Annotated in this window: 111 protein-coding genes and 1 riboswitch (1 of these 112 only partly in view); of the genes, 69 read left to right on the top strand and 42 right to left on the bottom strand. The window is 71.0% G+C overall.

Features of this window, described 5'->3' with window-relative positions; genetic code table 11:
* Positions 1-81, bottom strand: the 5' portion of a protein-coding gene (gene lpdA, locus ABWV20_RS07925) for a dihydrolipoyl dehydrogenase (protein ID WP_353354363.1). 1,299 nt of this gene lie to the left of the window's left edge; 81 of the gene's 1,380 nt are visible here — the first part of the coding sequence; it begins with the start codon at positions 79-81; its stop codon lies off the left edge, out of view.
* Between the two features lie 165 nt (positions 82-246).
* Here lpdA and ABWV20_RS07920 point away from each other — a divergent pair, with 165 nt between their 5' ends.
* Positions 247-594 carry a hypothetical protein gene (locus ABWV20_RS07920; protein WP_353354362.1) on the top strand — a complete coding sequence of 116 codons (348 nt, stop codon included), beginning with the start codon at positions 247-249 and terminating at the stop codon, positions 592-594.
* A gap of 113 nt (positions 595-707) precedes the next feature.
* The gene (locus ABWV20_RS07915; protein ID WP_353354360.1) at positions 708-896 is read left to right on the top strand and encodes a DUF5302 domain-containing protein; all 189 of its coding nucleotides are present in this window, start codon (positions 708-710) and stop codon (positions 894-896) included.
* A 99-nt stretch (positions 897-995) separates the two neighbouring features.
* On the opposite strand, the gene ABWV20_RS07910 is transcribed toward ABWV20_RS07915, so the two are convergent.
* The gene (locus ABWV20_RS07910) at positions 996-2,471 is read right to left on the bottom strand and encodes a leucyl aminopeptidase (RefSeq protein ID WP_353354359.1); all 1,476 of its coding nucleotides are present in this window, start codon (positions 2,469-2,471) and stop codon (positions 996-998) included.
* A 120-nt stretch (positions 2,472-2,591) separates the two neighbouring features.
* On the opposite strand from ABWV20_RS07910, the gene gcvT reads away from it, so the two are divergent.
* Together gcvT and ABWV20_RS07900 are read left to right on the top strand one after the other, a co-directional pair.
* Positions 2,592-3,710 (top strand): glycine cleavage system aminomethyltransferase GcvT, encoded by a 1,119-nt coding sequence (gcvT, locus tag ABWV20_RS07905; protein ID WP_353354358.1) that lies wholly within the window; start codon positions 2,592-2,594, stop codon positions 3,708-3,710.
* Between the two features lie 85 nt (positions 3,711-3,795).
* The gene (locus tag ABWV20_RS07900; RefSeq protein ID WP_353354356.1) at positions 3,796-4,266 is read left to right on the top strand and encodes a hypothetical protein; all 471 of its coding nucleotides are present in this window, start codon (positions 3,796-3,798) and stop codon (positions 4,264-4,266) included.
* Here the strand turns inward: ABWV20_RS07900 and ABWV20_RS07895 are convergent.
* Genes ABWV20_RS07895 through ABWV20_RS07870 form a run of 6 tightly spaced genes read right to left on the bottom strand, consistent with a single transcriptional unit; the run spans position 4,158 to position 9,969 of the window.
* Positions 4,158-5,069, bottom strand: coding sequence for an adenosylcobinamide-GDP ribazoletransferase (locus tag ABWV20_RS07895; protein WP_353354354.1), 912 nt, complete (start codon positions 5,067-5,069; stop codon positions 4,158-4,160). The genes ABWV20_RS07900 and ABWV20_RS07895 overlap by 109 nt on opposite strands.
* Positions 5,062-5,652: a bifunctional adenosylcobinamide kinase/adenosylcobinamide-phosphate guanylyltransferase gene (locus ABWV20_RS07890; RefSeq protein ID WP_353354352.1), complete on the bottom strand. Its 591-nt coding sequence runs from the start codon at positions 5,650-5,652 to the stop codon at positions 5,062-5,064. The genes ABWV20_RS07895 and ABWV20_RS07890 overlap by 8 nt, the downstream gene beginning before the upstream one ends.
* Positions 5,649-6,533: an ECF transporter S component gene (locus ABWV20_RS07885; protein WP_353354351.1), complete on the bottom strand. Its 885-nt coding sequence runs from the start codon at positions 6,531-6,533 to the stop codon at positions 5,649-5,651. Before ABWV20_RS07885 ends, ABWV20_RS07890 begins: the two co-directional genes overlap by 4 nt.
* Complete coding sequence (locus tag ABWV20_RS07880) at positions 6,530-8,149, bottom strand: ABC transporter ATP-binding protein (protein ID WP_353354349.1); 1,620 nt, start codon at positions 8,147-8,149, stop codon at positions 6,530-6,532. The genes ABWV20_RS07885 and ABWV20_RS07880 overlap by 4 nt, the downstream gene beginning before the upstream one ends.
* The gene (locus ABWV20_RS07875; protein WP_353354347.1) at positions 8,146-9,222 is read right to left on the bottom strand and encodes an energy-coupling factor transporter transmembrane component T; all 1,077 of its coding nucleotides are present in this window, start codon (positions 9,220-9,222) and stop codon (positions 8,146-8,148) included. Before ABWV20_RS07875 ends, ABWV20_RS07880 begins: the two co-directional genes overlap by 4 nt.
* Positions 9,223-9,234: 12 nt before the next feature.
* Complete coding sequence (locus ABWV20_RS07870; RefSeq protein WP_353354346.1) at positions 9,235-9,969, bottom strand: SCO2322 family protein; 735 nt, start codon at positions 9,967-9,969, stop codon at positions 9,235-9,237.
* 97 nt (positions 9,970-10,066) lie between these two features.
* A riboswitch (cobalamin riboswitch) is annotated at positions 10,067-10,200 on the bottom strand.
* 130 nt (positions 10,201-10,330) lie between these two features.
* Here ABWV20_RS07870 and ABWV20_RS07865 point away from each other — a divergent pair.
* Complete coding sequence (locus ABWV20_RS07865) at positions 10,331-10,546, top strand: hypothetical protein (RefSeq protein ID WP_353354344.1); 216 nt, start codon at positions 10,331-10,333, stop codon at positions 10,544-10,546.
* Positions 10,547-10,599: 53 nt separating this feature from the next.
* On the top strand, positions 10,600-11,925 hold the full coding sequence (locus ABWV20_RS07860) for a serine hydrolase domain-containing protein (protein WP_353354342.1): 1,326 nt from the start codon (positions 10,600-10,602) through the stop codon (positions 11,923-11,925).
* Positions 11,926-11,932: 7 nt separating this feature from the next.
* Here ABWV20_RS07860 and ABWV20_RS07855 read toward each other — a convergent pair whose 3' ends face one another.
* The 3 genes from ABWV20_RS07855 to ABWV20_RS07845 form a co-directional block, all read right to left on the bottom strand.
* A complete protein-coding gene (locus tag ABWV20_RS07855) occupies positions 11,933-12,757 on the bottom strand; it encodes an alpha/beta fold hydrolase (RefSeq protein ID WP_353354340.1) in 825 nt (274 codons plus the stop codon).
* Between the two features lie 163 nt (positions 12,758-12,920).
* Entirely contained in the window at positions 12,921-13,493 is a 573-nt protein-coding gene (locus ABWV20_RS07850) for a DUF3043 domain-containing protein (RefSeq protein WP_353354339.1), read from the bottom strand.
* A gap of 92 nt (positions 13,494-13,585) precedes the next feature.
* The gene (locus tag ABWV20_RS07845; RefSeq protein WP_353354338.1) at positions 13,586-14,155 is read right to left on the bottom strand and encodes a protein-L-isoaspartate O-methyltransferase family protein; all 570 of its coding nucleotides are present in this window, start codon (positions 14,153-14,155) and stop codon (positions 13,586-13,588) included.
* A gap of 209 nt (positions 14,156-14,364) precedes the next feature.
* On the opposite strand from ABWV20_RS07845, the gene ABWV20_RS07840 reads away from it, so the two are divergent.
* Entirely contained in the window at positions 14,365-15,747 is a 1,383-nt protein-coding gene (locus ABWV20_RS07840; RefSeq protein WP_353354336.1) for a dipeptidase, read from the top strand.
* 100 nt (positions 15,748-15,847) lie between these two features.
* On the opposite strand, the gene ABWV20_RS07835 is transcribed toward ABWV20_RS07840, so the two are convergent.
* Entirely contained in the window at positions 15,848-16,639 is a 792-nt protein-coding gene (locus tag ABWV20_RS07835; protein WP_353354335.1) for a metallophosphoesterase family protein, read from the bottom strand.
* A gap of 4 nt (positions 16,640-16,643) precedes the next feature.
* Positions 16,644-17,846 carry a quinolinate synthase NadA gene (nadA, locus tag ABWV20_RS07830; RefSeq protein WP_353354334.1) on the bottom strand — a complete coding sequence of 401 codons (1,203 nt, stop codon included), beginning with the start codon at positions 17,844-17,846 and terminating at the stop codon, positions 16,644-16,646.
* Between the two features lie 124 nt (positions 17,847-17,970).
* On the opposite strand from nadA, the gene ABWV20_RS07825 reads away from it, so the two are divergent.
* From ABWV20_RS07825 to erpA, 4 genes are all read left to right on the top strand, one after another.
* Positions 17,971-18,699 (top strand): SDR family NAD(P)-dependent oxidoreductase, encoded by a 729-nt coding sequence (locus ABWV20_RS07825; RefSeq protein ID WP_353354332.1) that lies wholly within the window; start codon positions 17,971-17,973, stop codon positions 18,697-18,699.
* Positions 18,696-19,829 (top strand): S-adenosylmethionine:tRNA ribosyltransferase-isomerase, encoded by a 1,134-nt coding sequence (locus ABWV20_RS07820; RefSeq protein WP_353354330.1) that lies wholly within the window; start codon positions 18,696-18,698, stop codon positions 19,827-19,829. Before ABWV20_RS07825 ends, ABWV20_RS07820 begins: the two co-directional genes overlap by 4 nt.
* A 105-nt stretch (positions 19,830-19,934) precedes the next feature.
* On the top strand, positions 19,935-21,089 hold the full coding sequence (locus tag ABWV20_RS07815; RefSeq protein ID WP_502901769.1) for a glycerate kinase family protein: 1,155 nt from the start codon (positions 19,935-19,937) through the stop codon (positions 21,087-21,089).
* A gap of 226 nt (positions 21,090-21,315) precedes the next feature.
* A complete protein-coding gene (gene erpA / locus ABWV20_RS07810; protein ID WP_353354326.1) occupies positions 21,316-21,690 on the top strand; it encodes an iron-sulfur cluster insertion protein ErpA in 375 nt (124 codons plus the stop codon).
* Between the two features lie 115 nt (positions 21,691-21,805).
* On the opposite strand, the gene ABWV20_RS07805 is transcribed toward erpA, so the two are convergent.
* Complete coding sequence (locus ABWV20_RS07805; RefSeq protein WP_353354325.1) at positions 21,806-22,024, bottom strand: hypothetical protein; 219 nt, start codon at positions 22,022-22,024, stop codon at positions 21,806-21,808.
* Positions 22,025-22,113: 89 nt separating this feature from the next.
* On the bottom strand, positions 22,114-22,461 hold the full coding sequence (fdxA, locus tag ABWV20_RS07800; protein ID WP_353354324.1) for a ferredoxin: 348 nt from the start codon (positions 22,459-22,461) through the stop codon (positions 22,114-22,116).
* A gap of 77 nt (positions 22,462-22,538) precedes the next feature.
* Here fdxA and ABWV20_RS07795 point away from each other — a divergent pair, with 77 nt between their 5' ends.
* The 4 genes from ABWV20_RS07795 to aat are packed head-to-tail and all read left to right on the top strand — an operon-like array spanning position 22,539 to position 25,707.
* The gene (locus tag ABWV20_RS07795) at positions 22,539-23,282 is read left to right on the top strand and encodes a DsbA family oxidoreductase (protein WP_353354322.1); all 744 of its coding nucleotides are present in this window, start codon (positions 22,539-22,541) and stop codon (positions 23,280-23,282) included.
* On the top strand, positions 23,263-23,985 hold the full coding sequence (locus ABWV20_RS07790) for a helix-turn-helix transcriptional regulator (RefSeq protein ID WP_353354321.1): 723 nt from the start codon (positions 23,263-23,265) through the stop codon (positions 23,983-23,985). Before ABWV20_RS07795 ends, ABWV20_RS07790 begins: the two co-directional genes overlap by 20 nt.
* A gap of 9 nt (positions 23,986-23,994) precedes the next feature.
* Positions 23,995-24,981 (top strand): carbohydrate kinase family protein, encoded by a 987-nt coding sequence (locus ABWV20_RS07785; RefSeq protein WP_353354320.1) that lies wholly within the window; start codon positions 23,995-23,997, stop codon positions 24,979-24,981.
* Positions 24,982-25,032: 51 nt separating this feature from the next.
* Positions 25,033-25,707, top strand: a complete 675-nt coding sequence (gene aat, locus ABWV20_RS07780; protein ID WP_353354319.1) for a leucyl/phenylalanyl-tRNA--protein transferase — start codon at positions 25,033-25,035, stop codon at positions 25,705-25,707.
* Between the two features lie 34 nt (positions 25,708-25,741).
* On the opposite strand, the gene ABWV20_RS07775 is transcribed toward aat, so the two are convergent.
* Positions 25,742-26,041: a sulfurtransferase TusA family protein gene (locus ABWV20_RS07775; protein WP_353354318.1), complete on the bottom strand. Its 300-nt coding sequence runs from the start codon at positions 26,039-26,041 to the stop codon at positions 25,742-25,744.
* Complete coding sequence (locus tag ABWV20_RS07770) at positions 26,038-27,222, bottom strand: cysteine desulfurase family protein (RefSeq protein WP_353354316.1); 1,185 nt, start codon at positions 27,220-27,222, stop codon at positions 26,038-26,040. Before ABWV20_RS07770 ends, ABWV20_RS07775 begins: the two co-directional genes overlap by 4 nt.
* 127 nt (positions 27,223-27,349) lie before the next feature.
* On the opposite strand from ABWV20_RS07770, the gene ctaC reads away from it, so the two are divergent.
* From ctaC to ABWV20_RS07755, 3 genes are read left to right on the top strand one after another with little or no spacing between them, the layout of a single operon-like run.
* A complete protein-coding gene (ctaC, locus tag ABWV20_RS07765) occupies positions 27,350-28,270 on the top strand; it encodes an aa3-type cytochrome oxidase subunit II (protein WP_353354314.1) in 921 nt (306 codons plus the stop codon).
* Positions 28,270-30,048, top strand: a complete 1,779-nt coding sequence (ctaD, locus tag ABWV20_RS07760) for an aa3-type cytochrome oxidase subunit I (protein WP_353354312.1) — start codon at positions 28,270-28,272, stop codon at positions 30,046-30,048. The genes ctaC and ctaD overlap by 1 nt, the downstream gene beginning before the upstream one ends.
* A 2-nt stretch (positions 30,049-30,050) precedes the next feature.
* On the top strand, positions 30,051-30,452 hold the full coding sequence (locus tag ABWV20_RS07755; protein WP_353354311.1) for a cytochrome c oxidase subunit 4: 402 nt from the start codon (positions 30,051-30,053) through the stop codon (positions 30,450-30,452).
* Positions 30,453-30,713: 261 nt separating this feature from the next.
* Here the strand turns inward: ABWV20_RS07755 and ABWV20_RS07750 are convergent, their stop codons facing one another.
* The 5 genes from ABWV20_RS07750 to ctaE all read right to left on the bottom strand — a co-directional run bounded on the left by ABWV20_RS07750 (position 30,714) and on the right by ctaE (position 35,661).
* Positions 30,714-31,067 (bottom strand): metallopeptidase family protein, encoded by a 354-nt coding sequence (locus ABWV20_RS07750; protein WP_353354309.1) that lies wholly within the window; start codon positions 31,065-31,067, stop codon positions 30,714-30,716.
* Positions 31,068-31,220: 153 nt separating this feature from the next.
* A complete protein-coding gene (gene qcrB / locus ABWV20_RS07745; RefSeq protein ID WP_353354308.1) occupies positions 31,221-32,951 on the bottom strand; it encodes a cytochrome bc1 complex cytochrome b subunit in 1,731 nt (576 codons plus the stop codon).
* Positions 32,948-34,057 (bottom strand): cytochrome bc1 complex Rieske iron-sulfur subunit, encoded by a 1,110-nt coding sequence (gene qcrA, locus ABWV20_RS07740; RefSeq protein WP_353354307.1) that lies wholly within the window; start codon positions 34,055-34,057, stop codon positions 32,948-32,950. Before qcrA ends, qcrB begins: the two co-directional genes overlap by 4 nt.
* 64 nt (positions 34,058-34,121) lie before the next feature.
* A complete protein-coding gene (qcrC, locus tag ABWV20_RS07735) occupies positions 34,122-34,928 on the bottom strand; it encodes a cytochrome bc1 complex diheme cytochrome c subunit (RefSeq protein WP_353354306.1) in 807 nt (268 codons plus the stop codon).
* 73 nt (positions 34,929-35,001) lie between these two features.
* A complete protein-coding gene (gene ctaE, locus ABWV20_RS07730) occupies positions 35,002-35,661 on the bottom strand; it encodes an aa3-type cytochrome oxidase subunit III (protein WP_353354305.1) in 660 nt (219 codons plus the stop codon).
* Positions 35,662-35,881: 220 nt separating this feature from the next.
* Here ctaE and ABWV20_RS07725 point away from each other — a divergent pair, with 220 nt between their 5' ends.
* Both ABWV20_RS07725 and trpD read left to right on the top strand, forming a co-directional pair.
* On the top strand, positions 35,882-36,340 hold the full coding sequence (locus tag ABWV20_RS07725; protein ID WP_353354303.1) for a PleD family two-component system response regulator: 459 nt from the start codon (positions 35,882-35,884) through the stop codon (positions 36,338-36,340).
* 13 nt (positions 36,341-36,353) lie between these two features.
* A complete protein-coding gene (trpD, locus tag ABWV20_RS07720) occupies positions 36,354-37,406 on the top strand; it encodes an anthranilate phosphoribosyltransferase (RefSeq protein ID WP_353354415.1) in 1,053 nt (350 codons plus the stop codon).
* Positions 37,407-37,433: 27 nt separating this feature from the next.
* On the opposite strand, the gene ABWV20_RS07715 is transcribed toward trpD, so the two are convergent.
* Entirely contained in the window at positions 37,434-37,718 is a 285-nt protein-coding gene (locus ABWV20_RS07715; RefSeq protein WP_353354302.1) for an Lrp/AsnC family transcriptional regulator, read from the bottom strand.
* A complete protein-coding gene (locus ABWV20_RS07710; protein WP_353354300.1) occupies positions 37,715-39,517 on the bottom strand; it encodes a DEDD exonuclease domain-containing protein in 1,803 nt (600 codons plus the stop codon). The genes ABWV20_RS07715 and ABWV20_RS07710 overlap by 4 nt, the downstream gene beginning before the upstream one ends.
* Positions 39,518-39,675: 158 nt before the next feature.
* On the opposite strand from ABWV20_RS07710, the gene ABWV20_RS07705 reads away from it, so the two are divergent.
* Positions 39,676-39,927 (top strand): hypothetical protein, encoded by a 252-nt coding sequence (locus ABWV20_RS07705; protein ID WP_353354298.1) that lies wholly within the window; start codon positions 39,676-39,678, stop codon positions 39,925-39,927.
* A 31-nt stretch (positions 39,928-39,958) separates the two neighbouring features.
* Complete coding sequence (locus tag ABWV20_RS07700) at positions 39,959-41,293, top strand: hypothetical protein (RefSeq protein ID WP_353354296.1); 1,335 nt, start codon at positions 39,959-39,961, stop codon at positions 41,291-41,293.
* Between the two features lie 3 nt (positions 41,294-41,296).
* Here the strand turns inward: ABWV20_RS07700 and ABWV20_RS07695 are convergent, their stop codons facing one another.
* Positions 41,297-43,087: an AMP-dependent synthetase/ligase gene (locus ABWV20_RS07695; protein ID WP_502901767.1), complete on the bottom strand. Its 1,791-nt coding sequence runs from the start codon at positions 43,085-43,087 to the stop codon at positions 41,297-41,299.
* Between the two features lie 269 nt (positions 43,088-43,356).
* On the opposite strand from ABWV20_RS07695, the gene ABWV20_RS07690 reads away from it, so the two are divergent.
* The 4 genes from ABWV20_RS07690 to ABWV20_RS07675 all read left to right on the top strand — a co-directional run bounded on the left by ABWV20_RS07690 (position 43,357) and on the right by ABWV20_RS07675 (position 45,925).
* Entirely contained in the window at positions 43,357-43,800 is a 444-nt protein-coding gene (locus ABWV20_RS07690; RefSeq protein ID WP_353354293.1) for an SRPBCC family protein, read from the top strand.
* 240 nt (positions 43,801-44,040) lie between these two features.
* On the top strand, positions 44,041-44,193 hold the full coding sequence (locus ABWV20_RS07685) for a hypothetical protein (RefSeq protein WP_353354292.1): 153 nt from the start codon (positions 44,041-44,043) through the stop codon (positions 44,191-44,193).
* Positions 44,190-45,158, top strand: a complete 969-nt coding sequence (locus ABWV20_RS07680) for an ROK family glucokinase (RefSeq protein ID WP_353354291.1) — start codon at positions 44,190-44,192, stop codon at positions 45,156-45,158. Before ABWV20_RS07685 ends, ABWV20_RS07680 begins: the two co-directional genes overlap by 4 nt.
* Positions 45,155-45,925 (top strand): endonuclease/exonuclease/phosphatase family protein, encoded by a 771-nt coding sequence (locus tag ABWV20_RS07675; RefSeq protein ID WP_353354290.1) that lies wholly within the window; start codon positions 45,155-45,157, stop codon positions 45,923-45,925. Before ABWV20_RS07680 ends, ABWV20_RS07675 begins: the two co-directional genes overlap by 4 nt.
* 22 nt (positions 45,926-45,947) lie before the next feature.
* Here the strand turns inward: ABWV20_RS07675 and ABWV20_RS07670 are convergent, their stop codons facing one another.
* Positions 45,948-46,562 carry a hypothetical protein gene (locus ABWV20_RS07670; protein ID WP_353354288.1) on the bottom strand — a complete coding sequence of 205 codons (615 nt, stop codon included), beginning with the start codon at positions 46,560-46,562 and terminating at the stop codon, positions 45,948-45,950.
* A gap of 80 nt (positions 46,563-46,642) precedes the next feature.
* On the opposite strand from ABWV20_RS07670, the gene ABWV20_RS07665 reads away from it, so the two are divergent.
* From ABWV20_RS07665 to ABWV20_RS07645, 5 genes are all read left to right on the top strand, one after another.
* Complete coding sequence (locus tag ABWV20_RS07665; protein ID WP_353354287.1) at positions 46,643-47,518, top strand: lysophospholipid acyltransferase family protein; 876 nt, start codon at positions 46,643-46,645, stop codon at positions 47,516-47,518.
* A gap of 44 nt (positions 47,519-47,562) precedes the next feature.
* A complete protein-coding gene (gene macS / locus ABWV20_RS07660) occupies positions 47,563-48,702 on the top strand; it encodes a MacS family sensor histidine kinase (RefSeq protein ID WP_502901768.1) in 1,140 nt (379 codons plus the stop codon).
* The gene (locus tag ABWV20_RS07655; protein WP_353354283.1) at positions 48,699-49,376 is read left to right on the top strand and encodes a response regulator; all 678 of its coding nucleotides are present in this window, start codon (positions 48,699-48,701) and stop codon (positions 49,374-49,376) included. Before macS ends, ABWV20_RS07655 begins: the two co-directional genes overlap by 4 nt.
* A gap of 89 nt (positions 49,377-49,465) precedes the next feature.
* Positions 49,466-50,908 (top strand): class II 3-deoxy-7-phosphoheptulonate synthase, encoded by a 1,443-nt coding sequence (locus ABWV20_RS07650; protein ID WP_353354281.1) that lies wholly within the window; start codon positions 49,466-49,468, stop codon positions 50,906-50,908.
* Between the two features lies 1 nt (position 50,909).
* Positions 50,910-52,007 (top strand): threonine aldolase family protein, encoded by a 1,098-nt coding sequence (locus ABWV20_RS07645; RefSeq protein ID WP_353354280.1) that lies wholly within the window; start codon positions 50,910-50,912, stop codon positions 52,005-52,007.
* A gap of 65 nt (positions 52,008-52,072) precedes the next feature.
* Here ABWV20_RS07645 and ABWV20_RS07640 read toward each other — a convergent pair whose 3' ends face one another.
* From ABWV20_RS07640 to ABWV20_RS07630, 3 genes are all read right to left on the bottom strand, one after another.
* Entirely contained in the window at positions 52,073-52,972 is a 900-nt protein-coding gene (locus tag ABWV20_RS07640; RefSeq protein WP_353354279.1) for a DMT family transporter, read from the bottom strand.
* A gap of 7 nt (positions 52,973-52,979) precedes the next feature.
* Complete coding sequence (gene pknB, locus ABWV20_RS07635) at positions 52,980-54,890, bottom strand: Stk1 family PASTA domain-containing Ser/Thr kinase (protein ID WP_353354277.1); 1,911 nt, start codon at positions 54,888-54,890, stop codon at positions 52,980-52,982.
* Positions 54,891-54,954: 64 nt separating this feature from the next.
* Positions 54,955-55,929 (bottom strand): LysM peptidoglycan-binding domain-containing protein, encoded by a 975-nt coding sequence (locus ABWV20_RS07630; RefSeq protein ID WP_353354275.1) that lies wholly within the window; start codon positions 55,927-55,929, stop codon positions 54,955-54,957.
* Between the two features lie 207 nt (positions 55,930-56,136).
* Between ABWV20_RS07630 and ABWV20_RS07625 the strand changes: the two genes are divergently transcribed.
* Entirely contained in the window at positions 56,137-56,559 is a 423-nt protein-coding gene (locus ABWV20_RS07625) for an Rv2175c family DNA-binding protein (RefSeq protein WP_353354274.1), read from the top strand.
* A 64-nt stretch (positions 56,560-56,623) separates the two neighbouring features.
* Here ABWV20_RS07625 and ABWV20_RS07620 read toward each other — a convergent pair whose 3' ends face one another.
* Positions 56,624-57,721, bottom strand: coding sequence for a polyprenyl synthetase family protein (locus ABWV20_RS07620; protein WP_353354273.1), 1,098 nt, complete (start codon positions 57,719-57,721; stop codon positions 56,624-56,626).
* Between the two features lie 121 nt (positions 57,722-57,842).
* Here ABWV20_RS07620 and metF point away from each other — a divergent pair, with 121 nt between their 5' ends.
* The 7 genes from metF to ABWV20_RS07585 all read left to right on the top strand — a co-directional run bounded on the left by metF (position 57,843) and on the right by ABWV20_RS07585 (position 66,929).
* Positions 57,843-58,751 (top strand): methylenetetrahydrofolate reductase [NAD(P)H], encoded by a 909-nt coding sequence (metF, locus tag ABWV20_RS07615; RefSeq protein WP_353354272.1) that lies wholly within the window; start codon positions 57,843-57,845, stop codon positions 58,749-58,751.
* Between the two features lie 477 nt (positions 58,752-59,228).
* On the top strand, positions 59,229-59,552 hold the full coding sequence (locus tag ABWV20_RS07610; RefSeq protein ID WP_353354271.1) for a DUF6504 family protein: 324 nt from the start codon (positions 59,229-59,231) through the stop codon (positions 59,550-59,552).
* 166 nt (positions 59,553-59,718) lie between these two features.
* Entirely contained in the window at positions 59,719-60,156 is a 438-nt protein-coding gene (locus tag ABWV20_RS07605; RefSeq protein ID WP_353354270.1) for an SAV_6107 family HEPN domain-containing protein, read from the top strand.
* The gene (locus ABWV20_RS07600) at positions 60,153-64,172 is read left to right on the top strand and encodes a DNA polymerase III subunit alpha (RefSeq protein ID WP_353354268.1); all 4,020 of its coding nucleotides are present in this window, start codon (positions 60,153-60,155) and stop codon (positions 64,170-64,172) included. The genes ABWV20_RS07605 and ABWV20_RS07600 overlap by 4 nt, the downstream gene beginning before the upstream one ends.
* Before the next feature lie 42 nt (positions 64,173-64,214).
* Positions 64,215-64,979: a class I SAM-dependent methyltransferase gene (locus ABWV20_RS07595; RefSeq protein ID WP_353354267.1), complete on the top strand. Its 765-nt coding sequence runs from the start codon at positions 64,215-64,217 to the stop codon at positions 64,977-64,979.
* Positions 64,980-65,066: 87 nt separating this feature from the next.
* Entirely contained in the window at positions 65,067-66,347 is a 1,281-nt protein-coding gene (gene dinB / locus ABWV20_RS07590) for a DNA polymerase IV (RefSeq protein ID WP_353354266.1), read from the top strand.
* 180 nt (positions 66,348-66,527) lie between these two features.
* Positions 66,528-66,929, top strand: a complete 402-nt coding sequence (locus tag ABWV20_RS07585; protein ID WP_353354265.1) for an SCO2097 family morphological protein — start codon at positions 66,528-66,530, stop codon at positions 66,927-66,929.
* 73 nt (positions 66,930-67,002) lie between these two features.
* On the opposite strand, the gene ABWV20_RS07580 is transcribed toward ABWV20_RS07585, so the two are convergent.
* Positions 67,003-67,491 (bottom strand): DUF456 domain-containing protein, encoded by a 489-nt coding sequence (locus tag ABWV20_RS07580; protein ID WP_353354264.1) that lies wholly within the window; start codon positions 67,489-67,491, stop codon positions 67,003-67,005.
* A 51-nt stretch (positions 67,492-67,542) separates the two neighbouring features.
* Positions 67,543-67,767, bottom strand: a complete 225-nt coding sequence (locus tag ABWV20_RS07575; protein ID WP_353354263.1) for a DUF7455 domain-containing protein — start codon at positions 67,765-67,767, stop codon at positions 67,543-67,545.
* A 329-nt stretch (positions 67,768-68,096) separates the two neighbouring features.
* Here ABWV20_RS07575 and ABWV20_RS07570 point away from each other — a divergent pair, with 329 nt between their 5' ends.
* The 7 genes from ABWV20_RS07570 to ABWV20_RS07540 all read left to right on the top strand — a co-directional run bounded on the left by ABWV20_RS07570 (position 68,097) and on the right by ABWV20_RS07540 (position 75,663).
* The gene (locus ABWV20_RS07570) at positions 68,097-70,229 is read left to right on the top strand and encodes a DNA gyrase/topoisomerase IV subunit B (RefSeq protein WP_353354262.1); all 2,133 of its coding nucleotides are present in this window, start codon (positions 68,097-68,099) and stop codon (positions 70,227-70,229) included.
* Between the two features lie 289 nt (positions 70,230-70,518).
* Positions 70,519-71,502, top strand: coding sequence for an AAA family ATPase (locus tag ABWV20_RS07565; protein ID WP_353354413.1), 984 nt, complete (start codon positions 70,519-70,521; stop codon positions 71,500-71,502).
* Between the two features lie 17 nt (positions 71,503-71,519).
* The gene (locus ABWV20_RS07560) at positions 71,520-72,407 is read left to right on the top strand and encodes a DUF58 domain-containing protein (RefSeq protein WP_353354260.1); all 888 of its coding nucleotides are present in this window, start codon (positions 71,520-71,522) and stop codon (positions 72,405-72,407) included.
* On the top strand, positions 72,394-72,876 hold the full coding sequence (locus ABWV20_RS07555) for a hypothetical protein (protein ID WP_353354258.1): 483 nt from the start codon (positions 72,394-72,396) through the stop codon (positions 72,874-72,876). The genes ABWV20_RS07560 and ABWV20_RS07555 overlap by 14 nt, the downstream gene beginning before the upstream one ends.
* Positions 72,867-73,841: a vWA domain-containing protein gene (locus ABWV20_RS07550; protein WP_353354257.1), complete on the top strand. Its 975-nt coding sequence runs from the start codon at positions 72,867-72,869 to the stop codon at positions 73,839-73,841. The genes ABWV20_RS07555 and ABWV20_RS07550 overlap by 10 nt, the downstream gene beginning before the upstream one ends.
* Positions 73,838-74,848 carry a VWA domain-containing protein gene (locus ABWV20_RS07545; RefSeq protein WP_353354256.1) on the top strand — a complete coding sequence of 337 codons (1,011 nt, stop codon included), beginning with the start codon at positions 73,838-73,840 and terminating at the stop codon, positions 74,846-74,848. The genes ABWV20_RS07550 and ABWV20_RS07545 overlap by 4 nt, the downstream gene beginning before the upstream one ends.
* Positions 74,845-75,663: a hypothetical protein gene (locus tag ABWV20_RS07540; protein ID WP_353354254.1), complete on the top strand. Its 819-nt coding sequence runs from the start codon at positions 74,845-74,847 to the stop codon at positions 75,661-75,663. The genes ABWV20_RS07545 and ABWV20_RS07540 overlap by 4 nt, the downstream gene beginning before the upstream one ends.
* Positions 75,664-75,682: 19 nt before the next feature.
* Here the strand turns inward: ABWV20_RS07540 and ABWV20_RS07535 are convergent, their stop codons facing one another.
* The 3 genes from ABWV20_RS07535 to ABWV20_RS07525 form a co-directional block, all read right to left on the bottom strand.
* Positions 75,683-76,666 carry a ferredoxin family protein gene (locus ABWV20_RS07535; protein WP_353354253.1) on the bottom strand — a complete coding sequence of 328 codons (984 nt, stop codon included), beginning with the start codon at positions 76,664-76,666 and terminating at the stop codon, positions 75,683-75,685.
* A 104-nt stretch (positions 76,667-76,770) separates the two neighbouring features.
* Positions 76,771-79,224, bottom strand: coding sequence for a DNA gyrase/topoisomerase IV subunit A (locus ABWV20_RS07530; protein WP_353354252.1), 2,454 nt, complete (start codon positions 79,222-79,224; stop codon positions 76,771-76,773).
* Positions 79,225-79,354: 130 nt separating this feature from the next.
* Complete coding sequence (locus ABWV20_RS07525) at positions 79,355-80,017, bottom strand: nitroreductase family protein (protein ID WP_353354250.1); 663 nt, start codon at positions 80,015-80,017, stop codon at positions 79,355-79,357.
* A gap of 98 nt (positions 80,018-80,115) precedes the next feature.
* Here ABWV20_RS07525 and ABWV20_RS07520 point away from each other — a divergent pair, with 98 nt between their 5' ends.
* The 4 genes from ABWV20_RS07520 (at position 80,116) to ABWV20_RS07505 (ending at position 85,434) form a co-directional block, all read left to right on the top strand.
* On the top strand, positions 80,116-82,842 hold the full coding sequence (locus tag ABWV20_RS07520) for a bifunctional acetate--CoA ligase family protein/GNAT family N-acetyltransferase (RefSeq protein ID WP_353354248.1): 2,727 nt from the start codon (positions 80,116-80,118) through the stop codon (positions 82,840-82,842).
* 69 nt (positions 82,843-82,911) lie between these two features.
* Complete coding sequence (locus tag ABWV20_RS07515) at positions 82,912-83,511, top strand: DUF5998 family protein (RefSeq protein WP_353354246.1); 600 nt, start codon at positions 82,912-82,914, stop codon at positions 83,509-83,511.
* A 7-nt stretch (positions 83,512-83,518) separates the two neighbouring features.
* On the top strand, positions 83,519-84,730 hold the full coding sequence (locus ABWV20_RS07510) for an alkaline phosphatase family protein (protein ID WP_353354244.1): 1,212 nt from the start codon (positions 83,519-83,521) through the stop codon (positions 84,728-84,730).
* Positions 84,731-84,741: 11 nt separating this feature from the next.
* Positions 84,742-85,434, top strand: a complete 693-nt coding sequence (locus ABWV20_RS07505; protein WP_353354243.1) for a thymidine kinase — start codon at positions 84,742-84,744, stop codon at positions 85,432-85,434.
* Positions 85,435-85,466: 32 nt separating this feature from the next.
* Here ABWV20_RS07505 and sepH read toward each other — a convergent pair whose 3' ends face one another.
* Complete coding sequence (gene sepH / locus ABWV20_RS07500; RefSeq protein WP_353354241.1) at positions 85,467-86,924, bottom strand: septation protein SepH; 1,458 nt, start codon at positions 86,922-86,924, stop codon at positions 85,467-85,469.
* 119 nt (positions 86,925-87,043) lie between these two features.
* Between sepH and ABWV20_RS07495 the strand changes: the two genes are divergently transcribed.
* Genes ABWV20_RS07495 through ABWV20_RS07485 form a run of 3 tightly spaced genes read left to right on the top strand, consistent with a single transcriptional unit; the run spans position 87,044 to position 89,660 of the window.
* On the top strand, positions 87,044-87,685 hold the full coding sequence (locus tag ABWV20_RS07495) for a trimeric intracellular cation channel family protein (protein ID WP_353354239.1): 642 nt from the start codon (positions 87,044-87,046) through the stop codon (positions 87,683-87,685).
* Positions 87,686-87,697: 12 nt separating this feature from the next.
* Positions 87,698-88,777, top strand: a complete 1,080-nt coding sequence (locus ABWV20_RS07490; RefSeq protein ID WP_353354238.1) for a ferrochelatase — start codon at positions 87,698-87,700, stop codon at positions 88,775-88,777.
* A gap of 1 nt (position 88,778) precedes the next feature.
* The gene (locus tag ABWV20_RS07485) at positions 88,779-89,660 is read left to right on the top strand and encodes an inositol monophosphatase family protein (RefSeq protein WP_353354237.1); all 882 of its coding nucleotides are present in this window, start codon (positions 88,779-88,781) and stop codon (positions 89,658-89,660) included.
* 61 nt (positions 89,661-89,721) lie between these two features.
* On the opposite strand, the gene ABWV20_RS07480 is transcribed toward ABWV20_RS07485, so the two are convergent.
* Entirely contained in the window at positions 89,722-89,907 is a 186-nt protein-coding gene (locus ABWV20_RS07480) for a hypothetical protein (protein WP_353354235.1), read from the bottom strand.
* Between the two features lie 352 nt (positions 89,908-90,259).
* Here ABWV20_RS07480 and ABWV20_RS07475 point away from each other — a divergent pair, with 352 nt between their 5' ends.
* The 5 genes from ABWV20_RS07475 to ABWV20_RS07455 are packed head-to-tail and all read left to right on the top strand — an operon-like array spanning position 90,260 to position 93,129.
* Positions 90,260-90,559, top strand: a complete 300-nt coding sequence (locus ABWV20_RS07475) for a DUF4193 domain-containing protein (RefSeq protein WP_013492762.1) — start codon at positions 90,260-90,262, stop codon at positions 90,557-90,559.
* Between the two features lie 42 nt (positions 90,560-90,601).
* Positions 90,602-91,117: a dUTP diphosphatase gene (dut, locus tag ABWV20_RS07470; protein ID WP_502901766.1), complete on the top strand. Its 516-nt coding sequence runs from the start codon at positions 90,602-90,604 to the stop codon at positions 91,115-91,117.
* A gap of 58 nt (positions 91,118-91,175) precedes the next feature.
* Positions 91,176-91,997, top strand: coding sequence for a DUF3710 domain-containing protein (locus tag ABWV20_RS07465; protein ID WP_353354232.1), 822 nt, complete (start codon positions 91,176-91,178; stop codon positions 91,995-91,997).
* A 30-nt stretch (positions 91,998-92,027) separates the two neighbouring features.
* Positions 92,028-92,420, top strand: coding sequence for an OB-fold nucleic acid binding domain-containing protein (locus tag ABWV20_RS07460; RefSeq protein ID WP_353354230.1), 393 nt, complete (start codon positions 92,028-92,030; stop codon positions 92,418-92,420).
* A complete protein-coding gene (locus tag ABWV20_RS07455) occupies positions 92,413-93,129 on the top strand; it encodes a DUF3159 domain-containing protein (RefSeq protein ID WP_353354228.1) in 717 nt (238 codons plus the stop codon). The genes ABWV20_RS07460 and ABWV20_RS07455 overlap by 8 nt, the downstream gene beginning before the upstream one ends.
* 86 nt (positions 93,130-93,215) lie before the next feature.
* Here the strand turns inward: ABWV20_RS07455 and ABWV20_RS07450 are convergent, their stop codons facing one another.
* Both ABWV20_RS07450 and ABWV20_RS07445 read right to left on the bottom strand, forming a co-directional pair.
* On the bottom strand, positions 93,216-93,905 hold the full coding sequence (locus ABWV20_RS07450; RefSeq protein ID WP_353354227.1) for a potassium channel family protein: 690 nt from the start codon (positions 93,903-93,905) through the stop codon (positions 93,216-93,218).
* Between the two features lie 121 nt (positions 93,906-94,026).
* Positions 94,027-94,689 (bottom strand): potassium channel family protein, encoded by a 663-nt coding sequence (locus ABWV20_RS07445; RefSeq protein ID WP_353354226.1) that lies wholly within the window; start codon positions 94,687-94,689, stop codon positions 94,027-94,029.
* 127 nt (positions 94,690-94,816) lie between these two features.
* Here ABWV20_RS07445 and ABWV20_RS07440 point away from each other — a divergent pair, with 127 nt between their 5' ends.
* From ABWV20_RS07440 to ABWV20_RS07390, 11 genes are all read left to right on the top strand, one after another.
* Entirely contained in the window at positions 94,817-96,781 is a 1,965-nt protein-coding gene (locus ABWV20_RS07440) for an APC family permease (protein ID WP_353354410.1), read from the top strand.
* Positions 96,778-98,034, top strand: a complete 1,257-nt coding sequence (locus ABWV20_RS07435) for a class I SAM-dependent RNA methyltransferase (RefSeq protein WP_353354224.1) — start codon at positions 96,778-96,780, stop codon at positions 98,032-98,034. Before ABWV20_RS07440 ends, ABWV20_RS07435 begins: the two co-directional genes overlap by 4 nt.
* A gap of 199 nt (positions 98,035-98,233) precedes the next feature.
* Positions 98,234-101,026, top strand: coding sequence for an aconitate hydratase (locus tag ABWV20_RS07430; RefSeq protein WP_353354222.1), 2,793 nt, complete (start codon positions 98,234-98,236; stop codon positions 101,024-101,026).
* Positions 101,027-101,133: 107 nt separating this feature from the next.
* Positions 101,134-101,502 carry a hypothetical protein gene (locus ABWV20_RS07425; protein WP_353354221.1) on the top strand — a complete coding sequence of 123 codons (369 nt, stop codon included), beginning with the start codon at positions 101,134-101,136 and terminating at the stop codon, positions 101,500-101,502.
* A 185-nt stretch (positions 101,503-101,687) separates the two neighbouring features.
* Positions 101,688-103,556, top strand: coding sequence for a 1-deoxy-D-xylulose-5-phosphate synthase (gene dxs / locus ABWV20_RS07420; protein ID WP_353354220.1), 1,869 nt, complete (start codon positions 101,688-101,690; stop codon positions 103,554-103,556).
* Between the two features lie 230 nt (positions 103,557-103,786).
* Positions 103,787-105,004: a substrate-binding domain-containing protein gene (locus tag ABWV20_RS07415; RefSeq protein ID WP_353354219.1), complete on the top strand. Its 1,218-nt coding sequence runs from the start codon at positions 103,787-103,789 to the stop codon at positions 105,002-105,004.
* Positions 105,001-105,759 carry an ABC transporter ATP-binding protein gene (locus ABWV20_RS07410; RefSeq protein ID WP_353354218.1) on the top strand — a complete coding sequence of 253 codons (759 nt, stop codon included), beginning with the start codon at positions 105,001-105,003 and terminating at the stop codon, positions 105,757-105,759. The genes ABWV20_RS07415 and ABWV20_RS07410 overlap by 4 nt, the downstream gene beginning before the upstream one ends.
* On the top strand, positions 105,756-106,520 hold the full coding sequence (locus tag ABWV20_RS07405) for an ABC transporter ATP-binding protein (RefSeq protein WP_502901765.1): 765 nt from the start codon (positions 105,756-105,758) through the stop codon (positions 106,518-106,520). Before ABWV20_RS07410 ends, ABWV20_RS07405 begins: the two co-directional genes overlap by 4 nt.
* On the top strand, positions 106,517-107,401 hold the full coding sequence (locus ABWV20_RS07400) for a branched-chain amino acid ABC transporter permease (RefSeq protein WP_353354216.1): 885 nt from the start codon (positions 106,517-106,519) through the stop codon (positions 107,399-107,401). The genes ABWV20_RS07405 and ABWV20_RS07400 overlap by 4 nt, the downstream gene beginning before the upstream one ends.
* Complete coding sequence (locus ABWV20_RS07395; RefSeq protein WP_353354215.1) at positions 107,398-108,435, top strand: branched-chain amino acid ABC transporter permease; 1,038 nt, start codon at positions 107,398-107,400, stop codon at positions 108,433-108,435. The genes ABWV20_RS07400 and ABWV20_RS07395 overlap by 4 nt, the downstream gene beginning before the upstream one ends.
* A complete protein-coding gene (locus ABWV20_RS07390) occupies positions 108,432-109,367 on the top strand; it encodes an alpha/beta hydrolase (RefSeq protein WP_353354214.1) in 936 nt (311 codons plus the stop codon). The genes ABWV20_RS07395 and ABWV20_RS07390 overlap by 4 nt, the downstream gene beginning before the upstream one ends.
* 88 nt (positions 109,368-109,455) lie before the next feature.
* Here ABWV20_RS07390 and ABWV20_RS07385 read toward each other — a convergent pair whose 3' ends face one another.
* The 3 genes from ABWV20_RS07385 to ABWV20_RS07375 all read right to left on the bottom strand — a co-directional run.
* Positions 109,456-111,312 carry a helix-turn-helix domain-containing protein gene (locus tag ABWV20_RS07385; protein WP_353354213.1) on the bottom strand — a complete coding sequence of 619 codons (1,857 nt, stop codon included), beginning with the start codon at positions 111,310-111,312 and terminating at the stop codon, positions 109,456-109,458.
* A 44-nt stretch (positions 111,313-111,356) separates the two neighbouring features.
* Complete coding sequence (locus ABWV20_RS07380) at positions 111,357-112,190, bottom strand: 3-hydroxybutyrate dehydrogenase (protein WP_353354211.1); 834 nt, start codon at positions 112,188-112,190, stop codon at positions 111,357-111,359.
* 108 nt (positions 112,191-112,298) lie between these two features.
* Positions 112,299-112,689 (bottom strand): integrase core domain-containing protein (locus tag ABWV20_RS07375; RefSeq protein WP_353354209.1); only part of this gene is annotated, 391 nt, incomplete at its 5' end.

The following is a 112,689-nucleotide window of genomic DNA, read 5'->3' as shown; positions in this document are numbered from 1 at the left end:
CGACCGGAGGGCACAGGCGTAGCCGCCGGACCCCCCACCGAGGATGACGACGTCGTAGTCGTCTGCGGCTTCAGCCGACATGTGCTGGTGCTCCTTCACGGGTCGATGACGGGGTGGGTCATACGGGCGCGTCACGGGTTGGGCGACGCAAGAAGCATCTTGTCATTGATCGAGAGCGACGTCACAGGGAGGTCACGCGGGGCCGGTCCCACCGGCCCCGGCGCGCGCGCGTCGTATTGTGCGGGCATGGCCTGGTTCTCCCGTCGCCGTCGCTCCAAGGACACCCCCGTGCTGGGGCGCTCCGACGGCCCGCTGATGGACATCGACCGCAAGGCGGTCGAGGAGCATCTGCGCGGTTTCGTCGAGACACGGCGTGGCGTCGAGGCCTACGTCGAACCGGCCACCAGCGTGACGCCCACGACGGTCGTGCTCATCGCGTGGGACGGTGAGTGGACACGGCGGGCCGTGGGCCAGCGCAAGGACGCCTTCGAGGTGGCCCAGCGTCTCGGCGTGCCGGTGTACGACGTCAACCACACCGGATACCCGAACCGCATGCGGGAGTGGAACAGCCGCAAGCGGCGAGGCGACGCCTGAGGCCTGACGCGTGAGCTCGCTGACCGGGTTGAGAGCCGAAAGGATTGGCACGTATGCCGGTGGGCTGAGAGTGTGGGACCGTCAGGTCCGCGTCGCTCAAGGAGGTACCACCCATGTCCAAGCAGGAGGGTTCGGAGCACGGACCGAGCGAGGAGATGAAGGCCAAGTTCCGCGAGGCACTAGCCAAGAAGCACGCCCACGGCGGCAAGGACGTCTCCGACGACCAGGATCGATCCAAGGTCCACGGGGCCCATGGTCCGGCGAAGGCCCAGCAGATGTTCCGGCGGAAGGCCGGCAGCTGAGTCACGTTGAGTCAGTGCGCTGAGTCGAGTGCGCACTTCCTGCCGTTTCCGGACAGCGCGCCGCGAGCGCGCCGGGGCAGGAAGTGCGCACTCGACTCGTCAGGCGTAGCTCTCGACGAGCGAGACCAAGGTGCGCACGCCGAAGCCCGTCCCGCCCTTGGGCAGGTAGCCGCTCGGTGTCTTGTCGTTGAAGGAGGGCCCGGCGATGTCGATGTGACTCCACGGGATGCCTTCGCCCACGAACTCGCCGAGGAAGATGCCCGCCGTGAGCATGCCTCCCTCGACCCCGCCCTTGTGAGCGAGATCGGCGTTGATCGAGTCGAGGCCCGGGCGCAGGTCCTTCGGCAGCGGCATGGGCCACATCGCCTCCCCGGCCGCTGAGGCCGCGTCGAGCACCCGGGTCCGGAAGCCGTCGTCGTTGCCCATGACCGCGGCCGTGTCGGCGAGGGCGACCACCTGGGCGCCGGTCAGTGTCGCGACGTCGACGATGGCGTCCGGCGCGGACTCGCTCGCCAGTGCGATGCAGTCGCCGAGCACCATGCGCCCCTCGGCGTCGGTGTTGAGGATCTCGACCGTCTTTCCCCCGCGCATCGTCACGACGTCGCTCGGGCGCTGGGCGGTGGAGCTGGGCATGTTCTCGGCCAGGCCGAGATAGCCGGTCACGGCAACGGGAAGGCCGAGCTCGGCGATGGCGAGGACCGCGGAGGCGACGGCGGCCGCGCCGGCCATGTCGCTCTTCATCGTCACCATGCTCGCGGCCGGCTTGATGCAGAGCCCGCCCGAGTCGAAGGTGATGCCCTTGCCCACCAGTGCGATCGAGGCCTTGGGCCGGGCCGGTGCGTAGGTCAGGACGGCGATCCGGGGATCGTTCGCGGAGCCCTGACCGACGCCGACGGTGCCGCCGAAGCCTCCGGCGCGAAGCTGCTTCATGTCGTAGCTCTTCAGCTTGACCTTGCTTCCCTTGGTGCGTTCTGCCAGGGAGTCGACGAACGTGGCGGGGTAGAGCAGGTTCGGCGGCAGGTTGACCAGGTCCCGGGTGTAGGCGACGGCCTGCGCGAGGACCGCCGCCCGCTTCACGGCCCTGCGCGCGGCCGCGTCAGCGGGCCCCACGATCGCGATGGCCGAGACTCCGTCAGTGGCGGGGGCGCCGGCCTTCGCCACGGTGTACGCGCCGAGCGCCGCTCCCTCCGCCGTCGCGGCGACGAGCGCCGCTGACGAGCCCGGGACGACGGCCACGACCTTCTTCTTCTTGCTCAGGGTCCGGATGGCGGCTCCGAAGCCGCGCCGGATGCCCTCGAGCGCCTCGGTGTCAGGGCGCGTCGAGAGCTCCCCGATCCCCGCGAGGACGACCACCCGGGCCGCCACTCCGGGGACTGCCGCCACGGCGGTCACCTCACCCACCTTGGCGGTGAGATCGAGGTCCGCGGCCACTGCCTTGAGGTGGGTCACGGTCTTCCGTGAAAGGCCGTGGCCGGGGGCGAGACTCGCGCCGTCCCCGCCCGAGACCAGGCCGATGACGAGTGCGTCGCCGCCGGCCTCAGCAGCGGCGCGGGTGGAGAGGGTGAGGTTCGCCACGAGGGACTCCTTGTCGAGGTGCGTGGGCGGGCGCCCAGGAAGGGACCGGCACGGGTAGCGCCATTGGTCCGCGCATGTGGCGACGATGATAGGCGCCGCCGGCCGCGCTAGGTTGACCGTATGACGACAACGACGTCGGGGACGACCTCCCCGTTGACCTCCCCCCTGCACGACCGTCACGTCGCACTCGGCGCGAAGATGGCCGACTTCGGCGGCTGGGACATGCCGATCGAGTATCCGGGTGGGGGCGTCGTGGCGGAGCACACCGCCGTCCGCGAACGCGTCGGCGCATTCGACGTCAGTCACCTGGGCAAGGCCTCCGTCAAGGGTCCGGGAGCGGCCGACTTCGTCAACTCCTGCTTCACCAACGACGTCCGACGGATCTCCCCGGGACAAGCGCAGTACACGCTCTGCTGCGACGAGTCGGGTGGCGTGGTCGACGACCTGATCGTCTACCTCAAGTCCGACGATGACGTCTTCCTCATCCCCAACGCCGCCAACACGGCCGAGGTGGTGCGCCGTCTGCAGGCGGCCGCTCCGGCCGGGATCGAGGTGACCAACCTCCACCAGGCCTACGGCGTCATCGCCGTCCAGGGAACCCGCAGCGACGAGGTGCTCGGCGCGCTGGGGCTGCCCACCGGCCACGACTACATGTCGTTCGTTGAAGCCGACTGGCACGGTCGGCCGGTCATCGTGTGCCGCACGGGCTACACCGGGGAGCGCGGCTACGAGCTCGTGCCGCTCTGGGACGATGCGACCGCGCTGTGGGACGCCATCGTCGACGCCATGGTGCCGTTCGAGGGCAAGCCGTGCGGGCTCGGCGCCCGCGACACCCTGCGTACCGAGATGGGGTACCCACTGCACGGGCAGGACCTGTCCCTCGACATCACGCCGGTCCAGGCCAGGGCGGGCTGGGCCGTGGGCTGGAAGAAGGAGTCCTTCTGGGGGAAGGAAGCACTGGTTGCCGAGAAGGCGAACCCGCCCCGTGTCAGCCGCGGGCTGCTCGTGACGGGGCGCGGCATCCCGCGGCCGCACTGTGCCGTCTCCAGGGACGGGTCGCCGGTCGGGGAGGTCACGTCCGGCACGTTCTCGCCGACGCTCAAGCAGGGCATCGCCCTCGCGCTGCTCCACCCGGATGTCACGGAGGGCGACGTCGTCGACATCGACGTCCGCGGTCGGGCTGTGCAGGCGCGCGTCGTCAAGCCGCCGTTCGTCGAGGTCCAGGTCCGCGAGTCCTGACGCGGCCGCCCGGGTGGTCGACCCTCCGGGTGGGTACGGGGCGGGCGGGACCCACAGCCCGCCCCGCCGACGCACAGGAGACACGATGACCGACACGCCACGCCCCGGAGCCAGCGACCCGAGCACCGCCCTCGGGCAGGACCGAGCGGCTGCGCAGAGCGCCTCCTTGTCACCGGACGAGCGCAACCTCGTCCGCTCCGCGGCCATCATGGCTGGGGTGCTGGTCTCCCAGGCCGAGAGCGGCTTCTTCGACACCTTCAAGGAGTCCTTTGCAGCGTCCAAGGCGGTGAAGTCGGCACCCGCGGGCGTCCGCGAGCTTCTCGTGCAGGGCGGCCTGCCCACCATGCCCCGAGCCGGCACGAAGGACGAGCTCGCGACCGCCACCCTCGACTCGCTCCGACAGGCGGTGGCGACGCTGCGGGCCAAGGCGCCGGGCCTCGTCGAGGACTACCGCGCCACGGTGCTGGCGAGCTGTCGCGACGTGGCTGCCGCTGCCGACGACACGTCGGCGAGCGAGTCGGAAGCCATGGCGCGAGTCGAGCAGGCGCTCGCCTGATCCGTCGTCAGCTGGTCACCCCGCGGCGGCCCGACCACCGCTGCACAGACCGAGGCCGCGACGAGCGCCGCCGCCAGGGAGATCTCGATGGTCGCGCCGATGACGTCCCCAGTGATGCCGCCGAGGCGGTGAACCGCATGGCGCGTGACGATCCATGCGCCGAGGAGGGCGGCCCCGGCGACGAGCCCAGCGGCATACGGTGACGTCCCGAGGAGGGCCAGCGGGACTCCACCCCCGAGCAGGACCCCGGCCACGGCCACCAGCAGGGCGCCCCTCGAGACAGTTCCCACGACGGCGGCACCCAGGCCACCCGAGCGGGCAGCGGGCATGCCACGGCGACACGCGACCGCCGGCGCGAGACGGCTCGACACGAGGGCGGTGACCGCGAGGACGGCACCGGCCGCCGAGTCGAGGAGCGACTCGAGCGCGGCCGCCTGCAGGGCGAGCACGAGGACGAGGGCGGCTGCGCCAGCCGGCCCGGTGTCGCCCTTCTTCATCACCTCGAGGGCACGGGTGCGACGTGGTCCGGAGGTCAGGCCGTCAGCGAGGTCGGCGAGTCCGTCGAGGTGCATCGCGCGGCTCAGCAGGGCGGCACCGATGAGGCCGAGGACTCCGGCGAGGAGCGGGCTGATGAACCCGTGGTGGGCACCCAGCCCCAGTGCCGCCCACACGGCCCCGATGGGGAGGGCCGTGACCGGCGCCAGGACCATGGCCCGGCCCGCCACTGTCGGGTCGACCGTGCCGGGAGGTCGGACCGGCACCGCGAGGAAGGTCCCCGCGCTCAGACGCCACGAGTCACGCATCGAAGGTCCGCGGTGGGAACGACTCGGGCACGGCGGGGGCGTCGGACAGGTCGACGACGCGCCCCGCGACGACGAGGTGGACCGTCGCCGCGACCCGCGCGACGGCGGCGTTGAGGCGGCCCAGCTCATCCTGGAAGAACCGACCAGATGCGGTCATCGGGACGAGGGACCAGCCAACCTCGTTGGTGACGATGACGACGGGATTGCCGGCCCGGCAGAGCAGGTCGATGAAGGTCGCGGTGCGGTCGCGGAGGTGTTCGGCCGCCCGGTCGAGGTCGTCCCAGCCCACGAGGTCCACCTGAGCGGTCAGCCAGGTCCCCAGGCAGTCGATGACCACCGACCCCGTGGCGCTGATGAGGGCGGCATCGAGGTCCGCCGTCTCGAGGGTGCGCCAGCTCCGGGGACGACGCTGCTGGTGCGACCGCACCCGCGCCGTCCAGGCGCTGTCGGCGTCGTCCGCGGGACGACCCGTTGCCACGTAGAGCACGTCGTCGTGCACCGCGACGAGGTGCTCCGCATGTCGGCTCTTGCCGCTGCGGACCGGCCCGGTGACGAGCGTCGTGGTGGCCGCTCTCGCAGTCATCGGACCGACGGGTCTGGTCGCGTGCCGGTCGCGGCGCCCGGGCCCGACAGCGCCTCAGAGGCCGGACCCACCACGCCAGGTGGGGCGAGCGGCTCGAAGCTCACAGCGGCACCGAAGGCCGCCCGACGGGCCGCGCGCCGGAAGACCCGCAGCAGGGCGGGCCCCCCCACCACGACGAGGACGGCGTTGAGGACACCGCGAGGCAGGTCCCAGCCGAGGGATGTGGCGAGGTAGAAGATCCCGTAGTGGTTGAGGTTGTCCGGGACGGAAGCGCCTGGCACGAAGCCCATTCCGGTCGGGGCGTTCGCCCCGAGGAAGGGCCAGAACCAGAGGTTCATGAAGAGTCCGTAGACCAGGCCGGTGATGAGCGCGTAGCCGGCGAGCACCCAGCGCTCGGCGCGAGCCCCAGGCCGGAGCCGTAGCAGGCCGGCGCCCAGCCCGATGCCCCCGGCGCAGATCATCTGGAACGGCAGCCACGGACCGACGCCGCCGGTGAGCAGCGCGCCGGTGAGCAGGGCGAGGGCGCCCGAGACGAAACCCACCCCGGGGCCGAGGACCCGTCCCGCGACGATGATGACGAAGAACATCGGCTCGAGGCCAGCCGTGCCCGCGCTGAGCACTCGCATGGCGCCACCCGCGGCCGCCGTGACGCCGAGGACCGCGACCGTCTTCGCATCGAGCCGTCCTGCAGTGACCTCGGCCAGCACCACGAGCGTGAGCAGCGCCAGGATGCCGGCAAAGAGCCACGGTGTGTCGTTGCCGTGCGCCCGGACGAACTCCGCCGAGGCGAAGAACGGCCACACGAAGGCGACGAGCCCGATGACGGCGACGAGACCGAGCGCCGCTGCGGCCGCCCAGCGGACGGGGATGACCCCCGTCATGCGGGCCGTCCCAGCGCGCCGGCGACCTCGTCGACCGTGAGCCAGGTCTGCGGGAGCAGCACCTTGGTCACCTGCGGAGCGAACGCGGGGGACGCGGCCAGGACCTCCCGCACCGGCCCGTCGGTCACGAGCTCACCGTCGGCGAGGATCACCACCCGGTCGGCCACCTCCGCGGCGAGCTCGACGTCGTGCGTGGCCAGCAGCACCGTGGTGCCGGTCGTCGCGAGCTCACGCAGGGCAGCGCTGAGCCGCTGCTTCGCCCCGTAGTCGAGCCCTCGGGTGGGTTCGTCGAGGAGCAGGACCGTGGGGGAGCCCGCGAGGATCACCGACAGCGCGAGCTCGAGCCGCTGGCCCTCTGACAGGTCACGGGGGTGACGCTCGGGGTCGAGACCACCGGAGATCCGCGCCAGGATCGCGGCGGTCGTCCCGGCCGCGACTCGGAAGTCATCGTCCGCGGCCGCGCACTCGGCGGCGACGGAGTCGGAGTAGAGGAGCAGCTCGGGTTGCTGCGGCACCAGCCCGACGAGGGCGACGCGACGCCTCGCCGGCAGCGCCGCGGGGTCGGCCCAGCCGGCACCGTCGGCGATCCGAGCCGAGCCGCGGGAGACGGGCAGCTGACCAGCCAGGGCGCCGAGGAGCGTCGACTTGCCGGCGCCGTTGCGTCCCATGAGCGCAGTCACGGTGCCGGCCGAGAGGGACAGGGACAGGTCGTCGATGACGGGGCGGCCGCCGCGGAGGATCCGCGCCTTCGAGACGTGCACCGCGTCCTTGCCTCCGGTCGTCAGGAGGCCGAGCGGCGCCAAGTCGGCGAGGCGCTCCCGAAGCCCGCTGGCGCGGCGGCGGGCGTCCCGGATCGACAGAGGGGTCGGTGACCACTCGGCCAGGCGGGACAGGGCGACGAGAGGCGGATGGATGGGCGAGTCGGCCATCGCCACGGCCGGGTCGAGCAGGCCAGACGTGCGACCTTCGTCGATGAGGATGACCCGGTCGGCATGGTGCACGACGCGTTCGAGCCGATGCTCGGCAAGCACGACGGTGACCCCAAGGTCGTGCACGATCCGGTGCAGCGACGCGAGCACCTCCTCGGCCGCGACCGGGTCCAGCGCAGAGGTGGGCTCGTCGAGCACCAGGACCCTGGGCCCCGCGGCGAAGACGGAGGCGATGGCGACCCGCTGCTGCTGGCCGCCGGAGAGCGCGGTGAGCGGCCGGTCACGCAGCGGCGTCAGCCCGAACAGGTCCAAGGTCTCCTCGACGCGGCGGCGGATCGTCGTGGGGTCGAGGCCCATCGTCTCCATGCCGTAGGCGATCTCGTCCTCGACGACGTCGGTGACGAAGGTGGAGGCGGGGTTCTGCTCGACCAGTCCCACCACCGTGGCGAGGTCGCGCGGCCGATGGGAGTCGGTGGGGTGTCCGTCCACGACGACGTGACCGGTGAGGGTGCCCCCGCTGAAGTGGGGGACGAGGCCGTTGATGGTGCGCAGCAGCGTCGACTTGCCGCTGCCGGTGGGACCGACGACCAGGACGAGCTCGCCCTCCGGGATGGTCAGGGTGACGTCTCTCAGGCTGGGCTCGTCGGCATCGGCGTAGCGGACGGTGACGTGGTCGAAGACGATCATGCGGCGACACTCCGGGGACGGGGCGTGAACCAGGCGGGCAGGGCCGCGACCAGCACGGCGAGGACAGCGAGGACCGGGACGGCAGGCGCCTCCGCCTGCTGGGACGGGACGATCCCCGACCAGGCGCCGACGCCTGCGGCGATGAGGACCCCGCCCGCGACCGCGCCGGACGCGACGGTGAGGGACTCGGTCCAGGTCCATGGGTCGCGTCGGTGCCCCGACCGACCGTCCCGGCTCGCACCCACGACCAGGCTCGAGGAGGCCACCAGAACCCCGACGAGCAGGAGGGGAAGACCGAGGAGGCCGCCGACCGAGCTGTCGAGGAGACCGTAGAGCCCGGCGAGGACGCCGAGCACACCGACGACGGCGAGCAGGGACGCGGCACGTCGCCCCTGGGGGCTCGTCCGGATCGCTCGCCCGTAACCACGCGACTCCATCGAGGCGGCGAGGCCCAAGGACCGCTCGAAAGCGGTCTCGAGGACCGGGACCGCGAGCCTGGCCAGTTCCCGCATCCCACGACCGTCGTGCCCCCGAAGCGCACGGGCGGACCGGACGGCACGCGCGTCCGTCAGCAGCTGAGGAGCGAAGGTGAGGCCGACGACGACGGCCGTGCCCACGTCGTAGAGGGTGGCCGGCAGGTAGCGGAGGAGGCGGCGCGGGCTGGCGAGGGCGTTGGCCGCGCCGATGCACGCCAGGATCGCGGCGAGGCGCAGGGCGTCGTAGCCGGCGAAGAGGAGGCTCTCGAGGGACACCGGGCCACCGATCCGGACGCTCGCCGCCCACTCCGGCAGGGGGATGCGAGGCAGGGTCAGGAGCACCGTCTCGCCCCGGATGCCGTTGCCCAGGACGACCGTCATGACGACCCGGAACATCACGATCGCCGCCCCGATGACGAGGAACGCGATGAGCGGGTTCGGGGTCGAGGGGTCGCGCCGCTCGAGGACGACGACCACGCAGACGCCGATGACGAGCAGGAGCAGGACGGGGTTCGTCGTTCGCGACGCGGCCGTGGCGAGCCCCAGACCCCACAGCCACCAGGCTGCGGGGTGCTGGAGCCGCTCACGGGCGCTCATGGTGACGCGCCCTCAGGCGCCCCGGCGGCCGGAGCGCGAGCGCAGGATGACGAAGACGAGGAGGGCGAGCAGGGCCAGGGCGGCGATGACGTATGCCGCTGTGCTCGACCCGCTCGACGTCTCCTCTGCGGGGGCGCTGGCTGCTGTCGCCGATGGAGTGGGCGCTGCGCTGGTGGTCGAGTCGGCCGGGGCGGCGATCTGGACCGGCGTGTCGGCGGCCTTGGCCTCGGCGCTCAGCTCCTTGACCTCTCCACCGCAGTCCGTGGCGGGGTAGCCGGCCACGGCGCAGACGAGACCCTTCTCGACGCGGAGCTCACCGGCGGCCGCCAGGACCTCGGTGCTCGTCGCCTCGGCGTCGACGACGGCGCAGAGGGCCTTCGGCTCCGGGGGGGCCGCGCCGTCCGCGGCATCGGCAGGACGCCCGAAGTCGACGACGAGGCCGACCCGCTTCTTGCCGGCCTCGGCGGTGGTGGAGCCACAGAGCTGGTCGAACGTCAGGGTGGCACGCGGGTACCGGGTGTCGTTCATGTCGGCGACGGCGAACCGCCAACCGTCCACCGAGCCGTCCTGCGGAACGATCTGGTCAGGGCCCTTCTGGGCGAACCCCCACTGGCCGTCGGCCAGCTGGTAGAAGCCCCAGAAGCGGTAGGCGGCCGCCTGGGCGGGCGCCATGGTGAGGATGCTGATGGCTGCGGTGAGCAGCGCGGCGAGAACGACCCGGAGCGGGGCGCGATGGGCAAAGGACACGTTGACCTCCCTGCGGTGGGGCACCGAGGTCGGAGGTGTTGGTCCTGAGTCCTGGTGTCTCCGGTCCGCTTTCCACGACAGACTGATGAGGAGCCGGACGGACACGGGTTTTCCGGCTGGTCCCGGCGTCGAGCGTGTCGACGACGGGGTCACGGTTGCGGGTCAGCGCCGGAGTCACACCGGCTTGCCCCATTGCCCATCGGTAGTCGAACCGTGACAGACGGAGGTGATCCGCGTCAAACGACGAGTGCAGAGGGCGGGGTGAGGTTGGTGACAGTGGGCACTGCGACCGACTCGATCGTGGCCCCGGGCCGCCGGCCACCCTGCCGGGAACGCCGTCCGGTCCAACTAGGGTGGCGTCATGAGCTCGGACTGGACCTGGCTGTACTTCGATGCCCACGGCGAGACGATGGAGAGCCCCGCGCTCGCTACCAAGGGGTTCCCCACCCAGAGCGACGCGGAGAACTACCTCGGCGAGTCCTGGCGGGACCTGCTGGCGGCCGGGGTCGAGTCGGTGACGCTGCGCCACGGAGACGGTGTCGTCTACGGACCGATGAGCCTCCGGGCGCCGGAGTGACGGGTCAGCCGCCACCATGGTCGTCCGAGGTCCAGCGCGACCTTCTCGTCAGGGTGAGCGGCGCCCAGCGGCGCTGGCGCACCCCGGTGGTCAGCGCGGGGGTCGTCCGGGACGGCACGCTCGCGTGGTCAGGGCACGTCGGCGTGGCGCGACTCGGCGACGGCGGCGAGGAGCCCGTGGCGGCGGACGACTCGACGCAGTTCCTCATCGGGTCGGTGACGAAGACCTTCACGGCCCTGGCCGTCATGTCGCTGCGGGACGAAGGGCTGCTCCGCCTGGAGGACTCCCTCGAGGAGTTCCTGCCCGGCACCCGGCACTCCGAGGTCGAGGTGCGTCAGATGCTGGCCCATGCCTCCGGCCTGCAACGGGAGCCGGTCGGCAACATCTGGGAAGGGCTCAGCGCTCCTGAGCGGGAGGCGTTCCTGGCCGGGGTGGACCAGGCGGAGCAGGTCCTCCCGGCGCACGAGGCGTTCCACTACTCCAACCTCGCCTACGGCCTGCTCGGCCAGGTGGTGGAGCGCGTGACCGGCCAGGAGTGGGAGCACGTCGTGCGCGAGCGGGTCCTCGACCCCCTCGGGATGACGCGCACCGGCCTGGCGCCCGCTGACGACCGGGCCAGGGGCTACCAGATCGACCCGTACGCCGGGACGGCTCGCGAGGAGCCGCTGTTCAGCCTCAACGCCACGGCACCGCTCGGTGGTCTGTGGTCCACGGTCGTCGACATGGCGGCGTACGCCGGCTACCTGGCGGATCCGGACGACCGGGTGGTGCGCCCGGAGACGATCGACGAGATGTGCCGACCCGTCATCATGACCGACCTCGACGGCTGGACCGGTGCCTATGGCCTGGGCTTCGGGATGGGCCGCCGCGGCGACCGGGTGTTCGTCGGGCACGGCGGCGCGATGCCGGGATTCCTCACGGGCCTGCGAGTTCTACGGCGGGAGCGGGTGGGCGCGATCGTCTTCGCGAACGTCACTGCCGGGGCCGAGCCGCTTGCCCTGGCAACTGATCTCGTGGAGGCCGTCATTGATGCCGAGCCTTCGATCGAGCCGGCGTGGGCCCCGGAACAGCCCCGGCCGGAGCTGGTGGAGCTGTTGGGCCACTGGTGGTCAGAGGGCTCACCCATCTTCCTTTTCGTCCGGGACGGCCAGCTGTGGTCGCGACTGACGGAGGATCCGTTGTCGGAGACCCGGTTCGCCCCCGAGGGTCGCGACCGCTACAGAGCCGTCGCCGGCCGCGAGCGTGGCGAGGTCCTCGAGGTCGTCCGGAGCCCGGACGGGTCGGTGGCCAAGCTCTACTTCGCCACCTACGCGGTCACCCGGATGCCACTGGCCTTCGCCGACCTGGTGACCGGGGGAGCGGGCGTGGAGCAGCGCTGACGACCGGTCAGTCGCTCGTGGCCAGAAACCGCCTGATCGCATCGCTGACGACGGGCCGGCCGGGGCCGATCCAGAACAAATGGCTCGCCGCCGGCAGCTCCACGACGGTGGCCTCGGGAATGGTGTCGGCGAAGTTCCACGCGTGCCGTCGGTGCACGGACCCGTCGTTCGGCGTGAACGTCACGAGTGCGGGCAGCGCGACTCGTCGCTGGGCCGCCTCCCGCTCTGCGGCCAGCCCGGGTCCCGCCTGTCGCAGGTCGACACGGAAACCCCTGCCGGAGCGCATCGACAGGTACACCTCACGAGCCGCAGACCGTTCGGTCGGTGACCATCGCTCGAACCACTCGGGCCAGGGAAGCGACGAGAGGGGCTTCATCAGCAGGGCCAGGCCGCGCTCCGACCGGGCGAGCCGGTGCATCGCGGCCCAGGCCACGGGTTCCGCGAACCCGAACACCACCGGGGCGCCCACACGCTCGGCCCAGGTGTCCGGGAAGGGGAACCGCGACGGCGCGCAGCTGTGGAGGATGAGTCGGTCGGCCACGCGATCGGACCCGGCGACGTCCACCGCCTGCAGCCCACCGAACGAGACGCCGACCACGGCCGCGAACCGGTCGATCTCCAGCGCGTCGGCCACGTCCCGCAGGAGGGGAGTGAACTCGGGACAGCTCAGCGTCCCGACGGCCGTGCGTCCGTAGCCGGGTCGGGAGACGCTGACGACCTCGTGTCCCAGGTCTGCGTACACCCGCTGGCCCACCGGGGTTCGGGCCGTGCAGTGCCCCCCGGGGAGGAAGAGCACCGGTGCCCGGGAGCCGGGCGTGTGCTCGACCTCCACCGGGCCACCTCGTGTCGCGACCAGGGACATGCCTCAGCGAACCACACCTGGGGGGCGGTGACCTGGGCGTGCTGCGAGCGGCTCACTCAGCCACCCGCTCGGGCCGGGTCTGCACGGTGCCGGCCCAGCGGCATACGGCGTGTGAACGGGTCGACGGGGTCGATCAGGACGGGTGCTGGCCGCGCTCGACGGCAGGCTTGGGCATCCGTGTGCGGCGCATCTGGAAGGCCCGCATGACGGCGTAGAACGCGTCGCCCTTCTCCGCCTGGCCGAACTTGGCGATGATCTTCTTCTTCGTGCGGAGCCACATCAGCAGGGCGTCGATGATCGCGACGAGGATGAGCCCGTAGACGAGCACGAAGACGACCAGGGTGGCCCAGTCCGCGCCGACGAAGCTGATCAGGAGGACGAGGAGCATGACGGGCAGGATGAACTCGCCGATGTTCCACCGGGCGTCGACGGAGTCGCGGATGAAGCGACGGCGCGGACCCTTGTCGCGCACGGGAAGATAGCGGTCGTCGCCCGCCATCATGCCGGCCCGCTGCTTGGCCATCGCCTCGCGGCGAGCGACCTTGTCCTTGCCTCGCGCGGCCTTGCGGTCGGTGATGATGAGCGGACGCTTGTTGGCGGCCTCCTGCTCACGACGCTTCGGCGTCGGCCGGTTCTTCGCACCGGGCCGCGGCGCGGGAGCCTGCGAGGCGAGGTCTTCGTCCAGGGTCTTCTTGCGTCCGAACACGAGGACAACTCTAGGTGGTCAGCGGGGGTGCTCCGTCCAGGGTCGGTCGAGGGGGATACCGAGGCGGAGCGCCATCTGACGCGTCTGCCCGCTCACCGGAGCGGCACGAACCGGTAGGACCCGTGCTGGCTGGTGCGGACCTCGGCGCCCTGGCGTTCGACCACGACCATCCGGCTGTTCACCGGGATGACCATGCGGCCGCCGTCGGCGAGCTGTGCGACCAGGTCGTCGGGGAGGGAACGGGCGTTGGCGGACACGAGGATCCGGTCGTAGGGCCCGTGGTAGGGATCGCCGAGGACGTCGTCGACGACCGGTGAGATGGTGGCCCAGGTCAGGTTGGTCGCGGCGAGGTTGTCCGCGCCCCACCGGGCGAGCTCGGGAACGAGCTCGACGCCCCGGACCGAGCCGGCGGGGCCGGTGAGGTGGGCGAGGAGCGCAGTGGTCCAGCCCGAACCAGACCCCACGTCGAGGACTCGCTGACCGGCTCGGACGTCGAGCAGCCGCAGCATCGTCTCGACGGTCCGGGGCTGCGAGTTGGTCTGCCCGTGCCCGATGGGGATGGGGGCGTCCCGACCTGCGGCGGTCCGGGCAGCCGCCGGGAGGAAGCCCTCCCGCGCAACCGCGTCAAGAGCCCTCAGCACCGCGTCGCGGGTCAGGCGCATCCTCTGATTCAAACAGTCCGCGCGGCTGCCCGGTAGGCGCGGGACCTCCGGACGATCCGCGAGGCCGAAGCTGATCCTCGCGAGCACAGCCCAGGCGCCCGCGACGGCCGCACCGCGAAGGTGGGTCCGCCGCTCTCGGCCCCTCCCGGCCGCTCTCGGCCCCTCCCGGCCGCTCTCGGCCGCCAGCGGCACGGCGATAGGGTCGGACGGTGACTGACGACGTGCTGACCGCTGACCAGATCCAAGCCGTGCGCGACCGGGTCGCCGAGCTGATGCCGGGGGTGCGGGCCGACCTCGAGGCGCTGGTCCGCATTCCGAGTGTCTCGGCGGCGAGCTTCGACCAGGCGCAGGTGGCCCGCAGTGCCGAGGCCGTCGCGGAGCTCCTTCGGGCCGAGGGCCTCGAGGTCGACATCGTCACCGAGGGCGGCCGCCCGGCTGTCATCGGCCACGTCGACGGCCCTGAGGGCGCCCCCACCGTGACGCTCTACGCGCACCACGACGTCCAGCCTCCGGGGGAGGACGCCGACTGGGACAGTGCCCCGTTCGAGCCGGTCGAGCGTGACGGTCGCCTCTACGGGCGCGGCGCCGCTGACGACAAGGCCGGCGTCCTGGCGCACGTCGCCGCCCTCCGAGCGCATCGCGGCGCCCTCCCTGTCGGTGTGACCGTCTTCGTGGAGGGTGAGGAGGAGTCCGGGTCCCCGTCGCTTCCCGCGATCCTCGAGAGGCACGGCGACCGGCTTGCCGCGGACGCCATCGTCATCGCCGACTCGGGCAACTGGGCCATCGGCACGCCGGCCCTGACGACCACGCTCCGCGGTGGCCTGCGGGTGATCATCCGCGTGGAGACGCTCGACCACTCGGTGCACTCCGGCATGTTCGGCGGTGCCGCCCCCGACGCCGTGACGGCCCTGGTCAAGCTGCTCGCCACGCTTCACGACGACGCGGGCGACGTCGCGGTGGCGGGCCTGGACGAGGGGGTCGCGGCGGATCTCGACTACGACGAGGCGCGTTTCCGTGCCGAGTCGGGGCTGCTCGACGGCGTCGAGCTGATCGGCTCGGGGTCCATCCTGTCCCGCCTCTGGACCAAGCCGTCGATCACGACCATCGGCATCGATGCGACCTCCATCGAGAAGGCGTCCAACACCCTCGCGGCGAAGGCCGCGGCCAAGATCTCCGTGCGACTGGCCCCGAGCCAGGACCCGGCGCGGGCGTTCGAGCTCGTCCGGGCCCACCTCGAGGAGCATGCCCCGTGGGGGGCCAGGGTGACCGTCGAGCTCACCGAGAAGGGGGCCGGCTTCGCAGCGGACGCCGACGGGCCGCTCTACGATCAGGCGCGTTCCTCGTTCCGCGACGCGTGGGGAGTCGAGCCGGTCGACATGGGCGTCGGCGGCTCGATCCCCTTCATCTCCGACTTCGCCGCGCGCTTCCCGGAGGCGGCCATCATCGTCACCGGAGTCGAGGACCCCGACACCAGGGCCCACGGCGCGAACGAGTCGCTCCACCTCGAGGAGTTCGCCCGGGTGTGCGAGGCCGAGGCGATCTTCCTCGCCCGCCTCGGCGCCCAGGCGGCGGCAGCTGCGACCGCGCACTGACGCACTGACGCACTGCCCTGGGGGCAGACGAGTCAGAGCGACCGCTGGGACCCGGCTGTCCGCGGGGAGCCGGCCCAGCGGCATACGACGTGGTGGTCCGTCAGGAGGACGGTGTGCCGTTGCCCCGGTAGAGCCCCTCGCGCAGCTCGAGCGCGTAGGCCTCGACGTCGGGCATGCCGAGGTCGCGTGCGACCGAGATCTCGGCCTCGATGTCATAGGGAACGCGGACGAGGTTGACTGAGAACGCTTCCGGCGCAACGGATTCCAACCTTCCCTCGAGGATCACGTAGGGCGCTGTGGGAGCGTCGAGGTGGTTGCCGACAGCGCCGGCGTTGAAGAGCGTGAGTCCCTCGTCCGCCTCGAGGAAGGCACTGTGGATGTCGCCGTAGCCGACGACGTCGGGCGTCGTGTCGTCCGGCCAGTGTCCGGCGCCGAAGGGGCCGGTGAAGTCGGTGTTGGTGAACATCCCGAGGAACTCGTCGTGCGTGTGGCTGACCCGCACCCGCACGAACTCGCTCGTCTGCGAGGCGTGGAAGAGCCGGATCCGCTTGCCGCTCATGACGAGCTCGTGGACGTTGGGCAGCGCCGCGAGCCAAGCCACGTCGTCGTGCGACAGCTCGTCGCGCACCCACTGGCCGCCCTCGAAGGGCTGGACCGGCTCGCGCGAGATGAAGGTGTCCCAGTTGCCGCGGACCGTCACCTCGCACGACTCGCGGGTCAGCTTGATCGCCTCCGAGCCGCGCGGGCCCTTGCCGACGACGTCGCCGAGATTGAGGATCCGCGTGATGCCCCGGCCCTCGATGTCGGCCAGCACGGCCTCGAGCGCGGTGACGTTGCCGTGGACGTCGGAGATGATGGCGATCCGGTCGTGGTGCCGGGCCCCCTGCGCCACCCGTTCAGTCCTTGTGCGTCGTGCCCGGCAGCGCGAGCATGCGGTCGAGCGCGATGCGGGCGTCTGCCGCCACCTGCGAGTCGACGCGGATCGGGTTGACGACCCGTCCCTCGACGAGTGACTCCAGGGCCCAGACGAGGTGCGGCAGGTCGATCCGGTTCATCGTCGAGCAGTAGCAGACGTTCTTCTCCAGGAAGGCGATCCGCTGGTTGGGGAACTGCTGGGCGAGACGCTTGACCAGGTTGAGCTCCGTGCCGACGACCCAGGAGGTGCCGTCGGGCGCGGCCGCGATCGTGTTGATGATCTTCTCCGTCGACCCCACCTCGTCGGCGAGCTCGACGACCTCGTAGCGGCACTCGGGGTGGACGATGACCTTGACGCCCGGTATCTCGCGTCGCGCGGTCTCGACCGCGTCGACGGTGAACCTTCCGTGGACCGAGCAGTGCCCGCGCCAGAGGATCATCCGTGCTCCCGCGAGCTGCTCGGGGGTCAGCCCGCCGTTGGGACGGTGCGGGTCCCACACGACGCAGTCGTCGAGCGTGAGGCCGAGCTCGCGGACGGCCGTGTTGCGCCCGAGGTGCTGGTCGGGCAGGAAGAGCACCTTGCCGTCACCGGCGACGCCGCCGACCTGGTCGAAGGCCCACGCGAGCGCGGTCCGGGCGTTGGAGCTGGTGCAGACCGTGCCGCCGTGGCGGCCGGTGAACGCCTTGATCGCGGCGGAGGAGTTCATGTAGGTGACCGGGACCGTCCGGTCGGCGACGCCCGCGGCTGCCAGCTGCTCCCACGCGTCCTCCACCTGGGCGATGGCGGCCATGTCGGCCATCGAGCACCCGGCGGCCAGGTCGGGCAGGATCACGGTCTGGTGGTCGCTCGTCAGGATGTCGGCCGACTCCGCCATGAAGTGGACGCCGCAGAACACGATGTAGGGCGCGTCCGGTCGCGCGGCAGCGTCACGGGCCAGCTTGAAGGAGTCACCGGTGACGTCGGCGAACTGGATCACCTCGTCGCGCTGGTAGTGGTGGCCGAGGACGAAGACCCGGTCGCCGAGGGCGTCCTTCGCGGCTCGCGCCCGCTCGACGAGCCCGGGGTCCGAGGGGGCGGGCAGGTCGCCCGGGCACTCGACACCGCGCTCGGTGTGCAGGTCGGTGCCGCGCCCGAGGACGAGCAGGGGCAGGGGTGCGGGTGCGGCAGCCGTGTCCGTCGTCATGCCCAAAGGGTATGCCGCTGAGCTCGCCGGGTGCCCACCGGTCCACCGGCTCCTCCCGACCACCACACCCTGTTCGCGGAAAGGTGGTTGACCTGAAGCAGGGTTGAAGTTGGAGCCTGTCCGCATGACCTCCACACGCACTGCACTCATCACCGGAGCCGGCCGAGGACTGGGTCGAGCCCTGGCGACCACCCTGGCCGGCCGGGGCTGGCGCCTGCTGCTCACCGCCCGGACGGCGACCGACCTCACCGCCACGGCAGAGTCCCTCGGCGCCGACGCCGACGTCGTCACCCGGCCGGGCGACGTCTCGGACCCGGTGCACCGGGACCACCTCGCGGCCGTGGTCGGCGGGTGGGGCGGGCTCGACCTGCTCGTGAACAACGCCAGCGCCTTGGGACCCAGCCCGCTGAGGGTGCTGCGGGACCTGTCGGCCGACGACCTGGTCGAGGTCCTCGCGGTCAACGTGGTCGCCGCCCACGCCCTGACCCGTGCGCTCCTGCCGCAGGTCGAGGCCAGACACGGCGTCGTGCTCGACATCTCGTCCGATGCGGCGGTCGAGCACTACGAGACCTGGGGTGGCTACGGCGCGTCCAAGGCTGCCCTCGACCACCTGGCCGTGACCCTCGGCCGAGAGGAGCGAGGCATCCACGTCTACGCCCTCGACCCGGGTGACATGCGGACGGCGATGCACCAGGCCGCCTTCCCCGGTGAGGACATCTCCGATCGTCCCCTGCCGGACGAGATCGCGGTTCCGGCGATCCTCGAGCTCCTCGACCTCCGCCCGGCGAGCGGACGCTATCGCGCAGCCGAGCTGGTGGCCGCGAGAGCCGGTCGCGCGGGGGCGGTCTCATGACGGCTGAGCTCACCCGGACCCCGGCGACGAGGTTCCGGGCCGCCGACGACCTGACCGCGGATGCCCCGCCCGAGTCCAGAGGGCTGGACCGGGACCAGGTCCGCCTCCTCGTCGCTGCGAGCGAGGGAGGCACGACGAGGCTGGAGCACGCGACGTTCCGCTCCTTCCCGGAGCACGTGCGGCCCGGGGACGTCCTGGTGGTCAACAACTCCGCGACGACCAACGGGGAGCTCGATGGACTCGTCGCCGGCCGGGGGCGGCTCGTCGTGCACGTCGGCGGCGAGCTCGACGACGGCTCCTGGGTCGTTGAGCTGCGCGCCGCTCCGGACGCCTCGCGTCCCATCCTCGACGCCCGGCCGGGGGACGTCGTGGAGCTCGCCCTCGGCGGCCGGCGCCACCGCCGTGCGGCCGTGCGCCTGAGCCTGCTGACGCCCTACCCAGAGGCTGGCTCGTCGCCGACGGGGCAGGGGAACCGGCTCTGGCGAGCCGCCGCGCACCATCCTCAGACGGTGCCCGACGGCCCCCGGGGTGGCGACCTCGGCCGGCTGCTCGAGACCAGTGGACGTCCCATCGCCTACGGCTACCTGCGTGGCCGCTTCCCGCTCGAGGCCTACCAGACGGTGTTCGGGGTGGTGCCCGGCAGCGCCGAGATGGCCAGCGCGGCGCGACCCTTCACGCCGCATCTCGTGACCCGACTGGTCGCGAGCGGCGTGCACGTCGTCCCGGTGACGCTCCACACCGGGCTGTCCTCCCAGGAGGCGGGCGAGGCGCCGCAGCCCGAGCGGTTCGCCGTGGCCGCGTCGGCTGCAGCCGTCGTCAACGCCGCGCGGTTCGTCGGGGGCCGCGTCATCGCGGTCGGGACGACGGCCACCCGCGCCATCGAGTCGGCCACCGGCGCGGACGGGGTGGTCCGGGCAGCAGCCGGCTGGACCGACCTCGTCATCTCGCCGGACCGGCCGGTGCGGGTCGTGGGTGGGCTGGTCACGGGCTGGCACAACCCCGACGCCTCCCACCTGCTCCTCGTCGAGTCGGTGGCCGGTGCCGACCTCACGCAGCAGGCCTACGACGCGGCCGTGGCAGCGCACTACGCCTGGCACGAGTTCGGTGACTCGGCGCTCCTCCTGCCCTGACCCAGATCGAGAGAGCAGTTCGCGACACCTGCGTCGCCAGCGGCTCTCTCGATCGCGGGGGAGGGTGTCGCGAACTGCTCTCTCGATGGTGGGAGGATGCGGGTCGTGCACGTGCTCATCGCCCCGGACTGTTTCACCGGAACCCTGACGGCCGGGCAGGCCGCCGCCGCCATGGCCGAGGGGTGGCTCCGCACCGCTCCGCACGACCGCCTCGAGCTCGTCCCGCTGTCCGACGGCGGGCCCGGCTTCATCGAGGTCCTGGCCGCGAACCTCGACGGCGAGCTGCACGCCCTCGTGGTGTCCGACCCCTACGGGCGTCCCGTCCCGGCGACCGTGTTCATCGCCGACGAGGTCGCCTACATCGAGTGCGCCCAGGCCGCCGGGCTGCACCTGCTCGCCACCGACGAGCGGGATCCCACGCGCACCTCGACCTTCGGCGTCGGTGAGCTCGTGCGGGCCGCGCTGGAGCTGGGCGCCCGCCGCATCGTCGTGGGGCTCGGGGGATCGGGTACCAACGACGCCGGAGCGGGCCTGCTCGCTGCCCTCGGTGTCGGCTCGCGGGAGCGGCTCGCCATCGGTGGCCTCGCCCTGTCGGCGACAACGGCCGACGACCTCACCGGTCTCGACGAGGCGCGTGCCCGCTTCCGCTCCGTCGACCTGGTCATCGCCAGTGACGTGGACTCACCGCTCCTCGGCCTCAAGGGTGCGAGCGCGGTCTTCGCCCGGCAGAAGGGTGCGACCGAGGAGCAGGCCCAGGCTCTCGAGGGGGCGCTCGGCCATTTCGCGAGCGTCGTCGCCCGGGTGCGCCCACCGGCCAAGGACCTGCTCACGGGCACGGCCATCCGGCCGGAGCGAGAGCCGGGTGCCGGCGCCGCCGGCGGACTCGGCTACGCGCTCCACCTCCTCGGCGCGCGGCGGGTCTCGGGCATCGAAGCCGTCCTCGATGCAGTGGACTTCGCGGCCCACGTCGCCGAGGCAGACCTCGTTCTCACGGGGGAGGGGTCCCTCGACGGGCAGTCGCTGCACGGCAAGGTGGTCGTCGGTGTCGCCGAGGCGGCGGCTCGCGGGGGAGTCCCCGTCGTCGCCGTGCCGGGCCGGTCCGAGCTGGGCCGCAGGGACGCGCTGTCCGCCGGGCTCGCCGGCGTCTACCCGGTCGTCGAGCGGGCCGACCAGCTCGAGGCGGCCCTCGAGGACCCGTCGGGCACGCTCGCCGCGCGCGTGGCGCGCGTGGCGCGGACCTGGTCGCCCCCCGGAGCCTGATCCGGGCCGAGTCCGCCGGAGGCGCTGCGACCCAGCCCGCCGGAGCGCAACCTGGCTGCGGTCGCGGTCCGGGCCCAGCGGCATACGACGCCCTCTGGTGTCCACGTCGGGGGCCGCGATGCGTGCATGTCGCGCGGAGCGACGTATCCTTGGGACATCGGGAACACTTCCGACTCCGCTTGGGTTGTCACTCGAGACCCATGCTCCATGACGCGAAGGACAGCACATGAGTGTCGAGACGAACGCTTCCGCCGAGGTCCAGACCGAGGCTCCCGCCCACGGTGTGATCCTCACCGACGTGGCGGCGGCGAAGGTCAAGAGCCTGCTCGAGCAGGAGGGCCGGGACGACCTGCGCCTCCGCGTGGGCGTTCAGCCCGGTGGCTGCTCGGGCCTGATCTACCAGCTCTACTTCGACGAGCGCACGCTCGACGGTGACCTGGTCCGCGACTACGACGGGGTCGAGGTCGTCGTCGACCGGATGAGCTCGCCCTACCTCGAGGGTGCGACGATCGACTTCGCCGACACGATCGAGAAGCAGGGCTTCACGATCGACAACCCCAACGCCGGCAGCAGCTGCGCCTGCGGCGACTCCTTCAGCTGAGTCCGCCCGACCATCCTGACGAAGGGCCCCACCGGGTGGTTGGGCCCTTCGTCATACCTGGCGGATGTCGCTGGGCGCCGTGCCGCGGCGAGGCTCCCTCCGGCGCGTCGCCGGGTCAGAATCCGTAGTCGTCGAGATCGGTGACCATCGAGGCGGCGCCCTCGGGCACGTCGATGTCGACATGCTGCTGCCGTGGTGCCAGGGGCGCGAACTCCGGCAGGTCGATGGCTCGGCAGTCGTCGGCGAGCTCGCCGACGCTGCCGCTGTCGAGCCCGTCGCGCGGGGTCGGGAACTCGAGCAGCTCGGGCGGGGTCGGAACGGTCGCGGTTGCCATACCGCCCACGTTAGGCGCGCCGGTCGGAACCGGACAGGCCTACCGAGCAGTAGTCCGACGGGACGGGTGCCGGTGGGCGCCCATCCGGCTCACTCCGTCTCGCGGGCCGGGAAGGACGCCACGAGCGGTGTGTCGAAGGGGAGCGGGCCGAGGGCCGCAGCGCCCCCCGGAGAACCGAGCGGCTCACCCTGCCCAGGCATGGTCTCCTCGAAGAAGTCCGCGTTGTCCTGCAGGTACGGCTGCAGCTCGGCGGGCAGGTCGTCCTCGTAGAAGATCGCCTCGACCGGACACACCGGCTCGCAGGCGCCACAGTCGACGCACTCGTCGGGGTGGATGTAGAGCGACCGCTGCCCCTCGTAGATGCAGTCGACGGGGCACTCCTCGACGCAGGCCCGGTCCTTGACATCGATGCACGGGCTGCCGATCACGTAGGTCATGAGCTCACCTCTTGAGGTTTTCACAACGAAGTTGTAAAAACACTCTAGACCGGGGGATCGTGAGAGGAGAAGAGCCGATGGCGATGGCACCGCGAGAGAACGAGGTCATCGGGACCACCGAGGTCACCAAGGTCACCAAGGTCACCAAGGTCACCGAGATCACCGAGATCACCGCCTGGGGGGACTTCACCTGCCCCTGGAGCCACCTCGCCTGGCGCCGCACCGAAGCCCTCGCGGACGACGGTGTCGCGGTCGACTGGCGCACCGTCCAGCACGAGCGGTGGCGCCACCTCACTCCGGCCGATCACGCCGAGCGTCTCCAGACGGTGCACCGCGAGGTCCAGCAGGTGCTCGGACACCTGCTGCCGGGGGAGACGCTGCCCCACACGACCAACGGACACGCGCCGTTCACCGGGGCTGCGACGTCGGCCTATGCCGAGGCGTATGCGAGTGGCGTCGCCCGGCCCGTCCGGCGCACGCTCTTCGAGGCCTTCTGGGAGCAGTCGGTCGACCTCGACGACGCCCGCACCCTGCGGGCTCTCCTCGCCGAGGACCTCCGCAAGGGCACGTCCACGTGTGAGCCCGTGTGGCGCTGGGGCCACGCCTGCGACGTCACGGGCGGTCCCATCTCCAGCGCAGCCTGGCACCTGGTGCGGGACTGGCGTTCGCAGTGGCGCGAGCTCGGAGGGACCGTCCCGACGGTCCGGGCCGGGGGAGAGACCTTCGTCGGGGTCGAGGCGGTCGACTGGCTCGGCGCACGGCTGCGCGATCGCGGCCTCGGCGCGTGGGACGATCGAGCACGTGAGCATCCCGCCGCCTGACCCGGCCGACGAGGGGCAGCAGTTCGGTCCCTCCCGAGCCCGCGTCCTCGCAGCAGTGCGGGAAGCGCCCGGCCCCGTCACCGCCGCGGAGCTGGCGACTCGTCTCGGGACCCACCCGAACACTGCCCGGTTCCATCTGGAGGCCCTGTGCGATGCGGGGGTCGTCTCGCGCGAGCGTGAGGAGCGCACCCTGCCGGGTCGCCCGCGGACCCACTACCTCGCCGTGGCCCCGCCGCGGACCGCCCACCGCAGCTACCGGCTGCTCGCGGAGATCCTCGCGGCCCATGTCGGCACGAGCGCCGCTGACCCCACCCGGACCGCCGCGGACGCCGGCCGAGCCTTCGGCAGGGCCGCCGCGGTGAGTCGGGACCACCCCGCGACGGCTGTGGAGGCCGCCGCGCTCGTCGTCGACACGCTGGCCGGGATGGGGTTCGAGTCCCGTCCCTCGGTCGACGACGCCGGCGAGGTCCGGATCGATGTCAGCTCCTGCCCCTTCCTCGAGGTGGCCACCCGACACCTCGATGTCGTCTGCGCGGTCCACCGTGGCCTCATGGAGGGCCTGCTCGAGGCCGTCGATGCACCCCTCGGCGTCACGCGGCTCGACCCGCTGGTCGCTCCGAGTCAGTGCGTGGCCCACCTGGAGCGGCGGGGGACCGGTCGGCGCCGGCCTGCGCATCGGCGCACCCCCGCGCCGGCACGCTAGGTTTCCCCTGTGCAGATCGCCATCACCGGTTCCATCGCCACCGACCACCTGATGACCTTCGAAGGACTGTTCGCCGACTCGCTCGTCGTCGAGCAGCTCGACAAGATCTCCCTCTCCTTCCTCACGGAGGACCTCCAGGTCCGACGTGGCGGGGTGGCGGCCAACATCGCCTTCGGGATGGCCTCGCTGGGCCAACGGCCGATCCTCGTCGGCGCCGTCGGTGAGGACTTCACCGACTACCGCTCGTGGCTCGAGCGACACGGCGTCGACTGCCAGTCGGTCCACTACTCCGAGTCGCAGCACACGGCAAGGTTCATCTGCACCACCGACCAGGACATGGCCCAGATCGCGACCTTCTACACCGGGGCCATGGCGGAGGCGCGGGACATCGAGCTCGCCCCGGTCGCCGAGCGGGTCGGTGGACTCGACCTCGTCGTCATCGGCGCGAACGACCCGCTCGCGATGCAGCGACACTCCGACGAGTGTCGCGCGCGGGGCATCCCCTTCGCCGCGGACCCCTCGCAGCAGCTCGCGTTCCTCGACGGCGAGGGCATCGCCGGGCTCATCGACGGCGCCGAGTACCTGTTCACCAACGAGTACGAGGCGGGGATCGCCTGCCAGAAGACCGGCTGGAGCGACGAGCAGCTCGCCGACCGGGTGCGCGTCCAGGTCAAGACACAGGGCAAGGCCGGCGTCGTCGTCCGGGTGCGCGGCGAGGAGCCCCTCCACGTGGGCGCGGCGCGCGAGGTCCGCAAGGCCGACCCCACCGGTGTCGGGGACGCCTTCCGGGCCGGGTTCCTCACCGGGCTGGCCGCCGACCTGCCGGTGCGACGATGCGCCGAGCTCGGCTCGATGCTCGCGACGTACGTCATCGAGACGGTCGGAACGCAGGAGTACTCCCTGAGGAAGGCCCACTTCCTCGACCGGTTGGCCGAGGCCTACGGGGACGACTCAGCGGCCGAGATCGGGCCCCACATCGAGTGTGAGCGGCCCTGACCCGTGGACCCCTGCCGTCCAGCTGTCGCCGCCTGACGAGGACGGCCCTGCGTGCCCACCCCACCGCCGCCCACCCCGTGGGACTTCGACCTCGACCGGGTCCCACCCGGCGAGGAGCTGATCGGCATCGGCGCCGACCTCGACGTGGCCACCCTCTATGAGGCCTACACCGTCGGCGCCTTCCCCATGGGGATCGGTGAGCACGGTGCGGAGCCGTTGGGCTGGTGGTCGCCAGACCCCCGCGGCATCCTCCGGATAGGCGACGTCAAGGTCAGCCGGTCGCTGCGGAAGTCCCTGTCCCGCTTCGACGTGCGGGTCGACACCGCGTTCGAGCAGGTCGTCCTCGCCTGCGCGGACCCCAGGCGGACCGGCCGGTGGATCACGCCCCGAATCGTCGAGGCCTACGTCGGCATGCACGAGGCAGGCTGGGCCCACTCGATCGAGGCGTGGGAGCACGGCCGGCTCGTCGGTGGCCTCTACGGCGTCGCCATCGGTGGCCTCTTCGCCGGGGAGTCGATGTTCCATGCGGCGCGCGACGCCTCCAAGGTCGCCCTCGTGGGGCTGCACGACCTGCTCGCGGAGGACGGCGACCCTCGCCGGCTCATCGACGTCCAGTGGCGGACCGACCATCTGGCGACCCTCGGTGTGACCGAGGTGCCCCGGGAGGAGTACCGCGGACTGCTCGCCGTCGCGCTGGAGGCCCCGCTTCCGGCGGCGTGGGCCTGAGGCGGGCACTCTCCGCCACCGGCGTGGCGGTTGCTCACGACTCGAGGACGTCCACGACATAGACGGTGTGGTCGCCGGCAGGACGCTCCTCGACGAACCGGTGACCGCGCATCCGGCACCACGCTGGGATGTCGTGGGCCGCCGCCGGGTCGGTGGCCAGGACGATGACCCGACCCGCAGCCGCCCACTCCGTGACCTGCCGGGCGAGCTCGATCACGGGCAGCGGGCACCGCATCCCGCGCGCGTCGACGACGCGGTCGGGTGCCTCTCGGTCCTCGGGGGTCTCGGGGGTCTCGGGGGTCTCGGGGGCCTCGGGGGCCTCGGGGGTGCTCACAACCCGGCCACCCCGAGCTCGGCGCGCACGGCTTCGATCGTCGGTGCGAGCAGCGCGCACAGCGCGTCGACGTCCTCGGCCCGGTCGGGGCTCACCGACGCGAGGGGGAGCGTCACCCGGACGTTGCCGTGGGTCAGCGCGCCCATCGCGGCCAGGACGTGGCTCGGCTCGAGGGTGCTCGAGGTGCAGGCCGAGCCGCTGGCCACGGAGAGGCCCTGCCGGTCGAAGGCGCCGACGAGCGCCTCCCCGTCGGCGTAGAGGCTCGAGAAGGTGACGACGTGGGGGAGCCGGTCGACGGGGTCTCCGACGACCTCGGTGTCGGGCACCGCCGAGGCTGCTGCCCGAAGTCGGTCGACCAGCGTCCGCGCCTCGGCGGCGTCGCTCTCTCGTGCGGCGGCGGTCTGCTGCCATGCCTCCGCCGCCGCGAGGGCGAGCGGAACCCACGGCGTGACGTCGGTGCGTCCGTGCTCGACATCGGCCCGCGCGTCGGGCCAGTGCCAGCGGGTGCCCTCCCGCACGACGAGGACCCCGAGCGGGGGTCCGCCCCAGGAGCGGGCGTCGCCGACGAGCACGTCCCAGGCGGTGGGGACGGCGTCCCGACCCAGGGACGCCGTCGCGTCCACCACCAGAGGTATGCCGCTGGGCCGGCTCAGCGCCCGAGCCTCCTGCAGCGGTTGCCGGGTCCCGACCTCGCCGTTGGCGTGCTGGAGGACCGCGACGACCGTGCCCGGCGCGGAGACGGCCTCGGCCCAGGCGTCGAGGTCGACGGCGCCGCTCGGGGTGACCCGCACCTCGGCGAAGCGTTCCGGCGCGCCCGAACGGGCCGCCCTCGCCCGACCCGGCACGAGGACCGCGGAGTGCTCCACCGCGGAGGCCACGGTCCGAGCGCCACGGCGCTCAGCGGCATACAGCACGCCCTCCACCGCCCGCGCCAGCGCGGTGGGCCCGCTCGGCAGGAAGCTCACCTCCCCGGGCCTGACACCCAGCCCTTCCGCCACGACCTCGCGCGCGCGGGCGAGCAGCGCGCCGGCCCGCCGGCCCTCGGCGTAGACGCGCGAGGGGTCCGCCCACCCCGCCTCCAGCGCCGCGGCCAAGGTGTCGCGGGCGACCGGATGGAGTGGGCCCGTGGCGGCGTCGAGAAGGCGCCGCTGCAGCGGCAGGCTGGGAGACTCGTTCGCCACGCTGCAACGTTATCTGGACCCATCCCGACATGACGGGGGGCATGGCGGTAGGGTTCGGCATTGAGCACGCCCGTGTTCTCTGGGCGATGCCCTTTTTGCTTTGTATGGTGTGGAGACGGAATGAAAGGTGCACCTGGTGCCTGAGCACGAAGACACCCCGGTGATGACCGCGACGCCACGGACGTCCGGCCGACGCAGGGGCCTACGCGTAGCGGGTCTGGTGGCGGTGAGCGCCCTGGCGCTGGCCGGTTGCCAGGGTCAGGTTTCCAACGGCTTCATGCCCCAGGCGATCTCCGACAGCGGAGAGCGGGTCACGGACCTCTGGGTCGGCGCCTGGATCGCCGTCCTCGCCGTCGGCGTGATCACGTGGGGTCTCATGCTCTATGCGGCCGTGCGTTTCCGGCGCCGCAAGGGCGACGACACGCTGCCGGTCCAGCTCCGCTACAACGTGCCCGTCGAGCTGCTCTACACGATCATCCCGATCTTCATGGTCGCCGTCTTCTTCTACTACACAGCCCGCGACGAGGCGGCCCTCACCGACAACAGCAAGACCCCCGACGTGACGATCAGCGTCGTCGCCAAGCAGTGGAGCTGGGACTTCAACTACGTCGACTCCGACGTCTACGAGACCGGCGTGCACACCGAGCTGACCGGTGCGGAGGGCGCCCGCGACAAGATGCCGGTGCTCTACCTGCCGGTCAACCAGCGGGTCCAGTTCGTGCTCAACTCCCGCGACGTCATCCACAGCTTCTGGGTCCCTGCCTTCATGACCAAGCTCGACATGATCCCCGGCAAGACCAACCGCCTCCAGATCGTCCCGACCCAGACCGGAGAGTTCCAGGGCAAGTGCGCCGAGCTCTGCGGCGCCTACCACGCCGAGATGCTCTTCATGGTCAAGGTCGTCTCCCAGGAGGAGTACGACCAGCAGATGACGCGCCTCGCCGAGCTCGGCCAGACCGGCCAGCTGCCGGTCGACGCCAGCCGCGAGGAGCTCGTCGAGGGCGACGCCGAACTGATCCCCGAACCTGCTCGCACCGGGAGCAACTGATGACCACGACCGCAGACCGCAGCACCACGGGCTCCGCGCCGGGCACCCGAGCGCCGATCACGCCCCGTTCCGAGATCAAGGGTCGGACCTTCGTCAAATGGGTGACGACGACCGACCACAAGGTCATCGGCAACCTCTACTTCATCACCGCCTTCGTGTGGTTCCTCGTCGGCGGGATCATGGCCCTGCTGATCCGTGCGGAGCTGGTCTCCCCGGGCCTGCAGGTCGTGGACACCAAGGAGCAGTTCAACCAGCTGTTCACGATGCACGGCACGATCATGCTGCTGCTCTTCGCGACCCCGCTCTTCGCAGGCTTCGCCAACGCGCTCATGCCGCTCCAGATCGGTGCGCCCGACGTCGCCTTCCCGCGACTCAACATGTTCGCCTACTGGCTCTACCTCTTCGGTGGTCTCATCGCAGCGGCCGGCTTCCTCACCCCCCAGGGCGCGGCGTCCTTCGGCTGGTTCGCCTACACACCGTTGTCCACCGAGAGCTACAGCCCGGGACTGGGCGGTGACCTCTGGGTCTTCGGCCTCGCCTTCGCCGGCTTCGGCACGATTCTCGGCGCCGTCAACTTCATCACCACCATCGTGTGCATGCGCGCCCCCGGCATGACGATGTTCCGGATGCCGGTCTTCACGTGGACCACGCTGATCACCTCGATCCTCATCCTGATCATCTTCCCGATCCTTGCCGCGGCGCTCTTCGCCCTCGGTGGTGACCGGCGCTTCGGGATGCACATCTTCGACCCCGAGAACGGCGGTGCCATGCTCTGGCAGCACCTGTTCTGGTTCTTCGGGCATCCAGAGGTCTACGTCATCGCGCTGCCGTTCTTCGGGATCATCAGCGAGGTCATTCCGGTCTTCTCGCGCAAGCCGATCTTCGGTTACAAGACGCTCGTCTTCGCAACGATCGCCATCGCGGCGCTCTCGACGGCAGTGTGGGCCCACCACATGTATGTCACTGGCCAGGTCCTCCTACCGTTCTTCGCGGTGATGACGATGCTCATCGCGGTGCCGACCGGGGTGAAGTTCTTCAACTGGATCGGCACCATGTGGGGCGGCAAGGTGTCGATGGACACTCCCATGCTCTGGGCGATGGGCTTCCTCGTCACCTTCCTCTTCGGCGGCCTCACCGGCGTCATCCTCGCCAGCCCGGCCCTCGACTTCCACCTCTCCGACAGCTACTTCGTCGTCGCGCACTTCCACTACACCGTCTTCGGCACGGTCGTCTTCGCGATGTTCGCGGGCTTCTACTTCTGGTGGCCCAAGCTGACCGGCCGGATGCTCAACGAGAAGCTCGGCAAGATCCACTTCTGGATGCTGTTCCTCGGCTTCCACACGACGTTCCTCATCCAGCACTGGCTCGGCATCGAGGGCATGGCCCGCCGCTACGCCGACTACCTGCCGGAAGAGAACTTCCAGACGGGCAACATCGTCTCGAGCATCGGTGCACTCCTGCTCGGGGCCTCGATGATCCCGTTCATGTACAACGTCTGGCGCACGTGGAAGAAGGCGCCGCTCGTCGGCGTCGACGACCCGTGGGGCTACGGAGCATCCCTGGAGTGGGCGACCTCCTGCCCGCCTCCGCGGCACAACTTCACCTCGCTGCCCCGGATCCGCTCTGAGCGTCCCGCGTTCGACCTGCACCACCCGGAGGCCGCTCCCGGCGCCCGGCCGGTGCCGGACCGCGGGACACTCGTCCAGGTGATGGGCCCGGCGGACCTCGACGCGACCCCCACGACGCGTTCGACGACCCACGAGCCCAAGGGAGAGTGACGATGCGCGTCGAGACCAAGCTGTTCTTCTACCTGCTCGCGTTCTTCGCCCCGGTCACCCTGGTCTACGGCTTCTGGTCGGACTGGAAGGAGCCGATCGGTGTCGTCGCCCTCACCCTGACCGCCGGTCTGTTCCTGCTGACCGGCTTCTACTTCTGGATGACCGGCAAGAAGCTGCCCCTCCGCCCCGAGGACAACGCCAGCGGGGAGATCGAGGAAGCGGAGGGCAACTACGGCTACTTCGTGGCCAGCTCCTGGACGCCGCTCTGGCTGGCCGGCGCCGGGGCCATCATGTTTGCGGGTCTGGCGATCGGCTGGTGGCTCTTCATCATCGGCGCCTTCTTCGGTGTCGTCGCCACGGTCCTCTGGGTCTTTGAGTCCTTCTCCGGCAAGTACTCCATCTGACTCGTCACCACCCAGCTCGAAGCCCCTGCGGTCGCTCGCGGGGGCTTCGCCATGTCGCCCAGGCATGCGTGAGGGGGAAGGATCAGTGATCCTTCCCCCTCACGGAGACCTCAGGATGTCACGGCCCCTCGGGCTCTCGGTGCGATCGTCTGGGAGAGAACATTGGATAGCACCTCCGTCCGATCCTGTGGTGACTGTTCTTCGACCGTAACCCGGACCGCCGGTCCGGTAAAGACCCCAGTCGCGATGCTTTCGCTCGGCTCAGCCCCACCCCAGCTCGTGCAGGTGCTCGTCGTCGATGCCGAAGTGGTGCGCGATCTCGTGCACGACCGTGATGGCGATCTCGTCGCGAAGCTCGTCCTCGGAGCCGCACATGCGCTCCAGCGGGCCTTGGTAGATGGTGATCCGGTCTGGTAGCGCACCTGCGGCCCACCATCCGTCCCGCTCGGTGAGGGGGGTGCCGTCGTAGACCCCGAGGAGGTCGGGGTCCTCCGGGGGCGGCTCCTGCTCGATCAGGACGACGACGTTGTCCATGGCCTGGGCCAGCTGCGGCGGGATGCTGTCGAGCGCGTCCGACACCGCTGACTCGAACTGGTCGTCACTCAGGTGCTGCACCAGGGGAGTCTCGCACGCCGGGGAGTGCCTCGGCTGCCAGGGCGCCCGGTGTGACCTTGCGCGGCGCCCCACGACCTCGAGGGGTAGCGCCGCGCAAGGAGGCCCCACCACGGCTGCCGTGGTGGGGCCTCCTCATGGAGCGATCAGGACATCTCAGGGCCGCCCGGCAGGCTCGATCGCCTCGGGCTCCAGAATCTCCTCGTGCGCCGCTTCGACGTCGTGCGCATGGTGTGCCGCCTCGAGCTCGGACGGAGTGGCGACGGGCACCCGGTCGCGGAAGTAGAAGTGCGAGAGCTTCGCGCGCAGGCGGTCCTTGCGGGCTGCGGGCCGCGCGACTCCGTTGGCATCCACCTCGTGGGTGACCTGGAACGGCTCGAAGACCTCGTGCTGCACCAGCGGCCACCGCTCCGCCGGGGTGAGCGGCGCGTGGATCTCCTCGAAGCGACCATCCGCATGCCTCCAGATGGTGCCCGTCTCGCGGCCGTGCAGAACCTTCTGACGGTCAGCGCGCTGGAGGCTGAGACAGATCCGCTTGGTGATCCAGAAGGCGATCGGCGGGCCGATGAAGAAGAGCAACCTCAGCGCGTTGGTGATGTCGTTGATCGACAGGTGCAGCTTGATCGCCATGAGGTCGTTGCCCGCAGCGAACATCAACACCGCGTACATCACGATGCCGGCAACACCGATCGCGGTGCGGGTGGGGGCGTTGCGCGGACGGTCGAGCAGGTGGTGCTCCCGGTTGTCACCCGTGACCCACTTCTCGACGAAGGGATAGATCCCGATGAGCGTCCACATGGCCGGCAGCAGGATGAGCGAGAACGGGAAGATGTTCATGCTCCACGTGAAGCCGCCCCATGACTCGAACTCGAGCCAACCCGGGACGAGACGGAGGGCCCCGTCGGCGAAGCCCATGTACCAGTCAGGTTGGGATCCGGCGGTGACCGGCGACGGGTCGTACGGCCCGTAAGCCCAGATCGGGTTGATCGTCACGACGGCCGACACGAGGGCGATGACACCGAAGACGATGAAGAAGAAGCCGCCCGCCTTGGCGATGTAGACCGGCATGAACGGGTAGCCGACGACGTTGTTGTTGGTCCGGCCGGGCCCGGGGTACTGCGTGTGCTTGTGCACGAACACCAGGAGGATGTGCGCCGTGAAGATCGCCACGAGAATCGCGGGGATGAGCAGGACGTGCACCGAGTAGAGACGCGGGACGATCGACTCACCGGGGAAGGCGCCGCCGAAGATGAAGTAGGACAGGTACGAACCGATGACGGGCGCGGACTGGACAAAGCCGTTCATCGCTCGGATCCCCGTGCCCGACAGAAGGTCATCCGGCAGTGAGTAGCCGGCGAAGCCTTCGATGGCGGCAAGCAGCGACAGGATCGTGCCGAAGACCCAGTTGATCTCTCGGGGCTTGCGGAAGGCGCCCGTGAAGAAGACCCGCGCCATGTGGACGAACACCGCGACGACGAAGATCAGGGCGGCCCAGTGGTGGATTTGGCGGATCAGGAGCCCACCGCGAATGTCGAAGGAGATCGCGAGGGTCGACCGGTAGGCGTCGGAGACGACGACACCCTGGAGTGGGACGTAGGAGCCGTCGTAGACGACCTGGGACTGGCTCGGCACGAACCAGAAGGTCAGGAACACGCCCGTCAGCAGGCACACGATCATCGAGTACATCGCGATCTCGCCGAGCATGAACGACCAGTGGTCGGGGAAGACCTTCTTGAGCAGGTAGCTGGTGCCCTTCGCCGCGCCGGTCCGGTCGTCGAGCCAGCCGGCGATGCCGCCGAGCGGCTTCTGGTCAGCGCGCCGCTGCTCGGCCGCTCGGTCGCCATCGCGCAGTTCCGCGGCGTGACGGGGCTGGTAGGTGGCGCTCATCGCTTACGCTCCCAGAAGCTCGGTCCGACGGCCTCGGCGAAGCCTTCGGGCGCGACGAGGTACCCCTCGTCGTCCACGGTGATCTTGAGTTGCGGCAGCGCACGCTTGGCCGGACCGAAGATGACCTTGCAGTCCTCGGTCAGGTCGAAGGTGGACTGGTGGCAGGGGCACAGCAGGTGGTGGGTCTGCTGCTCGTAGAGGCCGACGGCGCAGCCCACGTGCGTGCAGATCTTGGAGTAGGCGACGACCCCGTCGACACCCCAGTCCCGTGCCTTCTGGACCTTGATGTCGTTCGGGTCGAGGCGGATCAGGATGACCGCGGCCTTGGCCTTGCCCTCGAGAACGTGGCGTCGCTCGTCGATGGAGTGTTGGAGCGTCTCAGGCATCACGTGGAAGACCGAGCCGTTCGTGACCTCCTCCAGCTTGATGGGGGTCATCTCGGGATCCCGCATCAGGCGGATCGGCTTACCGTCGTTGTGCTCGGGATCCCACAGGGTCTCCTTGAGCTCCCCGACCGTGACCGGCCCGAGGGAGCCGGCGATCTGCAGGCCAAGGGGGAGCGCGAACAGGCCCAGGGCACCACCGAGCGAGTACTTGAGCAGCGGGCGCCGCGTGAGCCCGGTCGACTCGGCACCGTCGCTGACGACGGCCACTGCGTCGGCGCGAGCCTCCGGGGTGGAGGCTTGGGCGTGGCGCTCCTCGACGATCTCCTCGTCGGACATCAGGGTCTTGGCCCAGTGCACGGCGCCGAGACCGATGAAGAGGATGGAGACCCCGAGCGACAGCCCCAGCACGACGTTCTGGATGCTGGCCTTGCCGACGCCGGGAAGGAAGAACGTCGCCTCGTCACGGATCGCGAAGTAGCTCACGACGAAGACCAGCGCACCGAGCATCGAGATCCCGAACATCGTCGCCACCTGGCGCTCCGCCCGCTTGGCGGCTGCCGGGTCGATGTCGGCGGCACGGTGAACGTGCGGCGGCAGACCAGGGTTCTCGAACGTGTCCGGTCCGGCTGCCAGCGACGCCGGCAGGACCTGACCGTCACCGGAGGCAGGCACGAGGGCGCTGCTCTCGACCGGTGCCGCGGTGGTCTGGTTGTCGTTCATCGGTTGGATGTCCTGTCGCTCATGATCCGGACGGTGTGGTGATGGCGGTGGGGGATGCCGCGCGTCATGCGGCCTTCTTGCCGAGCCAGACTGCGGCACCGATGAGGATGCCGAGCATGAAGACCCAGGCGAAGAGGCCCTCCGACACCGGGCCGAGGTTGCCGAGGGTGAGGCCGCCGACGTTCGTCGCGTCCTCCTGCGCCTTCAGGTAGGAGATGACCTTCTGCTTGGCCTCGGGGTCGAGGTTCGTGTCGCTGAAGACGGGCATCGACTGCGGACCGGTGACCATGGCTTCGTAGATGTGCTTCGGCTCGACGCCGTCCAGTCCGGGGGCGTACTTGCCCCGGGTGAGAGCACCGCCGGCGCCGGCGAAGTTGTGGCACATGGCGCAGTTGACCCGGAAGATCTCGCCACCCTCTGCGATGGCGCGGTTGTTGTCCTCCGTGCCGGGCTCGAGGACGGTGGTGGCCTCCTCATCGGGGACGGCCGGCCCGGGGCCCAGCGAGGCGACGTACGCGGCCAGCGAGGCGATCTCGTCCTCGTCGAACTTGACCTCGTTGCGGGGCGCCTGGACGGCGGGCTGGGCCATCGGCATGCGACCGGTGCCGACCTGGAAGTCGACGGCTGCGGCGCCGACTCCGACGAGCGAGGGCCCCGAGGCTGTGCCCTGGGCATTCGTGCCGTGGCAGGACGCGCAGTTGCCGAGGAAGAGCTTCTGACCCTCGTCCACGGAGGCCGTGGCGACGGACGCGGAGGCGTTGGCGTCCTTGGGGGCGATGAAGGAGTATGCGCCGCCCATGATGAGCAGACCGACGAGAATGAGCAGCGCCATCGCGGCGGGGTGTCGTCGGCGTGCGGCCAAGGCATTCACTGTGAGGTCCTGTCGTCCGTCGGTGCTGTGCGAGTGGTGCTGGTCGGGCGAGCCGGGCGTGGCGAGCTCCCCGTCATCGGAGGATGTAGATGGTCGCGAAGAGGGCGATCCACACGACGTCGACGAAGTGCCAGTAGTACGAGGTCACGACGGCACCGGTGGCGTTGGCATGCGTGTAGCGCCGGGTCGTGAAGGTGCGCCCGATGATGAGCAGGAAGGCGAGGAGTCCGCCGGTCACGTGGAGGCCGTGGAAGCCGGTGGCCATGTAGAAGACCGAGCCGTAGGCGTCGGAGCTGAGGGTGACGTTCTCGTGGACCAGCTCGGCGTACTCCATCACCTGGCCGGCGATGAAGAAGGAGCCGAAGAGGTACGTGAGGACGTACCACTCGCGCATGCCCCAGCTCCTGATGTCGAGCAGCGACCCCGTGCGTGCCTTCTGTCCACGCTCGGCCTTCCAGACGCCGAGCTGGCACCAGACCGAGGAGACGACGAGCACGATGCAGTTGATCGTCGCGAAGGGGAGGTTGAGCTTCTCCACCTGCTCCGCCCAGAGCTCGCCCCGCACCGATCGGAGCTGGAAGTACACCGCGAACAGCCCCGCGAAGAACATGAGCTCGCTCGAGAGCCACACAATGGTGCCGACGGCAACCATGTTGGGGCGGGTCGCCGGTCCATGACCCACGGTCGCTACTGCGCTTGAAGGTATTGCTGATGCTGTCGCCACGTCGGTCATTATTCCCATAATCCACGATGCGTGTGCCAGCGACCCCCGGTTTTCGGTCAGGTCCTGATGATTTCGTGACGTTGCCGCACTTCAGGGGCCTGCCCGGCGTCCTTCCAGGGTGCCCGCGCTGCCTCCCGCACGGGGGGCCGGTCGCCGGACGCGCGGGGCCTGGGCTGGTCGCCGGAGGGCGACGCCTGACGGGAAGCGGGCGGCCGGTAGCATCGACAGCATGACCGCCTCGAACGAGATCGCCACCGAGACCAAAGCGGGGAGCCCCGGCCCGACGCCCCCGCACCAGGTGAGTGTGCTGCTCTACAGCGACGACATTACGACGCGTGACGCGGTGCGTGCCGCGGTCGGTCGCCGCCCCGCGAAGGACGTCGAGGTGGTTCGGTGGTTCGAGTGCGCCACGGCCGCGGCCGTCGTCAGCGCCGTCGAGGGCCAGCACTTCGACATCCTCATCCTCGACGGCGAGGCGGCCAAGGTCGGCGGCATGGGTCTCGCTCGCCAGCTCAAGAACGAGATCTTCAACTGTCCGCCGATCATCGTGCTGACCGGTCGTCCTCAGGACTCGTGGCTCGCGGCCTGGTCGATGGCGGACCTCGCCGTCCCCCACCCGCTCGACCCGATCGCACTGACCTCAGCGGTCGCGCTGCTCGCACGCGCCGGCGCGCCCGCCTCCGCCTGAGCCGCGCCGAGTGATGACGCAGGACGCCGATCTGTCCTGGCCTTCCATCTACACCGACCTCGTCGCCGGTCGTGACCTCGACCGCGCAGCGGTCGAGTGGGCCATGTCGCAGATCATGGACGGCGAGGCGACGCCCGCCCAGATCGCGGGCTTCCTCATCGGCCTCCGGGCCAAGGGGGAGAGCGTCGAGGAGATGCGCGGCCTCGCGGAGGTGATGCTCTCGAGGGCCCACCGGATCGAGGTCGAAGGGCCCAGCCTCGACATCGTGGGCACTGGGGGGGATCGTGCCCACACGGTCAACATCTCGACGATGTCCTCCATCGTGGCGGCCGCCGCCGGCATCCGCATCGTCAAGCACGGCAACCGCGCGGCCTCGTCCTCGTCCGGATCCGCCGACGTCCTCGAGGCTCTCGGCATCGACCTGTCGCTGCCTCCGGAGCGAGTTGTCGAGATCGTCCACCAGGCGGGCATCACGTTCTGCTTCGCCCAGACCTTTCATCCCTCGTTCCGACACACGGCCGTTCCCCGCCGAGAGCTCGGAGTGGGGAGCGCCTTCAACTTCCTGGGTCCCCTGACCAACCCCGCCCAGCCGACCTATGCAGCGATCGGCTGCGCGGACGCCGGCATGGCTCCGCTGCTCGCCGGCGTCTTCGCCAGCCGCGGCAAGGACGCGGCCGTCTTCCGCGGCGACGACGGGCTTGACGAGGTGACGGTCTCCACCACGAGCACGGTCTGGTGGGTTCGTGCGGGGGCGGTGAGCGAGCGGATCGTGGACCCGACCAAGGTGGGTCTCGAGCTGCACCCGACCGATGACCTCCGTGGAGGCGACGCCGCCCACAACGCCCAGGTCGTGCGGGACGTCTTCGCCGGCGCGACAGGTGCCGTCCGCGACGCGGTGCTGCTCAACGCGGGGATCGCCCTCGCGCTCACGGGGCGCGACTCGGGCAACGACCAGACCTCCTTCGAGCGCGACCTGCGAGCCGGCATGGACCGGGCCGGCGAAGCGATCGACTCGGGGGCAGCCACCCGGGTCATCGAGCGGTGGGTCGAGGTCTCGCGGTCCTGAGCCGCCCACCGGCGGGCGTCGGGGCGGCTACTCGCCGTCCAGGCCGAGGCTGAAGGCCGCCTCCAGATCGTGGGACGAGTACGTCCGGAACGCGATGTGGGTCGACGTGCCGACGACGCCCTTGACCTTGCTCAGGCGGTCGGCGATGGTGTCCGCCAGATCCTCGTGGGCGCGGACGCGCACCATGGCGATGAGGTCGGCATCGCCGGTCACCGAATAGACCTCGGACACGCCGGGGATCTCGGCGATCTCCTCCGCAGCCTCGGGAATGCGGTTGACCTCACAGTTGATCAGGACGATGGCGGTGATCACGCCCCAACCCTATCCCGCGGCTGTCCCGCGCCTCGAAAGCGGGCGCGGGACCTCGCCCGGGGGCTCTCGAGCCCGGCGTCGCGGTCGAAACCGACCACCTCGTGCGCGGCCGCCACGGCAGGCTCGAGCTCGTGGCGCAATGCCCCCGCGCCTCCGACGGGGCAGGTCCAGGACCCGTCGAGCTCGACGATGCGGACACCGGGGGTCTCCAGCCAGCGGAGCAGGATCTCGGTCTCCTCGACGAGCGCCGCAGTCGAACCGGCAGCCGCCGCGCCGACCAGGGGAGCGAGGACGACCTCGGCGGTGGCCCGGAGGGTCTCGACGTGAACCATGGGATCGGCCCCGCGGGGACAGACCACCGTGCCGGCCAGCCGGCCGTACCGGATGCACACGATCTCCCAGCCGCCGGTCTCGTGTCGTCGGGCGGCGACGACCTCCCGCGCGCTGGTCAAGGGTGCGAGGCGTTGGGACCGCGCTGCCCCGCGGACCAGGTGCAGGAACCGGTCGCGGATCCGCGCAGCGTCCTCGAACCGCTCCTGGGCGGCGAGCTCCTCGAGCCGCGCGCGCAGCTTGTCGCCTCCGACGCGGGCGTCGCCGGCGAACAGCGCGGCACAGTCGGCGACGAGGCCGGCGTAGTCAGCGGGGGACTGAGCGCCGGTGCACGGCGACCCGCACCGTCCTAACTCGGCCAGGGCACAGGAGGACTCCTTGCCGGTGATGCGCTGGGTGCACTGCCGGAGCGGGACGATCTCGTGCACCGCGTCGACGGCGGCCTGGGCGTTGAGCCGCGACCGGAAGGGGCCGATGTAGTGGACACCGTCCTCGCGGACGTGCCGGACGATCGACAACCGGGGAAAGCGCTCGCTCGTGAGCTTGACCCAGAGGAGCCGTCGAGCGTTCTTGGACCGGCGGTTGAACCGCGGTTTGTGCTCGTCGATGAGTCGGAGCTCGCGCACCTGTGCCTCGAGAGCGGTCTGGCAGACGACCGGCGTGACGGACTGGGCGAGCCGGACCATGTCGGCCATCCGGCTCCGTTGCTCGGAGGCGGTGAAGTAGGTGCGAACCCGTGACCGGATGTCGCGGCTCGTGCCGACGTAGAGGACGCGGCCGTCGGCGTCCTTGAAGAGGTAGACCCCGGGCGAGTGGGGGAGCGCGTCGGCGAGGAAGCGCTTGCGTCGCTGCACCGGCGAGACGCGAGACGTGTAGCTGGCCAGCTCCTCGAGGGTGTGGACGCCGAGGTTGCCCACGCGCTCGATGAGGCCGTGGAGGACGTCGACGGTGGCGCGCGCGTCGTGCAGGGCCCGGTGGTCCGGAGTCGTCCTCGACGCGAAGACCCGGGCGAGGGACGAGAGCTTGTGGTTCGGCGCCTCGTCGCGGGTGACCAGGTGACGTGCGAGGGTCAGGGTGTCGAGCACGTCGAAACCCGGCCACGGGGTCCTCGTGCGAGCGGCCGCAGCCTTGAGGAAGCTGATGTCGAAGCCGGCGTTGTGCGCAACGAGGACGCTCCCCGCCGCGAACTCGAGAAAGGCAGGGAACGCCGAGTCGATCCGCGGCGCCTCGGCGACCATGGCGTCGGTGATCCCGGTGAGCACCGAGATGAAGGCGGGAATCGGCTCGGCCGGGTTGACCAGGGTCTGGAACTCACCGAGGACCTCGCCGCCACGAACCTTGACGGCGCCGATCTCGGTGATGCCGCACTGCTCCGGGCTACCGCCCGTCGACTCGAGGTCCACCACGACGAAGGTGACGTCCGCAAGGCGGGTGCCGAGGTCGTCGAAAGTCGCCTGGATCGCCTGCATGAGCTGACCGTATGCCGCTGGGCTGACACTGCTTCGGAGGCGCGGCGGGTGGTGGCCGGCTTCCCCTCCCGTCGCCGAGGCCCGGTGTGCCAGCGGTGTCAGTGGTCGCCCCTAGCGTGTTTCCCGACAGCTCGCAACGAGGAAGAAGGGCGGAGCCGATGATGCTCATCGACTGCCAGACCTGCCCCGTCAGGGACGTCCACTGCGCTGACTGCATGGTGACGGCCCTGGGGGCCATCCCGGTTGGTGCTCCCGTCGTCGACACGGGTCTGCCACTCGACCGCGCTGAGCGCCGCGCCGTGTCCGTGTTGGTCGCTGCCGGCCTCGTCACGCACGAGACCGCCAACGCTGCGCGTGCGGAGGCCGAGACGGGCCGCACGCCGATCCGACTGGGGAGGGCAGCGGTCTGATCAGTGGGTCGGCTCGTGCCACGATGACCTGATGGGACGCGCCGACCGCCGTGCAGTGGCCCTCGCGGGCGTGATCACGCTGGCGCTGGCGAGCGGGTGTTCGGCAGTCGCCGGGCCACCGACTCGAACCGTCCCGACCGGGTGGACCCAGGGCCGCGTCGTCCCGTCGCGAGTTGCGGTGGGACCGGATGCGTGGCTGGCGGCACGGACGTCTGCAGGCGAGCGGCTGATCCGCGCCCGGACCGCGGCGTTGGCGAAGGGGGACGTCCGGACCTGGCTGGCGGGCGTCGCGGGCGGTGCCCTCAGGGCCGAGCAGGAGCAGATCTTCGCCGGGATGCGGGCGATGGGAGCAGGACACACGCGGTTGCGGTCCATGGAGGAGACCGTGCGCCCCGGCGCTGCCGAAGCCGGCGTGGCGGTGGGCTGGACGATGCGGGCGACGTTCGACTACCGCTTGCGAGGGTTCGATTCCTCGCCCCGGACCTTCACCCTCGACCTCAGCTTCCGGGCGGACCCGGCTCGGCCCGCTGAGACGATCATTCTCACCGGGTCCCGTCCCGGAGACCGTCCCCAACCCTGGGACCTGCCCGGACTCGTGGTGCGGCGGTCGGGCCACACCTTGGTCCTGGCCTCGGGCAGCGAGACCGTGGCCGACGAGATCGCCCGCCGAGCAGCCCAGGCTGGTCGCCGGGTCGCGGCGGTGCTGGGGGCGACGGAGCCGGCCGTCTGGATCGCCCCGGCCGACGACGCCGAGGCCGCGCAGCTCCTCGGCCGCCCCGCGGCAGACCTCGAGGGGATCGCTGCGGCGGTCGACGGGCCGATCGCACCGGGGCGTGCCGCCGGCGCCGACCGCATCGTCCTGGTCCCGACGGCCTGGTCCGCCCTGACCGGGCCCGGCCGCGACGTGGTGATGGCACACGAGCTGACGCACGCCACGACGCGCCGTTCGTCCCTGCGGCAGCCACCGCTCTGGCTGTCGGAGGGCCTCGCGGAGTTCATCGCGTACCGCACCGTGGACCTTCCCGAGCGCGACCTGGTGCAGTCCGCTGTCGAGCGGCTCCGGGCGGAGGGCCTGCCGACCGACCTGCCGACCTCTCGCGACTTCGAGTCGGGTCCCGCGGGCCGCGCTGCCGCCTACGGTCTGTCGCTCCTCCTCGCGCGCACGATCGTCGAGGGTCATGGGACCGACGGGCTCGTCCGGGTCTTTCGCGCCGTCAACGGCGGCGCCCTGGTCCCCGGTCACGGGCGTTCGGATGCCGAGGCGGTGACGGATCACTTCCTGAGGACAGTGCTCGGCACCGACCGGCGCGAGCTGGTCGCGGCGTGGCGCTCGAGACTGTCGCGTCTCTCTACGGAGCGCCCGTGACGGTCAGGAGTAGAGCTTGTCCACCTCGTCCTCGAAGTCCTTGAGGACGATGTTCCGCTTCATCTTCAGCGAGGGCGTGAGGTAGCCGTTCGCCTCGGTGAAGTCGTCGGTCAGGACGGCGAACTTGCGGATCGACTCCGCCTTGCTCACTGCCTCGTTCGCCCGGTCGACAGCGTGCTGGAGCGCCTCGAGGACCTTCGGGTGGCTCCGGCCCTCCTCGATGGAGACGTTCTCGAGGCCGTGCGAGGCGGCCCACAGCGGCCACATCTCGGTATCGAGGGTGATCAGGGCTCCGATGAAGGGCTTCTGGTCACCGACGACGATGCACTGGGAGACCAGCGGGTGCGCCCGGAGCCGGTCCTCGAGCACGGCCGGTGCGACGTTCTTGCCGCCCGCGGTGACGAGGATCTCCTTCTTGCGACCGGTGATGCGCAGGTAGCCGTCGTCGTCGAGGTCTCCGAGGTCACCGGTGTGGAACCACCCGTCGCGGATGGACTCCGAGGTGGCCTGCTCGTTCTGGTGATACGTGCTGAACACTCCGACGCCCTTGACGAGGATCTCACCGTCGTCGGCGATGCGGACGGACGTGCCCGGAAGCGGGGGACCCACGGTGCCGATCTTCACCTTGTCCGGGACGTTGACGGCGATGGGTGCCGTGGTCTCGGTCAGCCCGTAGCCCTCGAGGATGTTGACCCCGATGCCCCGGAAGAAGTGCCCCAACCGCGTGCCGAGGGGAGCGCCGCCGGACACCGCGTAGCGCACCTGTCCACCCATCGCGGCCCGCAGCTTGCCGTAGACCAGCTTGTCGAAGAGCGCGTGCTGGAGACGGAGGCTGAGCCCCGGGCCGCCCTGGTCGAGGGCTTCGCTGTAGGCGATCGCCACGGTGGCCGCCCGGTGGAAGATCTTGTCCTTGCCGCCGGCCGCCGCCTTCGCTTCAGCGGCGTTGAAGATGCGCTCGAAGACGCGGGGGACGGCAAGGATGAACGTCGGCTTGAACGTGCCGAAGTCCTCCACGACCGCCTTCGCGTCCGCGGTGTGGCCCATGCGCACCGACGCGGCGACACACAGCACCTCGATGAAGCGGGCGAAGACGTGGGCGAGGGGGAGGAAGAGCAGCGTCGAGGAGCCGGGGGTGAGCACGACAGCGCCGAGCTTCTCGATCGCGTTCTCGGTCAGGTCGAGGAAGTTGCCGTGGGTGAGCTGAACCCCCTTGGGACGGCCCGTCGTCCCGGACGTGTAGATGATGGTCGCGACCGAGGAGCGGTCCAGGCCGGACCTCGCCTCCGCCAGTGCGGCGTCGGAGACGCCCTCGCCCACGGCCTTGAGGCGGTCGAGGCCACCGTCGTCGATCGTGAAGACGTCCTCGAGGCCCGACACGCGGTCCCGGACCTGCTCGACGATCTCACGGTGGCGCGCCGCCTCGACGGCCACGAGGCGGGCCGAGGAGTCGAAGAGGATCCACTCGACCTGCTCGGGGGACGACGTCTCGTAGATGGGGACGACGACTGCGCCGGCCGTCCACGCGGCGAAGTCGACCAGCGTCCACTCGTAGCGGGTCCGGGACATCAGCCCGATCCGGTCGCCCTGCTTGATGCCCGAGGCGACGAAGCCCTTGGCGAGCGCGGTCACCTCGGCGGCGAACTCCGACCAGGTGACGTGCCCCCAGGACCCGCTCGACTCCTTCCTGGAGAACGCGGCCTCGTCGGGCGAGGCTGCGGCGTTCCGCTGCGGCAGGTCGGCCAGCGTCCCTTCCGTGGTCGCGGGTGCGAGACGCGCGACGTCCATGTCCTTCACTGTGGCTCCTCCGCAGGCGGTCGGTGGTCGACTGTTCGGTGCACGATACCGGCGAGTAGGCGGGCGGCGGCGGCACCGGAACGCGACGTGGAACACACCGTGACCACCTCCTCGGTCCACGAGCCGGCTCGTGTCGAGACCATCTTCCACCCGGCGGCACGTCCTTCCCGTCAGCGGGCCCGCAACCGCGTGCCGCCGGTGTTGCGGTGTTGCGGTGTTGGGGTGTTGCTCAGCCTGACCGGTGCGGACGAGGCGATAGCCTTCGGCGCATGGCCGATCGCACGGAGTCCTCCATCGTCATCGACGCGTCCCCCGGGGAGGTGCTCGACATCATCGCGGACTTCGAGGCCTACCCGGAGTGGGCGAGCGAGGTCAAGCAGGTCGCCATCCTCGCCGAGGAGGGCGACGGCTGGGCGGACCAGGTCCAGTTCACCCTGGACGCGGGCGCCATCAAGGACACGTACGTCCTCGACTACGAGTGGGACATCGACGAGGACGGGACCGGAGTGCTCTCGTGGAGCCTGGTCCGGGCCACCGTCCTCAAGGCGATGAACGGCTCCTACACGCTCGAGGGCCTCGGCGACGCGACGAGGGTCACCTACCGGCTCACGGTCGACGTCAAGGTGCCGATGATCGGACTGCTCAAGCGCAAGGCCGAGAAGGTCATCGTGGACACGGCGCTCAAGGAGCTCAAGAAGCGCGCCGAGGCGTGACGCGTGGCTGAGACGAGGGACGAGGCCCACGTGAGGCCGCCAGGATCGGTGGCCGACGAGGCCGCCGCGCTGGCGGAACTGCTGGCAGAGCGAGGGTGGGGTGGCTCCAGCACGGGAGCCGGACGGTCGGAGAGCGCGCACGGCGGCGCTCGCAGCACCTCGCAGTGCACGTGCGGAGGGGCGCCGCCCGCCGCCTGTCGGTTGTGCCCGGTCTGCCAGCTCATCGCTTTCGTCCAGCAGGTGAGCCCCGACTCCCTGGAGAAGGTGGCCGAGATCGTCGACCTGGCGGCCACCGCTCTGCGTGACCTGGCGCAGGCCCAGCGAGACCGCGCGGGCGAGGACGTGCCCCGGCGGACCGGCGCTGAGACCTCCCACGGGGGGGACGCGCCATGAGCGGCAACCTGGCCATCGGCATCGACATCGGCGGCACCAAGGTCGCCGGAGGGGTGGTCGACGATCGAGGCGCCATCAGGCACCGGTCCAGGCGGGACACCCCCCACCGGTCGACGTCGCCGTCGGTCGTCGAGGACACCATCGTGGCGTGCGTCGAGGAGCTGCTGGCGCTGGTCGACCCGGCGGACGTCGTCGCAGTCGGGATCGGGGCCGCGGGCTTCGTGGCCGAGGACCGGGCGACCGTCCTCTTCGCGCCGCACCTGTCGTGGCGACAGGAACCACTGCGCGCCCAGCTGGCCGGGCGCATCCCCTGGCCGGTCACCGTGGACAACGACGCCAACGCGGCCGCCTGGGCGGAGCGGACGTTCGGGGCGGCCCGTGGGGAGTCCCACGTCATCGTCATCACGCTGGGCACCGGTATCGGTGGCGCGTTGATCATCGACGGCCAGGTCCAGCGGGGGCGTCACGGGATCGCGGGCGAGTTCGGGCACATGCAGATCGTTCCCGGAGGGGCCCGGTGCGAGTGCGGCAACCGGGGCTGCTGGGAGCAGTACGCGAGCGGCAACGCCCTGGTCCGCGAGGCGCGCGCGATGATCTCTGCCGGGTCGCCCGTCGTGGCTGACCTCCTGGGTCGGCTGGGCGGCGACCTGGCGGCGCTCAACGGCCCGGTCATCACCGACGCCGCGCGGGAGGGCGACCCCACCGCTCGGGAGCTGATCGCCGAGATCGGGGACTGGCTGGGCGTCGGCATGGCCAACCTGGCGGCAGCGTTCGACCCGGGCCTGTTCGTCATCGGTGGCGGTGTGAGCGCCGCCGACGAGCTGCTGCTCGGGCCCGCGCGTGAGGCCTTCAAGCGACAGCTGCCGGGACGGGGCTACCGTCCGGAGGCCCGCATCGTCCGGGCCCAGCTGGGCGCCGATGCAGGTCTGATCGGGGCTGCGGAGCTGGCCAGGTCCGGGCGATGACCTCGCCCGCGGTCTCGGCAGCTCCGCCGGGCGCACCGGCACCGGACGGCGAGCCGTCGCCCGATGTCGCCCGGACGTCCCGACCCGAGGACGCACTCCGCGTCATGAGCTACAACGTGCAGGACTTCACAGCGGACGGTGCGGCCGCTGTCCGGGTCGTGCGGGCCGTGCAGCCGGATGTCCTCTGTCTGCAGGAGGTGCCCCGGCGGCTCACCACCGAGTTCCGCCTGCCGGCCTTCGCGCGGGCATGCGGGCTCTACTGGTCCGGGGGGCGTCTGGGCACGGGTGGCACGGCCGTCCTGACCACACTGCGTCTGCGGGTGCACGCAACCACGGCACGTCGTCTCCGAGTCAGGTTCCCCGACCGGACGCGTGGCTTCGCGTCCGTGCTCGTATCACGTCCCGGGCACGCACCCGTGACCGTCGTCAGTGTCCACCTCGGCCTGCGCGCCGACGAGCGCATCCAGCACGCGGACGTCATCCTCGAGGGCCCGCTGCAGCGCACGCTCGTCGCCGGAGACCTCAACGAAGCAGCCGATGGGCAGGCGTACGCGCGCTTCGCCGCTCGCTTCGGCCTGGCGTCGAACGGGCAACCCACCTTTCCGTCCGACCGCCCGCACGCCGCTCTCGATGTGATCTTCGCAAGCGCCGACCTGAGGACCCGGTCGGCCTCAGCGGCGGAGCGGGCCGGACTCGACGTCGAGGACCTCGCCGCAGCGTCGGACCACCGCCCGATCTGGGTCGACGTGTTGCCCGACTCGCCGTGACGTGGGCCGCCAGTCGACCGGCTTAGACCCTCGTGCCGTCGTCGAAGGGGTCCCGTTCCGTTCCGCCTCGAAGGACGAGCAGGACGAACCCGACGACGATCATGGTGATCGCGGTGATGATCCACCAGGCACTGCCACCGCGGTCGAAGAACAGGACATAGAGGAGCAGCAGGGTCCCGCCGCCGAGGCCGCCGACGATGGCCCAGAACATCGGGTCCTCCTCAGCGGTCGGCAGATCCATCTCGGTCGGCGGCGTGAAGTGGTCCTCGTCGCCGTCGGCGAGACTGTCGTCACTGGCACCATCCGCACCGGCGCCCACCGACTCGAGGAGGTCGTCCACGTCGTCGTGAAGGGGCTCGGAGCCCCGCCAGACGTGCGCGGTGGTCGGAGCGATCGGGAGGTTCAGACCTGCATCCTTGATCGGCCCACCTGGCATGGGTGGCGAGGGTGGCGAGGGTGGCGAGGGTGTCGCGGGCGCCGAGGGGTCGGCTGGCTGCTCGGACGACGTGCTCGGCGCGGAGGTGTCGGGGATGGCCGGGTCGGAAGATCGCGTGGTGGGTCCCTGCGGGTCGGGAGCTTCGGAGTCCCACCCCGCGACGATGCGCTCGAACTCCGCCTCGAGGTCCCGGTCGTTCACGACACAGATCCTCGCACGGCGTACCGGCCGGGCGCGAGTGTCGTAGGCTGCTCGCGGCAGACGTGGGAGGTGGTGCGGGCTTGTTCTACTGGGTCATGAAGACGATCGTCCTGGGGCCGATCCTCAAGCTGCTCTTCCGCCCGTGGGTGGAGGGAGAGGAACACCTGCCCGAGGAAGGGCCCGCGATCCTCGCGTCCAACCACCTGTCCTTCTCCGACTCGATCTTCCTGCCCCTCATCGTCAAGCGCCGGGTCACCTTCCTCGCCAAGAGCGACTACTTCACGGGCCGCGGCATCAAGGGGTGGCTCACGAAGGCCTTCTTCAAGGGCGTCGGCCAGCTTCCCGTCGACCGCTCCGGCGGCAAGGCGAGCAGCGCGGCCCTCAGCTCCGGCCTCCGGGTCCTCCGACGGGGCGAGCTGCTCGGCATCTACCCGGAGGGCACCCGGTCGCCGGACGGCCGGCTCTATCGCGGGCGCACGGGGGTGGCTCGGATGGCCCTGGAGTCCGGTGCGCCGGTCATCCCCGTCGCGATGATCGACACGGACAAGGCCCAGCCCCCGGGGAAGCTCACCCCGCGCATCATGCGGGTCGGGCTGCGGATCGGCAAGCCTCTCGACTTCTCGCGCTACGAGGGCATGGAGGACGACCGCTTCGTCCTGCGCTCCATCACCGACGAGGTCATGTACGAGCTGATGCTCCTGTCCGGACAGGAGTACGTCGACATGTACGCCACGTCGATGAAGGACCGCCTCGTGGCAGCCGCCCGCGCCAAGGCGCGGGGGATCCACGAGGCGGCGATGCCGGGCGGGGCGGCACCCGACACCAACCCCGACACCAACCCCGACACCGACCCTCACACCGACCCTGACACCGCCGAGGCTGGCCCGACCACCGAGCGCACCGGCACCGGCACCGCCGGGACGGACGGCCCCGGCGACGCCGAGGCTGCGTCCTGACGCCCATGCGGACCGGTCGGGCCAACCCGCCCCGCGAGCAGCTCCTGTCCGCAGGAGCGCTCGCCGACGAGCACGCCCTCGTGCGTGGCCTCTGGCGAGCCGTGGATGTGTTCCGGGTGCTCGCCCTGGCCTATGCGGCCCACTCGTTGTGGTTCCGCCGGGGCGACGTGGCCGACCTGCGGCTCGCGGTCGCCGTGCTCGCGGTCCTCGCGGTCTGGACGGTCGTCCAGACCGTCCGCCCCCTTCGGACCGAGCGGGCCTACCTCCTCGAGCTCGCGCTCGGCTGCGGGGCGATCCTCGCGACGCGCCTGGTGGACCATGACTGGGTGATCACCGCAGGGGCCAAGACGATCCCCTCGATCTGGCCGTCGGCGGCGATCGTCGGCTGGGCGATCCTTCGCGGCTGGCGGGGCGGTGTCATCGCCGCCGCGGCCGTCGCGGCGGCCTCCTTCATCGAGGTCATCGCGCCCACGGGAAACACCGTGACGAACTCGATCTTCGGCCTGCTCCTCGGTGGGTGCCTCGGCTACTGCGTCGATCTGGCTCGGGCCAGTCACGCTGCCCTTGCCGAGGCGATGCGCCGCGACGCCGGCCGCGCCGAACGGGACCGGCTGGCCCGGACCGTCCATGACGGTGTTCTCCAGACGCTGGCCTACATCAACCGGCGCGCACAGGACCTCGGTGGTGACGCCGCGGCGCTCGGGGCGATGGCGGGGGAGCAGGAGCGCATCCTTCGGGCTCTGGTCAGCCATTCGGACCTCGACGAGGTCAGCCGTGCGGTCAGCGGCGACGCCGACCTGCGCTCCCTGCTCGCCCACGTCGAGCGTGACGCGACCCATCTGGTCGCCCCGGCGGAGCCCGTCCTCCTGCCGCGCCGGGTCGGCGACGAGCTCCTCGCGGCCGTCGAGGCGGCCCTCGACAACGTGCGCAAGCATGCCGGCGCCGGTGCGGAGGCCTGGGTGCTCGTCGACCAGGACGGGCCGGAGGTCGCCGTGACGATCCGCGACTCCGGCCGGGGCCTGGCCCCGGGCCGCCTCGACGAGGCGCGGGACGAGGGGCGGCTCGGCGTGGTGTCGAGCATCACCGGCCGCGTCGAGGACCTCGGCGGGAGCGCCACGGTGGCAGCCGGGCCCACCGGGGGCACGACCGTGGAGCTCCGCGTCCCGTCCGGGAGGAGCAGATGAGGGAGGACGCCGTGATCCGCGTCGTCGTCGCCGACGACCATCCGATGTGGCGCGATGCCGTGGCCCGGGATCTGGCGGACGCGGGCTTCGACGTCGTGGCAACGGCCGACGACGGACGCTCGGCGGTCAACCGGAGCAGGGCAACGCAGCCCGACGTGCTCGTCCTCGACCTCAACCTGCCCGGTCTCACCGGCCCCGAGGTCTGTGCCACCCTCTCCGCGGACTCCCGCTCCCCGCGCATCCTCATCCTGTCGGCGAGCGGTGACGCCCAGGACGTCCTCGACGCGGTCAAGGCCGGCGCGCTCGGTTACCTGGTCAAGTCGGCGGGACGGGACGAGTTCCTCGCGGCGGTCCGCTCGACGGCCGCGGGGGAGCCGGTCTTCACCGCTGGCCTCGCGGGTCTGGTGCTCGGAGAGTTCCGCAGGGTCCGGGCGCAGACACCGAAGGACAACCCCCGCCGCGCCGTCCCGGAGCTGACCGACCGGGAGACGGAGATCCTCAAGTACGTCGCAACCGGCATGGGCTACAAGGAGATCGCAGCAGCCCTCTTCCTCTCGCACCGCACGGTGCAGAACCACGTGCAGAACATCTTCGGCAAGCTGCACATGAACAACCGGGTCGAGCTGGTCCGCTTCGCGTTCGAGCACGGCATCGACCCGGCCGATCCCGTGTGAGGTTCCCCGTCCGGTGACGGCCGCGGCACCCGCGGAGCGTGCGCCGCGGAGCCGGCCCAACGGCATACTGCCCTCTAGGAGGTTTCGGGATGCGGACCCGGGCGGGAGCACCCCCGAACGGCGTCTACGCTGAACAGGTGACAATGACCACCGACACCGCCGCCGGCCAGGGCATCACGGGCGCCGCAGCGGGAGCCGAGGCCTTGGCCGCTCTCAACGCAGCGGCGACCGACCTCGAGGCCGCGCAGCAGCCGACCTGGCCCGACACCGCAGCCCTCTCCGAGGTGGTCGCCACCCTCGCGTCGTATCCACCCCTCGTGTTCGCCGGCGAGTGCGACCAGCTCACCCAGCGGATGGCCGCCGCCTCCGTGGGTGAGGCCTTCGTCCTCCAGGGCGGCGACTGCGCCGAGACGTTTGCGTCGGCAACCGCCGACAACATCCGTGACCGGATCAAGACGATCCTCCAGATGGCCGCCGTGCTCACCTACGGTGCCAGCGTCCCGGTCGTCAAGGTGGGCCGGATGGCGGGGCAGTACGCCAAGCCGCGGTCGTCGTCCGTCGAGACCCGGGAGGGCGTCACCCTGCCGGCGTTCCGTGGCGACATCGTGAACGACTTCGCCTTCCACGAGACCGCACGCCAGCCGGACCCGCAGCGGCTCGTCCGCGCCTACCACGCCAGCTCCGCCACCCTCAATCTCGTGCGCGCCTTCACGACCGGTGGATACGCCGACCTGCGCTACGTCCACGAGTGGAACCGGGGCTTCGTCGCGAACTCCGCGAACGCGCGCTACGAGAAGCTCGCCCACGACATCGACAAGGCCATGCGTTTCATGGCGGCGTGCGGTGCCGACTTCGAGGCGATGCGCACGGTCGAGTTCTACGCGGCGCACGAGGCGCTGGTGCTCGACTACGAGCGCCCGCTGACCCGCATCGACTCGCGCAGCGGACGGCTCTACGACACCTCCGGGCACTTCGTGTGGGTCGGCGAGCGGACCCGTCAGCTCGACGGTGCGCACATCGACTTCGTCTCGCGGATCAGCAACCCGATCGGGGTCAAGCTCGGGCCGAAGGCCGACATCGACGAGGTGCTGCGCATCATCGACAGGGTCGACCCCGACCGGACTCCCGGGCGCCTCACCTTCATCACCCGGATGGGCGCGGGCACGATCCGCGACGCACTGCCCGCGCTGGTCGACAAGGTGACCGCGTCGGGAGCGACGGTGACGTGGATCTGCGACCCGATGCACGGCAACACCTTCGAGTCGTCCACCGGCTACAAGACCCGCGACTTCGAGGACATCGTCGAGGAGGTGCGTGGCTTCTTCGAGGTGCACCGCTCCCTCGGCACCGTCCCCGGCGGAATCCACGTCGAGCTCACCGGCAACGACGTCACCGAGTGCCTCGGAGGCGCCGAGAAGATCATCGACTCCGACCTCGAGAAGCGCTACGAGTCGGTCTGCGACCCTCGCCTCAACCATCAGCAGTCGCTCGAGCTGGCCTTCGTCGTCGCCGAGATGCTCGGACAGGGCTGACGTGGGGGCAGCCGCGCCGACCGCGTCCCGACTGCCCGCGATCCGAGCCGACCTGCTGAGCGACACGGTCACCCGACCCGGTGTCGCGATGCGGGAGGCGATGGCGACCGCTCTCGTCGGCGACGACGTCTTCGGCGAGGACCCGACGGTCGAGGAGCTCGAGGAGCGCGTCGCCGGGTTGCTCGGGCACGAGGCGGGCCTGTTCACCCCGAGCGGGTCGATGGCCAACCAGCTCGGGGTGCGGCTGCACGTCAAGCCCGGTGAGGAGCTCGTCGGGGACTCCCTGGCCCACGTGCTGCGCGCCGAGCTCGGCGCCGCCGCGATCCTGTCCGGGATCTCGTCCCGCACGTGGGTGTCCGAGCGCGGCCGCTTCCGAGCGGACGATGCGGCGTCGCTGATGATCACCGGGGTCGGTCCCTACCAGGTGTGCACCGCGCTCGTCATCGTCGAGAACACCCACAACTTCGGTGGTGGCACGATCCAGTCCCTCGACGAGATCCGCCGGGCCCGGCAGCTGACCCGGGCGCACGGAGTCGCCATGCACCTCGACGGGGCGAGGCTCTGGAACGCCCATGTCGCGTCGGGCGTGCCCTTGGACGACTACGGCCGCGAGTTCGACACGGTGTCGGTCTGCCTGAGCAAGGGTCTCGGGGCGCCGGTGGGCAGCGTTCTGGTCGGCTCGCGCGCCGCGATGGCCGAGGCCCGCATCTGGCGCAAGCGCTTCGGGGGAGGCATGCGCCAGGTGGGCGTCCTCGCGGCTGCCGGCCTCTGGGCCCTCGACCACCACGTCGACCGACTGTCCCTGGACCACGCCCGGGCACGGCGGGCGGCGGAGGCCATGGCGCAGGCTGCCCCGGGCAGCGTCGACCTGTCGACGGTCGAGACCAACATCGTCATCGTCGACGTCGCAGCGGCCGGGTGGCCGGCACCCGACTTCGTCGCCGCGGCGCTCACGCGCGGCGTGCGGACCTACGCGGTCAGCCCCGGCGCCGTGCGCCTCGTCTGGCACCTCGATGTCGACGACGAGGCCACCGACCACGCCATCGAGGTGCTCACCGGCCTTCTCACGCAGCCACCGGGGGACCTGCCTCTCGGCTGAGACCCCAGCCGTATGCCGCTGAGCGGGCTCGCCGCCGGCCCGTGGCCTTCCGGTGTGGCCGGCGGTCAGACCTCGTGGTGGAGCGTCTCGGCGGGAAGCTCACCCGGGCGGCGTCGCGCGAGCAGCTCGACGGCGAACATGGCCGCCAGGACGAGCCCACCGCCGACGAGCATGCGGGCAGTGAACGACTCCCCACCGAGCCACACGGCGAAGAGCGCGGCGAAGACGGGCTCCATCGTCATGACGATCGCCGCTCGGGTCGCCGGCATGTGGGCCTGTGCCCACGTCTGCACCCAGAGGGCGAGGATGCTGGCGAAGACGACCATGTAGAGCACCGACGCCCAGTGGCCCGGTGTCGCGGGCAGCACGACGCCGCCGGGAAGGGCGCCCAGCGTGCAGAGCACCGCGATGACGACCATCTGGACGACGGAGAGTCCGGTGGCGATCTCGTGGGAGCTGTGCCGTCCGAGGCCGACGATGTGCAGCGCGTAGAGGGCTGCGGCGAGCAGGGTGATGGCCTCGCCGACGCCGATCGAGAATCCACGCAGGGACAGAAGGGCAAGCCCTGCGGTGGCGAGGAGCACTGCGGCCCATGTCGTGCCGGGCACCCGCTCGCGGAGGACCAGGGCGGTGATGAGGGGGGTCAGCACGACATAGGTGCCGGTGATGAAGCCGGAGACGGACGCGGGAGTCGTGGCCAGCCCCTGGGTCTGGAAGATCTGCGCGAGTCCGTAGAGGAGACCCAGGACGACCCCGATCCACAGCTGCTCACGGCGCAGTGCTCGCAGTGGTCGCCAGAAGACGACGACCATGATGACGGCGGCGATGCTGAACCGGACGGCGAGGAAGTCGACGGGGGGCACGTGCTCGACCAGGTCGCGGATCAGGAAGAACGTCGAGCCCCACACCGCGGTGAGGACGATGAGCAGGACGGTGGCCAGGCGCGACCGCGCGGAGCGTTGCACGGGCGCGTCAGACCACGGTGAGGATGATCGTGCTGCCCTTTGGCGCCGGTTGCCCGGCGGCCACGCTCTGGTCCCGGACCAGCTCGAAGAACGTGCCCAGGGGGCGCTGGATCTCGACCGTGAAGCCGAGCCGGGCCAAGGTCGCCTCGGCCTCCTGCACCGGTTTGCCGAGGAGGTCGGGCACCTGGACCATGACGGGGCCCTTGGACACGACGAGCGTCACGGGGTCGCCGCGGAAGAGCGTCCCGGTGTCTGGCTGCTGGGACACGACGTGCCCCTGCGCGATCGTGTCGTGGTGGACGTCCTCCCCGCGCACGGGTTTGAGACCGGCCTCGGTCAGCTTGGCCGTCGCCTGGTCGAGTGGGAGCTTCCGCACGTCCGGGACGGTGATCGGGCGGCGTCCGCGGGAGACGACGACCTCGACGAGCGTGCCCCGCTTGACCTTGGTGCCGGCCGCTGGCTTCTGGGAGATGACCGACCCCTTGGGGACCGTCTCGCTCCAGCCCTCCTTCGTCGTGCTCTTGAGGGTCAGGGGAGCGAGGACGCCACGCAGGTCGGTGGCCTTCGAGCCGACGAGCCGCGGCACCTCGTAGCGCTCGGGTCCCTTGGAGACGACGAGGAGCACGAGGGACTGCTTGGACACCTCGGTGCCGGCCGCCGGCTGGCTGGAGATGACCCGGCCGGGGGCGACGGTCTCGGAGAACGCCTCGCTCGACTCGAACCGGAGGGCGGCGACGTCGAGCGCGGTCGCGGCCTCGTCGATCGTGTGGGCGACGGCCTCGGGCACGACCGTCGTCCCGCCCGGCCCGGCCGTGAACCACCAGCCACCCGTCCCGGCGGTGGCCAGGAGCAGCGCAGCGACAAGCCAGGGCCACCGGCGGCGACGGTGGCGGCGGGGTCGTGCCGGACCCGCCTGCTGTTGGCGGCTGTCGGGGAACGGCAGCGCGGCCGTCGTCTCGAGAACCGGCGTGGACGGCTCGCCGACTGCGGTGCGGGGCGCCGTGGCCGCTCCTGCTGCCTCGCTGAAGGTCAGGGGAGTGGTGATCGGCCTCCGGTCGAGCTCCCCTTCGGTGAGGTTGCGCCGGATGAGGCGCATGGTGCTGAGGAACTCCGCCGCGGACTGGAAACGGTGGGCCGGCTCGAGGGCGGTGGCGGAGGCCACCAGCTCGTCCAGGTCGGCCGAGACAGCCGAGATGATCGATGACGGTCGGGGGACCCCTCCGTGCACGTGACGGTAGGCGATCTGGATCGGGGTGTCGCCGGTGATCGCCTTGCGTCCGGTCAGCATCTCGAAGAGGAGCAGCCCGGCGGCGTAGACGTCGCTGCGCGCGTCCGCCGCGCCGCCCTCCACCTGTTCCGGAGAGAGGTAGGACACGGTCCCCAGCAGGACGCCGGTCTGGTTGGTCGTCGCCTCGTTGGCGACCGCTCTGGCCAGCCCGAAGTCGGCGACCTTCACCTCGCCGTCGTGGCGGACGATGACGTTCTCCGGCTTGACGTCGCGGTGGACGAGCCCGGCGGCGTGGGCGGCGCGGAGGGCGGCGAGCACCGGCTCGAGGATCGCGAGCGCCTCTCGGGCGGTGAGTGGAGCCTCCTCGTGGATGACGTCCCGGAGGGTCTTCCCGTGGACCAGCTCCATGGCGAGGAACACATCGCTGTCGTCCTCGCCCTGGTCGTAGACCGCGACGACGTTGGGGTGGCTGAGGCGTGCTGCAGCGCGGGCCTCGCTGCGGAACCGCTCGACGAAGACCGAGTCGGTCGCGAGGCCGGGATGCATGATCTTGAGGGCGACCTCCCGGTCCAGGCGCGCATCCATCGCGACGTAGACGGAGGCCATGCCTCCGTCTGCGAGGTGGGAGAGGATGCGGTAGCGCCCGTCGATCACCCTGCCGACGAGCCCATCCGCCACGCTGGACGTCACGCAGGAAGTTTACGGTGCGATCCGGAGGAACCTCGGGAGGCCGGTTGCGTGCCGGACCGGCAGGTCACATCCGCTGCATGTGGGTCTGCACGGCGGCGACGTACTGCTTGGTGTCGGTGAACATGCCGCGGGTGCGCACCGAGTGCAACCCCTGGTAGTAGCCGGCGATGGCCTCCTCGACCGAGCCGGAGCTGACTCGGAGCGCCCGGATGATGACGACCCCAGCGGTGATGTTGTCCTGGGTGTCGAGCAGGTCGAGCCGTCGACCCGCGAGCTGTGCGGCCCAGTCGCCGGAGGAGGGGATGACCTGCATCGTGCCGATGGCGTTGGCCACGGACACGGCGCGTTGGTTCCACCCTGACTCCTGCCAGGCGATGGCCAGCGCGAGGCGGGGGTCGACCCCGTGGCGGGCGGCGGTGCGCCGAATCATCGCCGCGGTCTCCGTCCGGCTCGGAACCGGTCTGCTCGCCAGGGCCTGTCGGTTCTTCCTGGCTGCGGCAACCGTGGCGTCGGAGTAGGTGTAGCCGGCGAAGGTGTTCTCGCTCGTCGGGACCCGCTTGGTCGACGACTTGGGCGCCACGGGAGCCGCAGCGCCCGGGAGCGCGATGCGTTGGCCCGGGAAGATCACCCTCGGGTCGCTCAGCCGGTTGGCGGCGAGCAGCTTGGTCAGCGAGACGCGGTGGGCTGCGGCGATGCCGCTCATCGTGTCGCCGGGGCGCACGACGTGGACCCGGCCGCTGGTCCGACGGGCTGCGGTCGAGGTGGTCGGGGCCGAGCTGCGTGACCCTGACGCGGTCGCGGTGCTCGCGGTGCCCGCGGTGCCCGGGACGAGGAGGCGCTGGCCCGGGTGGATGACCGACCCTCCGGCGGCGAGGCGGTTCTTCGCGACGAGGGCTCCGGGGGTCGTCCGGTGCGCGAGCGCGAGGTCCCAGATGGTGTCGCCCGGACGGACGGTGATGGCGCGCCACGTCCGGGCGGCCTGCTCCGCGAAGACGGCGTGGGCGGGCGGAGCGAGCTGGGCGACGTCGGCGGCGAGCATGGTGTCCTTTCCTGGCCCCGAGTGGTGGAGGGCGGCCGGAAGGAGTGGCCGTGCAGCGAGGTCGAAGCGGAGGGAGTGCGGGTGAGGCACCAGTGGGTCTGGTGGTTCTGGTGTGACGGATGTGACGCTACCGCATAGTTGAGGGCTAAAGTAAAATGACAGCGGTGTAATTCCGGTCCTGACCCGGCGGGTGGCAGACTCGGCCCCGTGACCGACCAGCGCGCTGACATCCCCGGACCCGACCACACGGAAGCCGAGACGACCGACGACGCGGCCGAGCTCGAGGCGCTCGTCGGCGAGTGGACCACCGTCCCGGACGCCGCCGAGCTCCTCGGGGTGCCGTTGTCCCGCATCCGGCAGATGATCGCCGACCGTGAGGTGCTCGCATCTCGAGTGGGGCCACGTCGGGTCGTGGCCATCCCGGCCAAGTTCCTCACCGAGGACGGACCCCGGCCCGAGCTCAAGGGGACGTTCACCGTCCTCGCCGACGGCGGGCTGACCGACGAGCAGATCATCGACTGGCTCTTCACGCCCGACCCCACCCTGCCGGTCGAGGGCGCTCCCATCGATGCGCTGCGCGCCGGCCACAAGACGGAGATCAGGCGCCGGGCCCAGGAGCTCGCCTTCTGACGGGCCGGCCCGCACGGCGAGCCCGGCGGCAACGACGTGCCGCAACCCCCTCGCCAGCGGACGCTCAGGCGTGGCGAGCGGTCGAGGCGTCCACCAGCTCGTCGAGCACCGCGAGCGCGTCGCCGTCGAGGTCCGCGGTCCGGGTGCGTGCCCGCGCCAGCGCCGCGTGCGCGTCGGCGGCTCGCTCGAGGATCATCCGCTCGACCCGGGCGACGGCACCTGAACCGGCGAAGATGCCGCGCAGCCGTGAGACGCCGGTGTCGTCCAGGTCCTCGCGACCGAGCAGGGACTCGATCACCGACCGGTCCGCCTCTCCGGCGAGCTCGAGCGCGAGCGCCACGAGGACCGTGCGCTTGCCCTCGCGAAGGTCGTCGCCCGCCGGCTTGCCGGTCGCCTCCGGGTCCCCGTAGACGCCGAGGAGGTCATCGCGCAGCTGGAACGCCTCGCCGAGGGCCAGGCCGTAGGCGGACAGGTCGTCGAGAGCGGTCTCGGGAGCGCCGCCGACCCGGGCGCCGATGAGCAACGGGTGCTCGATGGTGTACTTGGCGCTCTTGTAGCGGATGACGTTGCGGGCCGACGCGATCCGGGCCTCGAGGTCGAGCCCCTGCCAGCCTCGGACGGACTCGAGCAGGTCGAGGAACTGGCCGCCCATCAGCTGGGTGCGCATGAGGTCGAAGGTGCCGCGCCCACGCGCCAGCTCGTCGGCGGGCAGCCCACAGGTCGAGTAGAGCTCGTCGCACCAGGTGAGGCAGAGGTCCCCGGCGAGGATCGCCGCGCCCTCGCCGAAGCGGGCGCCGTCACCGGCCCACCCGCGGGCCCGGTGCAGGTCGGCGACGGCCCGGTGCGCCGAGGGCATGCCGCGACGCGTGTCACTCCGGTCCATGACGTCGTCGTGCAGCAGGGCGGCCGCCTGGAAGAACTCCATGCTGGCGGAGAGTCGAACGAGGGCGTCGGAGTCGTCGCCCCCGCCGCTCCGGTATCCCCAGTAGAGGAAGCTGGCCCGCAGCCCCTTGCCACCGGTCAGCAGACGTGAGACGGAGTCGACGAGCGGGGCGATGTCGTCACCGATCTCGGCCAGCGCCGTGCTCGCGCCGCGGATGTGCCCGTCGACCGCCTGCTGGACCCGGCGGCGCAGGGCGTCGAGGTCGGTTGGGCTGGTCACGCACGCTCCTCCATCGCTCGGCATGCGGAAGGCCCGCACGTCGCCGTCAGCCTACGCGGGCGCCTGCCCGATCCGTGGCACGGGTGGCCGTCGTTCGGGCCGGCCGATCTATGGTGGCCGCATGGCACACGGCATGGCTTCCTCCATGACTCGCGCAGAGCGCTTCACGCGGTCGCTGGTCGCGATGGTCACGTCCGAGACGCCTACCTTCAGCTTCGAGTTCTTCCCGCCGAAGGACGACGCTGCCGCCGAGCAGCTCTGGGGTGCCATTCGCAGTCTCGAGAAGGTGTCGCCGAGCTTCATCTCGATCACCTACGGCGCGGGCGGCAGCACCCGCGACCGCACCGTCCGACTCACGCAGCGTGTGCTGGAGGAGACCTCCCTCACGCCGATGGCGCACCTGACCTGCGTCGGACACTCGGTGGCGGAGCTGCGTCAGGTCGTCGGGCACTACGCGGCGGCCGGTGTCCGCAACATCCTCGCACTGCGCGGCGACCCCGAGGGGGGCCTGGGCCGGCCGTGGGTGGCCCACCCGCAGGGTCTCAACCACGCCGACGAGCTCGTCCGTCTCATCAGGGGCCTCGGCGACTTCACCGTCGGGGTCGCGGCGTTCCCGGACGGTCACCCCGAGTCCCGGAGCATCGAGGACGACGTCGAGACCCTGCTGCGCAAGGAGCGGGAGGGCGCCGAGTTCGCCATCACCCAGATGGTGTTCGACGTCGACCACTACCTGAGGCTTCGCGACGAGCTGGTCCGTCGCGGTTCCGGGCTCCCCGTGATCCCCGGTCTGATGCCGATCACCAACACGCGCCAGGTGATACGGATGGCCGAGCTCGCGGGACAACCCATGCCGACGGCGGTCACCGATCGCCTCGAGCGACACGGCGACGACGCTGAAGCAGTGCGTCAGGAGGGCCTGGCCATCGCCACCGAGGCGGCGCGTCGGATGCTCGACGAGGGCGCACCCGGCATCCACTTCATCACGATGAACCGGTCGTCTGCCACGCTCGAGGTCTTCGGCAACCTCTGAGCCGACCCGAGGGCCGCGGTCGGGCAGCCGAGCCGGCCCAGCGGCATACGCGAAAGGCCGATCCACGAGCGGATGGCACCCCTGCAACCCTCCGTTCGCGGACCGGCCCGCGGTGCCACTCTGCCGGGACCGCGACCGGGCTGCCTGAGCACGCGTACTCAGTTTGTCCGGTTCAGGCAGTATGCCGCTGAGCTCGCTTCCGTGGGCCCGAAACGGCCCGCTTGCGCTGGGCGGATAACCAGGGGATGCCGGGTGATACCGGATCAGCGCCGGGCTCCTGAAGGTCGAGGCTCGTGGTTGCAGCCGGTCGGTGGTGGGGGTTAGGCTGGCGATATCGAACACATGTTCGAATGTGTTCCACACAGGTCCACAACCAAGTTCAAGTCGTCGGCAGGGTGTTCGGGCGTCCGCGGTGGAGCAGCGGTCGTCCGGGTCGTGTTCTCCCGCCTCGGCGTGTGTCCCGAAAGGAGACGTGTCGTGGTGCGCAGGTTCAGTGATCCGGTCGCGGTCCGGGTGGGGGAGCCAGACCGGCCGGAGGCGTTCATCTGGCGCGGTCGCCTCTACGTCGTCCGCGGCGTCCTCTCGCACTGGCGGGAGCGTCGCGCCTGGTGGCGGGATGCGCTCGACGCGCAGGAGGCGGATGTCCGGCCGGGGAGATCGATCGCGGCCGCAGCGAGCGAGCAGCAGGTCTGGCGGGTCGAGGCGAGCCCCGGGTGGTCGTTCGCGCCCGGGGTCTACGACCTCGCCCACGACGAGTCGGCCCAGGGCGACCAGTGGTCCCTCGTCCGCGTCGCCGACTGAAGGAGATCTGATGACTCTCGCATCCGGTGGGGCCCCGGCTTCACGGTCAACCTCAGGTTCAATGTCGTCCGCCTCGACGTCAGCACCAACGTCAGCACCAACGTCAGCACCACCCGCCCGGCAGAGGCCCGGCGGTGCAGACCGAGGGTCGGCCGGCCGCGGCACGATGGCATTCCCCCGACCACCCCTGCCCCCAGCGGTCCTCGACCTGCTCGGGCGGGCCAGGGGCACGCTCGAGGAGGGCTGCCGCACGGCCGACGCCTCGGAGCGCTACCGGGATGCCCACCTGGGGGCGCTTCGCGCAGCTGCCGCTCTCGTGGCAGCCCGCACCACTCCCTCTCCCCGGTCCCGGCCGCGCAGCGTCTGGCAGGTCCTCCCGGGGGTCGCCCCGGAGCTCGCCGAATGGGCCGCCTTCTTCGCGGCCTGCTCCGCCCACCGCTCGGTCATCGACCGGGGCGGGTGGATCCCGGCCCGGGAAGCCGACGACCTGCTCCGCCAGGCGGAGATGTTCCTGGAGATCGTCCAGGGCATCCTCGGGGTCCCGATCACCGTGCCCCTGCCCGACCTCACCACGCCGCTCCGCGGGACCCGACTCGTCCGATGAGCGACAGCTTCGTCCACCTGCACGTCGCGTCGGGCTACTCGATGCGATACGGCACCGCCAAGCCGGAGCAGCTCGTCGAGCGGGCGTCCGCCTTCGGGCAGCCGGCGCTCGCTCTCACGGATCGCGACGGGCTCTACGGGGCGGTCAAGTTCGTCCGGGCCTGCATGGACCGGGATGTCGACCCGATCCTCGGGGTCGACCTCGCCCTCGGCCCGGACCCGATCGAGCCGCGCCGCTTTCCCGGCGCGACGGGCGGAGCGCGCAGTGGTTTTGGGACCGGCAGGGCTCGGGCCGGCGATGGGGGGCGGGGCCGCACCCCGGTACGAGGCGGCGCCTTGGTCGACCCGCGACGGCCCCGTGTCACCGTCCTGGCCCGGGGGAGTCGCACCGGTCTTCCCCCGGGAGCCGGGTGGGCGGCGCTCTGTCGGCTCGTCACGGACACCCACCTGAGTGGCGAGCGGGGCAACCCGGTGACGACCGCACGCCTGCTCGCCGAGCACGCCCGACCGGCGTCCTCGGGATCCCCGCTCGTCGTGCTCCTCGGCCCCGACTCCGATGTCGGTCGCGCGGTGCTGGCCAAGAAGCACTCACTCGCCCGCGCCGCCCTGGAGCGGTGGCGCGAGCTGCTCCCGCACGACGGACTCGCCGTCGAGATCGTCTGCCACGGGGGTCCCGAGCACCTCCCCGGGAGCCTGGGGCAAGCCGGCCGGATGCTCGCGCTCGCCGCAGAGGTCCGGGTCCCGACGGTGATCACGGCAGCAGTGCGGCACGCCGACCCACAGGACGCCGCCATCGTGGACGTCCTCGATGCGGCGCGCCGGCTGGTCGCACTCGACGCGCGTCACCTCGACCGGGTCACCACCGCCGGGCACCTCTCGCCGACCCCGGTCATGCACGCCCTCGCCCGTGACGTCGTCCAGGTCTCCGGCCCGGGCCTCGTCGGTGGGGGACCCCTGGTGCGGCAGCAGGCCGCCGAGCTGGTTGCCCGCACGACCACGCTGGCCACCGAGTGCGTCCAGGACCCCCGCGCCGACCTGGGCATCGGTTCGGTCCACCTCCCCGAGCCGGGCGTGCTCGGCATCCGTGAAGGGGTCAACCCGCAGGCGGTCCTGGCGAGGCGGTGCCGCGAGTCGATCGCGACGCGCTACCCCGACCACAGCGGCAGCCAGCTCGCAGCGGTCAGCGAGCGGCTCGAGGACGAGCTGCAGGTGATCGAGACACTCGGCTATGCGACGTACTTCCTCACCGTGGCACAGGTCTGCGACCTCATCCGTGAGATGGGGGTCCGGGTCGCGGCACGGGGATCGGGGGCGGGCTCGGTCGTCAACTACCTGCTCGGCATCTCCGGGGTGGAGCCGCTGCGGCATGGCCTGCTCATGGAACGGTTCTGCTCACCCCTGCGGGCCGAGCTGCCCGACATCGACATCGACGTCGAGTCCGCCCGGCGCACCGAGATCTACGAGCGGATCCTCGACCACTTCGGCGGCGAACGCATCACCTGCGTCTCGATGATGGACACCTACCGGGTGCGCCACGCGATCCGCGACGCCGGTGCGGCGCTCGGCCTGCCGCCGCAGGAGATCGACGCGATGGCCAAGGCGTTTCCCCACATCGCGGCCCGCAACGTCCGCAACGCGCTTGCCGAGCTGCCCGAGCTCCGGGCGAGTGGGCTCGACGTGCCGCGGCTCCAGCTGATGTACGACATCGTCGAGCGACTCGACGGGCTGCCCCGCCACATCGCGCTGCACCCCTGCGGAGTGGTGCTGTCCGACTCCGGGCTCCTCGACCGGACCCCGGTCGAGGCGAGCTGGCTCGGCTTCCCGATGAGCCAGTTCGACAAGGACGACGTCGAGGCGCTGGGCCTGCTCAAGCTCGACGTCCTCGGCATCCGGATGCAGTCGGCGATGGCCCACGCAGTGACGGAGGTGGAGCGGGTCGACGGGACGAGGGTCGACCTCGACGACGAGACCTGTGTCCCCCTCGACGACGGTGAGACCTTCGAGCTGATCCGGTCGACCAGGACGCTCGGCTGCTTCCAGATCGAGAGCCCGGGGCAACGTGAGCTCATCGGCAAGTTCGGGCCGGAGACCTTCGAGGACATCATCATCGACATCTCCCTGTTCCGACCCGGTCCGGTCAAGAGCGACATGATCGTCCCCTTCCTCAACGCCAGGCAGGGATGGAAGGAGCCGTCCTACCTTCACTCCACGCTCGTGCCGGCACTGCAGGAGACCGAGGGGGTCGTCGTCTTCCACGAGCAGGTGCTCAAGCTCGTCGCCGAGACGACCGGAGTGAGCCTCGCCGAGGCCGACGAGGTGCGCCGGGCACTCGGTTCACCACACGGTCAGGACGAGGTCGAGAAGTGGTGGCGGCCCGCGGCCCGCGCCCGCGGCTACTCCCGTGACGAGGTCAACCAGATCTGGGATGTCCTCAAGGCCTTCGCGTCCTTCGGCTTCTGCAAGGCCCACGCGGCTGCCTTCGCCCTGCCGACGTACCAGTCCGCCTGGCTCAAGACCCATCACCCGGCAGCGTTCCTCGCAGGGGTCCTCACCCATGATCCGGGCATGTACCCCAAGCGACTTATCCTCGATGACGCGCGCGCCTTCGGCATCACGATCCTCGGGCTCGACGTCAACGTCTCGACAGGGGACTACCGCTTCGAGCGCACCGAGGACGGCGACGAGGCGATCCGGCTGTCCCTCGCCGACGTGCGTGGCATCACCGACCTCGAGATCGCGAACATCGTCGCGGGGCAGCCCTACGCCAACCTCGCCGACTTCTGGCAGCGCGCCCACGTGTCCCGTCCGGTGGCAGAGCGGCTCGTCCTCGCCGGGGCCTTCGACTCGATCCACGACATCGTCACGGGGGGCGTGGTCTCCGGGGGGCTGGGTGGAGACGTCTCCACCAGGTCTGATGAGCGGGCCTCCGGTGGATCGGGTGGACGGGGCTCGCCCCGCCGCAGTGTGCCGGGGTCCCGCAGCGGGTTGGGGCGGCGCGGTCGGGTGACTCGGCGCGATCTGCTGCTCCACGTCGCCGAGCTCGACCGGTGGACCACCTCCCAGCGTCGGACGACGAGTGCCACCCGAGGTCTGGCTCGACGCAGCTCGACCAGCCGGGGTGCCAGCACCGCGTCGCACCGGGGACGGATCACCGCAGTGTCCGAGTCGGGTGACATCCGGGCCCTCGCTGCGGCGCAGTCCCAGGCGCCGGCACCCGTCCCGTCGCACGTGCCGGTGCAGCTCGCGCTCGACCTCGGGGACGCTCCCCGGCTCACTGCGACGAGCGGCCTGCCGGAGATGACCGGCCCCGAGCGGGTGCGTGCCGAGCTCGAGGTGCTCGGGCTCGATGCCAGCGGTCACGTCGTGGACTTCTACCGTCCGATGCTCGATGCCCTCGCGGTCACCCGTTCCGACGAGCTGTTGTCCGGGCGAAGCGGTCGAGAGGTCTGGGTCGCGGGCGTCAAGGTCGCGACGCAGACCCCGCCGATCCGATCCGGGCACCGGGTCGTCTTCCTCACCCTGGATGACGCGACCGGGCCCGTCGACCTCACCTTCTTCGAGGACGTCCAAGGCCCCTATGCGTCGACGGTCTTCCACTCGTGGCTGCTGCTCTGTCGTGGCATCGTGCGACGCACCGGGCCGAAGGGGGTGTCGATCCGCGCCACCGGCGCCTGGGAGCTGAGCGCCCTGCAGGATGCCTGGACCGCGGGCGGGATCGCAGCGGTGCGCGATGCCCTCGAAGCCGCTGACCGGGTCGCCTGGGAGCGTGCGGGCTCCTTGACCGGTGACCCGGGGGAGGACGGCACCGACCGACCCCTCGGAGTCGGCGAGACCCCCGCCGGGCGCCGGGTGCTCGTCCATGCGTCCGGGTTCAAGCAGTCGCCCTACGCCGACATCCGTCCTGCCGGGGGTGACGTCCGGGAGTCTCGGAGCAGGGCCGCTCTCGTGCCCTCCGACGTCCCGCACGGGCCGCCGCGCAAGCTGTGGCACGCGAGTCCGGGAAGCGCAGGGCACTAGGGTGAACCTGCCAGAAACCTGCCGCCAGACCTGGAGGACGCCGTGCCAGACGAGCAGCATCCGCAGCACCGCGTCGGTGCCCGCCTGTCCGCCGTCGTCTCCTCCGTGCGCGCCCACGCCGACGAGGAGGCGCGCATCCTCGGACGACAGCTCGACGTGCTCGACCTCGGGGGCGGCACCGGCGGCGTCGCCGTGCCCCTCGCCGAGGACGGCCACCAGGTCACAGTCGTCGATCCGAGCCCGGATGCACTGGCGGCCCTGGCCCGTCGCGTTCGCGAGGCCGGCATCCACGACAACCTCATCGCGATCCAAGGAGACGGTGACTCCCTCGACAGCGTGCTGTCCGGTCGCCGGTTCGACCTCGTCTGCTGTCACGGTGCCCTCGAGTTCGTCGACGACCCCGCGGCCACGCTGCGGGCGATCTCCGACGTGCTCCGTCCCGGAGGCACGCTCTCCCTCCTCGTCGCGGGGCGGCTCGCGATGGTCTTCGCCAAGGCCGTGGCAGGGGAGTTCGCGCAGGCCCGCGCGGCCCTGCTCGACCCGGACGGGCGGTGGGGTCGCACCGACCCGCTGCCGCGCCGGTTCGACCTGGACCGGCTGGAAGGGCTGCTCGCCGACGCCGGGCTCACCGTCGCCCAGGTCCGCGGCACCAACATCCTCGGTCACCTCGTCCCCGCCTCCCTCATCGACTCCGACGCGGACCGCGCGGCCCTGGCCGAGCTCGATGAGATCCTCGTGGCCGGGCCCGGACGAGAGTTCCTCCGGACCCTCGGAAATGGGCTCCACCTCATCGCCCGGCGCGACTGAGTCCCGCTGCCCCATGGTCCTGGTGCTGGACCTGGTGCTGGTCCTGGTGCGGGTCCTCCTCCAGGGCCTCGTGCAGGAGGACCGGCGATGAGCCGTCGGCAGTTCACCGCCCCGGAGCGGACCGAGGAAGGGCCGCCCGATGACACCGGCTGCACCATCCTGCACGTCGACATGGACGCCTTCTATGCGTCTGCCTCGCTGATCTCCCGACCAGAGCTCCGCGGCAAGCCGGTCATCATCGGCGGCGCGGGTGGGCGCTCGGTGGTCCTCTCCGCCACCTACGAGGCGAGAACCTTCGGGGTGACCTCGGCCATGCCGATGGCTCGGGCGCGGCGGCTCTGCCCGCAGGCCGTCGTCATCGCACCCGACCACCGCCGCTACGCCGCCATCTCGGACGCCGTGATGGCCACCTTCGCTGCCGTCACCGAGCACGTCGAGCCGCTGTCGCTCGACGAGGCGTTCCTCGACGTGTCCGGCGCTGTGCGACGGCTCGGCTCCCCGACCCAGATCGCGGAGCAGCTGCGCGACACCATCGCCGACGAGCAGGGAATCACCTGCTCGGTCGGCGTCGCCTCGACGAAGTTCGTCGCCAAGCTCGCCTCGACGCTCGCCAAGCCCGACGGCCTCATCGTCGTCCCCCGCGACGAGACCGTGTCCTTCCTCCACCAGCTACCGGTGGGGGCCATCTGGGGGGTCGGTGACAAGACGGAGGAGCACCTGCACCAGCTCGGCCTGCGCACCGTCGCGGACCTGGCCCACACCCCGCTCGAGACCCTCCAGCGCGCCCTCGGCGACGTCGCCGGACGCAGTCTCCACGACCTGGCCTGGGGCCGCGACCCCCGCAGGGTGGTCCCCGAGCGGAGGGAGAAGTCGATCGGGGCGGACGAGACCTTCGCCCACGACATCGACGACCCGGAGCGCATCCACCGAGAGTTCCTCAGACTGGCCGACCGCACCGCTGCCCGGGCCCGATCCGCCGGCATGGCGGGACGCACCATCTCGATCAAGGTGCGCTTCTCGGACTTCACGACCATCACGCGAGCGAAGACCCTGCGCCATCACACGGACGTCTCCCGTGAGATCTTCGCCACTGCCGTCGAGCTGTTCGATCGGCTCGGACTGCAACGCGCCCGCATTCGGCTGGTCGGGGTCCGGCTCGAGGGCCTCGTCCCGGCGAACGCCGCCCCGATCCAGTCGGCGCTGGATGAGCCCGAGCACGGCTGGCGGGACGCGGACCGGGCCGTGGACCGGGCCAGCGCCCGGTTCGGCGCTGGAGCTGTCCGCCCGGCGAGCCTGATTCCGGACTCGGCCCTGGGGGCGGACCCCAGGTCCGGTCGCCCGTCCGGACCCGCGTCGGGGCGGCGATGAGCGTCCGCAGAGCCGGCCGGACGCCGCCGAGATCCGGTCAGAACGCGGAACCCTCGGCCGCCTAGGTTCGTTCGGGTTCACAGGAGGGTAAACGAGACTTATCCTGAAAGGGAGAGCCCCCTACGACCAGCCGTCGTAGGACGGTCGAGTCGACAACACCGCAGGACAGGGAGGTGCCAGGTGGCACTCTCGGAACACGAGGAGGCACTGCTCCAGCAGATGGAGGAGGCCCTCTACGCCGAGGACCCGCGATTCGCATCGCGGATCGAGAAGACGAAGTCACGTGCGCTGGGTCGGGGACGAATCGTCGTGGGTGTTGCCGCCGGAATCGTCGGCTTGGCGCTGATCATCTTCGCGGCCATGAGCTCGAACATCTGGCTGGGCGCGGTGGGGTTCGCCGCCATGGTCGCCGGCATCGTCTGGGCGATCACCCCGGCCAAGCAGCCACTGGGCACGGTGGGTCCGGAAGGAGCCGTCAACCCCCGCAAGAGTGCCAAGGGACGTTCCTCCGGTGGAAAATCGGGCACCTTCATGGACCGGCTGGAGGAGCGCTGGGACAAGCGACGTCACGACCAGTGGTGACGCGGCCGCCAGCGGCCCTCGAGAACCGAGCCCAGCGGCATACGACCTGAGGTCCTGAGCGTTCCCGCAGGGCTCACGGGCGGGTCAGGAAGACGCCGATCGCCCAGGTGCCGATGATGAGAAGCGCCGTCAGCAGCTCGATCCCCATGTTGAGCATCACCGCGCGCACCGCATGACGCGTTGCGGTCCACGCTCGATCATGGCGCCGGTGCTTCGCCCGCTCGAGCAGGTACACCGTCCCGACGAAGGCGATCGGCGCACCGACCAGAGGGATCACGAAAAGGCCGACGACCGCGGCCACCAGGGCGACCGCGAGGATCCGCGAGTCCACCCCTGTTGCCCGCATGCGCCGACCAGGAATGACGTACTGCGACACCAGCCCCATGGCATAGATGGCCGTGGCGAGCCCGAAGACCACCCAGCCACCCGTCGACTGGCTCGTGGCGGCCCAGAGCAGCGTTGCCGCCCACACCAGGAGCAGACCCGGGAGAACCGGGACGACGATCCCGACCGTTCCCACGATCATGACAACCAGGACCAGGACGTTCAGCCCGGTGATCACGGCGACGCCACGTCAGGAGGGGTCACCCGAAGGCGCCGCGTCGGCTCGCCCTCACCGCTCCTCAACGGGAGCAGAGATCGGGGTCTCCGTGAGTCGGTCGCTCTCGTCGCGGATGTCGACGGCCCGGTCCATCAGGGCGGGAAGGTGCTGACGACCGTGGTGGGCGCAGAAGAGGAGCTCACCGCCGGTGACGAGACGGGCGCGAATGTAGGCCTGGGCGCCGCAGCGGTCGCAGCGGTCGGACGCGGTCAGTTCGGGTGCCAGTGCTGTGTTCATCGTGCTCGCCTTCTCTCCACCCTCTTGGGGCTCAGCCGAGACTGAACCCTGTCATATACCAAGACGCTCGACCAAAGGATTGCGTTGCCCCGCTGGGGGCACCATCACCCGCTAGCCGTGCGTCGTGGACGTTCCAACAGTGAATCACGCGGATTCCTTCCCGACTCGGAGGCAAGGCTCCGGAGAACTGCGTCATGTCCGGATCGTTACGCGTCCCCTACCCACCGCGACCCCTGCCGCGAGCCTCCCGGCCCGGCCGAGGGAGGATCGTTAGGCTTCCGTTGCCGACCACCCCGAGCCAGCCCCGACGAAGAGAGTGATCCACCGCCTTGGCCTCCGCCTCCCGCCCCGTCCCCAACGGCAACGGCGACTACACCGCCCGCCACCTCCAGGTCCTCGAGGGACTGGAGGCCGTGCGCAAGCGTCCGGGCATGTACATCGGCTCCACCGACCAACGCGGCCTCATGCACTGCCTGTGGGAGATCATCGACAACGCCGTGGACGAGGCGCTCGCCGGGGTGTGCGACCACATCGACGTCATCCTGTCCGGCGACGGCTCGATCGAGGTTCGGGACAACGGCCGCGGCATCCCGGTCGACACCGAGCCGCGCACCGGCCTCTCGGGTGTCGAGCTCGTCTTCACCAAGTTGCATGCCGGTGGCAAGTTCGGCGGGACCTCGTACGCCGCCACGGGAGGGCTCCACGGCGTCGGCGCCTCGGTCGTCAACGCGCTGTCCGCCCGTCTCGACGTCGAGGTCGACCGGGGCGGCAAGACCTATGGGATGAGCTTCCGGCGCGGCGAGCCCGGCGTCTTCACCGACGCCGGCCCGGTCCACTCCCCGGACTCCCGGTTCGCGCCCTACGAGAAGCGCAGTGCGCTGCCGGTCATCGGCAAGGCAAAGCGCGGTGTCACCGGCTCCCGCGTCCGGTTCTGGCCGGACCCCCACATCTTCCTCAAGGGCTCGCTGCTCGACTATGACGCCCTCGTCGCCCGGGCTCGGCAGACCTCGTTCCTCGTCCCCGGGCTCCGGCTCGTCATCCGGGACGAGCGGGGCCTTCCGGGCACCCCCGCGGCGGAGGGCCCGGTGGAGGAGGTCTTCCACCACGACGGCGGCATCACCGAGTTCGTCGAGTTCCTCGCCCCGGACACCGCCGTGACCGACGTGTGGCGCCTCCAGGGGTCTGGCACGTTCAAGGAGACGGTGCCGATCCTCGACAACGAGGGCCACATGACCCCCACCGAGCTCGAGCGCGAGTGCGTCGTCGACATCGCGCTGCGGTGGGGGCAGGGCTACGACGTGCGCATGCAGTCGTTCGTCAACATCATCACCACCCCCAAGGGCGGCACCCACGTCGCCGGCTTCGAGCAGGCCCTCCTCAAGGTCTTCCGACGCCAGCTGGAGGTCAACGCCCGGCGGCTCAAGGTCGGCAACGACAAGCCCGAGAAGGACGACGTCCTCGCCGGGATGACCGCGGTCGTGACCGTGCGACTGGCCGAGCCGCAGTTCGAGGGCCAGACCAAGGAGGTGCTGGGCACCAACGCCGTGCGCGCGATCGTTGCCAAGGTCGTCGAGAACGAGCTGACCGCCCGCCTCACCTCGACCAAGCGGGGGGACAAGGCCCAGGCCGCCCTGCTCCTCGAGAAGGTCGTCTCCGAGATGAAGTCGCGCATCAGCGCGCGACTGCACAAGGAGACCCAGCGGCGCAAGAACGCGCTCGAGAGCTCCACCCTGCCGACGAAGCTGCGGGACTGTCGCACGACGGACGTGGACCGCTCCGAGCTGTTCATCGTCGAGGGCGACTCGGCGATGGGCACGGCCAAGGAGGCCCGCAACTCCGAGTTCCAGGCCCTGCTGCCCATCCGGGGCAAGATCCTCAACGTCCAGAAGGCCTCGGTCTCGGACATGCTCAAGAACGCCGAGTGCGCCTCGATCATCCAGGTCATCGGGGCCGGCTCGGGACGCAGCTTCGACCTTGCCGCTGCCCGCTACGGCAAGGTCATCATCATGACCGACGCCGACGTCGACGGCGCCCACATCCGCACCCTGCTGCTCACCCTCTTCTTCCGGTACATGCGTCCCCTCGTCGAGGCCGGTCGGGTCTACGCGGCGATGCCTCCGCTGCACCGGATCGAGGTGATCAACGCCGGGTCCAAGAAGAACGAGCTCATCTACACCTACAACGAGCTCGAGATGCGTCGCACGGTCTCCCGCCTCGAGAAGAGCGGCAAGAGGATCAAGCAGCCCATGCAGCGCTACAAGGGCTTGGGGGAGATGAACGCCGACCAGCTCGCCGACACGACGATGGACCCGAGGCACCGCACCCTGCGCCGGGTGACGATGCGAGACCTCGAGGCCGCGGAAGGCACGTTCGAGCTGCTCATGGGCAACGAGGTCGCCCCTCGCAAGGACTTCATCATCGAGTCCGCGGCAGAGGTCGACCGCGAGCGCATCGACGCCTGAGCCGGGAGCCTCGGTCTAGGCGGCATCCACAGGGTGGATCACTCGGGCGGCGACCGCGCTTCTGCGTGCTTACGATGACCGTGCCCGGCGGCCGGGCCGTCGAGTGTCGGTCCAAATCGAGAAGGGGACCAGGGTGGAGGATCACGGGGGCGGCGAGGCCCGTCGCACGAGCAGCGCGTCGGAGGCCTTCGTCGCCGCACGGGCCGGTGGCGCTCGCGGTCCCGAGGACGCGTCCGCCAGTGTGCGCAGCCACCGAACGGCCTTCGACACCCCGGCTTCCCCCGCCCCGATGCGCTATCTCGAGCCCGGCGAGCTCGAGTGGGCCGGAGCGGCGATCAGGGAGATCGCGGCGGCGTTCGCGAGCCGGGTCGTGGGCCAGGGCCGGCTCCAGGAGACCTTGCTGGTTGCCCTCCTGACGGGGGGTCACGTGCTTCTCGAGAGCGTCCCCGGTCTCGCCAAGACCACCGCCGCCCAGACCATTGCGCAGTCGGTGGGCGGGACCTTCCACCGCATCCAGTGCACGCCCGACCTGTTGCCGAGCGACATCGTCGGCACGCAGGTCTACAACCAGCAGACCGGGGCCTTCCAGACCCAGCTGGGCCCGGTCCACGCCAACTTCGTCCTCCTCGACGAGATCAACCGGAGCAGCGCCAAGACCCAGTCGGCGATGCTCGAGGCGATGCAGGAGCGCCAGACCTCGATCGGTGACCGCAGCTACCTGCTGCCCGACCCCTTCCTCGTTCTCGCCACCCAGAACCCCATCGAGCAGGAGGGCACCTACCCGCTCCCCGAGGCGCAGATGGACCGTTTCATGCTCAAGGACGTGCTCGACTACCCGTCGCCGGCCGAGGAGGCCGAGGTGCTGCGCCGGATCGACTCGGGGATCTTCACCCATCCGTCCGAGCCGGTCGTCAGCATCGCGGACGTCAAGCGCCTCCAAGGGCTGGTCGGCCGCATCTACATCGACCCGGCGATCATCAACTACATCGTCGGCATCGGCTACGTCACGCGACACCCCGGCGACTACATCAGCCCGGAGCTGGCCTCCTACGTCCAGTTCGGGGCGAGCCCCCGGGCCAGCATCGCGTTCACCAGCGCTGCCCGCGCCCGGGCCCTCATCGACGGGCGCAACCACGTCGTGCCCGACGACGTCAAGGCGCTGGTCCATCGGGTGCTCCGGCACCGCGTCATCCTCGGCTTCGAGGCGGTGGCCGACGATCTTCCCGTCGAGCGCGTGATCGACGCCATGGTGGGCGGGATTCGCACCCCGTGACGGGGGCCGCACACGCCATGACCACGCCGTTGTTGACCCGGGTGAAGAGCACGCTCTTCGTGCACGCGCGACGGCGCTCCCGCAACCTCCTCGAGGGGGAGTTCGCCTCCGTCTTCCACGGCCGGAGCCTCGACTACGACGACCTGCGGGACTACGTTCCCGGCGACGAGGTTCGCGACATCGACTGGAAGGCAACCGCCCGTCACACCTCTCCGCTCGTCCGCCGCTACGTCGCCACGCGGAAGCAGAACCTCATGCTCGTGGTCGACACCGGCCGGGGTATGGCGGCAGCAGCTCGGAGCGGAGAGCCGAAGAAGGCTGTGGCCATTGCGGCCGCCGGGCTCGTCGGCTACCTGGCGCAACGCCACGGTGACCTCGTCGGCCTGGTCCGCGGCGACGCGAAGGGCACGGTGGCCCATGACCTGCGGGGGAGTGAGGCACACCTCGAGCGACTGCTGCGCGCCATCGACACGGCAACCACGCTGCACGGGGACGCGAGCGACCTGGCCACCCAGCTGCGCTGGCTCGTGCGCAACGTCCGTCGTCGACTACTCCTGCTCATCGTCGCCGACGACCGCGAGCTCGACCCTGCACTCGCCGACCTCCTCCGGCGTCTCCAGGTGCAGCACGAGATCCTCTGGATCACCGTGGAGGACGTCGACCCCACGACCATCGACCCTGCCCGCCCGACGGTGGACGTCGCCGACCACTACGCCATCCCGTCGTTGGTCCGGACCGACGCGACGGTTCGGGCGGCCTACGCCGAGGCCGTGGCAACTCGCGCCCGGGCCACCGACACGGTGCTGGATGGCGCCGGGATCAACCACACCCGGGTCGGGGGCAGTGACGACGTCCTCCTGGCGGTCTTCACCTTGCTCGAGAGACAACGCCGTGCGCTCCGCTGACGCCCCGCCACCGGGCTTCTACCCGCCCGCCCCCTACTCGGGGCACTGGGTGTGGATCGGGATTGCCCTGCTCGGGGTCGTGCTCGTGTGGTACGTCTGGGTCTGGTGGGCGACCCGGGCCAGGCCGGTCGTGGTCCCCCGGCGCATCACACCGGACCGGCTCAGCCGCATCCGCGCCGACTACGCGCGTCAGATCGACCTCGTCGTCGCCCAGGCACATGACGGGGCCATCACCCAGCGTCGGGCTCATCAGCAGGTCAGCGTGCTCGTGCGCCACTTCGTCCAAGAGGTCTCGGGCATCAGGGCGCCCACGATGACGCTGACGGATCTGACCAGCTCGGGGGAGCGTCTGAGCCCCGTGTCCCGGGTGGTGGGCGTCCTCTACCCCGGCGAGTTCGCCCCCCGCGAGACCCAGTCGGTCGCCGGCGCTGCCCAGGTCGCGAAGGAGGTCGTCTCCAGATGGAGCTGAGGTATCCCGCCCTCGTGACCGTCGGTGGGCTCCTCGCGCTGGCCGCGGCCGTCGTCCTCTGTCTCCTGGTGTCGAGGCGGAGGCAAGGGAGGGCTGTCGCCGTTGCCAACTCCGATCTGCTCACAGACCTCCCGGAGTACCGCCGCGCCCTCCGCCGCCATCGAGTCCGCCTCACCCTGCTCTCGCTCAGCGCAGTGCTGCTCGGAGGTGCCGCCCTGGTAGGCGCTGCCCGTCCGGTGGACGTGACCGTCGAGCGGCCGGAGACCCGCAGTCGGGACATCATGCTCTGCCTGGACATCTCCGGGTCGATGGCGGCCTACGATGCCGAGCTGATGCGGACGTTCTCGCGCCTGGTCACCCAGTTCGAGGGCGAACGCATCGGGTTGGTGATCTTCAACTCCTCTGCCGCCACTGTCTTCCCATTGACCGACGACTACGACTTCATCCGGGGCGAGCTCCACATCGCCCTCCAGGCCCTGCTGGGCGACCGCCAGTACGACTACTTCTTCGCGGGAACGTTCAACGGGCTGGGCACCTCCCTGATCGGCGACGGCCTGGCGAGCTGCGTGGCGAGCTTCGACCGGGTCGACACGCGACGGGCGCGATCGGTCGTGTTCGCGACGGACAACCACCTCGCCGGCCGACCGATCCTCCAGCTGCAAGAGGCCATCGAGCTGGCCAAGCTGCGCGGCGTTCGCGTCTACGGACTCAACCCGGAGGAGTCAGGGCAGGACGAGCAGGCGGTCGAGATGCGCGATCTCGTTCGCGGGACTGCCGGCGACTACTACGCGATGAGCGACCGTGCCGCCGTGGACGGCATCGTGGCGGCCGTTGCCGCCCAAGAGGCCACGCTGATCGATGCGGCTGCGCGGCGGCTGCTGAGCGACAGCCCGGACGTTCCGGTCGCCCTCGCCGGGCTGGGTCTGCTGGGTGTTGTCGTCGCGAGCAGGAGGCGGGGAACGTGACCTTCCTCCCTGTCGCACCCGCCTGGATCCTGGCCGTGCTCGTCGCGTGCTCGCTGGTCGGGATCTGGTGGCATCCCGTGACTCGCCGGCCCCACGGGCAACCGCTCGCGGGGCCCTGGCGGCTGACCGCGGCCGTGGTGCTCCTCGGCGTGGCCGTCGTGCGGCCAGGGGTGCCCGGCGACGAAGGGCAGGCCACGGCGGCCAACCTCAACGTCTACTTCGTCGTGGACACGACGAGCAGCATCATCGCCGAGGACTGGGGGGGCTCCGCGCCTCGCCTCGTCGGACTCCGCGGCGACATCGCCGACCTCGCTCTTGCGCTGTCGGGAGCTCGCTACTCGATCGTGACGTTCGACCAGGCGACCCGGGTCCGGCTTCCTCTGACGACCGACACGACGGCGTTGGAGGCGGCTCTGGCCACCGTGCTCCCCGAGCCGTCCGAGTACTCGTCGGGATCATCCGTGACTGCTGCCAACGAGCGTCTGACCATCCTGCTCGAGCAGTCCGCCGAGCGGCATCCGGAGCGCGGTCGCATCGTTTTCTACCTCGGCGACGGTGAGCAGACCGCGGCCGGTCAGCCACCGCCGTTCACGGTGCCAGCCGGGCTCATCCAGGGTGGCGCCGTCCTCGGCTACGGCACGGCGCAGGGAGGTCGGATGAAATCGACGCGCGCTCGCTATGACGAATCGCCGTCCTACATCCAGGATCCCGCGACGGGCGCCGACGCGCTGTCCAGGATCGACGAGGGACGCCTCCGCGAAGTCGCGTCACAGCTCGGCCTGGCCTATCTGCATCGGGTCGCGGGCGAGTCAGTCCTGCCTGCTGTCGATGGCGTCGACGTCGCGCGCTACGGCTCCGACGAGGCCCTGGCGCGCGCACGCCTCGGTGCGCGTCGGGAGCTCTACTGGCCACTGCTCATCGGGGTTGCCGGGTTCGCCGTGTGGGAGCTCGGACTCGCCCTCGCAGGGCTCGCCGAGTCCCGCCGGCGCCGGGAGGCGAGGCGATGAGCGCCCTGACGACGCCCACCCCACTGCCACCCAAGAGACCAGGGGGAGGGGAGTCGGCGGGCCCGACGCGCACGTGGACGCCAGTGCGCACGGTGCACCGACGCCGGTTGCTCCTCGCGTCGGCCCCGGTCGTCTTCCTCGTCCTCCTCGTCGCCCTGCGCCTGCTCACGCTCAACGCGGTGCACACCCAGACGCTGGCGTCGTACCAGACGGGGGAGAAGGCGCGCACCCTCGGCTGGGCTGAGCGGCAGGGCTGGGTCAATGCCGTCGAACGGTTCCGCGCCCCGTTCGCCGTCGGTGATGCACACGTTCTCAGCGGCCACTTCGGGCTGGCTCGGCCCTTCTTCGAGGATGCGCTCGATGAGGTTCCCAAGGGCGGGCTCGATGAGTGTCAGGTCCGGGTCAACCTGGGCCTGACCTACGAGGCGTTGGGGGACCAGTCGAAGGCGCGGGGACGCGCCGAGGAGTGGCGGCAGTTCTACGAGAAGGGGCTGGCCACGACGCGCGAGCGCCCCCCGCTCTGCGACGCACCGCAGGGCGATGACACGGGCGAGCAGCTGCGGGAGGCGGAGCAGCGGATGGAGGAGAAGAACCAGCCAGAACCGGGCGACCAGGAGCAACCCACTCCAGGAGGGAGCCAGCCGGATCCGAAGCCGACCCCCACCCCGGACCCAGAGCTGGTGCCCGGTCCGGAGCAGGAGGACGCGTTGCGGGAGCAGCAACGCCAGAACACCATTGAGCGCAACGAGCGGCGGGGCGCCGAGGACCGTGACGCACCGGAGAGCGGGACGGGCAGCTACCCGCGTCCTTGGTGACCGCCCGGGACGCGGTCGCTCAGCCGGTGGTGGGGACGCCTGGACCGGCCACGACCTCGCCGACGTACTCCACGACGTCGACCGGCGCCTTGCCGCATGACTCGGGACGTTGCCGGCTTTGCCTGCGACGGTGCACGCGCACCCGCCATGCGCGGCCGTCCTCGTGCTCGACCCGAACCTCGGCCGCATCGTCAGCACCTGCAGCGCGACCCTCGGCGCCACCCTCAGCTCCATCGGCGCCACCGGCAGGCAGCGCCCAGAGTGCCCCGAGCCGCGTTTCGCCGCTCAGCGCACGAACCTGCGACTCCGCGCACTGCGCCGGTCCGGGGAGGGCTGAGCGCCCTCGGTCGTGCAGTCCGCCGAGCAGCTCACGTGGGACGTGCCCCGTGTCGCTGGCGGCGAGGGCGAACCCGGTGGCCGCCTCGTCGAGCCGAGCGAAGCCCTGTCCCCAGGGCAGGAGCACAGCCGTGGGAGCGAACCGGTGTCCACCCGTGTGCGACACCTCCCAGACGCGCTCGGCAGCCTCGCTCGAGGCCGCCGCCGCAGCGGCCGCCAGTGGGCGTCCGCGGACGGCGCAGCACACGTCGCGGCGTCCGTTGGTGCAGATCAGCAGGTGTGGCGGCGCGTCCTGCGCCGCGGGAAGGGAAGCCCGGACGAGCTCGCGGTGACCCTTGGCCAGCGCCGTCCAGTCGAGCGCGAGGAGCTCGCCGGGCCGGTCCACCCGAGCCGCCAGGAGCCAGCCGTCGTCGGCCCGGGCCCCGGCGTGCGCCACGAGCACACGGCGTGGCCCGTCCCGGTCGGGATGCCCTCCGGGACGACGCATGAGCATGAAGCGCCCGCCGGCATGCGCGCAGCGGCCGTCCAGCTCGGCGCCGAGCTCTGCACCCAGGTGCGACTCGAGGGCGGCCACCCGGCCCCACGGGCCGGACTGCTCGAGGACGACGAAGAACGCCGCTTCGGCGCTCGTGCCGAAGGCGCTGGTGCCGTCGAGCTCCCAGAGCACCGAGCACGCATCGTCAGCCGACGTCCCCTTTCCCGCCGTGGCCGGGTGCCGACCGATGTCCGGCTCACCGGGATTCGGTGGCGCGGAGTCGGACCGGCCGGGGGTCATGCGCGCGGGGGCGGGGGGACGATGGAGGCGATGACAGCCGTGCTCGCGGTCCCCGACCCGTCTCGTCGGCCGGTCGCCGGCGGGAGCTCGAGGGCGACACCGTTGGCGGCGGCCGCCCGGACGGGCGTGTTGCCGGCGAACGCGACGACGAGCGTATCCTCACCCTTGAGGAACCGATGGCAACGGACGCCACCCGTGGCGCGTCCCTTGGGCGGGTACTCGGTGTACGGGGTCACCTTGATGGAGCCTCCCTCCGTGCCGGGTAGGGCCCCTGAGGAACCGGCCGACGTGACGACCAGACCGTCCGCGGCCGGGTCGACCACCCCGAAGAAGACTGCACGTGCCCCCGGCCCGAGCTTGACCCCGGCCATGCCGCCCGCGGAGCGACCTTGGGGGCGCACGGCCTTCGCTGCGAAACGGAGCAGCTGCGCGTCACTGGTGATGAAGACGAGGTCGAGGTCGTCGCGGTCGGCAAGGCCCGCACCGACCACCCGATCACCGTCCTTGAGGTTGATCAGGCTCCAGTCGGCGCCCTTCGGGGCGTCGGCGGTGACCCGCTTGACGATGCCGGCGGCCGTGCCGAGTGCGACCACCGGGGCGTCGGCGCCGAGGGGCACGATGGTGAGCGGGTCCTCGCCCTTTCCCAGGTCGACGTAGGCGGCGAGCGGCGCGCCGCCGCCCAGGCTCGGTGCGCCGTTGGTGGGGGGAAGGGTGGGCAGCTCGAGGGCGGAGAGGCGGACCATGCGTCCCGCGGTCGTCACGAGCCCGAACTCGCCACGGGCCGTCGTGAGGACAGCCCCGACCAGCGCGTCGTGCCGGGACCGGGCGCCGTCCGCGGCGACCGGCTCGGCCCCGGCGGTCCTGGCGAGCAGACCGGTGGACGACAGGAGCACCCAGCACGGGTCGTCCGCGACCTCCAGCGGGGTTGCGGCGGTCTGCCTGGCCTGCCCGGAGCTCTCGAGGAGGACCGTGCGACGGGGTGTTCCGTGCTTCTTGGCGACGTCGGCCAGCTCGGTGGACACGAGCTTGAGGAGCAGCTTCTCACTGTCGAGCAGGGCTCGGAGCTCCTCGATCTGGCGTTCGAGCTCGTCCTTCTCGGCTTCCAGCTCGATCCGCGAGAACTTCGTCAGGCGACGCAGCTGGAGGTCGAGGATGTAGGTGGCCTGCGGGTCGGACAGGTCGAAGATCTCCATGAGCCGCGTCTTCGCCGTCGCTGCGTCGTCGCTCGATCGGATCACCTGGATGACCTCGTCGATGTCGACGATGGCGATGAGCAGACCCTCGACGAGGTGGAGGCGCTCCTCCCGTTTGGCGAGACGATGCTCGGATCGCCGCCGAACCACGTCGGTGCGGAAGTCGACGTAGACCTGGAGGAGCTCCTTGAGGCCCATGGTCCTCGGCTGGCCGCCGACCAGGGCGACGTTGTTGATGCCGAAGTTCTCCTCCATCGGCGTGAGCCGGTACAGCTGCTCGAGCACCGCCTCAGGGTTGAAGCCGTTCTTGACCTCGATGGTCAGGCGCAGGCCGTTGGCGCGGTCGGACAGGTCCTTGAGGTCGCTGATTCCCTGCAGCTTTTTGCTCTGGACGAGGTCGCGGATCTTCTCGATGACCTTCTCGGGGCCGATGAGGTAGGGCAGCTCCGTGACGACGATGCCCTTGCGGCGGGGGGTGATGTTCTCGATCCGCGCCGTCGCGCGGGTGCGGAAGCTGCCGCGGCCGGTGAGGTAGGCGTCGCGGATCCCGTCCAGACCGATGATCCGGCCGCCGCCGGGCAGGTCTGGCCCGGGCACGAACTTCATCAGCTCGTCGAGGGAGCTGGAGGGGTTGGCGATGAGGTGCCGCGCCGCGCCGATGACCTCGACGAGGTTGTGCGGAGCCATGTTGGTCGCCATGCCCACGGCAATGCCGGAGGCGCCGTTGACCAGCAGGTTGGGGAAGGCCGCGGGCAGCACCTCGGGCTGGTACTGCGTGTCGTCGTAGTTGGGCACGAAGTCGACGGTGTTCTCGTCGAGGGACGAGACCATGAGGAGGGCCGACTCGGCGAGGCGCGCCTCGGTGTAGCGCGCTGCGGCAGGGCCGTCGTCGAGCGATCCGAAGTTGCCGTGCCCGTCGATGAGGGGCAGTCGCAGGGTGAACGGCTGGGCCATGCGCACCAGCGCGTCGTAGATCGCGGTGTCGCCGTGGGGGTGGTACTTGCCCATGACCTCGCCGACGATGCGCTGACTCTTGACGTGGCCCCGGTCGGGGCGTACCCCGAGCTCGTTCGCGCCGTAGAGGATGCGCCGCTGCACCGGCTTGAGGCCGTCCCGGGCGTCGGGCAGGGCGCGCGAGTAGATGACGCTGTAGGAGTACTCGAGGAAGGCGTTCTGCATCTCCTCCTCGACGTCGATCCCGACGATCTTCTCCTCGAAGTCCTCAGGGGGAGGCGTGGTGGGGGTGCGTCGGGCCATGCCGGGTCGGGCTCCTTGTCGCGGTCGGGGGAACACCCCATCTTCGCGCACCGCGCCGGGCGGGCGTGACGTGCCACGCCGCGGCGTGGCACGTCGAGAGCGCCCCGTGGTCCGGGGCCGCCCTCGGGGCTCACCCAGGAGTGGCCGCCGGAGGGTCCGGGAGCGGCGCCCGCCCGTCGTCGGGGCGCCGTCGACCGAACCGCCCCCAGTGGGCGACGTCGGCGAGGCCACGCCGTGGCCGTCGCAGGCTGGGGCTTCTCGGCCCCGGGCGTGGATGACCGATCGACACGACACCCACGATGCGCCGGTCTCGAGGCACCGAGAACGCGGCCTTCACCGCGTCGTGCCGGGTGGCGGGGACACCGAAGAAGAGGCCACCGAGTCCCTCGTCCACTGCCGTGAGCAGGAGGAGCAGGGCCGCCATGCCGGTGTCCACGTCCCAGTAGGGCACGGGCCAGCGGCTCTCGTCGCGGTCCGTCCATCCCTTGTCCGGCGCGGCGTAGCGGTCGAGGTAGGCCTCCTTGTCGGCGAGGCAGACGATGAGCACAGGAGCCTGCCGTATGCCGCTGAGCCAGGTGTCGCTCGGAGCGTCCGGCGTCGTGGTCGTCCTCCAGAACAGCTCGCGCTCGGGCTCGTCGCTGAGCACGAGGAAGTCCCAGCCCTGGCTGAAGCCGGCGCTCGGTGCCCGGACGGCGTTCGCGAGGCAGCGTTCGACGACTTCGCGCGGGACCGGCCGACGTGCGTCGTACCGGCGGACCATGCGCCGGCGGCGCACCACGTCGGAGAACTCCATGCGCCCAGCCTCGCACCGGTGGGACCGGGTGGCGCGACACCTGTGGGTGAGTCGGCCCGTCGCAGACGCGGTGGCCCCGCTCGTGAAACGATGGCCCCATGGTGGGAGGCAGCGAGATGCCGTCGGCGTCCCAGGTGGTCGGTCCCGGCGCCCAGGGTGGCGTCGTCGGCGACGAGTCGTGGCCGCGGCCGCCGATCGAGTGGGAGGCGGACGTCGTCCTGCGGGACGGGACGGTGTGCCACATCCGGCCCATCGGGCCCGCGGATGCCGACCTGCTGCGCCAGTTCCACAACCGCCAGTCCGACGAGTCGATCTACTTCCGGTTCTTCGCGCCGCTGCGTGAGCTGAGCGACCGCGACGTCCACCGGTTCACCCATGTCGACTACCACGACCGTGTCGCCCTGGTCGCCATCCTCAACGGCGAGATCATCGGCGTCGGGAGGTTCGACCGGATCGACGCGGCGAGCGCCGAGGTCGCCTTCAACATTTCAGACCACATGCAGGGCAAGGGCATCGGGTCGGTGCTGCTCGAGCACCTCGCCGCCATCGCCCCCGAGGTCGGCATCACGCGCTTCCGGGCGGAGGTGCTCCCGCAGAACCGCAAGATGCTGATGGTCTTCAAGGACGCCGGCTACGAGGTCTCGAGCCACATCGAGGACGGTGTCGTGGGACTCTCCTTCGACATCCTGCCGACCGAGCAGTCCAAGGCGGTCCAGCTCTCCCGCGAGCACCGTGCGGAGTCCCGGAGCATGCGCACCATCCTCTTCCCCGAGAAGGTCGCCATCATCGGGGCCAGCCGTCGCGAGGACTCGATCGGCGCCCTCGTCCTGCGCAACCTCATCCGGGCCGGGTTCAAGGGTGAGCTGTACCCGATCCACCGCGAGGCCGAGGAGATCCAGGGTCTCCGGGCCTATCGGACGATCGCGAGCGCCCCCGGTCCGCTTGACCTCGCCGTCGTCGTCGTCCCTGCGGCCGACACGGTCGAGGTCGTCGAGGAGTGTGGCCGGGCCGGGGTCAGGGCCCTCCTCGTGCTGTCGTCCGGCTTCGCCGAGAGCAGCGACGAGGGTGCGCGCCTTCAGGAGCGGCTCCGCACCAGCGCCCGGGGCGCGGGGATGCGGGTCGTCGGGCCCAACAGCTTCGGGCTGATCAACAACGAGCCGGGGGTCCGGCTCAACGCGACGCTGGCCTCGGTCATCCCCGACCAGGGGTGTCTCGGCCTCTTCGCCCAGAGCGGCGCACTCGGGATCGCCGTCCTCGCCTCGGCAGCCCGACGGGGGCTCGGCATCTCGATCTTCGCCTCGGCCGGCAACCGGGTCGACGTCTCCGGCAACGACCTCATGCAGTACTGGATCGACGACCAGGACACGACCACGGTCGGCCTCTACCTCGAGTCGATGGGCAACCCGCGCAAGTTCTCCCGGATCGCGCGGCACCTCGCTTCCGTCAAGCCGGTCATCGTCGTCTCGTCCGGGGTCTCGCAGTACGCTGTGCCGCCCGGCCACCGGACCCGAACGCCCAACGTCCCACCGCAGGCCTTCGACGCGCTGCTCCGGCAGGCCGGCGTCATCCGCGTCGAGAACGTCCACCAGCTCTTCGACGTCGCGCAGCTGACCCTGCACCAGCCCCTGCCCAAGGGGGAGCGCATCGCAATCGTCGGCAACTCCGATGCGCTCGGCTCCCTGAGCGCATCGGCCGCCGAGAGCTGGGGACTGCAGGTGACCCACGGTCCCGTCTCCCTGCTCCCGCAGGCCTCCGCCGAGGAGTTCGCCGAGGCGCTCGATGCCGCGTTCGACGACCCCAAGGTCGACAGCGTCGTCGCGGCCTTCATCCCACCGCTCGTCACACCGGACGAGGACGTGTCCCTGGCAGTGCGCACCGTCGTTGCCAGGCACGACAAGCCCTGCGTGGCGACCTTCCTCGGGATGCGAGGTGTCGATGGCGGCCTCCGCTACACCGGTCTCGACGGCCAGGAGCGATCGGTTCCCTCCTATGCCATGCCCGAGGACGGGATCAGGGCCCTGCGTTCGGTGACCAGCTACGCGCAGTGGCGGGCCCGGGACCGCGGCCAACCCGTCGCACCGGTCGGAATCGACCGAGCGCGCGCTTCCGAGCTGCTCGACGGGTGGCTCGCGGCCAGCCCCGACGGGCGCCCCCTGACCCGGGACGAGGTTCGGGAGCTGCTCAACACCTACGGCATCCGGCCCTGGCCGGCGATCGAGGTATCGAGCGCCGAGGATGCCGTGGCCGCCGCCGACGAGCTGAGCTACCCCGTCATCCTCAAGTCGACCTCGCCCGTGGTCCGGCACCAGCCGGGACTCGCGGGGGTCCGGGGGGACCTCGGGGATGCCGATGCCGTTCGCGACGCCCACGCGTCGCTGACCGAGCGGCTCGGGCCGCTCGGCGCGGATCGCTTCGTCATCCAGCGGATGGCCGTCCCCGGTGTCTCGTGCGTCCTGAAGGCGACCGAGGACCCCTTGTTCGGGCCGGTCATCAGCTTCTCGGTCGCCGGCCCTCCGACCGACCTGCTCGGCGACATCGCCCACCGCATCCCACCCCTGACCGACGTCGACGTGACCGACCTCATCAGCGGTGTCCGGGCCGCACCCCTGCTCGCCGGCCACCGGGGTGCCGCCCCGGTGCACCGTGCTGCGCTCGCCGACCTCATCGCCCGACTCTCGGTGCTCAAGGACGACCTGCCCGAGCTCGCGTCGATCGAGCTCAACCCGGTCAACGCGTGGACCGGCGGGGTCGACGCGCTCGGCGCCGAGGTGGTCATCAGCCCCGCCCTCGTGCGCAAGGACACCGGGCGTCGTTCCCTCACCTGAGCCGCTTTCCTGGTCGGCCCGACGCGGACGGTGGCCGCGTGGGTCCGGTTGGATGCGAGGATGTCATCCATGCGACGCCTTACACAGGATGCCGAGCGGGCCCTCCCGGAGGACCTGACCTCGGCGATCACCCGGGCCGGCTACTACCCGGCGCTCGTCTGCGACGTGGTCGAGTCCGCGCTCGCGGGGGAGGAGGTGGTGTCCCACCTGGTGCACCAGGAGACCACCTTCGACCACGACACGGTGCGTCGCCACGTGACGGTGCTGGTGGTCACGGCCCGGCGGCTCGTCATCGCGCATGCCGACGACCATGCAGAGCCGGGGGCCCAGCCCACCGCCACAGCGACGACCGAGACGGTGCCGCTCGATGCGGTCCGTGGCGTCATGGTGACCCATGTCGTGACCGAGCCGGAGTCGTTCGTGCAGGCCAGCCCGTCGAGGGACATCACCCTGACGCTCGGATGGGGAGCGGTCAGCCGCCTCGACCTGCTTCCCGCTCAGTGCGGGGACCCGGACTGCACCGCCGACCACGGCTTCGAGGGGACGGTGGCCTCGGACGACATCTCCCTGCGGATCAGCGCGGCGGCCGACGGGGAGGCAGCCGTGGGGCAGGCCCTCGGCTTTGCGCGCCACCTGTCTCGCGCCATCGGCGGGTCCTCCGGGACGTGAGGAGCGGATGAGCGCAGGCGCCTCGATGCCGCGATCGCTGCCCGACCGGTCGGCCGCCGCACCGGCCCAGCCGACTTCAGGGCCGACGGCTCCGCTCGACTGGTCCCAGGGCACCCTGGCATCGGTCCTTCCTTCAGTCGCGGACCGGCTCGGAGTCCGCCGCTATGCGGGAGCGGACGTCTTCGGGATGCCGCAGGTGCGGCGCGCTGTCGTCGTGCTCGTCGACGGGCTGGGCCACGACCTGCTCCGGCAACGCAGTGGTCACGCGCCCTTCCTGCGCGAGCACCTGCCGCGAGCACATCGCGTGCCCTGCGGGTTTCCCACCACCACGGCGACGTCCATGGGCAGTTTCGGCACCGGCCTGCCGCCGGGCGCACACGGGCTCGTCGGCATGCAGGTGCTCGACCCGATCGCGGACCGGCTCGTCAACGAGCTGTCCTGGGAGGACGGTCCCGACCCCGAGCTCTGGCAACCGCACGGGACGGTCTTCGAGGCTGCCGCCGGTGCGGGGGTGGAGGTCACCATGGTCGGTCCGCACTACTTCGAGGGGTCCGGGCTCACGACGGCCGCGCTCCGCGGTGCGCGCTTCACCGCCGCACGGACGCTCGACGACCGGGTGGCCGCCGCCGTCGCCGCGGTTCGGGCCACCCCCCGCGCCCTCGTCTACCTCTACTGGGGCGAGGTGGACAAGGTGGGCCACGTGCACGGGAGCCAGTCCTGGCAGTGGGGGGAGGAGGTCGAGTCCGTCGACCGGGCCCTCGCGTCGCTGGCGCGGTCGGTGCCGGACGACACGATGGTCGTCGTCACCGCAGATCACGGCATGGTCGACATCCCCCACGCCAACCGGCTCGACCTCGTCAACGAGCCGGACCTGATGGCAGGGGTGCGACACCTGGGCGGCGAGCCCCGTTGCCTCCAGCTCTACACCCTCGAGGGTGCCGCCACCGACGTGGCGCAGGCCTGGCAACAGCGAGTCGGGGACCGTGCCCGGGTCCTTTCCCGCGAGCGGTTGGTCGAGGAGGGATGGTTCGGCCCCGTGGAGACGCGCGTCGCCGGCCGCATCGGCGACGTGGTCATTGCGATGAACGACTCGTTCGCCGTCGTGCACAGCGGGCTCATGCGCGCCCAGATCGTCCGCCTGCTCGGCCTGCACGGGTCGACGAGCGACGCGGAGCTCGCCGTGCCGGTCGTCGTCGTGCCTCCCCGCCGGGGCGTCTAAGGTTGGCGACCGTGGCTGAGCTCGTCTTCTTCTCCGGGACCATGGACTGCGGCAAGTCGACCCTCGCCCTCCAGATGGACCACAACCACGCGGCGAGGGGCCGCGTCGGGCTCATCTTCACCAAGATGGACCGCGCCGGCAGCAACGTCGTCTCGTCACGGCTCGGCCTCTCCAGGGCGGCGCTGGAGGTGTCGGACGACCTCGACCTGTGGGACGCCGTCGTCCAGTGCGCCACCGCAGGACGGCAGGTCGACTACCTCGTCTGCGACGAGGCCCAGTTCTACTCGCCCGCCCAGGTCGAGCAGCTCGCCCGGATCGTCGACGAGATGGACGTGGACGTCTTCGCCTTCGGCATCACGGCTGACTTCCGCACCGAGCTCTTTCCGGGCAGCAAGCGACTGCTGGAGCTCGCCGACCGGGTTCAGGTGCTCCAGGTCGAGGCGCTGTGCTGGTGCGGTCGGAAGGCGACGACGAATGCGCGCGTCGTCGACGGGGTCATGGTCGTCGAGGGCGAGCAGGTCGTCGTCGGGGACACCCAGTCCGGCCGTGCCGGGCTCGTGGAGTACGAGGTGCTGTGTCGCCGGCACTACATGCGTCGGATGACGGCCCAGGCGGCCCGAGCCGCGTCCCTGTCGCCTGAGGTGCTGCCATTCGACCTGGACGTCTGCGCGCTTCCCCCGCGACCGATCACCCAGTCGGAGTAGCGGCGCCACTGTCCGGGCGACCGCGGGTCGGCTCAGTCGCCCTTTCGGCCGAACATGATGTCGTCCCAGCTCGGGACACTCGGGCGGCCCGACTTGCGGGTTGACGGGCGCCGTGACGGCGGTTGTGGCACGGGTCGAGCAGAGGTCACCTCGTCGGCGGGTGGGTCGTCACCCAGCTCGCCGAGCGTGTGGTCCCCGCGACCCGGGGGCGGCTGCGCCGCCAGGCCCCCCCGGGCCGACCGGACCGGCCTGTCCGGGTTGGTGGATCGCCTCGGCTCCCGGGGTGCGCCGTCGCCCTGGGGTAGCGGCTGCGTCTCAGCCACGGTCCCGCTCCGGCCGGGGCCGGTCCGGCGCTTGGTGGGCGGCAGGCTGGTGTCCAGTGCCGGGTCCTGGCCGTCGTCGCCGGTCTCGGGGCCGGTCTCGGGGCCGGCGTCCGCGCCGTCACCGCCGTCACCGCCGTCGCGGGTGCCCGACTGGTTGGCGCCGCTGGAGCCGGCCCGTCGCCGGCGTCGGGCCGGCCTCGGCTTGGTGCCCGTGACGGGGGTCTCCCGGTCGAGAGACTCGCTCGCGCCGCCATCTCCTGCCGGGCCGGTCGCCAGCGCGTCGTCCTCGGGGTGGCCGTGTGCGCCTGGCGGCATCTCGCCGGGCGCCGGGGTGCGGGCGAGGTCCTCCAGGGGAAGCGCCTCCTCCGGGGCCGCGTCGATGCCGGGAACATCCGCGCCGCGGCTCCGGCGGGGCCGGCCGCGCTGTGCACTTCGCCCGCGCATGGCCTCGATGAGGTCAATCGGCTCGGCCGGTCTTGCCGCCGCGCCGCGCGAGCGCGGGGAGATCCCGCCCTCGGCCTCGACGTCGTAGACGTGGCCCGGGCCCGCCAGCGCAGCGAGGTGGGGCGCCGGCACGGGGCCGGGCCCCTGGGTGTCCTCGTCCTCGCTCAGCCACCGGGCCTCGTCGTCGCGGGCGACGACGGTCCGGGCCAGCGGGTCGAAGTCCCAGGCCGCCTCCCGCTGGCGACCTCCGGCGTTGAAGAGGACCACCACGGTCCAGACACCCCTCTCGGTGCGGCGCGAGTCCCATCGCGTCGCGTCGGGGTCGAGCTCCCGGGACCTCAGCCGCTCCGAGACGCGTGCGCCCAGGGTCGAGGCGGCGCCGTGCGAGCCGCGGCCACGCAGCCGAACCTGCCGGGCGAGGCCAGCGACGTGCTCGCGCTCGGCGAGGATGGGCACCTCGTAGCGGTGGACCTTCTCGACCGTCCAGCCGGCACGCTCGGCGACCTCCTCGGCCGTCAGCCCGGCGCGGATCATGGCCTGGACGTCCTTGGGGCGCAGGCCACCCTCCATCTCCAGCTGGAGCTGACCGAGCCTCGGCCGGTCCCGGCGAGCGGCCGCGCGCAGCGACTCGTCCAACGGCACCCGGTAGCGGTTTCCCTCGTCGTCGGCGAGCAGGAGGTGCACTCCGTCCTCATGGACGCCGATGAGCCTGAGGTCCTGCATGCGTGGGGTCTCCCGGTCGGTCGTCAGCCGGAGATCGTCCGGCTGCCTGCGTGTCGAGCATGCCACCGCAGCCGATGCGGCAAAAGCGACCACGCCGCGCAGGTACCGTTTGCCTTGGCATGCTGACCCCGTCCTATCACTCGGCCCAACTCGCCCTCGACCTCGCCGGCGTGTTCGTCTTCGCGCTGTCCGGGGGGCTCGTGGCGGTCAAGAAGGGCTTCGACCTCTTCGGCGTCCTCGTCCTCGCCGTCGCGGCTGCCCTGGGCGGCGGGATCCTGCGCGACGTCCTCATCGGAGACGTCCCCCCGGTGGGGATCAGTGACTGGCGTCTGCTCACGGCCGCTGCCCTCGGTGGGCTCGTGACGTTCGTCTACCACCCCGGGGTCGAGCGCATCTCGCGGCTCGTCCGCGCGCTCGACGCGGTCGGGCTGGCGGCGTTCGCCGTGGCCGGCAGCCTCAAGGCCGTCTCCTTCGGCGTGCCCCCGATCGCCTCCGTCCTCGTCGGCGTGACCACGGCGGTGGGTGGCGGAGTGATCCGGGACCTTCTGGCCGGACAGGTGCCGGAGGTGCTTCGGCGGGAGCTCTACGCCGTGCCCGCGACCGTCGGCTCGGTCGTCGTCGTCGTGGCCGGCGAGCTGGGGGCGCTCAGTGACTGGGTCCTCTGGGGCGCCGTGGCGCTCGTCTTCGGCCTTCGCATCGTCGCGGTCCGGCTCGACCTCAACGCCCCCAGACCCCTTCGAACCACGGGCACATCGACATGAAAGCGACCAGGCATGCACCCATATGACGCCATACTCCTGCTCAGCTTCGGAGGACCGGAGGCGCCCGAGGAGGTCGTGCCGTTCCTCCGGCGGGTCACGGCGGGTCGCGGGATCCCCGACGATCGACTGGAGCAGGTGGGCCAGCACTACTTCCTCTTCGGTGGACGCAGCCCGATCAACGACCAGAACCGCGCTCTCATCGGTGCCCTCAGGGCCGAGCTCGACGCCCGCGGTGACGACACCCCGGTGATCTGGGGCAACCGCAACAGCGCGCCGTTCCTCACCGACGCGCTGCGCGAGGCCCACGCGATGGGCATGCGTCGCCTGGTCGCGGTGACGACGAGCGCCTACTCGTCGTACTCGTCCTGCCGGCAGTACCGCGAGGACCTCGCCGCGGCGGTCGAGGAGCTCACGGCCGAGGGACTCAAGCTCTCCATCGACAAGATCGCCCCGTACGCACCTCGAGCCGGGTTCCGCCGGGCCAACGAGGTCCAGGTGGTCGAGGCGCTGCGCACCCTCGAGGGGACACCGGACGAGGACATCGCTCTGCTGTTCGTCACCCACTCGATCCCGGAGGGCATGGACGCGACCTCGGGGCCGGGGGACGGCGAAGGGCACCTCTACCAGCGGCAGCACCTCGCTCTCGCCTCGGCCCTCACGGACGCCGCGAACGCCGAGCTGGGTCGCGACCTCGTCGGTGAGCTCGTCTTCTGCTCGCGCTCCGGTCCACCCAACCAGCGGTGGCTGGAGCCCGATGTCAACGACCGCCTCAGGGAGCTGGCCGCCGCCGGCCGCACTGCTGTGGTGGCCGCGCCGATCGGCTTCGTCTCCGACCACATGGAGGTCGCCTACGACCTCGACACCGAGGCCGCTGCGACGGCGCGTGACCTCGGACTGCGCTTCGTCCGCGCGGCCACACCCGGGACCGATCCGGTCTTCGTCGCCGACCTCGTCGATGCGGTCGCGGAGCGGGCCGCGGAGGCGCGCGGAGAAGCCGTTGCCGACCTCGAGGGCCGGATGCCCTCCGTCTGCGCTGCCGGGTGCTGCCCCAACCTGCGGAGCCCACGGCCCGCTCTGTGCGGGCAGGACTGACGTGGTCACCGACGAGCACCTCGACCCCGCCGAGCCGTCGTCCGCAGTTCTCGAGGAGCTGGAGCGGCTGTGCGTCGACCTGGCGGTCGCCGCGGCTCGCCTCATCCGTGACGAGCGTCCGCAGCAGGTGGGAGTCGCCGCCACCAAGACGACCGACACGGACGTCGTCACGATCATGGACCAGCGGTCCGAGGAGCTGCTCCACCGGCTGATCCGGGGCGCCCGCCCGGACGACGGGATCCTGGGGGAGGAGGGTGCGGACGTCCTGGGGACGTCCGGCCTCACCTGGGTCATCGACCCGATCGACGGGACGGTGAACTACCTCTACGAGATCCCCGCCTACGCGGTCTCGGTCGCCGTGGTCACCGGCGACGCGCGCACGGAGGGCGGCTGGCGAGCGCTCGCCGGTGCGGTGGCCGACCCCTCCCGCGAGCTGGTGCACCACGCCCGGCGCGGTGGCGGCGCGTGGACCGTTCCGGAGTCCGCGCCAGCCCCTGGGTCCCCGACCCGGGCGCGCCGGCTCGCGGTGTCGACGGAGGAACGTCTGGGGCGGTCGCTGCTCGCGACCGGGTTCGGATACGACGCCGACGTTCGCGCCCGGCAGGCCGAGGTGCTCAGGAGCGTTCTCCCGCAGGTTCGCGACATCCGCCGCATCGGCAGCGCGGCGCTCGACCTGGTCCGCGTGGCCGACGGCTCGGTCGACGCCTACGCGGAGTCCGGCCTCAACGCGTGGGACCTGGCGGCCGGCTGGGTCATCGTCGAGGAGGCGGGCGGGGTCGTGCTGGGCCGGCGTGGGCACCGCCCGGGCAAGGCGCTCACCGTTGCCGCGGGACCGGCACTCGTGCAGCCCGTGCAGGCGCTGTTCGACCCCGCCACGCAGTAACGGGCCGTATGCCGCTGAGCTGGCTCAGCGGAATACGGCCCGTGATCTGTGGTTGCCTCAGTCAGGCGGCCTGAAAGGGCTCGAGCTCGGGGACCCTCAGGTCGTTGGCGGCGGCGAGACGGGCGAAGGACTCCAGCTCCCCGGTGTGGATCTGGACCCGGTAGTCGTCACCCGCTGCCCTGGCTCGGGCGAGGTCGTCGAGTGCGTCGAGCACCCGGACGCGGATCTGGTCCACGAATTCGGTCATGGGGCACCTCCTGGCCGGTGGAAGGTCGGTCGGGTTCGCAGACCCTACCGCGACGTCGGGACCCCAGCCTGCACCGGTCCAGGTACAGGTTTGGCAAAGAGGTGGTGAACTGTTCGTCCGGAAACGGCAGCTGAAGGCCATCCATCGACCGGGCCGCAAGACTCTTTGCCGAACGAAGTGACACCAGCCGCCGGATGGGGCACAATCCGCGCACGCGGCATGTTTTCGCGATGTTCGCAGCGTTACCGATGACGCGGGAACAAGCGGGAGCGCGGGGACGTTCTCGCGACACGACATGCGGGTGGGGTCTCCGGGCCAGGGCCGGAGCACGAGCAGCACTGAGAGGGCACAGATGGCAACCGACTACGACGCGCCACGCAAGACCGACGACGACCTGAGCGAGGACTCGATCGAGGAGCTCAAGTCGCGTCGCGTCGACAAGAGCTCGTCCAGCGTGGACGTCGACGAGACCGAGCAGGCCGAGGGCTTCGAGCTGCCCGGTGCCGACCTCTCGGGTGAAGAGCTCTCCGTCCGGGTCCTGCCCAAGCAGGCCGACGAGTTCACCTGTTCGCGATGCTTCCTCGTCCACCACCGCAGCCAGCTGGCCAAGGAGACGAACGGCATGATGATCTGCACGGAGTGCGCTGCCTGACGCGGCGCCGATTGGCAGCTCGAGCAGATAGGGTCGGTCCACGTGACCGACCCTTGTGCTTCTCAGCCCGAGTCGGGCGGCGGCCCCGCCCAGCCGACCCCGGTCGTGGCCGTGCTGCGGGTCGACCCGGAGCTGCCGCTGCCGAGCTATGCCCACCCCGGTGACGCCGGCGCCGACCTCGTCTCCCGGATCGACGTGACCATCGCACCGGGGGAGCGGGTGCTGGTCCCCACCGGCATCTCCATCGCCCTCCCGCCCGGTCACGCGGGCTTCGTCCACCCACGATCGGGGCTGGCCGCCCGGCACGGGATCAGCATCGTCAACGCCCCGGGCACCATCGACGAGGGCTACCGCGGCGAGGTCCTCGTCAACCTCGTCAACCTCGACCGCACCGAGCCGTTCCGGGTCCAGCGGGGGGACCGGATCGCCCAGCTCGTCGTCCAACCGGTGGTGCGGGCCTCGTTCGTCGCCGTCGATTCGCTCGATGGGACCGTCCGGGGGGACACTGGACACGGGTCGACCGGCGGCTTCGGGGCGAGCCGAGCACCGATCACCTGACCGGACCTGACAGGATTCACCGGGCCGACGCCAGCAGGAACAGAAGGACGGACATCACGTGGGACTCTTCAGCCGCCGCAAGTCGGCCAGCGCCGAACCGGGTGACGAACAGGTTCACGGGCCGGACGACGGAGCGGACCTCGCCCCGGCGCTCGAGGGTGACGGGTCCTTCGCCGAGCCGGAGGACCTGACCGGCGAGGGCCGGCAGGCCACCGCGGTCGTCGACGGAACCACCGGTCCCTTCGACCGGACCGCAGTGTCGGACGACGGCGAGTACCTCAACCTGGGCGCCATCTGGATCAAGGGGCAGCAAGGACTCGAGCTGCGCCTCGAGGTCAACGAGCGGGAGCAACAGATCACCGGTGTCACCGCGGTGCTCGGTGAGTCCGCGGTCCAGCTCCAGGCCTTCGCGGCGCCCCGCACCGAGGGCGTGTGGATCGACATCCGCAACGAGATCGCCAAGAGCATCACCGACGCCGGAGGCACCGCCGAGGTGCGCACGGGCGAGTTCGGCGAGGAGCTGCTGACCCGGATGCCCCAACAGGACCCCGAGGGCCGAACCGTCTTCATGCCGGCCCGCTTCGTGGGGTTCGACGGACCGCGGTGGTTCCTGCGGGCCGTGATCAGCGGTCGTGCCGCCATCGACGGCGAGGCCGCAGCCGGTGTCCACGAGCTCATCCGGACGGCGGTCATCGACCGTGGTGAGGAGGCTCGCCCTCCCCGCGAGCTGCTGCCGCTGCGGCTGCCGGACGCACAGGCCGGTCCCGCAGCACAGCCCGAGGAGGCCGCTGAGGCGGCTGAGGCGGCTGAGGCGGCTCCCGAGACGATCGACGACCTCAGGCCGTTCGAGGGCGGTCCAGAGATCACCGAGGTCCGGTGACGGCCCGCGGTCGTCGCCGAGGTCCCCCTGATGAGCCCTGAAGCCGCCAGTCGACTGCGTCGCTTCGCCGAGCGCCTGCGCCGTGACGCCATTGCCCGGGATGGTGACCAGGCCACGCCGGCCCCCGCGCAGGCGGGCGTCGTGCCCATCGCGCAGGCGCGTCCCCGGGCGCGCGTGACCGTCGTCGGGGAGGTGCGCATCGTGGCCCTGCGGCCCCAGGCCGACGTCCCCACCCTCGATGTCGAGCTGTGGGACGGTTCGGACGCGCTGCACCTGGTCTGGTTGGGGCGTCGGAGCATCCCCGGCATCTCGGCCGGCACGCATCTACGGGCGACCGGCCGCGTCACGGTCCAGCGCCACACCAGGACGATCTTCAACCCGGCCTACGAGGTCATCCGAACCCGGAGAGGACCCCATGGCTGAGCACGTCGACGACGCCTCGACAAGCACCGGAGTCGAGCGCTCGGAGGCGGACCTGCGCCGCTACACGACGGTCGAGGAGCTCCTCCGCGACAAGCTGTCGGAGGCCATCGGCGGTTGGCGGGGAGCCCTCGAGTCCGCCGTCCCCACCCTCGTCTTCGCCCTGACGTGGGTGGCGACGCAGGACCTCAAGCTGTCCCTGCTGGGCGCCGGGGCATGCGTCGCGGTCCTCCTCGTCATCCGGCTCGTCCAACGCCAGGACCCGAGGTTCATCGCCTACGCGGCCGTGGGGGTGGGCATCTCCGCGTTCTTCGCCCTCCGGTCCGGGCAGGCAGAGGACGCCTTCCTACCGGGCATGCTGCAGAACGCCGGGCTGCTTGTCCTGCTCCTCGTGACCAACCTGGTCCGATGGCCACTCTTCGGCTTCGTCGTCGCGGTGGCCGAGCCGGAAGCCTTCGCCGAGGACCCGACGTGGTGGCACAAGCATCCCGGGATCGTCACCGTGGCGATGCGTCTGGCCTGGGTCCTCGTCGCCCTCAACGTCGTCCGGCTGGCCATCATGGTGCCCCTCTACCTCGGTGAGCAGGTCGCCGCGCTCGGCGTCGCCAAGGTCGTCCTCGGTTGGCCCGCCTACATTCTCGCCGTGACCGCGATGGGGGCCATCCTCGTGCGCGGTCACACCCCGATCGACCCGGGACGATCGCGGGCCTGATCGCGACTCCGGCCGGCCCCCGACTCCGGCCGGGCCCCGACTCCGGCCGGGCCCCGACTCCGGCCGGGCCCCACGCAGGGATCAGCTCACTGGTCCACGCGCACGTCTCGGGGCCGGGTGCCCGGCGCGACGAGCTGTTGCAGCTCGCGTTCCTGCTCCGCCGCGGTGATGAAGAGCAGCTCGTCGCCGACCTCCATGGCGTCGTCACGGGTCGGGGCGATCGGCCGCTCGTCGCGGATGATGGCGACGAGGACGGTGTCGGTCGGCCAGGCGATGTCGCCGACGCGCTGCCCGGCGAACGGACTGCCCTCGGGCAGGGTGATCTCGACCATCGAGGCGCGACCCTGCTGGAACTCGAAGATGCGCACGAGGTCGCCGATGCTGACGGCCTCCTCGATGAGGGCAGTCATCAGCCGGGGGGTCGACACCGCCACATCGACGCCCCACGACTCGTCGAACATCCACTCGTTCTTGGGGTTGTTCACGCGCGCCACGGTCCGGGGCACCCCGAACTCGGTCTTGGCGAGCAGGGACAGGACGAGGTTGGCCTTGTCGTCCCCGGTCGCGGCGACCACGACGTCGGACTCCTCGAGGCGGGCCTCCTCGAGGGCGCTCAGCTCGCAGGCATCGGCCAGCAACCAGGAGGCCTCAGGCACCCTCGATGCCTGGACGTCGTCGGCATCCTTGTCGATGAGCAGGATCTGGTGGCCGTTGGCGAGCAGCTCTCGGGCAATCGAACGGCCGACGCTGCCTGCTCCTGCGATGACGACACGCATCTGTACTCTCCTGTGGACCGGGCCTGCCCGACCAACCTACGTCGGTCGGGAGCTGGATGGGCAGCGGATGCTCGGAAACCCTCGGCACCCTCGGGACTGTCGGGGACGCGACGGGCGCCCCTCAGTGGACCATGGGTGGCAGGTCGCACAGCCGCTCGACCCGGCCGAGGTCGTCGCGCATGAGGGCCAGGTGGACGAGGTCGCCCTGCTGGATGACCATGTCGGGACGCGGGAGCTCACCCTGACCGAGACGGGTCACGTAGGCCACCCGAGCCCCGGTCCTGGCCTCGACATCAGCGAGCGGATGGCCGATCCACTGCTCCGCCAGCGGGACCTCGGCGATGACCACCTTGCCGCTCGGGTCCGTCAGCTCGGGCATCGCTCCGGACGGCAGGAGCCGCTGGATCATCTGGTCTGCCGTCCACTTGACGGTCGCGACGGTCGGGATCCCGAGGCGCTGGTAGACCGCGGCACGCTGAGGGTCGTAGATGCGCGCGGCGACGTGCTCGACGCCGAACGTCTCGCGCGCGACCCGGGCGGCGAGGATGTTGGAGTTGTCGCCGCTGCTCACCGCGGCGAAGGCGTAGGCGCCCTTGATCCCGGCTGCGATGAGGGTGTCCCGGTCGAAGCCGATGCCGGTGACCGTCTGGCCCTCGAACGAGGTTCCGAGACGGCGGAACGCGGAGGCGTCGGCATCGATGATGGCGACATCGTGGCCGTGGGAGCTCAGCATGCGGGCCAGCGTCGAGCCCACGCGGCCGCAGCCCATGATGACGAAGTGCACGGTCGCGACGGTACACCCAGCCCGCGCGCCTCGGCGGACGTGGCCGCGCCGGGAGCCTGGTCCGCATACAGTGTCCTCCGTGCCAGGAACCGGTTCGCTCTTCAAGCGAGTCCTCGTCGGACGGGCGATGCGCAGCGACAGGCTGGGGGAGACGCTGCTCCCCAAGCGGATCGCGCTGCCCGTCTTCGCGAGCGACGCCCTGTCGTCCGTCGCCTATGCCCCTGACGAGATCATGCTCATGCTCGGCCTCGCGGGGGGCGCCTTCGCGTTCACGCACAGCTGGCAGGTGACGATCGCCGTCATCGTCGTCATGGCGATCGTCGTCGCGTCCTACCGCCAGAACGTCCACGCCTACCCGTCCGGTGGCGGCGACTACGAGGTGGCCAACGTCAACCTCGGCCCCAAGGCCGGCCTGACCGTGGCGAGCGCGCTCCTCGTCGACTACGTCCTCACCGTGGCCGTGTCGGCCTCGGCGGGCATCCAGAACGCCGGCACGGTGCTGTCCTTCGTCCGGGGCAACGAAGTCGTCTTCGCCGTGGCGATGATCCTCTTCCTCACGGCGATGAACCTCCGTGGGGTCCGTGAGTCCGGCACGGCCTTCGCCATCCCGACCTACCTGTTCATGGTTGCCATCCTCGGCATGGCCGTCTTCGGCTTCATCCAGCACTTCGCCGGCACGCTGGCCCCGGCCGAGAGCGCGGAGCTGACGCTCCTGCCCGAAGGCGGGGGAGACGCGGTGACGGGTCTCGCGGCGGCCTTTCTCCTGCTCCGCGCCTTCTCCTCGGGGTGTGCGGCGCTGACCGGGGTCGAGGCGATCTCCAACGGTGTGCCGGCGTTCCGGGAGCCGAAGAGCCGCAACGCCGCCACGACCCTGCTGCTCATGGGCACGCTCTCGGTGACGATGATGGCCTCGATCGTCACCCTGAGCCAGTGGACGGGGGTCAAGATCGCCGAGGACCCGGCCACCCAGCTGCTCCGCGATGGCAAGCCGGTCGGTGAGGAGTACCACCAGCTCACCGCCATCGGCCAGCTCTCCGAGGCCGTCTTCGCCGACTTCCACCTGGGCGTCGTGTTCGTCTCGATCGTGACCGGCCTCATCCTCTTCCTCGCGGCCAACACGGCCTTCAACGGCTTCCCGGTCCTCGGCTCGATCCTCGCCAAGGACGGCTACCTGCCGCGCCAGCTGCACACCCGTGGCGACCGGCTCGCCTTCTCCAACGGGATCCTCATCCTCGCGGCCGCGGCGGCGTTCCTCGTCATCGCGTTTGGCGCCAACGTCAACGCGCTCCTCCAGCTCTACATCGTCGGTGTCTTCGTGTCGTTCACGGTGAGCCAGACCGGCATGGTGCGTCACTGGACGCGGCACCTGCGCCTCGAGCGTGACCGGGCCGCGCGGCGACGCATGCAGCGTTCCCGGGTCGTCAACGCGATCGGCGCGACCATGTCCGGCATCGTCCTGGCCGTCGTCCTCGTGACGAAGTTCCAGCACGGGGCGCGGTACGCCATCGTGGCCATGGGTGCGCTCTTCCTGCTCATGCTGGCGATCAGACGGCACTACCAGCGGGTCAGCCGGGAGCTGGCCATCGACTGGGAGACCGACAAGCCGCTGCTGCCCAGCCACGTGCACGCCATCGTGTGCATCTCCAAGATGCACAAGCCGACGATGCGTGCCCTGGCCTACGCCCGGGCGAGCCGGCCGTCAGAGCTCGAGGCGATCACGGTGGACGTCGACCCCGAGGACACGCAGGCGCTCATCGCGGAGTGGGAGCGGCGCGAGATCCCGGTCACGCTCAAGGTGCTCTCCTCGCCCTACCGGCAGATCACCAAGCCGATCCTCGACTACGTGCGGTCCATTCGTAGCGGCAACCCTCGTGACGTCGTGACCGTCTACCTGCCGGAGTACGTCGTCGGCCACTGGTGGGAGCAGCTGCTGCACAACCACAGCGCGCTGCGACTCAAGGCGCGGCTGCTCTTCACGCCCGGTGTCATGGTGGTGAGCGTGCCCTGGCAGCTGGCGTCCTCCGAAGGTGCCGAGCGTGAGTGGATCGACGAGCCGCCGATCCCGGGTTCCGTCCGCGGTGGCGGCGTGTGAGCGGTCGCAGCCCGCGCGAGCGCCCTGAGGGTCGCGCTGACCTCGTCGGCGCGGAGTGGACCGTCGATGTCGGCCCGGTGGCCCATGGCGGCCACTGCGTCGCCAGGCACGAGGGACAGGTCGTCTTCGTCCGCCACGCCCTGCCGGGCGAGCGGGTCGTCGCGCGAGTGACCGAGGGCAGGGTCGGCGACCGGTTCGTCCGCGCGGACGCCGTCGAGGTCATCGAGCCCTCGGCGCACCGGGTGCCCGCCCCGTGCCCGTATGCGGCGGCCAGGGTCTGCGGCGGCTGCGACTTCCAACACGTGGCCCTGCCCCATCAGCGCGAGCTCAAGGCAGCGGTGGTGCGCGAGCAGTTCGCCCGCCTCGCCGGGCTCGACGTCGACATTGAGGTCCGACCCGTGCCCGGGGACACCGACGGCCTGCGCTGGCGCACCAGGGTGGAGTTCGCTGTCGACGGCTCGGGGCGTGCCGGCCTCCACGGGCACCGGTCACGTCGCATCGTGCCGGTCGACGACTGCCTCATCGCGACGCCGGACGTCGTCGGGTCCGGCGTCCTCGACACCGTCTGGCACGACTGCACCGCCGTCGACGTCGTCGACGCCGCCCACCCCGACGAGGCGGTCCTCGTCCCGCTGCCCGTTGCGCCCGGCGCCGACGCGGGTGGCGGTCTCGTCGGCGAGCGGGTGACCGACGGGGCGTGGGAGGGCGAGTACGTCGTCGCCGCCCGCGGCTTCTGGCAGGTCCACCCCGGCGCGGCCTCGACCTTCCTGTCGCGGGTCGTGGCCCTGCTCGAGCCGACTCCGGGAGACCGGGTCGTCGACCTCTACGCCGGCTCCGGTCTGTTCACGACCCGCCTCGGCGAGCTGGTCTCGCCGGGCGGTTTCGTCCTCGGCGTCGAGGGGGACACCCGAGCCGTCGCCACCGGGATGCTCAACACCGAAGGGCAGGACAACATCGAGTGGCGAACCAACCGGGTCGACCGCGAGCTCGCGTCGCTGGCGGCCCAGGCCATCACGGCTGACCTCCTCGTCCTCGACCCTCCTCGCACCGGAGCCGGGGCCGGCGTGATGGCCCATGTGGCCGCCCTCGGGCCGAGGCGCGTCCTCTACGTGGCCTGCGACCCGGCCGCGCTCGCCCGGGACGTCAAGGCAGCCGGGGACCACGGCTTCCGGCTCGCGCACCTCGAGGCGTGGGACGCCTTCCCGATGACCCACCACGTCGAGTGCATCGCCGTCCTCGAGCCGACCACCTGACCGCGGGTCGCGTCGTGGTCCCCGGCCACAGGGGGGAGGCTCCATGGCCCGGGAAGCGAGCTCAGCGGCATACGGCGTCCAGCCCTTGGCACGTCGACGACCCGGGCTGACAATGGTCCCGGCGTGTGGTTAGATATCTTGATATCAAGATAAATTGACGAGCACGACATCCAACTTCAGTTGCTGGAAGGAGCCCGCTGTGGGCAGTGTTGACAGCTTCAAGGCAAAGGGGACCCTCGAGGTCGGCGGCGAGTCGTACGAGGTCTACCGCCTGGCGTCGGTCGAGGGTCACGAGACCCTCCCGTACAGCCTCAAGGTCCTCCTCGAGAACCTGCTGCGCACCGAGGACGGGGCCAACATCACGGCTGACCACATCCGCGCCCTCGGCGGCTGGGACGCGAACGCCGAGCCCGACACGGAGATCCAGTTCACCCCCGCCCGCGTCATCATGCAGGACTTCACCGGTGTGCCGTGCGTGGTCGACCTCGCCACGATGCGCGAGGCGGTGGCCGACCTCGGCGGCGACGCGGCCAAGATCAACCCGCTCGCCCCGGCCGAGCTGGTCATCGACCACTCCGTCATCATCGACGTCTTCGGCCGCCCCGACGCGTTCGAGCGCAACGTCGAGATCGAGTACCAGCGCAACCGCGAGCGCTACCAGTTCCTGCGCTGGGGGCAGACCGCGTTCGACGACTTCAAGGTCGTCCCCCCGGGCACCGGGATCGTCCACCAGGTCAACATCGAGCACCTGGCCCGCACGGTCATGGTCCGTGACGGCGTGGCCTACCCCGACACCTGCGTCGGCACCGACTCCCACACGACGATGGTCAACGGCCTCGGCGTCCTCGGCTGGGGCGTCGGCGGCATCGAGGCCGAGGCGGCCATGCTCGGCCAGCCCGTCTCGATGCTCATCCCGCGGGTCGTCGGCTTCAAGCTCTCCGGCTCCATCCCCAGCGGAGCCACCGCCACCGACGTCGTCCTGACGATCACCGAGATGCTGCGCAAGCACGGGGTCGTCGGCAAGTTCGTCGAGTTCTACGGCGAGGGCGTCTCCCAGGTGCCGCTGGCCAACCGGGCGACGATCGGCAACATGAGCCCGGAGTTCGGCTCCACCTGCGCGATCTTCCCGATCGACGACGTGACCCTGGAGTACCTGCGCCTCACCGGCCGGTCGGCCCAGTCCGTCGCGCTCGTCGAGGCATACGCCAAGGAGCAGGGCATGTGGCTCAACGCCGGGCCCGACCAGCCCGAGGCCCGCTACAGCGAGTACCTCGAGCTCGACCTGTCCACGGTCGTGCCGTCCATCGCGGGCCCGAAGCGTCCGCAGGACCGCATCGCCCTCACCGACGCCAAGGAGTCCTTCCGGAAGGTCCTGCCCACCTACGTGGCCCACCACGAGGGCGACCCCGGGCACGCGACGAGCTTCCCGGCGAGCGACCCGACCCCCCAGGGCTCCGACGAAGGACTCAACGGCGGGGACAAGCCGGCGAACGAGGGCGACGGCGACGGGCGCCCGTCCCGCGCGGTGCGGGTCACCGACGCCGACGGTCGCGAGTTCGAGATCGACCACGGCATCGTCTCGATCGCCTCGATCACCAGCTGCACCAACACGTCCAACCCCTCGGTCATGATGGCCGCCGCCATGCTCGCCAAGAACGCCGTCGAGAAGGGCCTGACGGTCGCCCCGTGGGTCAAGACGTCCATGGCGCCGGGCTCCAAGGTCGTGACGGGCTACTACGACAAGGCCGGTATGTGGCCCTACCTCGAGAAGCTCGGCTTCCACCTGGTCGGCTACGGGTGCACGACGTGCATCGGCAACTCCGGACCGCTCAACGACGAGATCTCCGCGGCGGTCAACGAGAACGACCTCGCCGTCACCGCGGTGCTCTCCGGCAACCGCAACTTCGAGGGCCGGATCAACCCCGACGTCAAGATGAACTACCTCGCGAGCCCGCCGCTCGTCATCGCCTATGCCCTCGCCGGGACGATGGACTTCGACTTCGAGACGGAGCCGCTCGGTCGGGACGGTTCCGGCGCCGAGGTCTACCTCCGCGACATCTGGCCGACTCCCGAGGACGTCGAGCGGACCATCGCGCAGTCGATCAACCAGGAGATGTTCACCACCGACTACGCCGACGTGTTTGCCGGTGACCAGCGCTGGCAGTCCCTGCCCACGCCGGAGGGCGACACGTTCGCGTGGGACCCGGAGTCCACCTACGTCCGAAAGCCCCCGTACTTCGACGGGATGACGGTCGAGACCGCCCCGGTCACCGACATCGACGGCGCGCGCGTGCTGGCCAAGCTCGGCGACTCCGTGACGACCGACCACATCAGCCCCGCCGGTTCGATCAAGGCGGACAGTCCTGCGGGCCGATACCTCCAGGAGCACGGCATCGAGCGCAAGGACTTCAACTCCTACGGGTCGCGTCGCGGCAACCACGAGGTGATGATCCGCGGCACGTTCGCCAACATCCGCCTCAAGAACCTCCTGCTCGACGGCGTCGAGGGCGGCTTCACCCGGGACTTCACCCGGGGCGGGGAGCAGTCCTTCATCTACGACGCTGCCCAGAACTACGCCGCTGCGGGCGTCCCGCTCGTCATCCTCGCCGGCAAGGAGTACGGCTCCGGATCGTCGCGCGACTGGGCGGCCAAGGGCACGAGCCTGCTCGGCGTCAAGGCGGTCATCGCCGAGTCCTACGAGCGGATCCACCGCTCCAACCTCATCGGCATGGGCGTCATCCCGCTCCAGTTCCCGCAGGGGGAGAACGCCGAATCGCTGGGCCTGACCGGCACCGAGACCTTCTCGATCTCCGGGATCACCGAGCTCAACGAGGGCCGCACGCCGCGGACGGTTCGCGTGGTGGCCACCGGCGAGGACGGCGCCGCCACGGAGTTCGACGCGGTCGTGCGCATCGACACCCCCGGTGAGGCCGACTACTACCGCAACGGCGGCATCCTGCAGTACGTCCTCCGGTCGCTCGTCGCGAGCTGATCGCAGGGTCTTCGGCCAGCGTGGTGCCAGGTGAACGGCTCACTGTTCACCCGGCACCACGCAGCCGCATGCCGGTCGGCTCGCGACCGGTCGGCACAATGGGAGGCATGGCAGCACACACCCCGCCCGGCTGGCCCCAGGGCGTCCCCCCGGCCCACACGCCGGGCTGGGAGGAGCGCGCGGTGCTGTGGCTGCTCGACCAGTGCCCGCCCGACTACCGCTCCTACACGGGCTGGCGCAAGCACCCGATCGCCCTCGCCTGGCTCGCGGGCCGGCACCTCGACGGCCAGGTCGTCGCCATGCGCGACGCGTGGCGCGAGGCCCGAGTCGCGGTCGGGCCGCACGTCCCCGCCGACGCCCTCGACGAGATCCTCGGGCAGATCGAGGCCGAGGGAATCCGGCTGCTCGCCGCATCGCGCTCCGCCCGCCTGCTCCACGAGGCGCTCCAGGGGAAGGTGTTCGCCCCGCGCCTCTGACCCCGACGCCGGTCGACGGGGGGAGACGTCCGCGGCACGGTCGACGCGGAAGCGAGCCCAGCGGCATACGGCCGGGTGGTGTGAGGTTGGTGACGAAAGGGTGAGGGGGGCACGGTGAGTTCGGGACCTCGGCCGGTCACACCGTAGACTCGATCGACCACCCGAACGGAGAGGACCCGGCCAGCGTGAGCCTGCTCGACCAGATCGAGAGCCCAGCGGACGTGAAGGCGCTCCCGGCAGCCGACCTGCCGGCGCTCGCCGACGAGATCCGCACCTTCCTGGTCGCGGCGGTCTCGCAGACCGGGGGCCACCTCGGCCCCAACCTCGGCGTCGTCGAGCTCACCATCGCACTGCACCGCGTCTTCGACTCTCCGCGCGACACGATCGTCTTCGACACGGGGCACCAGTCCTATGTCCACAAGCTGCTCACCGGCCGGCACGACTTCAGCAAGCTGAAGAAGCAGGGCGGCCTGTCCGGCTACCCGAGCCGCGCCGAGTCCGCGCACGACGTCGTCGAGAACTCCCATGCGTCGACCGCGCTGTCGTGGGCCGACGGCATCGCCAAGGGGCGCCGCCTGCGGGGCGAGACGGGTCGGCACACCGTCGCGGTGATCGGTGACGGGGCACTGACCGGCGGGATGGCCTGGGAGGCGATGAACAACATCGCCGTGGACAAGGACCTGCCGCTGGTCATCGTCGTCAACGACAACGAGCGCTCCTACGCCCCGACCATCGGCGGGCTCGCCGAGCACCTGGCGACCCTGCGCACGACGCAGGGCTACGAGCGCGTCCTCGACTGGGGCAAGCGATCCCTCGCCCGCACCCCCGTCGTCGGCGGTGCGATGTTCGAGACGCTGCACGGGGTGAAGAAGGGGATCAAGGACATCGTCGCCCCACAGGGGATGTTCGAGGACCTCGGGCTGAAGTACTACGGGCCGGTCGACGGCCACGACGAGCAGGCGGTCGAGAAGGCGCTCCGGCAGGCCAAGGACTTCGGCGGCCCGGTCATCGTCCACGTCATCACCCAGAAGGGGCGGGGATACCAGCCCGCCCTGGACGACATCAACGACCACATGCACGGCATCGGCAAGATCAACCCTGAGACCGGCCTGCCGTTCGAGGTGTCCGGGCGCATCTGGACCGACGAGTTCAACGACGAGATGGTGCGGATCGGCGCGGAGCGGCCGGACGTCGTCGCGATCACCGCCGCGATGCTCATCCCCGTGGGTCTCGACGGCTTCGCCGCCGCCTATCCCGACCGGGTCTTCGACGTCGGGATCGCCGAGCAGCACGCCGTGACGATGGCGTCCGGGCTCGCCTACAGCGGACTGCACCCCGTCGTCGCCGTCTACGCGACGTTCCTCAACCGGGCCTTCGACCAGGTGCTCATGGACTGCGCGCTGCACCGGGCGGGGGTCACCTTCGTCCTCGACCGTGCCGGCATCACCGGTAGCGACGGCGCCTCGCACAACGGCATGTGGGACATGACGCTCACGTCCATCGTGCCCGGGCTGCGGCTCGCGGCTCCGCGCGACGGCGAGCAGGTCAAGCTGCAGCTGCGTGAGGCCCTCGACGTGTCGGACGCACCGACCGTGCTGCGGTTCCCCAAGGGCGACGTCGGCGAGCCGGTGGCAGCCGTGCGCGCGGTCGGCAGCGTGGACGTGCTCCACGAGAGCGGCGACGAGGCGGTCGACGTGCTCGTCGTCGGGGTGGGGGCGTTCGCCGCGATGTCCGTCGACGTGGGGGAGAAGCTGGCCGCCCAGGGCCACTCGGTGCGGGTCGTCGACCCCCGCTGGGTGCTGCCCGTCGACCCGGCGGTCGTCGAGCTGGCCCGCTCGGCCGGTGCCGTCGCCGTCATCGAGGACAACCTCGTCAGCGGCGGCATCGGGTCGGCCGTGACGCTGGCCCTGCGTGAGGCCGGGCTCGACGTGCCCGTGCACACCTACGGCATCCCCAAGCGTTTCCTCACGCACGCGTCGCGCGGCCAGGTGCTCGAGGAGCTCGGCCTGACGGCCGACACCGTCGTCGCGGGGCTGGCTGCCCACCTCTCCTGACAGCACGGTCTCCGCCGACGCCGTATGCCGCTGGGCTGGCTCGCGCTCGTCCCCGCGGTCCCAGACCGGCTCGGGCCCGTGTCAAGCGGACACATGGGACGGGGCTCATTGTGGGGCGTGACCCCACGAGGTCGGCCGAGACACTCAACTACCTTCGCCGGGAACGGCTGGGTGACAACGGATCTCGCAACGACCAGGGAGCGAGCACCCACCAGAGGTGGAGGACAACGGTGTCCAAGCGTTGGAGTGTGATCCTGGCGGGAGCACTGCTCAGCATGACGGTGGCGGCCTGCGGCACACCTGGAGAGCCGGGTGCGCCCGCGAACCAGGGAACGGCCGGCGGCGGGGGAGCCGAGTCGGCGCCGGTGAAGGTCGGCCTCGTGTACTCCAAGTCGGGTCCGCTCGCGACCTACGGCGAGCAGTACCGCCAGGGCTTCACGGCGGGTCTGGACTACGCGACGAAGGGATCGGGCGAGGTCAACGGGCACAAGGTCGAGATCACCGAGCAGGACGACGCCGGTGACCCCGCCAAGGCGGTCGCGGCAGCCACCGACCTCATCGGCCAAGGGCACAAGATCATCGCCGGCTCGACCTCCTCGGGCGTCGCCCTCCAGGTGGCGCCGCTGGCCAACGACAACAAGGTCCTCTTCATCTCCGGGCCGGCGGCTGTCGACGCCCTGAGCGGCGCCAACAAGTACACCTTCCGCTCCGGCCGCCAGACCTACCAGGACGTCGCCACCGCGGGCTCCATGCTCGGGGACGTCTCCGGCAAGAAGGTCACCGTGCTCGCGCAGGACAGCGCCTTCGGCAAGGCCAACGTCGCCGCCGTCACCGCCATCCTCGGCGCCAAGGGCGCCACGGTCGACTCGGTCGAGGTCCCCGCCGCGGCGACCGACGTGACGCCGTTCGCCACGAAGATCAAGGGTGCATCGCCCGACCTGCTCTTCGTCGCCTGGGCCGGCGCCAACGCCGCGTCGATGTGGTCGACCCTCGAGCAGCAGGGCGTCTTCGAGTCGACCAAGGTCGTCACGGGCCTCGACATCAAGCCGACGCACGCGATCTTCGGCAAGGCCTCGAGCCAGATCAACTTCCTGTCGCACTTCTTCGACGGCGCGAGCGACAACGCCGCCTACGCGGCCCTGGCGAAGGGCCTCAAGGACCAGGGGGCGACGGTCGACCTGTTCACCAACGACGGCTTCGTCGCGGCGCAGATGATCGCCCACGCCATCGAGGCGAGCGACTCGGACGTCGACGCCATGGTGTCGGCCCTGGAGGGTTGGTCGTTCGAGGGCCCGAAGGGCCAGCTGCAGATCCGGGCAGAGGACCACGCGCTGCTCCAGCCGATGTTCACGGCCACCCTCAAGCAGGATGGCAGCACCATCGCCCCCGTCCTCGGCGACACCCTCGACCCGGCGGCCGTCGCACCTCCGGTCACGCCGTTCAAGTGACCACCCCCGTCATCAGTGGAGACGCCATCGGCTGGAGAGTCGGTGGGGCCCAGATCCTCGATGACGTCACGCTCGGCGTGGGGGCCGGTGAGCTGCTCGGCATCATCGGCCCCAACGGGGCGGGCAAGTCCTCGCTCGTGAACATCCTGAGCGGCGTGACCCGCCCGACGACGGGGGTCGTGCGGCTCGCCGGGGACGACGTGACCAGGCGGTCGGCGACCCGCCGGGCCCGGCTGGGCCTGTCGCGGTCGTTCCAGACCTCGGCCCTCTTCGACGGGCTCACGGCCGGCGAGAACGTCCATCTGGCCGTCCAGGCCAGTGGTTCCGCGCCCTTCTCACCCTTCCGGCGCGCACGTCCGCGGCGGGACGGAGCGGCGACGGAAGGAGTCGACGCCCTCCTCGAGCGGGTCCGCATCCACGACCGCACCCAGAGCCTCGCCCGCGACCTGTCGCACGGCGACCGTCGGAAGCTCGAGCTCGCGATGGCGCTCGCGTCGAACCCCAAGGCCCTGCTCCTCGACGAGCCGATGGCCGGCGTGTCCGCCGAGGACGTCGACGGCCTGACCGAGATCATCGGCGAGGTCCGCGACTCGGGCGTGGCTGTCGCCATGGTCGAGCACCACATGCACGTCGTGCTCGGGCTCGCCGACCGAGTGGCCGTCCTGCACCACGGACAGCTGCTCGCCACCGGATCACCCCACGACGTGACCAACGACGAGCGCGTCCAACAGGCCTACCTGGGAGAAGCCCTGTGACCGACACGACCACTGCCCGCGGACCGGGACCGGCCCCTCGGTCCGAGATGAGCCCGGTTCTCGCCGTCGAGGACCTCCACGTCCGTTACGGGGGTTCCCATGTCCTCCAAGGGGTCTCGTTCGACGTGCCGTCGACCGGCGTCACGGCCCTGCTCGGGCGCAACGGCGTCGGCAAGACCACCACCCTCAAGGCGATCATCGGCCTGGCTCCGCGCACCGGACGCATCGTGCTGCAGGGCAAGGCGATCCAGGACGAGCCGACACCGCGGATCATCCGGGGCGGGATCGGCTACGTCCCCGAGGACCGCGAGGTCTTCGGCGGCCTGACCGTCGACGAGAACCTGCGCCTCGTCGACCCCGACCACGGGGTGGACGCGCCGATCGTCGCGCAGCTGTTCCCCGACCTCATCGCCCGTGCCAAGCAGCGCGCCGGAACGCTGTCCGGTGGGCAGCAGCAGATGGTGTCGCTCGCCCGGGTGCTGCTGCGGAAGACGTCCGTCCTCCTCATCGACGAGCCGACCAAGGGCCTCGCCCCGAAGCTGGTGACCGAGGTCGCCGACGTCCTGGCGGAGGTGGCCCGGACCACCCCCATCCTGCTCGTCGAGCAGAACCTGCCGCTGGTCCGGCGGATCGCCGCCACCGTGGTGGTGCTCGACGCCGGCCGGGTGGTGCACCGCGGAGGAGCGGCCGAGCTCGTCGCGGACGCCGGGCTGACCCGGGAGCTGCTCGGGGTGTCGATGCGTCGGGAGGGAGCCGCATGACCGACTTCGTCCTCATCATGGTCACCGGCCTCGGCCTCGGTGCCCTCTACTTCCTCGCCGCCAGCGGACTCAGCATCATCTACGGGCTGATGGGCGTGCTCAACTTCGCGCACGGCGCCTTCATGATGGCCGGGGCCTACGCGGGATGGCTCACCATGAGCAACCTCCCAGCGAGCCTCTCGGTGGCCACCCGCCTGCTCGTCGCCGTGGTCGTGGCCCTCGTCGTCGGCGCGGTGATCGGCCTGCTCGTCGAGGTCGTGCTGATCCGACCGCTGTACCGCCACCACATCCAGCAGGTCCTCGTCACCGTGGGTCTCTCCTTGGCGAGCGTGGCTGCGGCGCAGGGGATCTGGGGCGCCGACCCTCGCACGGTGGAGAAGCCGGAGTGGATGGCGGGCACCTCGGTCGTGCTCGGTGCCCGACTCCCGAACGACCGCTTCGTCTTCATCCTCGTGGCCCTGGGCGTCTTCCTGGGGCTGCTGGCCCTGCTGCACTACACGCGCCTCGGCCTGATCATCAGGGCCGGCGTCGAGAACCGCACCATGGTCGAGGCGCTCGGCATCAACGTGCACCGCACCTTCACCATCGTCTTCGCCCTGGGTGGCTCGGCCGCCGCCCTGGCAGGGCTGTTGTACTCGCAGTACGCGGGGACGGTGTCGCCGGCCCAAGGGGGATCCCTGCTCATCTACGCCTTCATCGTCGTCGTCATCGGTGGCATGGGGTCGCTCATCGGCACCGCCGTCGCGGCGGTGGCGGTCGGTCTCGTCCAGCAGCTGGCCAACTTCTACGCCGCCAGCGGGGTGGGTGACCTGTCGGTGGTGCTGCTGCTCGCGCTGGTCCTCCTGCTGCGGCCGACCTCACTGAAGGGAGCCCATGCATGAGAGCCGCCGCGCTGCTCAAGGCCCTACCGTCCGTCGTCGTCCTTCTCGTCCTGGCCTACCTGCCCTATGTCCCCCTTGAGCTGCCGGGGGTCCTGCCGGGACGGGTCAACGGGCCGGGCAGCCTGCAGCTGCTCGCGACCTGTCTCGTCATCGCCGGCGTCGCGCTCAGCTACGACGTGCTGTTCGGCAGGACCGGGCTGCTCAGCTTCGGGCACGCCCTCTTCGTGGCGGCAGGCAGCTACCTGCTCACGATCTCCCTGGCCGACTGGTCCCTGCCGCTGCCCGTGGCCATCGTCGTCTCCCTGACGGTGACGACCCTGCTCGCCCTCGTGGTCGGGGGGATCGCCCTGCGGGTCGGGGGGATCGCCTTCGCCATGGTGACGCTCGCCTTCGCCCAGGCCGCCTCGATCATCGTCATGCGCAACCCGGGGGGCGTCACCGGCGGCGAGGAGGGCAAGTCGCTCAACCGCAGCGCCGTGCCCGAGCTGCTCGTGGGGGTAGCCAACGCGCCCTACCGGTACTGGCTCGCACTCGGGTTCGCCGCCCTGGCCTTCGTCGTCGTGACGCTCCTCGTGCGTTCCAGGGCCGGTCACGCCATGGCCGCGATCAGGGAGAACGAGCCGCGTGCTGCCGTTCTCGGGTTCGACACCTACCGCGTCAAGCTGCTGGCGATCGTCGTGGGTGCCTTCCTCGGCGGGCTCGGCGGCATCGTCCACGCCCTCGTCCTCGGTGGGTCCAACCCGCACGTGACGACGACCGAGTTCACCCTGGCCCTGCTCATCATGGTCGTGCTCGGAGGGGCGGGGAGCACGTGGGGCGCGCTCATCGGCGGGTTCCTCTACACCTACGCGGACGCCCGCCTCGTCGAGCTCAGCGGAGCCGGCTTCGCCGATGCGCTGCCCGAGGTGGCCCAACAGGTCCTGGCCGAGCCGCTCTTCGTGCTCGGGCTGTTCTTCATCGTCATCGTCTACTTCGCCCCGGCCGGCCTGACCGGCCTCGGTGGGCGACTCGTCAGGAGAGGTCGAGCAACATGAGCATCGCCCCCGACTTCGTCATCGAGCAACCGATCGGCAGTCTGGCCATCCACGACCTGACTCTCGGCGTGGCCCGCGACGGGGCGCCGGTCGTGGTCGCCGTTCATGGGATCACGGCCAACGGACTCTCATGGCGCAGAGTCGCCGACGAGGTCGATCGGCGGCACGGTCCGGGAGCGGTCCGCTTCCTCGCTCCGGACCTGCGGGGCCGGGGCGGCAGTCGCCGGGTGCCGCCCCCCTATGGGCTCGCTGTCCACGTCGAGGACCTCACCTCGATCGCCTCGGTCTTCGGCTGTGCCCCGCTCCTGGTGGGTCACTCCATGGGGGCGTTCATCTGCGCCCTGGCGGTGGCCAGCCATCCGGAGCGCTTCCCCGGGGCGGTGCTCGTCGACGGAGGGCTGGCCTTCCCGGCGCCTGCCGACCTCGACATCGATGCGGCGCTCACCGCGGTGATCGGCCCGGCGATGGACCGGCTCTCGATGCGCTTCGAGAGTGTGGACGACTACCTCGCCTTCTGGGAGCAGCACCCCAGCCTCGGGCCCGCCCTGCGTGGCCCGGCCGGGGAGGCGGTGCGCCACTACCTGAGCCACGACCTCGTCGAGGACGACGCAGCCCCGGGCCGATGGCGCAGCTCGTGTGTCCTCGACGCCGTCCGGGTCGATGGCGCCGACGTCCTGGCCGATCCCCTGACGCACGCGGCGGTGCGGCGAGCTGTCGGTCTGGGCAAGCCGATCGAGCTCGTGTGGGCACGGCGTGGCCTGCTCAACGAGCCCCAGGGACTCTACGACGAGGAGCGGCTTGCCGCGCTCGACATCCCGGACGGCGTGCGCGTCACCGCGGTGGATGCCAACCACTACGACGTGATCCTCGACGAGCCCGGCGTCCGGGCCGTCGTGGACGCGATCGACCGGCACCTGGGGGGCTCGGTCTAGACCGGCGGCGAGGGGCCCCGACCGAGGAGCGGGCCCGTCTGAGACGGTGTGGGGCGGGTCAGCCAGGGTCCGGCAGGATCAGGCAGGATCAGGGCTCGGCGAGCAGGCGCCGCAGCCGGAGGGCGAGCTGCAGCTCCAGAGCCTGTTCCGGCTGCTGCCACGACGGCCCGAGCAGCGCTCCGATCCGCTCCAGGCGCTGGGAGACGGTGTTGACGTGAACGTGGAGGCTCGAGGCGGCGTGCCGCGGGCTGGACCCAGCGGCGAAGTAGGCCTCGAGTGTTCCGACCAGGTCGGTGCCACGCCTCTCGTCATAGTCCAGCACCGGCGCGAGGACCCGGTGGACGTAGTCGCCCACATCGGGGTCCGTGCCGACGATGAGGCCGGCGAACCCGAGCTCGGTCGCGGCGGCCCCCTGACCGCGACGGCCGAGGGCGATGAGCGCGCGGGCGGTCCGGGCGCCCTCCTCATGGGCAGCGGGGATCCCGCCCACCCCGGAGACGGGACCGACCCCCGCCACGGTGACGGGTGACCGGCGACCCACCCGCCCGGCCACGGTCTTGGCGAGGGCGTCGGGATCCGAGGCCGGCACCAGCGCCACGATCTGGTCGTCGTGAGCTCCGACGAGCGAACCTTCTCCCGTCGCGGCACTCGCCGACATGATGAGGGCACGGGTGGCCGCGGAGTCCTCGCCACGCATGACGAGGACGCAGAACGGGGCGACGGGGTCGAAACCGGCCCCCCGAGCGAGCTGGACCCGCTCGCCCTCGGAGCCGCGCCCGGCGACGAGATCGGCCAGCACGCGGTTGCGCTCGGACTGCCGAGCATCTGCGGCGTTTCGCTCGAAGAGCAGGACGAGGGACGTCACCATGCCCGCTCGCTCCACCGTGCGGGCGTCGGCGTCGTGGAGCCTGCCGACCTCGCCGAGGAGGAGGGTGCCGAGTCGCTCGTGGGCGGCATTGATCATGACGGCGTAGGTGTCGCCCTCGTGGACCAGCCGCCCGCCAGCAGCGGCCGCCTTGTCCTGCAGCTGCTGGATCTCGGCGCTGCGGACGAGGTCGGGGGCGGGGCCCGTCGACGATCGCACCGCGCCGTTCTCGTCGAGAAGGACGGCCCAGCCCCCGAGCAGCTCGGCCACCGCATGTGTGATGCCTTCGACCCCGCCGCCGCCGAGGACCAGGTTGGCGAAGCGGTCGTGAGCTGCAGCAGCCTTCTCGATTCCGGCGGCGTACTGCCGGACCGTCTCGTGGGCCTCCTGAAGCGCCTGCACGGCCTTCTCGGCGTCCGCCAGGGCCCGGGTCTGCACGAGTGTGACGGCCGCCAGGGTGGCGAGGTTGGTCAGCAGGGCGACGTCCTCGCGCGTGAACGGGCGGGCCGTGCGGTTCGCGGCGAAGAGGACCCCCACGAAGTCCGACTCGACGATGAGCGGCGTCCCGCAGATGGAGACGATGCCTTCCTCGCCGACGGCGCCGTCGATCGCCCCGGTGTGCTGGAACCTGTCATCAGACCAGTAGTCGGCCGTCCAGTAGGGCTTGCGGGTCGAGGCGACCAACCCCCCCAGTCCGGCGCCGAGGGCGAGCCGGACCGACTGGAAGGCAGCCGATACCGAGCCGGAGGTGGCCCGCATGAAGGTGTCGTCGGCCTCGGCGTCGTAGAGCGTGAGGTAGGCGAGGTCGGTCTGGAGCAGGTGTCGGGCCCGGCGGACGATGGCCTCCAGGACCTGCGCGGGGTCGTGCTTGGTGGCGAGCTCTCGCGCAGTGTCGAGCAGGGCCGCGAGGCCGGCTTCCCGGTGCTGGTGGAGGTCGCGGGTGTGCGAGATGCGCAGCGCCAGGTCTCGCGCGGCGGGAGGGGCGTCGGCAGCCGCGATCTCGGCGACGGTGGCTCCGGAGGCCAGCAGCTCGAGCAGGTGGAGCACCTGGTCGGTCCTGGTGTCCGGGCTGGTCGTCACGTCGCCGATCATAGGCACGTTGGGGGCGGGGCCGGGGGCGCCCGTCAGTGGGCGGTCCAGCCGCCGTCCATGACGAACGACGTACCGGTGACCGAGCCCGAGGCCGGACCGCAGAGGAAGAGGGCGAGGGCCGCGACCTCGTCGGGCTCGACGAGCCGCTTGACGGCGACGGGGGAGAGCATGACCTTCTCGACGACCTCGCTCTCGGGAATGCCGTGCGTGCGTGCCTGGTCCGCGATCTGCTTCTCGACGAGCGGCGTGCGCACGTAGGCGGGGTTGATGCAGGTGGACGTCACGCCGTGCGGGGCGCCCTCGAGGGCCACGACCTTGGACAGGCCCTCGAGCCCGTGCTTGGCGGTGACGTAGGCCGACTTGAAGGGGCTGGCACGGAGGCCGTGGACACTCGAGACGTTGATGACCCGACCCCAGCCGCGCGAGTACATGTGCGGCAGCGACTGGCGGATCAGCCGGAAGGGTGACACGAGCATCAGGTCGAGGATGAGCTCGAACCGGTCGAGCGGGAACTCCTCGATCGGGCTGACGTGCTGGATGCCGGCGTTGTTGACGAGGATGTCGACGTCATGCGGGAGCCGGCCCAGGCTGTCGAGATCGGCGAGGTCGGCGACGATCGGGGTCACCGTGGTCCCCTGCGCCAGGCGGGTCAGGCCGGCCTCGTCGCGGTCGACGGCGTGGACGGTGGCCTGGGCCCGGCTGAGCGCCAGCGCGATCGCGGCTCCGATGCCGCTCGCCGCGCCGGTGACCAGGGCTGTGCGCCCCGTCAGGTCGATGGGGTCGTTGGCCACCCGTGGCCCCGTCATCCCGATGGGTGTGGGCGACTCGGAGTCGTCGTCGCGAGCGTCGTTGCGGGCGTCCGGCATGCGGGAAGACTATGAAGTACGCGCGGACACGATCATGTGGCTGCACGACACAAATGCGGCCCGACGATGTGGCGGCACCGCACGTCGCCGAGACGAGCCGCGGGTCCGCTAGATGTACTGACCGGGGACGTTGGTCAATCGGCTGAAGGGTGGCTGGTTCCCGCAGGCTGAGTGGGGCCGGTGGTGATTGTAGGCGTGGAGCCAGGCGGGTAGCGAGGCTCGGCGTTCGGCTTCGGTGGCGGACTGCCGGGCGTAGGCCCAGCCGTCGGCCAGGGTGCGGTGGAAGCGTTCGATCTTGCCGTTGGTCTGCGGCCGGTACGGCCGCGTCCGCTTGGGCGTGATCTCCAGCTCGGTGCAGGTGTCGCGCCACAGGTGCGAGCGGTAGGCCGGCCCGTTGTCGGACAGCACCCGTTCGACCGTGACGCCGCGCTGGGTGAACCAGGCGACCGCCCGACGCAGCACGGCCACGGCGGTGGCGCCGGTCTCGTCGTCGTGGACC

Source organism: Intrasporangium sp. DVR (genome assembly GCF_040365325.1).
In the GTDB taxonomy this organism is placed as follows: domain Bacteria; phylum Actinomycetota; class Actinomycetes; order Actinomycetales; family Dermatophilaceae; genus Intrasporangium.
This window is presented reverse-complemented; position numbering and strand designations above follow the sequence as displayed.

What these genes read in the sequence shown, in the direction of transcription:
- ABWV20_RS07920 (WP_353354362.1), top strand. Translation starts at nt 247, where the DNA reads ATGGCCTGGTTCTCCCGTCGCCGTCGCTCCAAGGACACCCCCGTGCTG.
- ABWV20_RS07915 (WP_353354360.1), top strand. Translation starts at nt 708, where the DNA reads ATGTCCAAGCAGGAGGGTTCGGAGCACGGACCGAGCGAGGAGATGAAG.
- gcvT (WP_353354358.1), top strand. Translation starts at nt 2,592, where the DNA reads ATGACGACAACGACGTCGGGGACGACCTCCCCGTTGACCTCCCCCCTG.
- ABWV20_RS07900 (WP_353354356.1), top strand. Translation starts at nt 3,796, where the DNA reads ATGACCGACACGCCACGCCCCGGAGCCAGCGACCCGAGCACCGCCCTC.
- ABWV20_RS07895 (WP_353354354.1), bottom strand. Translation starts at nt 5,069, where the DNA reads ATGCGTGACTCGTGGCGTCTGAGCGCGGGGACCTTCCTCGCGGTGCCG.
- ABWV20_RS07890 (WP_353354352.1), bottom strand. Translation starts at nt 5,652, where the DNA reads ATGACTGCGAGAGCGGCCACCACGACGCTCGTCACCGGGCCGGTCCGC.
- ABWV20_RS07885 (WP_353354351.1), bottom strand. Translation starts at nt 6,533, where the DNA reads ATGACGGGGGTCATCCCCGTCCGCTGGGCGGCCGCAGCGGCGCTCGGT.
- ABWV20_RS07880 (WP_353354349.1), bottom strand. Translation starts at nt 8,149, where the DNA reads ATGATCGTCTTCGACCACGTCACCGTCCGCTACGCCGATGCCGACGAG.
- ABWV20_RS07875 (WP_353354347.1), bottom strand. Translation starts at nt 9,222, where the DNA reads ATGAGCGCCCGTGAGCGGCTCCAGCACCCCGCAGCCTGGTGGCTGTGG.
- ABWV20_RS07865 (WP_353354344.1), top strand. Translation starts at nt 10,331, where the DNA reads ATGAGCTCGGACTGGACCTGGCTGTACTTCGATGCCCACGGCGAGACG.
- ABWV20_RS07845 (WP_353354338.1), bottom strand. Translation starts at nt 14,155, where the DNA reads ATGCGCCTGACCCGCGACGCGGTGCTGAGGGCTCTTGACGCGGTTGCG.
- nadA (WP_353354334.1), bottom strand. Translation starts at nt 17,846, where the DNA reads ATGACGACGGACACGGCTGCCGCACCCGCACCCCTGCCCCTGCTCGTC.
- ABWV20_RS07825 (WP_353354332.1), top strand. Translation starts at nt 17,971, where the DNA reads ATGACCTCCACACGCACTGCACTCATCACCGGAGCCGGCCGAGGACTG.
- ABWV20_RS07820 (WP_353354330.1), top strand. Translation starts at nt 18,696, where the DNA reads ATGACGGCTGAGCTCACCCGGACCCCGGCGACGAGGTTCCGGGCCGCC.
- erpA (WP_353354326.1), top strand. Translation starts at nt 21,316, where the DNA reads ATGAGTGTCGAGACGAACGCTTCCGCCGAGGTCCAGACCGAGGCTCCC.
- ABWV20_RS07805 (WP_353354325.1), bottom strand. Translation starts at nt 22,024, where the DNA reads ATGGCAACCGCGACCGTTCCGACCCCGCCCGAGCTGCTCGAGTTCCCG.
- fdxA (WP_353354324.1), bottom strand. Translation starts at nt 22,461, where the DNA reads ATGACCTACGTGATCGGCAGCCCGTGCATCGATGTCAAGGACCGGGCC.
- ABWV20_RS07795 (WP_353354322.1), top strand. Translation starts at nt 22,539, where the DNA reads ATGGCGATGGCACCGCGAGAGAACGAGGTCATCGGGACCACCGAGGTC.
- ctaD (WP_353354312.1), top strand. Translation starts at nt 28,270, where the DNA reads ATGACCACGACCGCAGACCGCAGCACCACGGGCTCCGCGCCGGGCACC.
- ABWV20_RS07755 (WP_353354311.1), top strand. Translation starts at nt 30,051, where the DNA reads ATGCGCGTCGAGACCAAGCTGTTCTTCTACCTGCTCGCGTTCTTCGCC.
- qcrB (WP_353354308.1), bottom strand. Translation starts at nt 32,951, where the DNA reads ATGAGCGCCACCTACCAGCCCCGTCACGCCGCGGAACTGCGCGATGGC.
- qcrA (WP_353354307.1), bottom strand. Translation starts at nt 34,057, where the DNA reads ATGAACGACAACCAGACCACCGCGGCACCGGTCGAGAGCAGCGCCCTC.
- ctaE (WP_353354305.1), bottom strand. Translation starts at nt 35,661, where the DNA reads ATGACCGACGTGGCGACAGCATCAGCAATACCTTCAAGCGCAGTAGCG.
- ABWV20_RS07725 (WP_353354303.1), top strand. Translation starts at nt 35,882, where the DNA reads ATGACCGCCTCGAACGAGATCGCCACCGAGACCAAAGCGGGGAGCCCC.
- trpD (WP_353354415.1), top strand. Translation starts at nt 36,354, where the DNA reads ATGACGCAGGACGCCGATCTGTCCTGGCCTTCCATCTACACCGACCTC.
- ABWV20_RS07710 (WP_353354300.1), bottom strand. Translation starts at nt 39,517, where the DNA reads ATGCAGGCGATCCAGGCGACTTTCGACGACCTCGGCACCCGCCTTGCG.
- ABWV20_RS07705 (WP_353354298.1), top strand. Translation starts at nt 39,676, where the DNA reads ATGATGCTCATCGACTGCCAGACCTGCCCCGTCAGGGACGTCCACTGC.
- ABWV20_RS07700 (WP_353354296.1), top strand. Translation starts at nt 39,959, where the DNA reads ATGGGACGCGCCGACCGCCGTGCAGTGGCCCTCGCGGGCGTGATCACG.
- ABWV20_RS07690 (WP_353354293.1), top strand. Translation starts at nt 43,357, where the DNA reads ATGGCCGATCGCACGGAGTCCTCCATCGTCATCGACGCGTCCCCCGGG.
- ABWV20_RS07680 (WP_353354291.1), top strand. Translation starts at nt 44,190, where the DNA reads ATGAGCGGCAACCTGGCCATCGGCATCGACATCGGCGGCACCAAGGTC.
- ABWV20_RS07675 (WP_353354290.1), top strand. Translation starts at nt 45,155, where the DNA reads ATGACCTCGCCCGCGGTCTCGGCAGCTCCGCCGGGCGCACCGGCACCG.
- ABWV20_RS07655 (WP_353354283.1), top strand. Translation starts at nt 48,699, where the DNA reads ATGAGGGAGGACGCCGTGATCCGCGTCGTCGTCGCCGACGACCATCCG.
- ABWV20_RS07650 (WP_353354281.1), top strand. Translation starts at nt 49,466, where the DNA reads ATGCGGACCCGGGCGGGAGCACCCCCGAACGGCGTCTACGCTGAACAG.
- ABWV20_RS07630 (WP_353354275.1), bottom strand. Translation starts at nt 55,929, where the DNA reads ATGCTCGCCGCCGACGTCGCCCAGCTCGCTCCGCCCGCCCACGCCGTC.
- metF (WP_353354272.1), top strand. Translation starts at nt 57,843, where the DNA reads ATGGCACACGGCATGGCTTCCTCCATGACTCGCGCAGAGCGCTTCACG.
- ABWV20_RS07605 (WP_353354270.1), top strand. Translation starts at nt 59,719, where the DNA reads ATGGCATTCCCCCGACCACCCCTGCCCCCAGCGGTCCTCGACCTGCTC.
- ABWV20_RS07600 (WP_353354268.1), top strand. Translation starts at nt 60,153, where the DNA reads ATGAGCGACAGCTTCGTCCACCTGCACGTCGCGTCGGGCTACTCGATG.
- dinB (WP_353354266.1), top strand. Translation starts at nt 65,067, where the DNA reads ATGAGCCGTCGGCAGTTCACCGCCCCGGAGCGGACCGAGGAAGGGCCG.
- ABWV20_RS07575 (WP_353354263.1), bottom strand. Translation starts at nt 67,767, where the DNA reads ATGAACACAGCACTGGCACCCGAACTGACCGCGTCCGACCGCTGCGAC.
- ABWV20_RS07565 (WP_353354413.1), top strand. Translation starts at nt 70,519, where the DNA reads ATGCGCTATCTCGAGCCCGGCGAGCTCGAGTGGGCCGGAGCGGCGATC.
- ABWV20_RS07560 (WP_353354260.1), top strand. Translation starts at nt 71,520, where the DNA reads ATGACCACGCCGTTGTTGACCCGGGTGAAGAGCACGCTCTTCGTGCAC.
- ABWV20_RS07550 (WP_353354257.1), top strand. Translation starts at nt 72,867, where the DNA reads ATGGAGCTGAGGTATCCCGCCCTCGTGACCGTCGGTGGGCTCCTCGCG.
- ABWV20_RS07540 (WP_353354254.1), top strand. Translation starts at nt 74,845, where the DNA reads ATGAGCGCCCTGACGACGCCCACCCCACTGCCACCCAAGAGACCAGGG.
- ABWV20_RS07530 (WP_353354252.1), bottom strand. Translation starts at nt 79,224, where the DNA reads ATGGCCCGACGCACCCCCACCACGCCTCCCCCTGAGGACTTCGAGGAG.
- ABWV20_RS07525 (WP_353354250.1), bottom strand. Translation starts at nt 80,017, where the DNA reads ATGGAGTTCTCCGACGTGGTGCGCCGCCGGCGCATGGTCCGCCGGTAC.
- ABWV20_RS07520 (WP_353354248.1), top strand. Translation starts at nt 80,116, where the DNA reads ATGGTGGGAGGCAGCGAGATGCCGTCGGCGTCCCAGGTGGTCGGTCCC.
- ABWV20_RS07515 (WP_353354246.1), top strand. Translation starts at nt 82,912, where the DNA reads ATGCGACGCCTTACACAGGATGCCGAGCGGGCCCTCCCGGAGGACCTG.
- ABWV20_RS07510 (WP_353354244.1), top strand. Translation starts at nt 83,519, where the DNA reads ATGAGCGCAGGCGCCTCGATGCCGCGATCGCTGCCCGACCGGTCGGCC.
- sepH (WP_353354241.1), bottom strand. Translation starts at nt 86,924, where the DNA reads ATGCAGGACCTCAGGCTCATCGGCGTCCATGAGGACGGAGTGCACCTC.
- ABWV20_RS07495 (WP_353354239.1), top strand. Translation starts at nt 87,044, where the DNA reads ATGCTGACCCCGTCCTATCACTCGGCCCAACTCGCCCTCGACCTCGCC.
- ABWV20_RS07490 (WP_353354238.1), top strand. Translation starts at nt 87,698, where the DNA reads ATGCACCCATATGACGCCATACTCCTGCTCAGCTTCGGAGGACCGGAG.
- ABWV20_RS07480 (WP_353354235.1), bottom strand. Translation starts at nt 89,907, where the DNA reads ATGACCGAATTCGTGGACCAGATCCGCGTCCGGGTGCTCGACGCACTC.
- ABWV20_RS07475 (WP_013492762.1), top strand. Translation starts at nt 90,260, where the DNA reads ATGGCAACCGACTACGACGCGCCACGCAAGACCGACGACGACCTGAGC.
- ABWV20_RS07460 (WP_353354230.1), top strand. Translation starts at nt 92,028, where the DNA reads ATGAGCCCTGAAGCCGCCAGTCGACTGCGTCGCTTCGCCGAGCGCCTG.
- ABWV20_RS07455 (WP_353354228.1), top strand. Translation starts at nt 92,413, where the DNA reads ATGGCTGAGCACGTCGACGACGCCTCGACAAGCACCGGAGTCGAGCGC.
- ABWV20_RS07450 (WP_353354227.1), bottom strand. Translation starts at nt 93,905, where the DNA reads ATGCGTGTCGTCATCGCAGGAGCAGGCAGCGTCGGCCGTTCGATTGCC.
- ABWV20_RS07440 (WP_353354410.1), top strand. Translation starts at nt 94,817, where the DNA reads ATGCGCAGCGACAGGCTGGGGGAGACGCTGCTCCCCAAGCGGATCGCG.
- ABWV20_RS07425 (WP_353354221.1), top strand. Translation starts at nt 101,134, where the DNA reads ATGGCAGCACACACCCCGCCCGGCTGGCCCCAGGGCGTCCCCCCGGCC.
- ABWV20_RS07400 (WP_353354216.1), top strand. Translation starts at nt 106,517, where the DNA reads ATGACCGACTTCGTCCTCATCATGGTCACCGGCCTCGGCCTCGGTGCC.
- ABWV20_RS07395 (WP_353354215.1), top strand. Translation starts at nt 107,398, where the DNA reads ATGAGAGCCGCCGCGCTGCTCAAGGCCCTACCGTCCGTCGTCGTCCTT.
- ABWV20_RS07390 (WP_353354214.1), top strand. Translation starts at nt 108,432, where the DNA reads ATGAGCATCGCCCCCGACTTCGTCATCGAGCAACCGATCGGCAGTCTG.
- ABWV20_RS07380 (WP_353354211.1), bottom strand. Translation starts at nt 112,190, where the DNA reads ATGCCGGACGCCCGCAACGACGCTCGCGACGACGACTCCGAGTCGCCC.